Raw genomic sequence first — 111,068 nt, 5'->3', positions numbered from 1 at the left:
TGCCAGCATAAAGCAAATCATAATATGCGATTTTGGCATTGGCGTATACTTCCACTCTTTTATCCTGGTAACCGGCTTTGGCCATCTGGGCGTCATTGTCGGCCATCTTGCCCATCAAGCGCAGCTTGACAGGGTTCATAATCTCCTGCGTTAAACTATACTCTGTCATCATAGCCTTAAACGGATTGATCGTCCCGGTGGGTATATCATCTTTCATAATGCCAAGCTGGGGATTGGGCTGAGCCGTTGCCGCCGGTATGCGGCCCTCTTTTTCCTCCCAGCGTTTTTGGCTTTCGATAACTGCCGGGTTGCTTTTCATGGCTGTGTCGACAATTTCCCGGAGCGTCAGGGCTTCCTGGCCGCCGTCCGCCAGCGCAGGTATCGCCACAGCTACTGCCAATACAGCTGACAACACAAAGGCTTTGAAGGTTAACTGCCTGATGGTCTTCATATTTCCTCCCTTTCCTTGTCAGCCGCGCTTTACTATGCAGGCTGACCGTTTATCGTGATTACTACTATACAGACCGGCTATGAAGAAGTTATGAAGAGGTGTTGAATAAGTTGTGAATTTTACAAATGAGTAAAAAAAAACCAGCCCGGCAATACCAGGCTGGTTCCACGACAGTCAAAGCAAATTATTTTTTAGCACTATTTCCCATTTTGCGCTGCATCATATAGCGTACTAAGTATGCCAGGAGTATGAATTGTACCAGTATCAACGGTATCAATGCAGTTCACCTCGCTTTTCTTTCCCAGTTGATTGGACGCCTGCTGCACTTGACTTAGCTGGCGGCGCTGCCGGCAGCAATACATGAAAAGCACTGCCAGCGCCCATGTCGCTTTCGACAGTTACCTGTCCGCCATGACTTTCAACCAGTTGCTTAACAATGGCCAGTCCGATCCCCGATCCACCGCTCTTGCGATCCCTGGACTTGTCCCCCCGGTAAAAGTGATCAAAAACATACGGCAAATCCTCGGGGGAAATCCCCTGGCCCTTATCTTCGATCGACACCTTCAGCCATTGCCCTGCCGGACTGTCATGCCCGGCGGTAGTCACCTGCACCCGCCCCTGGTGCGGCGAGTAGCGGATGGCATTGACCAAAATGTTATAAAAAACCTGGCTCATCCGGTCGGCGTCCACCACGGCCTCAGGCAAATTTTCGGCAAGTGTACAGCCTACCTGAATTTGTTTCTCATCGGTCAGCGGCCTGAGCATAAGCACTGTCCGGGTAATAAGCTGATTTATATCGGTCGGCATTTTCTCCATAGCCAGCTGGCGGACTTCGGCCAGCGACAGATCGCGCAAGTCTTTAATCAGGCGGTTTAGCCGCACCGCCTCTTCATGCAGTGAACTCAGCTGTTCTTTGCTGGGCTCAATAACACCATCCATCATGCCTTCCAAATGTCCCTGGATAACGGCCAGCGGCGTGCGTAATTCGTGGGCGATATTAACCAGCAGCTGCCGCCTCAGTTTGGTGTTGGTTTCCATGGTTTGCGACATCCGGTTGAAAATAACGGCCAGATGGCCGACCTCATCATTGGTTTCTACCGGTACGGTCTGTCCCAGATTTCCTTGCTCCAGTTGTTCGGCGGCATGGCTTAATTTGCGGATGGGCACGGTAATACTCCGCGCCAGGGCATAGCTGGCGGCCAGGCCTGCCGCCATAATTCCAATACCAACCCAAATCAGCGACTTATGAACCGAAGCCAGAAAAGTCATTTCCTGCGGTCCCATAATATGAGGCATAACCGGATAATCCATCGCCTGCCCCATTCCCTGTTTCATTTCCATATGCTGAACGACCAAATACTGCTGAAACAGATCAGCCATCTGCTCATCGGCCAGATAAATGAGCAAGAAAACAGTCACAGCAATCGACAGAAACATCAGTCCGGTAATCCGGTAGGTAATGCCGCTAATTCTATTCATCGCCGCCACCGGCAAATTTATAGCCAATCCCGTATACTGTTAAAATATACTGGGGTTCCTTGGGGCTTGGTTCCAGCTTGCGGCGTAAGTTTTTAATATGGGCGTCGATGGTTCTTTCATAGCCTTCAAAAGTATATCCCTGGGTCTGCTCCACCAGTTGCAGGCGGCTGAATACTTTGCCGGCATTGCCTGCCAGCAGTTCCAGCAATTTAAATTCAGTAGGCGTCAAATCCACTAACTGGCTGCCGATCGTTACCTGGTGACGTTCAAGATCGATAGTTAAACCGCCGGCCCTGATAGGCTCGTTTTGCACTACCGCTTTACGGGTACGGCGCAAAATGACCTTTGCCCTGGCCACAACTTCTTTGGGGCTAAACGGTTTTGTCACATAATCGTCAGCGCCAATTTCAAGGCCTACCAGCCGGTCGCTTTCCTCGTCCCTGGCGGTCAGCATAATGATCGGTAAATCATTATCGCGCCGGATTCGCCGGCATACATCCCAGCCATCAAGACCAGGCAGCATCAAATCCAATACCATTATATCCGGTTTTTTCTCGCGCACGGCCAGCAAGGCGTCCAAACCGTCGCCTGCAGTATAGGTGATAAACCCTTCTTTATCAAAGTAGGTTTTGAGCAATTGAACCAGTTTTATATCATCATCGACAATTAATACCGAATATTGGGCCATAACCAGCACTCCTTCCGACTATATTCCCGGTTAGTAAACACGTCTTCTGTAATAAATGTTTCCCGACGGGGTTTAGCATTATTAAGCTTCCGTTGTAGTGTGTGCGCACCAAAGCCAAAGATTTTCCTGGGTTTCCAGCTTCGCTGCCTGCTCCCTGGAGCTTTCTGGCTGCCTTTCCCCTTTAGTATACAGGATCATTGTGAAGAAGTATTGAAAAAACTATGAATAACTTGTGTACCTTGCCGGCAAACATCGAAACAGCAAAGCGGCCCTTCCGTCCGGAAGTGCCGCCTGCAAGCATTGCTATTGGTGTCCCATATGTTGCATATGTCCGCCGCCGCCATGCGGATTCCAACCCATGACGGTCGGATCAACCATGCCGAATACCATGGCTACGTGGGCCACAACCAGGAATACCGTCAAGAGGATAAAGTGAAGCTTCATCTTTTCATCTTCGGATTTACCTTTACCGATTACACCAAGCTCCAGTAAGGCGATGCTAAAGAGAGGAACAACCCCGCTGAGATAAGCGCCAACAGCCAGAATGTCGGCGGCGCCGCGCCACTCGATACCGGGAACGGTTGTGATCATCAGATTGAGGAAAATGCCTAAGAAATAGAAGCCGAGAACAATCCCGATCCACTTATTCCAGGTCCGCCAGGCTCCGGCATTGGCGCCGCGCAGAAATACCGTAAAAAATTCTGTTGCCACAAGCGCCTCGGCTAAAGCTACCGGAATAACCATATATATAATCAGGTTCCAGGGCTGATTGACAGCCAACAATTCCATATAATGCGTCATTGTCATATTACTAACACCATCCTTTACATTGGTTTTAAAATCATTATAGACGGCAAATGTGAAGAACCTGTGAAGAACTTGTGAATTTGTAATGTGTTTTTACCGTCTCCGCCTTTATTTTACTCCATGAAATGGTGGGCATTATGGTCCATGGGCATAGAATTCCGGGCACTGGCAGGCGCTTGTTCCCCAGTAGTTGTATCTTCTACGCTATTGATCAAATCCAGCAGCATTTGTTTGAACTCTGGATCGCCAGACAGCATTTGTTTCATCATGGTTTGCATTTGCGGCTGCTGCAGCATTTGTTTCATCATCTTTTGCATTTCCGGATTTTGCATCATCTCTGCACATTGTTTCTGCATTTCCGGCGAACTCATCATTTCCTGATTCATCTGTCCCTGCTGCATCATCATACTATGCCCGGCCACTGCCTGCTCTGTTTTGGCTGCTGCATTACCAACCGGGTTAAAGCCAAAGGCAACGCCTAAAACCGATGCCGTAATTAATCCGCCGGCAAGCCAGCCCGTTATTTTATTCTTCATAACGCATCACTCCTGTTTTCTTTAGTTTATCCATGCACCAAGTTTCTTTATCTAGGAATAACAACATTATAGAGCAGACAACTCAGTCATTGGATAGCCTTCTTAATTTCAACTTTAGAATAACAGGACTTTATGAAGAAGTTATGAAGAAGTGTTGAAGAACTTTAGATTTTTGCTGCCAATAGCCCTACCTGAACCTTTTTTACATTTCTATAGCATGGTTTGAATAGAAATTATTTTATATTTTTTATTTACAAATAATAATTATTCATATATAATTTAAGTAACAGCAAGATTTTCCTCAAAAGGAAGCCGGAAGGATGATTACTATGTACAATGTAAATAGCAACGTCTATGAAAGCAAAGCTAAAAACGAATCCCGTTTTGATAAAGACTTCATGCTGCTGGCCGGCGTAACCACTCTCGGGGATTTACTAATGGCGGCAATACTTTTAAAATAGCCGGAATGCAAAAAATATAGAAATACAGGTGATACATATGAATTATAAACAATTACAGCTAGATAATGATATAGAGCAAATAATGCAAGAGCTTCCGCAAATGATTTTCGCAATAACAGGTATCGATATAAACAGCATATTAAATGACTTCGAAGTTCCCGCCGACTAGGCGGGTTTACTTTTCCTGCCAGCAAGTATAATTTTCACCAAAGACGCGGCGCAAGCCGTGTTTTTCTTTGCTAAAATAACGAAAGCCGTATCCCGCAGGATACGGCTTTCGGTTAATCATTGGATGCTGCAGATCCGATAACAATACCAATCAGAAGAGCTGCAATTTCACGCATTTCATGCTTATGGCGGTCATCTTCGCGTCTTTGCCGCTCCCGCCAGTGCCGTTCGCTCTCGTGCGCCCGGCGCCGCATCTCTTTGTCGTGACGCTCCTGTTCCCGGCGCATCCGCTCGTCGTGCTCCCGCCGCCGCTCGTCATTGCGACGGTAATGACGGTCATGCCGGTCAAGCTGGACAATTCGTTGTGAACCATCATTATATAATGGTGCTGCCTCTGCTACAGCAGCGAAAGTACCAAACTGCATTATACCAACCAGGGAATAAACAATTGTATTTTTAATCAAACCGTTCATACGATCGCCCTCCTACATTTACTAACTTAAGGATAATATGGGATTGTGACAAAAGTATGACAGTGGAACCGGAAAATAAAGAAAACACGGCTTGCGCCGAGCCTTTGGTGAAAGCGAAAGCCGATGTTGCCCTTATCCAGGCGAAAGTTATACTTTCTATCAGGATAAAAGCAGCCGCTTACCAATTCACAGTAAGCGGCTAAGGAAATTATATGATTCTAGTTATTAGTCGGTATTCCGGTTAACTTTGTAACCGGATCACTCTTTTCCAGATATTCGTCAAGGCTGTATTTTCCCGGGCCGACAAAAAGCGCTCCCAGAAAACTGAACCCATCCTCCAGCGATTGCGATGCCTTCATTAGCCCTTTACCATCAGCCATCTGACTGATAAAGGCAACGCCTAAATTGAATACCAGCATCAGGCAGGCCAGACGATAGAACAAACCTAGCACAATCAGCAGTCCGCCAAAGAACTCGGCGAAACCGCTCATAAATCCCCAGAATGCCGGTGCAAAATCAATCCCGAAAGTGCCCATGGTCTTCCCTAAAGCAGTCCATTTCTCTATTCCGCCAAATATTTTCGGGAATCCATGCCACATAAACATGCCGCCAAGTCCCAGCCGGAAGATCAACAGTCCGACATTTTGATACGCCTTCATTGTCTGAGTAAAATCAAAATATAAATTTCTCATGTACTTAACCCCCTTAAAATATATTGTTAGCCTATTGGTCAATCACTGCTACGAATAAATCATTGCCATCATCCTTTTCAGGCTATATGTAAAATGTTTCCTTAAGATAAATATATTCTTTTTGATGTTCATTGTCAATCAATAATATTAATCATTTAAAAAATAATTAATATTATCGGTAGAGCACTAAAAGGAAAAACCGCTCATGCCGAGCGGTTCAGGATTATCATTATTATATTGCCGATTTCAGCTTCTCATCTGCAATGACTTCACATAATATCTCCAGTTCATCATACAAGAGGTTAATTACATGATCATTCAGCTTATCTTGATGATGTTGCAGCATTTTGTAAATAAGGTCAATACGGTCATATACTTCCGCTTGTATCATACCAATCATCCTCCTTTGGTTACATAGTAACAAGATTCGCTTGGAAATAATGTCGAAAAATGTTTGTTATCCAAAGAACTTTATCATTGATAGTTGTACGCTATTAGTGCTGAAAAAAAGTATCCTAGAATGCTTTCATCTAATTATATCTGTCCATGCAGTTATCCAGCACATCACTTCTGCCGGCTGTTAGCTACTTATATAGTATCACTGAAAAAAATATCCCAGCAAGTAAGCGCTGGGTTCAAAAGAGTTTATAATAGGAGAGATCTATATAAACAGAAAGGCGATACCCTTTCTGAAGCATTCCGTTGTTGATGTTTTTATTGTAACTACCTATTTTTATAATTTCTTTAGAAAAGCTTGGTAATTTTAAAATAAAATACCATCGGGATCATCACTACAGCTGAATAATGCAATTTAAAAAACGCCGTCCAAATCTGGACGGCACATGCTATTTTAATACCACAGTAACCACGGTATCTTCCTTGGCATTAAAAATATCAACAGCCGTATTATTAGCAGCAATCGCATATCGACCTTCTGCAGCGGGCTTACCGTCAACCAAGATAATCAACACATTGTCAAAAGTCCAGCCGCACCCGTCTGGCAGCGCATACACACCGGATTTATTGGTGCGGATAAGTTTAATTATTTTAGCCATATCATACCTCCTTCTCTGGTTACTTTATTATATGCAGTTCAGGATATCCGCGTTATACCGTTTACATAAAATTTTTATTGAATAAAAAAAATAGCCGTCCCGCCGGACGGCTAACCAGTTATAATTACTTTCCCTCTCTTACCATTTTTAAGTACAGCCTGCGCTAAAAGGGAGATAATTTCTGACGGCATTTTTCTTATATTATGGAACAGGAAAAACTGTAGCAGCATTCGGTACTCAGCATATTACCTTCTCTGTTCCCAGCTGAACTCCATTATAATGGTTAATTCACCATCTTCAGGCTTTATACTAAAATAAGAGCAATAGGAAAGTACCTTTCGCAACAGCCGGAACTGTTTAGGAGAATCCCCTGCTATTTCCGGAACCCGAACAGTTACAAGCGCCTTATTGTTGAAGTTTTCTACAACACTTACATTATTTGAAATCAGCTTAATAGCAGACAAAATACGGATAAAAGTGCCCCTTCTCATAGACAGCCCTCCTTTAGTTACTTTATGTTAAGTATATCATATTTTCTTTAGAGTTGTATAAAAACGGTGTATGTTATCGACCAAAATCCATCCAGCAAAATAATCCAGCCGGCGACCGCCAAACGACGTTTATACAGATAATAAATCCGCCCCGTCCCGCAGAACAGAGCGGCTCGCAGCTATTTCTTTTTTTTCTCTTCATCCACCCATTTGATAACTGCTTCATAAATGCAATCATGCAGATATTGCTCGCTAATTTTCTTTTGGCTGTATGTCCATTTCATACGTTTGTCATCAGTCATTTTTAAGGTTCCTGCTGCATCATATAAACTGTTTTCCACCAGGGTAATCGTTTTCTGGCTACGGTCTATCTTATAAGTTTTTAGATTGTACGGGTGCCCTGCCTGATCCTGAACTTTTACTTTGGCAACGATATTTGAACTACTCTCTGCCTTAACTGAAATAATAGAATTATAAGCGCCAACCTCTACCGGCTCATGAGCAAAAACAGGGAAAACTCCCAATAAAACCGCTAACAAGAGCCCCAGTAAAACTTTCCGCATAGTTCATATCCCCTCCCAAATAATGTTATTACCAATATTCGCTAAGTTATAACCATATCCTGCAAATAAAAAAGCAAGAAGGCCTGACGAACTGAGTCGTCAGGCTTCTCTGGACAATAACTTCTACTTGGATGGCGGCCCGGAGAAATCGGTAAGTTACGGAATTCCCGTCCACCAAGAAGGATTAATTTATTGAGTTTAACCAGTTATTTAAAATTACGCCGCACAATTTTTCAAGTTCATCGTACAACAATTCAGTAGCCTGCTCATCTAAGGTGTCTTTATTGTGCTGCAGTATCGTAAGGATATGCTCAATGCGCTCATACACTTCTACTGGAACCACACAAACCACCTTCGTCATGTTATTATCTTTATTTGCTAAAACATTTCACATTTTGTCCTCAAAAACGAGTGCAAATAAACCGCACCGGAGGGTGCGGCAAAAGTTTTTAATTTGTTATTTCAGGTTCGTCACTTACTTCGTTCAAATCTCTAATGATATTGGGTAAGTCAGTCAATAGCTCGCGTAGTTCTTCTTCAGTCAAGTTGCACTCTATTTTGTCAGATGTATTCTCCATTGTAAACACCGCCCTTATAGCATCATTAGGGACTTTTTCGTCCTAATTTCTCTTTTTTTAATTCTACCCTTTAAATGTTACAATATTGTTACAGATTTTTAAAATAAACAACAACATTATCTCAATTCAACTAATTACTTTTTTGTAAATTATTATTTTATCTGCAGGAACTGCTTATAAAGCAGACTTAGCTCAGATGCGGTTTTAACCCCATTTTAAGGCTAGCCGCCGGCTAAAAACACAGGGGACAGGGGTGCGTAAAATTCATATTTTATCTTCTTCTTTTTCTGCTGTTGCTTTAGGGTCAGCTTGCTTTATGACACCGGTATTGATCAGCTTCTGGACAATATCCTGCTGGATAGACAATGATTGGATAAACCCCTCCAGAGGCATAATCAGGCGTTGATTTATTTCTACTACCGGCTGTCCGTTATCACTTTTTAGCTGGGGCTGAACGGTCAAAAAATCAATTCGTACCAAATTACCGGTAACGTGAATAGCACTGATTCCATCGGCAAAGATTTCCTTATTCATGTAAAAAATCCTCCTCACAATTTGTTACGAACGAACCAAGAGGGCCGATACTTACCATTCTCGGCCCTCTTAATTTTATTTAATGCAGATATACAGCTTCTACAGATTGTACGGTGGCGCCCAAGTTTTGCTGCGCTGTCAGGATGCCGGTAGCCACTACCAGTTTGCTACTGTCGCCAGCCTGCATCAAAACCATGGCTGCATCATTCGCCGGATGAATGCTAAGCGCGCCGTTGTCATACAGAACCCGGAATTTGGCTTCAGCGCCGCCGGTCGCCTGTAAGCTAAAGGTAGTTGCCATTGCCCCCTCCAGCGGTTCCGGAGGCACAGTCACTCCATTAGTTGCCGTCGGTGCCAGCGTCAAGCCGCCGTTACCACCGGTCGCTGTATAATATCCCGCAGGCTGCGCGCCTTCACCCGTTTTGACGGTCAGTACAGTCAGATTAGAGGTGCTTCCCGCTGTTGGACCGACTGAATTAGCGCCCGTAAGCGTTACTGTCAGCGCTTGACCGGATACCAGCACACTATAGCCGCTCGCTTGGCCGCCCGCCGTGGTTATCTGAACGGCTGCCGGCAAAGGTTGCACGTTCGCCGGCGGTTGTGTTGCCGGGCTTGTTGGGACAATACCGCTCAAATTTACACCAGATTGGACAATTTCCACGGGGATGAAAGAGTTGTTTGTTCCCAAAGCTGTCATTCCCGGCTGATTAGGCTGAATGTTCGACTTATTCTCAGCGTGCTTGACTGCAGTTTCGACTTTTTCATTAGTCTTAGCCGTTAATATACTGGCCGTCGCACTGACAGGTTGATCTAGCAGCGTATAGTTGCCAGCATCGGTTCCATTAATTGCCAGCCCGCTAATACTTACCGTTTTATCGGTTCCCTGGGCGGCATCTGCAAACACGGCGTTGCCGCTCACCGTCAGGAGGTCTCCCGACACACGGTTGTCATTATAGATTACCGGAGCTGTCAGAGTACCGTCATACACCTTACTGCCGCCCACAGCCGTCACTGTCAGCACCTTGGGCGTCACTGTCAATTCATTGACCGATGCCGTATTATCTTGGAATATATATCCCAGTGAGCTGGTCAAGCCGCCTGTATAAGTCACTTCATGGCTGCCTGCTGTATAGTTCCCGCTGCTGGATAATGGACCGCCGATGTTGAAGGCAGCCGTGCCGCTGATGCCAGCCGTCGTTGCGGTATCCCCGTCAATCAGACCCGTATAGCCGGGGGTAAAGCTGCCCGGCGACGCGCTGTAAGTGACGCTCTGGCTTCCTGGCGTTACGCTGATGACGGGAGCGATGCTGTAGAAGAACCAGTTGCCGCTGGCGGCATAGCTCGGCGTAATTTCGGCGGTATAGACTTGGTTGTAGTGTTTGTTGTAACCGGTCATACCTTCGACTGTATCGGTTGGATTCGCCGAATATACCAAATAACGGCCTTCATTCGCCACTAGTCCGGTATTACTGGTTGTATTATTGACAAACTTCTCACCTGCCGCCAGTAGAATGTCGCCGCCCGTACTATTAAGGCTGCTGCCGATGGTAATATCTTTATCGGCAATCAAGGTGATGTCGCCGCCGCTCACAATTCCCATCCCATTATTGCCAACATCACCTTCCGGAATACTGATGGATTTACCCTGCAACTTCACACTACCGGAGACACTAAAATTTTCATAGGCTGTATTCACAAGAATATCGCCCTTGTCATAATAGTTAACGTTTACTGTACTTGTATTATTATCATTGTTGTAGGAATATGTGGTTATTTTTTCTACATGGTTATTGGCATTGGTTAATTCAAAGTTACCGGCCCCTAGATACAGATCCAGCGCTTGGATTGGCTGGGATTGCGTAATTGTTCCTGTTGATTCTAGCCCCAGCGCTCTCTTGCCATAGGCTGCCTCAGGAACTCCATGAGCTGTCAGGCCAATGGTGGCGCCAACCTGACCAATTTCGAAATCTTGGTCAACTTTGATGACTGCAGAACCAACATCTCCAGCCAAAGTGTTTATCCGGATATATCCCCCTAGTCCGCTATCATACAGCCAGAATTGCGTGGATGGGCCGATCAGTTCTAGTCCGTTGGCGATAATGAACCCATTTGCGGAGTCCATGTTCACTGTCGAGCCGTCAACTTTCAGTGTAAGGTTACCGGTACCGGCATCGATACCGCTGTACGAAGTGCTGTTGGCTGTAATAGGGTAGATGTAAAGTCCTGTTGGATTGGTATTGTATAAATAAATGTCATGATTATCTGAATTTGCGGCATAATAGCCAATTGAATTTGCATTGGCAAGTGTAATTGCGCCATGCGAATTTGTTATTAGTGAGTCAGCGATAATTTTCCCATTTCCGCTTTCCTCAATAGCCCCGCCAGCGTCAAGTTTTACGAGTGAGGTCGAAGTAATCGAATCTAATATAGAAATATCGCCGCTTGATACTAATGACAGTGCACTAGTCAAAGACAACGGTGAGTCCACGTAAAGTACGGTAGTCCCACTGGCGGTTGAATCTGCACTGATACTTGCTGAAGTCTGGCTTTTCCCGGCCAAAGCACCGGCATAGTAAGTCGATATACCGCTGCCACTGTTGCCAACATGACTATACACGGCACTTGTGCTATGAGATGAGTTGGAAACGGTCCCCTGATTGTTGCCGACCAGACCGCCGACATAACTGGCGAGTGCCCCTCCTGTACTGTTTGTCACACCGGTATCATCGCTTGTAACCGTGCCACTGGAGGAAGATTCGGAAATAGTCCCGGTATTATAACCTACAAAGCCGCCAATCGCCAAACCCTCCGCGCTACTGGCAACACTAACGCTTCCGGTACGGGTCACCGAACTGTCGCTGTAACTATTCGTAATACTGCCACTATTTTTTCCGGCCAATCCGCCAATACGGTTAGAGCCGGTTACATCTCCTTCACTGTGACTCGTGTCTATACTACCATCGGCATTAGTCCCCGCCAGACCACCAACGCTATAGTAACCAGTAACATTGCCGATGCTGTAACTTCCCGAGATGGAAGCATTTGTATTATTATAGCCCACTAAGCCACCGACCCAGCCTGTACCTTGAACATTGCCCGTGCTGTAACTGTTGGTAATTGTACCGGTATGTGTTTCATCCGTATTATTGGTACCAACTAAGCCGCCTATATCATTACTGGCGTTGTCATCATATACATTGCTTATTTTGGTGGCTGTAACCGCTCCGGTACTGTGACTGTCGCTAATCGCGCCATAATTCACTCCTACAAGTCCGCCAACATCATTGGAGGTGGCATTGACTGCACTTTCGCTGTAGCTGTTGTTAATAGCAGCAAAGTTTACCCCTACCAAACCGCCAACTGTGCTGCTGCCGTTCACTGTACCGGTAGCGTAACTATTGCTGATAGTCCCGCCATTCCAGGCAGCGCCAACCAGTCCGCCAGCAACATAGTTACTTTGATAACCAAGAACGGCTGTGCCATACAAGCTGGTTACAGTGCTTTCGCTATAACTGTTGCTGATAGTACCGGCATGGCTGCTACCAGCTAAACCACCGACTATGTTTTTATTACCTACCCCGGTTGACTTAACGGTACCGCTGCTGTGACTGTAGCTTATAGTGCCGCTATCATTACTCCCGACCAGGCCACCGACATTTATACTGCCATTCACATCACCGCTAAAATAGCTATTAGTAATCGTACCTGTGTTGTAACCGACCAAACCGCCCGTATATTCGTTAGTATTGGTTATATTGCCGCCAGTCACACCAACATCCCGGATAATGCCTGTTGAATAACCAAATAATCCAGTATAATTTGCTGTCCCTTGAATAGCCAGGTTGCTGACAGTATGGCCCAAACCTGCAAAAGTACCGGAAAAAGCAGTGGAAGAACCGGTTCCAACCAGGGCGGATGTATAAGTAGTGCCGCTGGCATCAAGGTCTTGCGCCAATGCATAGTTCCTGTTAAGGCCGGCCGTATCAATAGCATCAAGCTCAGCCATAGAGTGGATTAGAGAGTATGTTTGCAGTGCACCAGACTCTCCGATGCTCAGGGACGCACTGCTCCCTGCCAGGGTAATGGCGTTGCCGTTCAGGAAATAATTTCTGCCTATACCATACTCAAGAACCAGTCCTGCGCTAGTGCCGGTTGCCGTTAAACCAGCATTAAACGCAATATTGCCTGCTGCCGACAATGTCAGTACGGAATCTGACGACCAGTTTACTGGCGCGGCAACAGTAATGTTGCCATCCTGGGTGCCGCCGCTGCCTGTCGAAACCGTAACATTAGCTGAGTTTAGCAATCCGGTTAAAGTGCTGGCATTAAGCACACTGTCATTACCTGTTGCACTTGTGCCTGTTAAATTGCTATTTGTACTATTAGAGATGGTTAGATTATATGGGTCAAGCAGTAAGTTACCCGTCCTGCCGTTCTCCGCCCGGAGATCGACCGTACCATTGAAAGCAAGAATCCTTTTGCCGGATACCTCGGTTTGACCACCATTACCGCTATTAGCACCTCCCCGGGCAGTTATGGCACCGTCATACTTGGTAGTATCATTTGCCCATACAACCACCTGTCCTCCGTCACCACTGCTAATGGCATCAGCCGTAATAGTTGCGCCAGCTTCCACCGTTGTAGCCGAAGCCGATTTTTCACTGATTCCCCCCTGGTAAGCACCGCCGATCAGGGCTATACCTCCACCCTGGTCGCCTGACACGTCGACTTCGGCTGTCGAGGTGAGCAATATTATATCTCCCAGCACTTTGACCGTACCGCCGGTCAATCCACTGGTTTTACCGGAAGCGTCTACAGTACCGCTGACATTTACAACACCGTTATTGCCGCCATCCAGCACAATCTTGCCGTTTCTTTCGCTCAGCCCCTGTGCCCGAATGATGCCGCTATTATTGACTACCGTACCTGTCAGATCACCGGCGGCTTTGGCCGTCATGACCACCAATCCCCCGTTGGCCTGGATCAGGTTGCTGTTGCTGGCCTGTGCATTGAGCGATCCCTGATCAACATTCAGGTTGATTAAACCGTCGCCGCTAAAGTCAAGCGTAGTGGCATTACCAGCCGCAAGAGCCACGGAACCTTTATTAGCGATAATGACACCTTCATTAGCTACTTGCCTGCCTAATAAAGCCACATAACCGCTATCTGCAGCTTGAATGGTTCCCTGGTTAACAACTGCGCCGTTTCCTCCGTCAGTAAACGTATATTTACCCGTCAGAAAGTCGCTGTCGGTAAGATTCTGAGTGGATGCCACCAGGCTGCCGACATTGACCTGCGAACCGCGAGCAAACAGAATTCCGTTGGGGTTAATTAAAAAGACTTTGCCATTAGCGTTAAGGGTGCCGTAGATGGCCGACCCGCTGTTGCCGATGACCCGGTTTAAGGCTACTGAACTGGCTCCGGGCTGCAGGAAGTTGACCATTTCGCCTTTAGCTATGTTAAAGCTTTGCCAGTTGATAGCCAATTTGTCAGTTGTCTGAATTATGTTGGTTGTCGTTCCACTGCTGTCAATGAAGGCGCTACCACTGATTACCGTACCGCCGCTGGGATTTGCCAAACCGGTCGAATAGCTGCTGAAAAACAAAGTTGTTGCCAGTGTGGCCGGTACAATAATTTTATTGACTGCCCGTCGCCACTGCCGTTTCCATTTACGTTGCATATTGCTTCCTCCTTAGAAATAGGTTACACCCTGCAGCCAAAACCGACCGTTTTTGTCGGTGTCGGACTGAGCGACATTATTGCCGATTTTCCAAGCGTAGTTGGCTTTTACCAGGTAATGACCGGGAAGGCCCCACAGCACGCCCAGTCCAGCTCCCGACAGAGACCGCCGGTTGTCGCTGTCGGTTGAATCTTTTTCAATATGGGATACACCGGTGTCGTAAAAACCGATGAGTTGGAGCATTTGTTTGGATTGTTTGAGCGGAATGTTCCAGTGCAGTTCGCCATTAAAAAGCCAGGCCTCGTCTCCCGAAGCTTCGTCGGCCGGATAGGCTCTTACGCCATTGGCGCCGCCTAAGGAAAATCGTTCGGAAGAATCAAGATTGGTAGATGCCCACTGTCCGCTAAAGGAGGTTTGCAAAAACAAACGGTTATTTATGGTCTGTTGTCGCAGTAAGCTGTAAACGGTTTTATTCCAGTGGCCAGTAGGCGGCAGACCGGAATTGGATCGGGCCGAAAGATTACCGTTATACCATTGAAGGGAATAGGCAGTAACGCCGCCGCCCCACAAGTTGTCGCGACTGTCGCCGTTTACGCCAAGACTGAAGGCATGGGATGATTTATCTGTTACGCTGCCAATGGTGTCAATCTGGTCGCGGAAGTTTTTATGATCATACCCCAGCTGCAAATTCAAATTGTCAGTGCGCGACCGGACCGCTGCCCAGGTCAGGTCAGCATACTTGCTGTAAGCAGTACCATGGGCATCTAGGAAATCATAGTCTTCACCCAGCCAGTACCGTATTTTAGAATAGCCAATATTGAGACTCAGGCTTTCCGCCACAGGCAGTCGATAACTGGCTCCTGTCAGGGAAATGTCATTATCAGCCCAGGTTGTGCTTAGGTTTAACTCATCTCCTCCATGAACCAGGTTGTCCACTTGATAGTTGACTGCACTTTGCACTTTGCCGATAAAGCGGTTGCCCCAGTTGTTGATAGCGACACTGCCATGAACATTGCCTTTTTTCTCGGTGGTTTCCACAATACAGTCAGCCACTCCGGGATTCTTACCCGGTGAAAGTGTCAGCTTGGCGCTTACTCCGGCCAAGTCACCGGTCAGCAGCACGGCGCGCTCCAAATCTTTGTTGTTGATGTAGTCGCCGGGTCGCAACGCCTCCAACTGCCGCCGGATTGCCTGATCACTGGCCAAGCTATGGTTTTTTAAAAGAATATCGCCATAGCGGCCCACTACCACAACGATTTCCAAGCGGCCCTGATCAATATCCTGGGCTGGCAGATAGGCTTGCGCGACCAGATAACCATGCGCTTTGAAATATTGCGTAATCTTCGTTGTGACCTGATTTAGCTGGGTGAATGTCAGCTGCTGATGAAGCTGGTCCTGGTAGAGGGGTAATAGTTCCTCTGCTGTAAAGATGTCCTGGCCAGTAATAACGATCTCTTCTACCTGGACTTTAAGGCCTTGGTCTGTCAACGGCGGTCTTAGCGGCTGCTCTTTGACTGTCAGATTGGGCCGTTCTTCGTTTGGCAGATTGCGTTCGGTAATCTGTGCATTACGCAATGCGTTACCGGCGTCTGGAAAACCTGCTGCCGGTGCAGCTAGGCCTGTTGAGGTTAGACTGATCAACACCGCAGCCGCCAGCAACTTTGCAGATAGATGTTTACGTTTCATGTTCTGAGCCACATTTAACCCTTCCCTTTTTCTCATTTTTCCCGGCTTTGTCTAAGCACTACTTTTATTCAGGATATTGGAAGACTACTTCGTATTACCTGCGCATGCTAATCACCCTTTACTTATATGTTGATATAAAAATAGCCAAGCCGCACAGTAATATAACTAGTGCGGCTTGGCTATCATAGACGAACGTCCTTAGACCCATAGCTTTGCGTCCCTACCTTTCGGCAGGTTTGCCCAATACCTTTATATATTTTTTGATAGTACCTTTTATATAATTTCTCCGAGCTAATAACAACTGTTTTTTATACCACTTTAATATTTATACCATAAATCGCCAAATTCCTGCAGAACTATTTAAAAATTGCTAATTTTTTTACTTTTTTTATGATCAAACATTTCTTTGTTCACAAGTTTAAGCCTATAAGCCAATTTCATTAAAAATATTAGGTAAATCTACTAAAAACAAAAAACGCCGGATTACCGAGATAACCGACGAAGTATTATTATATGCTATTGGAAAAACACGGGGACCATGGACAGAACTCCTGACCACTACTTGGGAATGCGAATTCCGCTAGAATCAGATCTCCTTTACTCCAGGTAAAAACAATGTATTTCCGTTTCTATTATGCACTGTGGCCGGATTAGCGAGTTTACTTTTTCTAAGCCAACCCGGTTCGGCACAATGCTTAAAAATGCAAGCATTAATATAATATCAGCAATTTTTTATATTTTTTAATAGACTTAAACAACTATATGTGCTAGTCTATTAATGTAAAATTTTTACTTTAAAAAGGAGTATTTCCCAAATGCTTACATTCAAGATGGAAAAAAAGTTTAGTGATTGTCCCTGTACTGGAGCTAATCTTGAAAAATTTATCCATCCGGCAATTCTTACTCTTTTAGTGGATAATAAATTACACGGCTATAATATATTGCAAAGACTGCAAGAAACCTATATGTTTCAGGACAAAAAGCCTGACCCGGCTGGAGTTTACCGGTGTTTGAAAAAGATGGAACAAGGTGGATATGTCACTGCTGTCTGGGATGTATCAGATGCGGGCCCAGCAAAAAAATTGTATACTATAACAACTGATGGTCTGGAGTGCCTTAAAACTTGGCTACATACATTAACTAACTACCATAATTCGCTAGGTTTATTTTTATCTTTCGCACAAAAGACCGTCTTACACCGTCAAGGTTGAGGAAGGAAGAGAAATATGTTATCACGCATACATTCACAGACCGATGTCTTGAAGAACGGGAAAATCATGATGTTAGTCGATGGTGATCCAGGCTGTTATATATTAACTGATTTAAAATACACAGAACATGCATTAAAGGAAGTGCTTGTGTGTACTTATAAAACCATTCAAGAAATCACCGCCGCCAAAAACAACTTCAGTCTCGATGCCTATGTCAATATGCTTGTATCATTGACTAATAACCTTAAAATTATTACAGAATCACTTCTTGCACTCAAAACCAAATCGTCAAAACCAGACATGCAATGCAGCACTTCTTCTGAAGCTTTAGCAAAAATAAAGCAATCTGCCTGGGAAGACAAAAGAAAAGTATTAAACCAAATTGAAAAAATTTGCGATGTATATGGACTAAAGATGATTAATGACTCTGATCATATGTCTAAAATTTTTTTACCTATCAAACATGAGTGGTATTGCGAATATCCAGAATTAGAAAAAATCATGGATGAATATGTCGCTTACAGATTCTGCGAATTAGTGTTTCCCGATTCCACCGCCAGTAAATAGGCGGTATTTTTCTGGTGACCCACGTAGAAATCGAACCTACAACCTACAGATGTCATCTAAGGACATTTCGAGCGTCTTCAGTGGTTTACATGGCTGTTTGAAGCCTGCTCCTACAAACCGGCTTCCAAGGACCTACCTTCATCCAAAATACAGCAAAGTACTGATTTAGTACTTTCTTAGCACAACGTCCCTAGAGTCCTCTTAATGCTATTACTCATTTGGTAATCAGAATCACTATTATCTTTTTTTCAAGTAATAGAATTCAAACACCTTCGGCATGCTATTCATTGCAAAATTGAGTATGTTCTACCGACTATTACTACAAGAAGTAAATAGTTGACATCTGCACAATCGCGAGCTATCATAATATTACGTTAACGTTAAATGCACAAGGGGATTATATGGTGCGTTATAAAATAGGCGAAATAGCCAAACTAACTAATCTAACGACCCGAACAATTCGATATTACGAAGAGCTTGGATTGTTGGGTGCCAGAGAAAGCAGATTAAATGGGCAAACGCGATATTTTGACAACGAGGATATTGAACGTCTAAAAAAAATTCAGATGTTGAAAGATTTAGGACTTTCCTTGGAGGAAATTGGGCAGGTCATTGAGTTATACTTTACCGACGGTCAAATCTTAGAGGGAAAACGTCAGGTCATTCAAATATTGAGGAACCATATTCAGGCCGCCGAGGGAAAAATTGAGGAGCTAAATGAGTTCAAAAGGGAATGTGAAAATAATATTTTAAGACTTGAAGCGATCATTGCCAAGTCTAACTATGAAAAAATTGATGCGTAGCGCACACGTCTTTTTTTTGTGTAAAATCTTACGTTTACGTAAAGATTAAATTTGGAGGAATAAAAATGGATCAAATAAAAGAGAAAAATTTTGAAAAACCAAAATTAAGCCAATTCTTGATTCTTTTGATGTCAATAACCAGCGCAATTTCTGCAGCAAATTTATATTACGCTCAACCTTTGCTATCCAATCTTTCGACCTATTTTCATGTCTCATCGACCGTTATCGGAATCTCGGCAATGATTATTCAGATTGGTTTCGCAATTGGATTGATTTTTATTGTCCCGTTGGGCGACATGGTAAACCAGCGTTCATTAATTATCATTATGCTAATCTGTTCGATGGTAGCATTACTGGAACTTTCGTTTGCCACAAATATTATATGGTTCACAATCGGTTCTTTATTTGTTGGAATCACTTCTATTGCACAAATGGTGCTTGTAACATTAGCAGCGCATTTGGCAAATCCCGCTTCCAGAGGTCGCGTAATTGGTGCTGTAATGACCGGATTGTTAATTGGGATGCAACTGTCACGTACTTTTAGTGGAATTATCGGAACATATTATGGCTGGCAAGTGGTATACCAGATTGCTTCTATAATGATAGGAATATTAATTATCATTTTCTATTTTTGCCTACCCCAGTCCTCTCCTGATACAAGTATGAGTTATGGGAAATTGATTTCATCTTTGGGTAGTATACTGCGAAATCAACCTATATTAAGAAGTTCTTCTTTGATTGGCGCGACAATGTTTGCATCTTTCAGCGCTTTCTGGACGACACTTTCCTTTTTGTTGGAATCTCCTATGTATAATTTAGGAGCGCAAGCGGCGGGAATGCTTGCCCTTATTGGTGTAGTAGGTGCTTTAGCCGCCTCTATAGCAGGGCGAGTTGTTGACAAAAAAGGGTATTATTTCACGTTAACAATAGGAATCAGTCTTTCTATGGCAGGCTTCATATGCTTCTGGATGTTGGGATATCAGATGTGGGGACTTATTTGCGGAATTATTCTGCTAAGTTTAGGTATCCAAACCGCTCAAATATCCAATCAGGCAAATATTAATACACTTGATGCCGTTTTTCGTAGTCGAAACAATGGTATTTATATGGCTTTTTATTTTATAGGTGGTGCGATAGGTTCCTTTTTGGGATCATATTTTTGGGGACTGTCCGGTTGGGCGGGAGTTTGCATTCTTGGAATTGGTTTTCAAATTATCGCGGCAGTAACGCACTTTCTCAGAAATAAACATACTATTATAGCCCCAGACTAACAAGTCTCCATAATTAAGCTCAATCTTCATAAAGATAATTTTACCCTCGAAGAAAAGAAGACGGCTCTACGGGCAATTAAAAACGTGTTATCGTTGAGCGAGTCGATAGCACTCGCGACCGTGGAAGTTGACCTGAAATCAATGTTCATCTAAAATTGAAGTAACCCCAGTTCAATTTGAACTGGGGTTTTTTTTAAGTATAGTAAATGTCAAATCGATCCAGAATACTTAGCACGCCTTTCATGACTCCATATAAAGTAAGTTCTGCTGTATGAATGAGATCACACACAATCGAATTGTATTTAGGCTTACATATATAGTCGATTTTTTACGGTAAGAATATCAGTACTGGAGCATCACAAATATTGGTGACGGCAATGGACGTTGAGTGTTCTTGCATCAAGACATCTCTAGCATCATTGCGAAAGGTTTCACTGAGCCCCGAATACAGCATGCAAACCAATCTAATACGCATAGTTTAGCCAGTGTTAGCGGCTTAGATCTTCATATTTCAGATCCACTACAAAATTGTAAATGGTAAACTAAAATACAGAGTTTTAAGCCAGTAGAACTACAAACTTTCTCGCCACAAAGCACACAGTTTTTCGCCAATAACTACACAGTTTCCAGTCAGCTGATACAATAGAAGCACGCTGAGTATGGAGGCTGCTAGAAATGAAGGGATATTCTGTGTATAGCAAAATACATCAACTAAAAGAACGCGGATTCCGAAAAGATACCGTGGCGAAAAGTCTTGGCATCAACTGGAGAACAGTGGACCGCTACTGGAATATGACGGTGGATGAGTATGAATCTAATGTCGCCACGGTCTGCAAGGTCAGGCTGCTAGACGATTACCAGGACACAATCATCAGCTGGCTACGGGATTATCCTACGCTTAGCGCAGCACAGGTTTGTGATTGGTTAAAAGAACACTACAGCGCGACCTTTAGCGAACGAACGGTCTCTCGGTATGTAAAGAACCTGCGGAATGAGTATGATCTGCGCAAAGCACTCAATCAACGAGATTATGCAGCTGTTCCTGAATTGCCAATGGGGCAGCAATTGCAAGTAGACTTTGGCGAGAAGTGGCTGAAAAATGTAGACGGTGGCCGCATCAAGGTCTATGCTGCAGCTTTTGTTCTGGCACATTCCCGTTTTAAATATGCCGAATTACAGAGCCGCCCCTACACCGCTTCGGATTTGGTGCGAGTATGTCACCAATGCTTCAGGTATATGGGCGGAATGCCGCAAGAGATGGTTTTTGACCAGGATAGTATCGTTTGCGTGGCAGAAAATGCCGGTGATATCATACATACTTATGAATTTGAAAAACTTCGGCAGGAGTGCAAACTGAGTATTTATATGTGCCGTGGTGCTGACCCTGAAAGCAAGGGGAAGGTGGAAAGCACCGTGAAATATGTGAAAGGCAATTTTCTGGAAAACCGGCTTTACGTGGATGATGATATTCTAAACAGCAGCTGCCTGGATTGGTTGGAGCGTACCGCAAACGCAAAAATTCACGGAACAACAAAGCGTGTGCCTGCCGAAGTATTTGCCGAAGAACGGGAATACTTACGGCCGCTGGTCGATTGCGCAGAAAATAACGGCGCTCACCTATGTAGAACTGTCCGCAAGGACAATACCGTTATTTATGACAGCAACCGTTATTCCGTTCCACTTGGCACTTACAATGCGCAAAAAGAGGTTTGTATTGTGCCCAAAGATGGCATTTTATACATTCAGACTGTATTTGGCGATCGCATTTGCCAACATCGCATTTCCAACGGTCGGGGTCTGCTCATCCAAAGCAGAAGCCACCAGCGCGACAGAACCAGCTCTCTGAACCAGATGCAGGTTGCACTGGGTACGCTTCTTCTTGCCAAGGCGGATGACTTTCTCCAAACGATCCGTACAGAGAAATCCCGGTATGCCAGAGATCAATTTAAGCTGATCCATACGCTCTGCGACCAATATGCTGTAGACGCTGTCCTGGAAGCTGTAGGTTTTTGCCAGTACAGTAACCTTTACAGCGCGAATTACATAAAAGACTATCTGGAACACAATGCCTTTAAACAACCCCAGCCGCCAGAGTTGCCCCTTCCGATGAGCAATGCAAAGTATCATGTGACAACGCAAAAGCGCTCGCTTGATGTCTATGCCAAGGAAAGTGGTGACCGATGATGATGCGGCCAATTGACCGGGTAACTGGACTACTTTCTGATTTACGCATGACTCCCGTGGATTTTGAAGCACTTTTTGCAGGTAAAAATTCACTAACACCCGTGGAGAGTGTAGAACTGTTTTTACTGGAACAGCAACGGCTTCGAGTACAAAAACAGAATCTGCTACGCCGCCGCAGAGCAAGCCTGCCTGCTGAGAAAACCATGGATTCTTTTGATTTCGGTTTTCAACGCAGTGTTTCCAAGGAACAGATGTTGCGGCTAAGTGATATGACGTGGGTTGAACAAGCATACAATGTTTGCTTGTTGGGGCCTCCCGGCGTTGGTAAAACCCATCTTGCTTTGTCCCTGGCGGTGAAGGGGCTGAACTTGGGTTATGCAGTGGCGTTTGAAACCTTGGATACCCTTATGAAGATTCTAAAAACGTCCGAAATTTCCAGAGCCAGCAAACGTCGACTCAGATATTTAAGTAAGGCTGCTCTGGTGATTGTTGACGAAGTTGGGTTTATGCCACTCTCCCCGGCAGAGGCTAATTTATTCTTTAGCTTTGTGTCTTCTATGGCCGAGCGTACTTCGATGATTATTACATCAAACAAAGGGTTCGACGAGTGGGCTGAGTTCCTTGGCGATGCAACGATTACAACAGCCATTCTTGACCGCCTAATCCACCACTGCGAGATTATCAATATGACTGGTGACAGTTATCGCTTAAAGCACCGCAAAAGTATTACTTGAAAAACTCTGCACTTTGTGGCGGAAAACTCTGCATTTTGATTGACTGCTTACAAAAATGGTACAACCGTTTTATTTCTTCCATCAGAACACCTTTTACTGAAATATTAGTGGATAAAAATACCCAGATAGGTCAAAACAAGGCCCAGCAAAAGATTAAGCGGTGGAAAAACAAAGAGTAAAATAGGCAGATACTTTTTGCGCATTTCGTCATTCGGCATACTGGCCATAATCAAAGCTCCTCCAGATGAAAATGGTGAGACCCCGCAAGCAAATATGGCTATTGTTATGAGTGAATAAAGAATCGACGGCTCCAAATAGGTTATTTGCGCAAGCTGTGGGACAATTGGAAACAGCGTTGGCATGACGACACCGTATCCGCTGGAAAACAAGGTCATAGATCCGGAAATGAGCAGTGTGACTAAGGGCACTAAAGCTCCAGGCACGCTATCCCCTACCCACGCCGCCAACATTTGAATAGTCCCGGCTTTTACAGCAACCCCAATCAATGTACCCACACCACAGATTGTTGTAATAATTCCCCAAGGCACTGCACTAAAAGCCTTTTTCTCTTCTCCAGCTCTAAATAGGATAACTAGAACAGATGCTAATACCGTAACAAACCCTATGTCCACCTTCGCATTTATCATCTTTAAAAATGAATTAGGAATAACCGCATATAAAATTGCAGGTCCAATCATAACCAAAACGACGAAACCTAAAATATACAGGTTAAGTTTCTGTGCTTTTGTAAACGGCTCTGGTCGCTCAACTTCTATTTTTTTCGTCTTATGCCCTTTAAACACAAAGTATACAATCGCCAAAAGAATCGTATAGTAAATACCTATATTAAGAAACACTTGAAGAGTATACGTCGACGCTTGTTCAATAAACCCTCCATTTACAATAAGCCCTTTAATGATTACTCCGCCAACACTTGTCATAAAATTTGATCCGACAGATGCACCAAACGCTGCAGCAAGAGCTGCCAAAAGAGGATGCATTCCTGATTTTTGTGCCAATATGATTGCTAATGGAACAAGAAGAGCCAGCACCGCGTAAAGTCCTGCACCCATTGCTGAAAGGACTATTCCAAGCAAATAAATGGTAATCGGCAGAAAGTATGGATGGTTTCTACATTTATATACTACTTTCATTGATATTTTTTCTAACGTACCATCGGCGGCTGCAAAACTATAAAAAAATGTAACTGTGAAGAAAAGGAAAAATAGCTGCATTGGCCACAGCGCAATAATCTCATTTGGCTTTAATCCTATCACAAATGAACCAATAATATACGAAAATGACAACGCGAAAAAGCCAATGTTAGCTTTGGTTAAATAACCTAAGCCAATCGAGGCAAGAATTGCAATTATGATCAGCAGTGATACACTCATTTTAATTACCTCCGTCTTAATTTGGTATATCATTCTTTAAATCCTGAGAATCTCGTCCTAGCTAGCTAATCCGCTATCCCTAATCGCTTAATTCGCTCGTTTCTATCAGTAATAATGAGCATTTTTTTACCTATCTCCTGTAGCCCTTCAACCATGTAGACAATTTTCTGAGCATCTTTTGCTTGTTCCTGAGAAATGGCGTTATTGTTTTCTACGTTTTTAATTACTTGCTCAATCGAATACCGAAATTTATTGAGCATGTCTCCAATTTCAACTGCTGAACGATGACTTTCCTCCGACAAATTACGCACCTCTGAGGCTACTACAGAAAAACCCCTTCCAGCTTCACCTGCTCGAGCAGCTTCAATCGAAGCATTTAGCCCCAGAAGATTAGTTTGCTGCGATACTCTTTTGATGATATTAGTTATTTCTGATGTTGCAATAACCTCTTTGGCGATTTCTTGAGATAAAATTGTCACGGCTTGACTCGAAGCAGCAAGTTCCTTTGAAGAAGCACTTAATTGCTCTACAGCAGTAACGGCTTGTTCAATAGCATGATGTATTTCAATTACTTGTTTTTGAAGTTTTTGCTCTGCCGCTTTGTCATTCATCAGCTTATTAACCATTGCGATAGCGATTTTAACAAATAGCTTAATTTTATCTGGATCACCAGTAAATCCAAGAAATCCAATTTTTTGGGTTTCACATTGAACTACCACATAGATTCCAGGTTCAAGAGTGTCCAGTTGCTGATCTACAGCTTCATCTACTCTTAGCATTTCAGTGTTATCCGTAAGAAGTTGTAACAACTCGGAATAACCTCTCCCATCGCGACTTTTCTCCTCACCGGCGACAACACAACCATTTCTATCGTAATACATAGCATTGTAGCCAGTTAGTTTATATAGATAATCGACAAGTTTTCTTGCTCCAGCAACAGTCATTTCCATTCACGAATCAGCTCCTCAGATGCCTGGAACCCCCATTGTACTTTCTCTGCGTCTTATATTCAGTCCCGATTAAAAACTGAACTTCGAATATAGACATTGCCATCCATAATGCGTCTTGCTGTTCTGGAAATTGCCGCTCGTGTAATCTCTGTTTGTCCATCATCGTATTTAGCATCTGACTCGACTTCAATTACTCCAGCCGGATGTCCAATCCTGATTTGCTTTTTCTCTTCAGGACTGTTGGTTACTTCATATACAACAGTACCAGGTATCTTAGCAGCGCAAGCAGTACAAACAGAAGCAGTTCCAGCATATGTTTTATGGGTAATTTGCATAAACATCAAACGAGATACGAAGTCAACGGCATTCGCTTTGATGAGATTGCCTGTAGTAAAATCTGAATAATCGGCCGGTTTATTAACAAATGCAATCATTGGAAGAGCAGGACTCTCTGAAGTTGCACTATCTATACTCTTAGCCATACCGATTTTTACAGCAGCAGCACCACGTATTCTTTCCAACAAATTTAATAAATCAGAATTACCATCTATTTCTTGGGGCGTTTCTGTCCCCATAAGTCCTATGTCTTCTGCTTTGATAAAGACCATTGGATTTGCAACATCTACTATACTTACTTTGATTGCTCCACAACCGGGTACTTCTAAAATGTCTATAGGATTGGTGGTTGGTAACATTTTTTTTGTAAATGCCCCTACGGTATTCGAATAGTTCAGCATAATTTTTGCACCAGTACCAGGTACACCATCCACTTTACAATCACCAATCACTGCCGCTTTGCCATCGACGGTTGGAACATCTGCGACGATAATTTTATCAGTATTGGTATTATAAATGCGAACCTTTGTCATAGTTTCGCCTGCACGAACCAAACCTTCGTCAATTGCAAACGGGCCAATTGCGGCAGAAATGTTGCCGCAATTACCCTTATAATCGATTTTAGGCGAATTAATGCTAACTTGTCCAAATGTATAATCAACATCGGCGTCCGTCCGGCTGGACGGGCTGATTATAGCCAGCTTGCTGGTTAATGGATCCGCTCCGGCAAGACCGTCAATCTGTCTTACATCCGGACTACCAAAAATACTAAGAATTACCTTGTCACACATTTCTTTATCCCTCGGTAAGTCATTTCCCATGAGAAAAATCCCTTTGCTTGTACCTCCCCGCATTATAACGCAGCGAATTTTCTCCATTTCCTTCATAAGCTTAAACCTCCCTGTATTATCACTTCGATAATGTAGCACCAAATAACTGATCTGAATTAAATAGAATAGCAACTTGGTATGGCAAACTTTACTGAAAGCGCTTCTCCAGTTCCCGCTCTTTAGCCAAACTCGCAATCTTATTCAGATTTGCAAAATCAAGCATATGCTCAGCATATGCAGCCGTAGTATCATTGGTTTTCAAAGAATCAAGCATGTCAATGATCGCCTTCGTAGCAACCATAGCGGTCGATCCCGGATAAATAACTATCTTAAAACCCAGTGCATCAAGCTCTTCACCTTTTAAAAAAGGAGTTTTTCCACCTTCAACCATATTGGCCAGAAGCGGTTTTGAAATAGCTTTAGCTACTTTTTCCATCTCATCCCGGGATTGCGGCGCTTCAAAGAAGATTACATCAGCTCCCGCGTCGCAGTAAGCCAGCGCTCTTTCAATCGCAGAGTCAAACCCTTCAACTGCTCGCGCATCAGTCCTGGCTATCACTACAAAGTCTTCATTTCTTCTTGCATAAACCGCTGCTTTGATTTTGGATACCATTTCTGTTTTTGGAATTACTTCTTTTCCTTCCATGTGGCCACAACGTTTCGGTAATACTTGGTCTTCCAGTTGTATAGCTGCTACCCCGGCACGCTCATATTCTTCAACCATCCTGATAACATTTAATACTCCACCGTGGCCATTGTCACCATCCGCTATTACAGGAATATCTACAGCATTCGATATATTCTTTGCTTGGAGAGCCATCTCCGTCATAGTGAGCAATCCAATATCAGGTCGGCCAATTACGGTATGGCTGGTAATAGCTCCGCTCATGTAAACTGCAGGAAATCCGGCCATTTCGATTAAACGGGCTGTCCAAGGATCACCTGCACCAGGGGCTCGAATAATTCCCGGTACTTTCAGTAATTCACGTAGTTTTTTCGCTGACATCTTTACTCCTCCTAAATTTGTATTAACTAATTAAAACAAGAATCAACTTTAGTTTGCAGTATCTATGTTTTATTTTAAAAACTAAGCCTGATATACCCAAGGCCTTTGAAGCTGATCTTTAGCTTGAAACTCAACTATTAAATCAATACTTTGCAAAGTATTAGCAACATCATCGAGCCCCTCGATTAGCGAGCGTTGCCGTACTGGTTCAATGTCAAATGTGATTATTTCTCCCCTCGGTGTGGTAAGCTCAGTTTTGTATAAATCCACGGTAAATTCACCTTCCAAAGTTTGCTGAGCCAATTCTTCTACTTTATCTTTAGGTAATACAATAGGTAGCACACCTTGCTGAAAGCAGTTCTTAAAAAATATACCACCAAAACTTATTCCTATCAGACAACGAATGCCCATGCCGGCAATCGCCTCAGGAGCCATTTCTCTTGAACTACCTGATCCAAAATTCTCGCCGACGATCATTATCTGGGCACTCTTATATTCTTGTTTATTAAGAACAAATGAAGAGTCAGGTATCCCTGCATCGCCATCTCCGTTTAAAAAGCGGTATGGTTCAAACGCATACTCAGGTAAATTATCTAGATTTTTCAGGATTCTCTTCATAGGGCAAATGATGTCAGTATCGATATTAGGTAATAACCAGGGCGCCGCTACACTTTTTATTACGGTAAGCTTTTTCATCTCAGTTCCCCCGTCCGCATGCTATAGAGTTATTTGGCGTACATCCACAATTTTTCCGCCAATTGCCGCAGCTGCCGCTGTGGATGGGCTGGCAAGATGTGTTCGAGCTTTAGGGCCCTGGCGCCCAATAAAATTCCTATTGGTTGTGGATACACAACGCTTACCAGGTCCTACTTGTTCCCCATTAGCTCCGCCGCACAATGAGCAGCCGGGTTCCCCCCACAGAAATCCCGCTTCTTTAAATACCTTGTCCAGGCCCTTCATTTCCGCTTCCTTTTTAACTTTTTCAGAGCCGGAAACAATCCAAGCCTCTACATGTTCAGCGACCTTCTTACCTTGTACCAATTTGGCGACTCTTTCAAGATTGGATATTCTCCCGTTAGAACAGGATCCGATAAACACTCGATCAATTAAAAGATTTTCCATCTTTTGGCCTGGCTGAAAATCCATATATTCTAACGCTTTTATCCAGCCGTTTTGCAAATTCTCGGTAGAAGCATCCTGAGGGTCAGGAATCACTTCATCAATGCCAATTGTGTGTGACGGGGTAACTCCCCAACTAATTTGAGGCTTAAGATTTTTAATGCTGACAGTTATTTCTTTATCAAACTTCGCCCCATTGTCTGTTACCATTGATTTACAATGCTCAATTAACTTGGCGAAGTTAGCGTCTTTCGGTGCATATTCTCTATTTGTGATATATTCAAAAGTTGTGCTGTCAGGTGCGATAAAACCGTATTCGGATCCAAACTCCACCGTCAGATTACATATGGTCATGCGACCTTCCATGTCTAATTTTCGAATAGCCTCTCCCGAATATTCGACAGCATAGCCAACGCCAAAGTCCGAGCCGTGCTTTGCAATTATATGCAAAATTATATCCATCGGCTCAATTCCCGGACTCATTTCCCCTTCGATATTTACCCTCATCGTTTTCGGCTTTTTTACCACCAACGTCTGCGTTGCAAGTATATGATATAACTCGCTTGTTCCAATACCCCACGCTAGTGCTCCCATTGCACCATGTGTGCATGTATGACTATCGCCGCATACAATTGTCATTCCTGGCAAAGAAATCCCCAATTCCGGTCCAATTACATGAATGATTCCTTGTTTCGGGTCATTTAAATCAAATAGGGGTATATCATGTTTCAAACATTCTTCGCGAAAAAGAGGAATAAAAGCTTTACTGGAAAAAGTGTCGTCAAAACAGCGATTAGGTTTTGATGACACGGTATGGTCAGGAGAAGCGACTACGAGATTTTTATTGAGAGGTTTTAATCCTGCTTTCGTGAGCAATTTTAAAGCTAGCGGTCCTGATAAGTCATGCAAATAGCATCGATCAATAAACAAAAGGTAATTGTCATCACTAATTTTTTTCACCGCATGAATTTCCCAAATTTTATCAAACATTGTTTTTAACTGAGACATCTGGATTTTTCCTCCATATCATTAATGGGAATACGCTTATAACAGACTTATCACTGTTCTATAGGGGTTCCTGCTACAGCCTGACGAAACAGCTCGTAGCTGTTGAGACTTTAAACAAAGATCACCTCCTTAAGCTTATGCAACAAATTCATCGCCCCCATTCAAACTACCAAATAAACTAACAGTATACTATTAAATTCAATAAAAACGTCCACCAAGCTAATATATATAGGTTTTTATGTGGATTCATCATCTTGAAATTATTTTTTTCATTCGAATAGGTATACTTATAGTATACCTATTCGAATTTATCTGTCAATACAGAAACTTTAATTTTTAACCCTTTCATCTTTTCAGAAATCTATTGCGAAAAAATCACAGCTAGCTCTACCATTGTCCCATTCCAGCAAATTGCATAAAAAAATAGGAGCTACCTGTCTGTGTGTTTAGGATAAACAAACCATCCACATCACACAAATAGTAGCCCTATGAGCCGTTATATAATCAGGAAAACAAGTCAAATAGGAGACTGTAATCTAGGAAAAGGCCTCCAAACAATACACTGCATATCAAAACAAAAACTCTGATTGCCAAAATGAACTGAAATGAAGCCCACAAAAAATACGAGATATGACCATGCAATTCATCGACTACTTGTTTCTTCCGAGCCTAATCCAAGATCTAATAATACTAAGAATAACTCAAGTAATTTTATCTTCTTTTCTTTTTCCGTTTCCCATATTTTTAATTTCTCTTCTTTATTAACATGAATAAGAATACCTTTGTTCACTGCTGATACCATATGATTCATTAATTCTGGGGAATACCGAGCAAAGACGCCTGTAAGTTTTCGTTCCTCCATCGCTCCAATAAACTGATCAGCAATATTTTGATTCCACAAACGGATGTGCTGCATTAACTCTGGCGGTATTTCTCCCAATACTTCCTCGTTATTAATCATCCAAAAGAGTCTCACGAATTTTTCATTTGCATGAGAAAATTCGAAAAGGTGTCGAGCAACCCCTTTTATAAGGGATGCAGTATCATCGGTATCTCTAATTATCCGGGCAAAATCATCATTTAGTTGCTTTAAATACCCTTCAAATACGCTGGCAAATAAAGCTGCTTTGGATGGAAAATATTTATAAACTGTTCTTTTAGTGAATTTTGCCCTAGCTGCAATTTCATCCATTGAAACATTAGCATATCCTTTTTTTGAAAATAATTCTAATGCTGCTTGCTGGATATAGAGTTTAGTAATTTCTTTATTATTCTTGGACAATATAATCCCCTTTTCTCCGCAATTGTATTGTTAAGTATACTTATAGTGTAATTATATATGAACAAATGTCAACAGCTAGCATCCGTAGCACTTTGCTGTATTTTTTCTACACAAAAAAAGTACTTGGTACTCTTTATTTCTTTGGTGACCCACCACGGAATCGAACCGTGAACCTACTGATTAAGAGTAATTAATATTGCTTCTGTTTACGTTTTGTTATGTTCGAAAACACTTGTTTTATAAGGGATTAAAGATTTCTACTCCTTAGAACATTTGTTCTTTTTTGAGCCATTTTTCGAAAATAAACGGCAAATAAACGGCAAGTTTACATAGTTGTTATGGCGCCTATTTATTGGGTTTATGGCATGTCAAAAAATCGAATAAACGGCAGATCATATTCACCGGCATCTAGATTGCATAAAGCAAATGATGCCCTCCATGTACCAGGCCGATCCTTCCCTTCGAATACCGATCCTTCTCCATGACCGCGTTTCTTAGCCATTAAAATCACTCCTTATAAAAATATACCTATAGGACAAATTGGATGAAATTGACAAAAATGCGATGAATCCAGTAACGACGCTGGTTCTACGGTTTGGACAAAATAAAAGCTTATTAAAAATAACCTTTTTAAATCTCTGGACAAATTGGACAATTTGCCAAATAAATGAGCAATCGACGGGTAGTTATCCCCGCCGATTTGTTCAAATTCGCTATTATAATAAATTCGTCCATTACTATATTTTAACTGTTCAACTTCTGCTTCTCTAAAACCTTCTGTGAAGCTCAACAAGATGCACGCTTAGTGACAACCAGGCAGAGTCTGCAATTTAATCATTAAGCGACACCTGAGTTGAAAAGAGGTCAGCGGATTTTTTACGTCCACTGACCTCTTGTTTACTTGTTAGCCTAATTCCATTAAGCCCTTTCTTATAATAAGTAGTACTCCTACGTTTCCAAGATGCTCGATTTTGAATGTCTGCTTAAATTTCTGCAAATCCAACTGCTTAGCCGCCTCATTAGAGAAATAGTTCATGTCACCTAAATTATTTTCCTCTACAACGAGGACCTCCGGCGATTCAACTACTCCATATACTTCAGCAGCACCACAGCCATAATAAGGCATGAGGCCTGATACAATATTCGTAAAGATATTGCACAGACATAATATAATTTCGTCTCTTTGATTTGTATCATAGGAATCGAGAACATCATACCTATCTACTGAAAACTTTACTTCTTTCCATTCATTATGATTTTCGATGATTGATAGTCTTGCTTCTACAGTTTTTCCGAACCAGTCCGCTCCCAAAGTTATTGAAGGAGAAAAATGACTTGCTAGATCATTAATAATGGACTCATATTCCTTATTCTCTTTAGCATAAAAAGTTCTGGAATCACCGAACATCCAAATCGGGCCGTCAACCCAGTAAGTATATTCACCTTCCCCCAAGTGATTATATTTTCACCCTATCAGGCTAAGTGAGTCTAACACAGCAGTTAGAATATCTTTATTATTCCGATCAGAAAGATAAACAAATTCTATTTTAGCAACCATACATCCACCTGCTTCACTGGCACAAATCTACCAATTTCGATAAAGATTCCTCTGTATCCGTTGAGACATTAAAGTGGCTAGAAACGTACTGAAGACGTTCCTCCTATAACACTGGGGAATCTGTTCTCTCAGAAACTTCATTTATTTCTTCAAATACAGTAATGAATAACTCTCCATCATTTTCCTCAAACACTTTTACTTTAATTGATTTATTGGGAAATCTATTCTTGAAACTCATGCCCCAAAACAGTGCTAAAATATCTCCAAGAGCCTTAATTTGAGCTTCCAACTTTCCATCATCTTGAGTATTACAATGGAAAAAATCTCTTAATTGATATAAATTCATCATTTTTTCTATGCAAGTTTTTTCTCCTTTACATTCATTTCTCCAAAGTTCATATAGTTCTTTTGAAAACTTATCTTTTAATAAAATACAACCATCTAATTCCAGGATTTCAGGATAATAGAATTTTGCAAACCCTAATGCAGTTTGCAAATCCGACTTCAGATTTACATAATTCCACCAGCTAAAATTCTGTGGATTAGCGTTTTTCCACTTAATATACTCACTAATCAACTCATCTTTGAACATATTTATTAGCTTTATTTCACCCCTTAAAAGATTTAATCAAACTTCAAATCCCCTTATCCCATTCTGACAAAGTCATTTCCGCGTTGAAAGCAACTAGTCCTCTGCCAGATGCCAGTTTTACCAGAACGTCTCTTGCTTGCTCCGGCATTATCGGAATTAAGCAAAAAGCTGTGGTTAACCTGACACTTGCATTTGAATGCTCTAATAAAGGAATTGTTTTTTTCAATTCCATACTGAGGGTTCGCTTTTAAGTCACGCCTAATGTTATTAATAATTCGATACTGCTATTTCCTGTTTTAGAGTCTCCCCGGTTAAGGGAGTCTTCTTGTTTTATGCACGCTTCTAGTATTCTTTCAAAATTTGTTCTAACGGCCGCATATCTTCTCCTTATTTAGAAAATGTCTAATGTGCCGTTGGATTCTATCAAATATTCTATTTATCCCTTGGGCCCATATCTAAGCTCCTGCCCCATCCAATCACTTACATCACACCATTTCATAATCTTTGCAGATATCCAATGTGAGTTATCTTTGCGAGATGAGTTAAGGCTCCAATCTGAATCATCTGAACCGTAATGCCTTTTGCGGACATCAAGAATGGCTGGTACAATAAAGCCAGGAGGTGTCCAACATGAAAGGTCAGCGATTTGATGCAGAGTTCAAAAAAGATATCGTGAAACTCTATCTAAGTGGAACTCGAACCTGCCCCAGTTTGGCAGCGGAACTAGGAATTCACGAAAATACGGTCTATAAATGGATTCAACAATATAAAAGTGATCCAGAACATGCTTTTCCCGGATCAGGAAATCTCAAGCCCGATGAGGATGAAATCCGTAAAGCTCAACGACGCATTAAGGAACTAGAGAGCGAAGTCGCTATTTTAAAGCAAGCAGCGGTATACTTCGCCAAAAACAGCAAATAAGATATCCGTTTATCTACCATTACCGCACCCACTATGCTGTTAGCGATTTATGCCGCATTTTAAAGGTATCCAGAAGCGGATATTACGCCTGGGTAAAAGCCGGTTGCCCGAAAGCCGGTGACCGGGATGATGTAGTAGTGGCTCATATTCGTCAGATTGAACGAGAGCATGATCACAATTACGGCGTTCAAAAGGTCTATGAAGAACTAAACGACAAAGGGATTATCATCGGGCGCAGCAAAGTACAGCGAATCATGCATGTTCATGGCATCAAAGCCCAGATCAAAAGCAAATACAAACCGCAAACCACCAAAGCAAACCCGAATGAACAAGCCTTTGACAACCTGTTAAAGCAAAACTTTGAGGTGCAAGAAATAAATAGAGTGTGGCTGGCTGACATCACCTATATCCGGGTGGGCGGCCAGTGGTGTTATTTAGCTTGTGTCTTAGATTTAGCCAGACGCAAAATAGTTGGCTGGGCTCTGGGCAGTCGCCCTACAGCAGACCTTGCTTGTAAAGCGCTTAGGATGGCCATTGTAAAAGAAAAACCTGCTGAAGGTCTCATCCATCACTCCGACAGGGGCAGTCAATACACATCGAATAAGCATAAAGACTTGCTGAAAGAACATAACATCCTTGGCAGCATGAGCCGGAAAGGCAATCCCTATGATAACGCCCCGATGGAATCCTTCTTCCGGCTTTTAAAAGTGGAGCATGTAAAAAAACGGTCCTTTGCTACGATTGGACAGGCTGCGGCCAGTATCGAGGCCTGGATCAGCTATTACAATACCCGCAGAAGGCATAGTGCCTTAGGGGGCATTTCGCCGCTATGCTACGAGATCAGAAGAAACTCGCCATTTAATCTGTCCGCGTAGGCCAATATGGTTCACATCTGCCCAGTAAAACATATCTCCATTTTTGAGCAAAGAAGCTCCAAAAATAATTGAATCGCAGTTTTCAAGACTAGGCGTAATGTTTAGTTTCGTAACTTGCTCGAATAGCATCTCAATTGCCGAAGGCTCAAAAGCTTTGCCGTTGTACCAATATCCGGACCTTACAATCAAGTTCTCCACTTACAGCCATTGATAAATCAGGGCTCACGTAATGATCTGTCCATAAATGAAGTTCTTTCAAACAAGAATCATGAAAGCGGTTAAAGACCCGCATGAGGTTCTCTATATCGTGTTCCGTTTTTACTTCCTTCCATCCGTCATTCATACCTTCACCTCAAATCCATTTTTATTTCTATAATGCCAGTATCGCCTCTGGTAAAGTACCATAGTAAGCCCAACAATAAATGTTGTCATCGTTATGAATATTACCCATTATCCAGTTATTTTCAGTTCCACTTTCTTGGACAAGACATAAACCATCAAAAGAAATAATTATTTGTGCTTCTATCCTTTCTCCATCATCAAAATAGACCGCAGTTTCTTCCGAGCTTATGAAAGTTGCATTTGGACAACCCGATAACTCTCGTATCCATTCAATCGTTGTAGGTTCAGGCTGAATAATAAGCTTCTCTCCTGACGCGATCCGTAGCTCTCGAATAGCCATATCACCCGCTTCCCAAAGCGTATCCACTATAATCACTTCTTTATTGATTCTAGACCAATAGGAACCGAAGCTAACATTCAATTCATCCACATAGTCGTCTACTTAAAAATAGTAATCTATAAAAAATATGCCATTCTGCAAACTTATACTCGCTTTATATTGTCTTGATTTAGTAAATAACTCTGTCATTTAGTCACCCTTCGGATCTACGAATATTACTAGATTCACAAGACACTTGAATCAACGGTTCAGCGATTGACACAATATCAATAACTTCCCACTCACAGCAAAAGATGTTTGTATTGCTCTATTAAATATATCTTCGCGCACTTCTCGCTTTAGTTCATACCTTGGATTGTTCAACGCATAAGAGTTAATTTGGACAGTTTTCCCCTGCCTTGATAACTTTTCGGACAATTGTACTAATTCATTTGCCGGATCATATTCGTTTTCCTGAAGCAGCATATCTCTTAAGTTGTCCACCATGTCAGATAAGGATCGATCGTGTAAAATGATTCTTCCTTTTGTTTTCTCAATATGACTCTCAAAACAATCCATATGCCAATTGACTTTCCACCCGCACCACTTCTCTTTAATTTTCATTAACAAACCAGGTGCAACATCTGCCAGCCAGTAGTCAAGTGTTCTTTCGGCAACATCTACGTGAAAACCACCTAAGGGAAATGTGGACGTCCATTCCGGTACAATTATTTCTTCATATCCGTGGGACTTGTCAATAATAGCAATCATTTTAGGGCCATAGCATAAAAAGTCTTCAATCATTCCATCCAATGGAAATACTTTTGTGCAGCCATCTACAAACTTCACGCTCATAATAAGGTTAAGCCACTCTTTTTCTTTGGGTGGAGTAAATGTAATTGATTCCGCTTCAGCTTGCTTAAGGACTTTTGATTTAGGATAGCCAACATAGCCTGCTAGATCAGCGATTCCTTCGTATGTCCATTTAACCTCCCAGCCGTTCCATGGTTGCGACAAAAGCCTCATATATACTCGCCTCAGAGGAATATCCGTTAGTAAATCTTCACCGCCATATAGTAAAAAGATCTTCTTGTCTAAATCTATAACTGCTCCACCCTCAGCCCAAACCTCGTCGAGCCATCCGATTTTATTATGAACCCTCTTCTGCATTCTTACATAGTTTAAGGCGTGCGTAGGTCCCCAAAACAGATCTTTAGTCAGTGAATTTGCACACCAATGGCTATAATAGAGTTCATATGAATTATTACTAAAAATGATCAGATTAGCTCTTTGTCCCATATATTCAATACCTCTAGGTTAAGAAATAATTTCTGTTCTCCCAGATTTTCATCTTAGTCCCGTTGGATTGCCAGCATTACTTATTTTTCCAATATTTATTTTCTTCCTAAAAATATATTTCCCTTTAAACTTTGTCATACTTAACTACTGACCAATAAAAAGGGCGGGAATATCCCGCCGACTTACGTTTCATAATATCTGATACTATTACAAGAACCTCTCTGCAGCCCTTAGAATTACACTCATTAACAAGTTGTACTATTCATTCGGTTGTGGTGGAGGCGATTCGTGACCGCAAATCCACCAATTGGGAAACAGCGAAAACAGCCTGTTATATCCGGTGTTCTTTCTTTATTTTGTTTGCTATTCTTAAGCAAACAGTCAATGGGAATATTTTATAAACCTCAGAAAAATCTTTTTCTATAGTATCTTTGGTAAGAAAGTCAGGAATAACAAACCCTTTTTTGTCAATGGCGGTGACTCGCATCGCCCCTGTCTGCCGCTTGTTGTTATCGTTTATTTCAACCCAAAGATAATAATCGGGAGGCGATACTCCTACTTGATCCGGGCCTTTCCGCAAAAACTCATATTTGATTTCAGCATTTGGGCCAGCACTAAAATACGCCATTATAGCCCGTAGAAGAAATGCATCAAAATCACTTTTTTCTGGAACATTACCAGTTATATGGGAATAGCTGATACTCCCAATCGCCATCATCCAACCTGCTGAATCCGCTATTTTTTTATCAATAGACTCTGCCTTTCGCGAATCCTCACGGGCCTTTTCAGCTTGGCCGCTCATCATATAGACATAACCACGCTGTGCGTACGCTACAGAGTTAGCTGGCTTCAATCTGATTACTTCAGAATAATCTTGAATTGCTCGCTCAAGGTTGCCTCCCAAAAAATAGATTTCTGCACGAATCAAAAATGCCTCATCGTTATTGCTGTTCAATGTTATTGCTTTATTGAAATCAATAATGGCAAGATCATATTCATGTTCCATTGCATAAGCAATACCCCGTCTGACAAAAGCGGCATCACTCCGCGAGTCCAGCTCCAAAACTTTGCTGAAATCATTAGCAGCATTCTCATAATCCTCCAGCATCATGTAAGCTTGACCGCGATCTATATATTTTTCCGTATCTTTAGGGCTGCGTTTTATTCCATCTGTGCAAATTTTGACTGACTGCTCCATATCGGCAATAGCCTTATCTTTTTGATTGCTCGCAATATAGCTCCTTGCCCGGACAAGATATGATTTATATTTTCCCGGCTGTACTTCAATTGCCTTGGTAAAATCTTTTATGGACTGCTCTATTTGCTGATTCTTAAAGAGAGCTTCTCCGCGTTTTAGATAATAATCCGCAGACTTCGGATACAATGCAATCGCCTGATCGTATTGCTCTATGGCAAGTTTAAATTCATTACGATCCGCGTATTCAAGTCCTTTAAGATAATATTCTTGCGCCACCTTTTGGAGTATTGGTACCCCGCTTTTCGAGCTTTCGGCCCCGTATACGGCAAAAGGCATTATTGACACGAAGAATGACAGGCAGAAAATTATACCCCTAAAGGCTATTCTATTATGAATCACTGCTACGCCCCCTATCAGCACCAAGTATTTTGATTCCTCTTCATAATCCACATTATATTTTCTTGCAAAGTCGTTTAAACCGTTGGATTACCAGCATTACTTAATTTTCCAATATCTATCTTCTTCCAGAAATTGCATTTTTCCTTTAATTAAAGTCATACGCAGCTAAACTTGCCAAATAATAAGGGCGGGAATTATCCCGCCCCGCCGATTCTGTTTGATTATTTGTCAATATATTGCTTAGCATGTTCAATGCGTTTGGTATCTTGGGGTGAGGCCAATGTCAGGAATTTCTGATAGGCGCCAATCGCTTCCTGAGTTCTTCCAATTGTTTCACAAGTCCAAGCTTTGTTATAGTAAGCTGATGCAAATTGTGGATTGATAGCAATAGCCCTATTATAATCTTCTATAGCCTGATCGTATTGTTTTAGCAGACTGTAAAGCAAGCCACGGTCATAGTAAATTTCGGCATCACTGGGATTAATGGTAATAGCTTGATTATAGTCGGCAATCGCCCGTTCATACTGACCAAGACGATAGTAACTATTTCCACGGTCAACATATGCATTGGTAAATTGTGGATTGATGGCGATGGCCTGGTTGTAGTCATTAAGCGCTAGGTCGTACTGCCCCTTATGAAAGTAGGCAATACCTCGTTTTAGGTAAACCCTTGCATCATGCGGGTTGGCGGCAATAGCCTGATTACAATTGGCAATCACCTGGTCGTATTGGTTTTGTGGCCCGGCGCTGACACTAGATGGTACGAACAAGAGTAGCAGGCAAACCAAGAGTAATGTACTAATGTTGCCTGCTACTAGACGGCTTTTAAGCATGGTCGGTTATCCTCCATTATGATTCTTGTTAAGCGAGAATAAACTAATTAAAACCTCTCAGCAGCCCTTAGGATGGCTCCTATTAATAAATCATTATCATCGTCCTTAAAGTCATTCCATGAGCCTTCTGCTTTGGGATCAAGCAATAATTTACCGAAGTACTTTCCTTCCATATTGTAGAGTTGGATTTCCGAAAAGCAAACTTTTTCTCTAGTTCTATCTATAAGGAGTGTCGTTGAAGTATATTTTTCCTCATGTAAATATTCTCTAGCTACTGCTTTAATAAGTCCATCGGATTCCACTTGGATTGAATCAACATCAACCCACGAGGAGCTATCTACTTGAGTCCAGCTTTCGGCATGACATAGGGAAATACTTAGGGTAAGTAGGAGAAGGGTCATAAAGAGTATTTTGTGGTTAAGCATTAGCTCTCACCTCTTGTTAGTACTTCAACCGTGTTCTTTTTCCGGATTCGTAATATCAACAACTAATTTTTGCGACTGAAAAACGGAATAAACTAACTCATGCCATTGTACGGCCGATAAGTAGGCTGCCCTGATTCAATCATGTATCCAACAATTTCCAAAGACAGTCCAGCCGTAAAACTAATAATAGACAAAATCCCATTGCTGACCATTAAACTAACATTACTGTCCGCGGGGATAGCTAGTGCTATTTCAAGAAACTCTGCTCGATTAACTGAAATTTTCATAGTTCATCTAGTTTAGTTTCTTTAAAAAGCATCCTTAAATGCTATCTTGGAGATACTTCATTCGACGCTCTAACCAATCCTCTAGAGATGATATTCAACACAACACAACCCTATCCTTTCATTAATTCAAGTCTATTTTAACTTACAAGGTTGACATTATCTAGTTCTGTGCTACTACGCTCTGGAAGTTGGAAAACTACATAGTAAATACATAAATCGGCGGGTTGATTCCCCTCGGTCCTATAATAGCTAATTTTTCTTTCAACCGGCCACAAAGTTTCGTAATGTTATATTACACTGGTTTTAGAGAAAACCGCGCCCTGAGGTTCGGGTACCTACAATTAAACAAAATACCGCCTCCCCCACAAGGCAAGGAGGCAACAGATGGAATATGGTTCAAATAAATGATTATTTAGGTTTCTCAGCTTTAGCATATTTAATTTTTATGCCTTTATTGTCAGTTTCGCTTTTGATAACACCATCATTGTAATTATGGTATATTATCAAAGTTGAATCGCTTTCCCATTTAATATCAGTGTAACGAATATGATAACCTTTAAAGACAATATGCATTTTATTAACTTCTCGAGTTTCATCAACATTATTGTCGCTAGCATACAAATATGGCAACATTATTAGAGAAATCAACAGTTGCATTTCCACCAGTATCTATAAAAACTATCGCTTGATACTTTCCGTTTGGACTTAATTCCTTCTTGACAATTTCTTTAATAATAAAAGTATCAGCAGGTTTTAGTAAATAAAATCCAGTAAAAAGAATTAGAATTGTAATTAGAATAGCCTTAGAAAAATTCAATCCAATAATTTACCTTTTTTGGCAAATTATTATTTCTTTTGCAGGAATTTACTACCGATTGTGGTAGATATATGTAAATACGTATTGGGGAGGTCTTATATTTATGAGTAATTTATTATTAAAACAGGGCTTAACAACCCAACAGTTGGCAATTATTCAAAGTGAGCTTTCAAAAAAAGCTAAATCTAAAACTACAGCTTATATATTTTGGTTTTTTCTTGGTGCATTAGGTGGGCATCGTTATTATGTTGGCGATATTGTTAGAGGAATTTTTATGACACTTACTTTGGGTGGTCTGGGCATATGGGCACTTATTGACGTATTTTTTATAGGCAGTAGAGTAGAGGATGTTAATGAAAAAATTGAATTTGAGGTAATTCAGACGGTTAGTGCTCCGGTAATGGCTGCCTCAGAAGTAGCTGCAACCAAATAACTCTTATGTTTCAAGTTAGCAAAAAAATCCCCGGTTTCCCTGGGACTGAGCTTAAATGTCTTATGAATTGGAGGGTGGGACCAGTCCCACCCTCTTCAATCTACAAGCCTGGAACGGCAAACAAGCTCATCCTGACAGCATGAATACATGGCTAAAGAAGTTTGTCAAAAACAATAATCTCCCGCCGATCACACCAAAGAGTTTCCGGCATATGGCGGCTACTTACCTTATTACGTCCGGAACGGATATTAGAACCGTCGCCGGCAAGCTTGGGCATGCTAACACCAATACCACCACCGTTGTATACTCTCACCTTCTTAAATCGGCTGAAAAAGAAACCGCTGATAAGATGGAATCCTTCTTAAAACAGGCATCCGATAAAGCAAAAAACCAACAAAAGAGCAGACCAAATAGCCTGCTAATTTTTTATATTTTTGTCTTTCTTTTGTACTCTTTTTTGAAAATAAACGGCAAATAAACGGCAACTTAACCATAACAGGAAAAATTAAAAGGTACATCGAAAGGCTTCTAACCCTTGATGTACCTGTGTTTCAAAGTGGTGACCCACCACGGAATCGAACCGTGAACCTACTGATTAAGAGTCAGTTGCTCTGCCAGTTGAGCTAGTGAGTCATGTGGCTGGGGCGCTAGGACTCGAACCTAGGAATGCGGGAGTCAGAGTCCCGTGCCTTACCAGCTTGGCGACGCCCCAATTATAGATTAATTTTTCTTGCCCAATAAATATTATATATATCAATTAGGGTTTTGTCAAATCAATATCTTCATAATCATATAAAAATGCCCCCGGACGGATTACCTCCGGGAGCATATGTATTTTTCCCTCGTCAATATGCCCCTTTACAGTAGGGAATTGCGAAGCTCCTGATTGCTCTTGTTGTTACGCCAACAACAATGCCATATATAGGATGCCGGCAAATGCCACCAAACTTCCTTTTAGAGGCCATTGTCTCTCCTCCTGCTTGCGAGCAGGTTGTTTAACCAATTCGCTGACTATTTGCATGATCGTTCACTCCCTAAATTATAATTATTTAAATGAAAATATCAATTACTAATCAATATTAATTAAATTATACCATAAAATTCCTATTTTGCAAGATTTTTTTTACCGGTATTCATGTCGATATTCCATATAGCAGTTAATAAAAGCTCTCCCCTTATACTAAAAAAACTTACACTTTCTGTCAGTAAAAAAAGAAACCGCCTACCAGTGGCAGACGATTAGAGGTCATGTCATAGTGATGCGTTCTATGACATGTATAGTATACCTTTAATTTATTATAAAAAAGTTTACCGGCGAATTTTCTTTATAGAGAAAATACTGTAAAACAACAAGATTTTTTTTATTCAAGAAGGATTTTCCCATGATAATTTATAAGTTATATGTAGTGATAAATTTGCCTAATAAATTATTGGAGGCGATCATTATGAATCGGATTACGGTTGGCGATTATGCGCCTGATTTTGTTTTAAAGGACAATCGCGGCGAAGAAATTCGCCTGTCAGATTATAAGGGCAAAAAGGTGCTGTTATCCTGGCACCCCCTGGCGTGGACCAGAGTATGCGCCGAACAGATGAAAGCTTTGGAAGCCAATTTAGCAGAGTTTGAGAAACATAACGTTGTTCCGCTTGGCCTGAGCATAGACTCCTATCCGTGCAAGAATGCCTGGGCAAAAGAGCTGGGCATTGCCCAGGTAAAACTCTTAGCTGATTTTTGGCCACATGGGGAAATTGCCGGTAAATACGGTCTGTTTCGTACACCGGAAGGCTTTTCGGAACGGGCTAATGTTCTAGTCGGTGAGGACGGTAAGGTGTTATGGGTCAAAACGTATGATATCCCTGAGCTACCGGATATTGCCGAGGTATTCAATCAAATTAAAAACCGTTAAAAATTATTGAGAACGGAGGGTATTACATGTCTCAACAACCATTTACCGTTATGTTTGGCGGACAAGCAGGCTATGGCATCATGAGCGCAGGCATCATGCTTGCCAGAGCGGCCGGGCGCAATGGACTGTGGGCCTTTGTGGTGAACGAATATCCCTCATTAATCAAGGGCGGCACGAATACCTGTCGCGCCTCTATCGACAACAAGCCAATCGAAACCTACGAAGACGGGTTAGACTTTTTATGTGCGTTGTCCCAGGAAGTGTTGGATCAAAACTATGAGCACCTGAACACCGGCGCTGGCATTTTGTATGACAGTGATACGGTAAAACCGGATATGGCATTGGTGCCGGCCGGGGTAAAATTGTACCCGTTGAAACTCATCGGTACGCTTACCGGTGACGCCAAGGTCATGGCCAACAGCGCCATGGTCGGAGCCTTTTGCAGTCTGGGCGGCTTTCCCCTTGAGGCAGTGGCCGGCATCATGAGGTCAGAATTTAAAGGCGAGGTCTTAGAGAAAAACCTGGCATTGCTGCAGCAATCCTTTGATGCTGCCCGGCAACAACATGGTGTGCATAGTGCTTTTCCTTTTACGCTGCAGCCGGATAGTCAGAAAAAGATGTTCTTAAACGGCAATGAGGCTATCTCGATGGGCGCCATCAAAGCCGGCGTAAAATTTGCCGCCGGCTATCCCATGACACCGGGCTCCAGCGTATTAACCTATTTAGCCGATCATTCCGCCCAATACGGTCTGGTATTTAAGCAGGCCGAGGATGAAATTGCTGCGGTCAACATGCTCATTGGCGCCGGCTTTGCCGGGGTGCGGGCCATTGGGGCCACCAGCGGGGGCGGTTTCGCCCTGATGGTGGAAGCTTTGGGCTTTGCCGCCCAGGGGGAAGTCCCGCTGGTCATTGTAGAGGCCCAGCGGGGCGGCCCCAGTACAGGCCTGCCAACCCGCACCGCTCAAGCCGATCTAAACTTCGTGGTTCACGCCTCCCAGGGCGAATTCCCCCGCATTGTTATGGCCCCGGGCGATATTGAGGAATGCTTCACTGAAACGTTCCGTGTATTTAATCTGGTAGAGAAATACCAGGTGCCGGGAATTATCTTAACAGATAAATATTTAGCCGACTCCAGCGCCGTCCATGCCTATTTTGACGATTCGGAGCTCAAGATTGACCGTGGCAAGCTTGTCAGTGAAACCTGGCTGGCAGAGAACCAGCCCTATGCCCGTTATGCCCTCACGGACGACGGGATTTCCCCTCGCGCCGTTCCCGGTCAAAAGGGTGGCCGGCATATTGCCACAAGTTATACCCATGGCGAAGACGGCTTCTATAGCTCAGGCAACCGCGAGTTTGCCGGACAGGAGCCTGCGATAACGGCGGCTGGTACTGACAAACTGTTTAATAAGGTGCCTGCCATGCTGAAAGAAATCCCGGGAATCAAGCTGCACGGTCCCAAGGATGCCGAACTGACTGTCATTGGCTGGGGCTCAACCAAACAAGCTATTGTGGAAGCCATAAACCAGGTTTCTGAAACCGGTAAAACCGTTAACTTTTTGCAAGTAGTCTATCCCAGTCCTTTTCCGGCGGCAGCAGTAAGCGAGGTACTGGCACAGAGCAAGAAAACCCTGCTGGTGGAAGGCAATAAAACGGCGCAGTTAGCCGGACTGATCCGCGCCCATACCGGCTATACGGTAACTGCGACCTATCTGAAATACGATTCCCGCCCCTTTGTCCCCTCCGCAATAGCCGCTAAAATCGAGGAGGTGCTGGCATGACGGAAAATCTAAATGTTCGCTATGTTCCCACATGGTGCCCAGGGTGCGGCAATTTTGGCATCTTTACGGCCTTAAAAAAGGCGTTTTCTCTCCTGGATTTAGACCCTGAACAAACGGCGCTTGTTACCGGCATCGGCTGCTCCAGCAAAATCGCCCAGTATATTAATACTTACCGGATTGAAACCCTGCATGGCCGGACATTGCCGGTAGCAACCGGCGTCAAGCTGGCCAATCACCGGCTGGCCGTAATCGCGGAGGGCGGCGACGGCGACGGCATGGGCTTAGGAATGGGACACTTTATCCATACGGCGCGCCGTAACCTCAATATTACCTATATCATTCACAACAATCAGATCTACGGGCTCACCAAAGGTCAGACCTCACCGACAAGCGATCTGGGCGCAATCACCAAATTCACGCCGCCGCCACGGGGAAATGTGGAACAACCCATTAATATAGTACAAACGGCGCTCCAGGCCGGCGCCAGCTTTGTGGCCCGCTCAACCGCCGCCGATTCCCAGCTTGCCGATATCCTGGCCCAGGCCATCAGCCACCGGGGCTTTTCAGTTGTCGATATCCTCCAGCCCTGCGTCTCCTTTAACCATATCAACACCTATCAATGGTACCAGGAGCGGGTCTACCGCCTGAATACCCTGCCTGACTATAATCCGGCAGATTTTACAGCAGCCTCGGCCGTAGCGGGCCAGTGGGGCGATAAGATCCCGGTCGGCCTGCTGTACCGTACCGACCGGCCAACATTTGAAGACTCCTTGCCTCAATTAGCCACCGGCGCGTTAGTGGAGCATTCCCTGCAGGATATTTCAGTAGCTGCCCTAATGGACGAACTGGCTTAAGACGATACTAATTCAATGAAAAAACGCAGTCTTCGGGTACTTTCGCCGGCGACTGCGTTTTTTGTTCCCTGTAGTCCATGGTTACGCCAGGTACTAAGCTCCGGCCACAGCTGAGGAAAATTTTTGCTTCATAAAGTCAAAAGGTCAAAAAGTCAGAAATAATCAGATTGGCTATGATTGCGGGACAATTTTTCAAGAAAAAGACTAAATTGGTTATAATTAGCTTTATTTGACCTTATTTGACTTTTTAATTAATAACAGTTATCTGATAACATAGAATTGTAATCAAACAGTAATCCCATGCAACCCGCATTAATTTATTAATAAAAGAGGAGGCGCGAATTATGGGAAAAGTAGTAGGTATTGATTTAGGTACAACCAACTCTTGTATTTCTGTATTAGAAGGAGAACGTCCGGAGGTTATTGTCAATGTCGAGGGCGGTCGCACTACTCCCTCTGTCGTGGCTTTCCGCGATAACGAACGTCTTGTTGGCCAGTTAGCCAAACGCCAGGCCGTCTTAAACCCTGCTAAAACCTTCTATTCGGTAAAACGCTTCATCGGTCGCCGTTTCAACGAAGTACCGGATGAGATGAAACTGGTGCCTTATAAAGTAGCCCAGGGCGCAGATGACACCGTGAAATTCCTGGTCGATGACAAACAGTACGCACCGGAGGAAATTTCGGCTCAGGTCCTGCGCAAACTGGTGGATGACGCCAGCAAGTATCTGGGCGAGAAAATAATCGATGCGGTTATCACAGTGCCGGCATATTTTAACGATGCCCAGCGTCAGGCTACTAAAGACGCCGGCCGGGTCGCCGGCCTCAACGTCCTGCGGATTATCAACGAGCCGACAGCCGCAGCTCTGGCTTATGGCCTGGACAGGAAAAAGAATGAAACCATCCTGGTATTCGACTTAGGTGGCGGTACCTTTGACGTATCCATTCTCGATGTAGGCGACGGCGTGTTCGAGGTTAAGGCTACCAACGGTGATACTCACTTAGGCGGCGACGACTTCGATAAAGCTATTGTTGACTGGCTGGCCGCCGAGTTCAAGAAAAATAACGGCATTGATCTTTTAACAGACAAACAGGCGCTGCAGCGGCTTACCGAAGCCGCCGAGAAAGCCAAGATTGAGTTGTCGTCTGTAACCGAAACCACAGTCAATCTGCCCTTCGTTACGGCCGATGCCAGCGGTCCAAAGCATCTGGATCTCAAACTTACCCGGGCAAAATTTGATGAAATCACCCGCAGCCTGGTCAATCGCTGCCGGATTCCGGTGGAGAAAGCGCTGGCTGATGCCAAACTGACTGCCAAGGATATCGACGAAGTCATCCTGGTAGGCGGTTCCACCCGTATCCCGGCCGTTCAACAACTCGTCAAACAGCTGACCGGCAAAGATCCCAACCAAAGCGTGAATCCGGACGAGGTTGTCGCCATTGGCGCCGCCATCCAGGGCGCCGTCCTGAGCGGTGATCTCAAAGACGTAGTCCTCTTGGACGTTACGCCGCTGTCTCTTGGTGTGGAAACACTGGGGAGCGTTATGACCAGGATTATTGAGCGCAACACAACCATTCCCGCCCGCCGTAGTCAGGTATTCAGCACAGCCGATGACCATCAGCCGGAAGTTGACATTCATGTCCTGCAGGGTGAACGGGAAATGGCCGGTGACAACCGGACTCTGGGCCGCTTCAAATTAACCGGCATCCCAGCCGCACCGCGCGGCTTGCCGCAAATTGAAGTTACCTTCGATATTGACGCCAACGGTATTCTTACAGTCAGCGCCAAGGACAAAGCCACAAGCAAAGAACAGTCCATTACCATCAGCGGTTCCAGCAACCTGGACAAAACCGATATCGACCGGATGGTGGCCGATGCCAAACGCTACGCAGCCGACGATAAAAACCGCCGGCAATATGCAGAGTTGAAAAACGAAGTAGATTCGCTGGCCTATCAGGCTCGTAATTTCCTGGCGGAAAAAGGCGACAGCCTGCCTGCGCATCTTAGCGGCCGGCTATCGGCCGCCCTGGAAGCCGTCAGCCAGGCTGACGACAAAACCGATATGGCTAAGCTGCAGCAGCTCAAAGGCGAACTGGAGCAGGCCTACAGCCAGGCCGCTCAGCACCAGCCGGAGGAGCCCGGGCAGCAACCGGGCGCTAATCCCGGCAGTCAAACCAAACAGGACGATGTCATCGACGTTGAGTATGAGTAAATAAGAAGCAGCTAAAGGGGTGATGCCTATGCAATATGTCGATTACTACGAAATATTAGGCATTGTAAAGACTGCGACCGAAAAAGAAATAAAACAGGCGTACCGCAAGCTGGCCCGCAAGCATCACCCCGACCTTCACCAGGGTGATGCCAAGAAACAGGCCGAAGAAAAATTCAAGCAGATCAATGAAGCCTATGAAGTACTGGGTGACCCGGGTAAACGGGCTAAATACGATAAGCTGGGCATGAACTGGCAGACCGGCGATGAGGTTCATTTCGACCCGTCCGCCGCCGGTGGCTATACGTACAGTTACCAGGGGAACGAGGGTTTTGATCCGTCCGAATTCAGCAATTTCTTCGCCAGCATCTTCGGACAGGAGTTCAATCACGGTCAGCCTGGCGGCAGACGGACACGCACAGCCAATTACAAAGGCGAAGATATAAATGCCGAGATTCAGCTCTCCGTCATCGAGCTAATTCAGGGAGCAGAAAAGGATCTTCATCTCTCGGCGCCCCAGGTCTGCACCGCCTGCGCCGGGCAGCGTTTCAGCCAACACGGCATCTGCCAGACCTGCGGCGGCGCCGGAGTTACGGAAATCGCCAAAACCGTCAAAGTAAAAATACCTGCCGGCCTCTATCCGGGTGCGTCGCTGCGCCTCAAAGGCCTGGGCGGCAGAGGCAGCGGCACGAGCGACGCCGGCGATCTGTACCTGCATATCCAGGTAGGCGACCCTACCTGGCAGGTAAACGGCAGGGACCTGGAAACAGAGCTCACTCTCTATCCGGAACAGGCCGTGCTGGGCGACCGGGTCAAAGTCGCTACTCCTCATGGCCCGGTTCAGCTTAAGATCGAGCCCGGCACGCACTCCGGCCAGCGGCTGCGGTTAAAAAACAAAGGCCTGCCCCAAAAACAGGGCCTGGGCGATTTATACCTGAAAATCCGTATTGATATTCCGCAGAATCTGCCTGAGACAGAAAAAGCGCTCTACCGGAAAATACGCGATGGCAAAGTTTCTAACCCACACGAATCGGCCCAGGGTGTGGCCTAAATGGAAAGAAAAGTCCGTATCACAACTGATGATACGGACTTTTCTTTGCTAATCTATTGTTTGCCGGGCAAATCCAGCACGGCGTTCATACTGCCGGTCCGGTAGCCGGCTAAATCCAGTGTGACAAAGGTGAAGCCTAATTTGCGCAGTTCGGCGCTGATCAGTCCGGCTTTATCCGGAGCAGTCAGACCGGCAATATCCTCCGGCGACACCTCAATCCGGGCCAGGTTATCATGATGTCTGACGCGGACCTGTCCGCGGCAGAATTGCTTCAGGAAGTCTTCCGCCTGTTCGATCTGTTTAAGCCGCTCGGCCGTAACCGGCAGGCCGTAAGCCACCCGTGACGACAGACAGGCGGCGCTGGGTTTATTCCAGGTAGGCACACCCCATTCTTTGGATATAACCCGGATTTCCTCTTTGGTCAGTCCGGCCTCCAGCAAGGGACTGCGTACGCCGCACAGTTCATCAATGGCGCGCATACCCGGACGGTAGTCTGATTTGTCATCAGCGTTGGAACCTTCCAGAACCCAGGCGATGTTTTCATCATCCGCCCATCTTTTCAAAGCGTCAAACCGTTCCTTTTTGCAGTAATAGCAACGATCGGGAGTATTAGCCACAAATTCGTCGCTGTTAAGCTCGCTGATGTGCAAGAGAACATGCCTAATGCCGATTTGTTTGGCAATGGCAATGGCCTCCTGGCGTTCTGATTCCGGCAGAGTCTCCGAATAGGCCGTAACGGCCACTGCCTTATCGCCCAGCGCCCGCTGCGCCGCTGCTGCTAAGAAACTGCTGTCCACACCACCGGAAAAAGCAACGGCCACGTTGCCCATTTCTTGCAGTATTTTTGTCAGATTATCCAGTTTTACGGTGCTGTCCATTGTTGGTTCCTCCTGTCATTAGGTTAAATGATATACTCCGAGTTGGTCTCATGCGCCAGTTCAAATTCCCGGAAGACCTGTCCGCGATAGGCAGTGAGGCCGGCATCCCCCCGGTCACAGGGCTTTTGCAGCTTGATATTAATCACACGGCTGATCCGCCCCGGATTGGGCGACATGATGACAACCCGCTGCGCCAAATATACCGCTTCATCAATGTCATGTGTCACAAAAATAATCGTTGGCTTCTTCTCCTGCCAGATACGGAGCACCTCGTCCTGCAGCCGGTAGCGGGTAAACGCATCCAAAGCGGCAAACGGTTCATCCATAAAGATAATGTCCGGCTCAACGGCCAAGGCTCTGGCAATGGCCACGCGCTGTTTCATCCCGCCTGAGAGCTGCCGGGGAAAACTGCGGGCAAACTGACTCAGCCCAACCAGTTCCAGATACTCCTCAGCCTTGGCCCGGGCTTCCTTACTTTTCATTCCCTTGGCTTCAAGGCCCAGGATGACATTATCCAAAACATTGCGCCACGGAAACAGGCCATAATCCTGAAAGATTGTAATATGCTTGGGATTGGGGCGATCGACAGTCAGTCCGTCAATTGTCAGAATCCCGCTTGTTGGGTTCTCAAAGCCAGCCATCAAATTCATCAAAGTTGTTTTGCCACAGCCGCTTGGCCCTAGCAAGCACAAAAATTCGCCGGCATGGATCTGTAAGTTGATATCGACGAGTACAGCCAGCTGTTCTCCCCGGGCGTCCGGGAAGCTTTTGGATACATTGGCTACGGCAATTTTTACTGGGTTCTCATTTTTCATGTCAGCCTACTCCCCATCTGCGGTTAATACTTTTCTCCGCCCAGCCAAACAGCGTGTTGATGGCAAGCCCTAAGAGACCGACCACCAGCATCCCGCCCATTATCCAGTCTGTCCGCAGGAAATTGCGGGAATCCACAATGAGATAACCGAGCCCGGATTGAGCCCCCAGCATTTCTCCCGCTACTAAATGAATCCATGCCACGCCAATGGCGATATTAAGCCCAATCATAATATAAGGAAAAGCGGCGGGGATAACGATTTTGGTGAACAGCATACCCCTGCCGACCCCAAAATTCTGAGCAACTTTTAAATATACCGGGTCGATCTTGCGAACGGCACTGATGGTGGATAGCAGAATGGGAAAGAAAGCCGACAGAAAAATAATGAATATCGCCGGGGCGTTACCCACGCCAAACCATAGTACAGCCAAGGGAAACCAGGCAATCGGCGAAATGGGGCGCAAGATTTGCAGGATGGGACCCAGCGCCTTAAGCGAATAGGTATGCCACCCCAGGCTGAGGCCCAAGGGAACGGCAACAAGGAGCGCTAAACTATAGGAAATAGCAAAGCGTATGAGGCTCACCTGAATGTGTTCCCATAATATCCCCGACTCCGCCAGCTCGCTCAGTCCGGCCAGCACCTTAGCCGGACCGGGCAGTTGTTCCGGTGTGTAAAAACCGGCGGCAGTCTGCCACAGTCCGAGAAAAGCGGCAAGCGCCAGCCAAGGTAACAGTATCGTTTTGGGTAACCAGTTAGTCTGCATGTTCCGGTCACACCCCAAAGGCCTTCCTGGCAAACCGGTCATCAATATATTGAGCTAAATCAATTTTGTCTTTGGTAATACCAAACTGGACGAGATAATCCTGCGTGGCGGTAAAGTCCTTAATATCAGGCACAAGATTGGCAAACGTAATTCGGCCTTTGGGATTTGTCAGCACATGCTCCACGACTTCCTGCTTCTGGCCAAGATATTTAAGCGACAATTTAGCGGCTTCCTGCGGGTTGTTGTCAATGAAGGTAGCGGCTTTGGCCAGGCCGCCGACCAGTTCCTCGACAGCTTCCGGGTTCTTCTGCACCAATTCTTCCTGGACGTTAAGTACGCAGCAGATATGGTCGCGCCAGATATCTTTACTTAGAACCAGCACTTTGCCGACTTTTTGCATTTCGGCTTGTCCGCCAAACGGTTCGGCGACAATAAAGGCATCAACTTTGCCGGTAGCCAGGGCGTTGACCATCTCGGGCGGCGACATATCCAACAGTTTTACATCGTTATTGGGATTAATGCCTTTATCGGTGAGCACTTTATGGATAAGAATGTTGTGGGTAGAAAAACGGCTGGGAATGGCAATGGTCTTGCCGCGTAAATCTTCAACTTTGTTAAGTTCCGGACCAACTTTGGCCGTAAGTACCGAGCCGTTGCGGTGGCCTAAGAATACGGCTTTGACCGGTACGCCTTTTTGTTTCAGGCTCATCCCGATCGGAGTCAGCGCAAATGCGCCCTGAATGGCCCCGCCTTTTAAGGCTTCAGCCAATTCCGGCCAGCCGGAAAATTTAACAGGCTCCAGGGTAAATTGCTTGAACTCTGTCTGACCGTGAGCAATCATGGTCAAATGGTCGGTAATGGGCAAATAGCCGATTTTAACGGTTGGTTTATTCTTGGCTTGGCCGGCATTTGTTCCGGCCTGCTGGGCAGTACTTGTCCCGCAGCCGGCCAGACTTAAACCACCGGCCAGGCCGACAGCCATATATACGCTCTTCTTCAGAAAATCTCTTCTGTTCATATTTATACCTCCTGCTTATTGCCGTTCCAATCCAGTTTACTTCTTCTTTGCGCAAGATCATTGACAATTCTCTGCCCTAAAGCAAGCGGCTCAGGTATCACCACCATAACCGAACCAAGCAGTTCCTGAGTGTCATGGGCGAAAAAATTGGCTACTTTGTCAGAACCCTGTACCGGCGCCGGGATGCAATGATAAGAGTTAAGGCCCATTAACCGGAAGCTGAGAGCGGCGCCGACTCCTTTTTCATTAGACCATTCCGGACTGGCAAACGCCACCGGCATGTTTTTCAGCGGCTGGCCGCATTTATCAGCCAGCGCACGGAATAAGCCGGATGCCCGCGCGTTATCCAGGCATTCGCCCATATGCCAGACTGGCGGCAGCTTTCGTTCGGTTAGTACTTCCTGCAGGCCGGGGCCGGCCTTGGCCAGGGCTTTCTGGGTACAATAACCCATTTTCAACAACGGGAAAGAAGCGCAGCCATTGGTCAGGACAATAATGTCGTTGGCAAGCAAGGTATCCGCCACCTGCACGATGGCCTGTTCATACACAACTTTGGGGTTATTGCAGCCGACAAGATTAACAATGCCCTTTATCTTACCGCTTTTGATCAGAGCCGCCAGCTCCTCCAGGCTGCCGAAAGCCTGCGCAATGTTCTCCACCGAGAAACCGACCTCGGCCTCCAGACTGACCTCTGGTATATACACATTTTGTTGCTGGCGGGCGGAATAATTTTGGATGGCCAGTTTGACAATGGCTTTCGCCTGGCTGTGAATCTGGTCCATATTGGCATGCTGATGATCAAAGGCAATATGGATAGCGCCAGGCAGGCGGCAGGAGTCGCTGGTGGTAATTACTTTGGTGTGGAAGCAGGCGGCGACATCCATAATTCCCGGGTAAATATCCTGCAAGTCAGCCACCCAGGCGTCCAGGGCGCCTGTTCCCATGACTAACTCGGCGCCGAGGGCATTACTTAGCGGGTGAACCTCGCCATAGCGATACAGCGAAGATAAGCCGGAGCAGCAAATGCCATATAAACGAATGCCTGCCGCCCCCTGGGCCTTGGCCAGCTCGACAAGTTCCGGGTCCCTGCTGGCCTGTACCAGCGCCGAAGGCAACACCGGCGAGTGGCCGTGCAGGGCAATATTAACGTATTCTTTTTTTATAGAAGCAAAATTAGTGTCAATAAAACTGCGTTTGGGCGGCCCATACAGGCAGTCGGCGGCAATGGACGGACCCAGCACACTGTTCCAGGAGAAGGCCAGGCCACAGCGCAGCAGTTGTTTCATAAGATTTTCCCAGTCGCCGTCGGTGCCGGTACCGGTGCGATGCAGAGCTTCAAATACCTCATGATAGGAACCGACAGGGATAATATCCAGCTCCGACCAGGTCTTTACCCGTTCCGGCGGAGCCATGGCGGCAATTGTCCGGTGCGTGGCCGGTACGGCGCGGGACATGTCTTCCAGCAGCAGATCGGCGAGCTGTTCCGCCAATTGGGCCACTGTTTTGTCTTCCTCATATATGCCGAAGGCTTTTGCCGTCGCCACAATTTTATCCTGTCCCAGAAGCGGCAGCGCCACTTGTCCGCTGGCTGCTTTTTTCAAGGCCAGCAGCACTTCCCGTCCGCGTGACCCGTGGGCGGCTACGCCGGCTGCTACCCAACGCAGAATATTACGGGCCACAATGACATGGGCGTCGGCGCCGCAGACGCCTTTAGGACTTTTCTCGGTAATTTTGCAAGGCCCCATATTACAAATCCGGCAGCAGGTTCCTGCCAGGCCGAAGCTGCAGTGCGGCTTTTGCGCGTCAAAACGGTCAAAGGCGGTAGGAATACCGGCTTTATCTAAATGGTTGAGCATATCCCGGACACCCGGATCAGGCGTTTGTTCGATTACTTGCGCTTTCGAGGGAAAGGTTTTACGGTACTCATTAATGGTGTCAAAACTCATGGTTACCTCCAAATAGACTTGGCTTTCGTTGCTTGTACCTTAGAAAAAAAGCTCTTTCCATAGGGAAATGAGCTTTTATGACTATGTCTTTACTCTCAACCGCAGGATACCTGATGGCGTCAGCACTTATTAAGTGCTGGCTAACCATATCGAAGCCGGTAGTCTGCAGACGAAAGCAAAATATGTAGTTAACAGTACAAATACTACCATTAGCCATATACTCTGTCAATACATGCTTAATAATTTCTCAATAGTGTAATTACTTCACCAAGGCCTGCTCCAAAATATTACTTAATTGCAGTGAAAGCCTGCTCGAGATCGCCAATAATATCGGCAACGTCTTCAATACCGATCGACAGGCGCACCATATCATCAGATACTCCGGCGGCAGTCAATTGTTCCCCGGTCAATTGGGAGTGCGTGGTGCTGGCAGGATGAATCACCAGCGACTTGGAATCCCCCACATTAGCTAACAGGGATAGCAGTTTGAGACTGTTAATGAACTTTCTGCCTGCCGCCAAACCGCCTTTGATGCCAAACGTCAAAATGGCGCTGGCACCTTTCGACAGATATTTCTGGGCCAATTTATAATCAGTATGGCTTTCCAGGCCCGGATAACTAACCCATGTAACAAGCTCATGCTTGCTCAGGTATTCCGCCACAGCCTGGGCGTTCTGGCTATGCCGCTCCATTCTGAGGTGCAATGTCTCCAGTCCCTGTAAGAAGGAGAAACTATTGAACGGACTGAGGCACGCGCCTAAGTCACGCAGGATTTGAACACGCAGTCGAAGAATATAGGCGAGCTGGCCAAGGGCCTGCGTATAGCTTAAATCATGATAACTGGGGTCTGGCTCTGAAAGAAGAGGGAATTTGCCGTTAGCCCAGTTGAATTTACCGCTGTCGACGACAACACCGCCCATGGAGGTGCCATGGCCGCCAATAAATTTTGTGGCTGAGTGAATGACAATATCGGCGCCAAAGTCAATTGGCCGGCACAGATACGGGGTAGCAAAGGTATTGTCGATAAGGAGCGGTATTCCGTGATTATGGGCAATGGCGGCTACGCTTTCAATATCCAGCACATCAATTTTAGGATTGCCGATGGTTTCGGCATATAGCGCCTTGGTTTTTGGTGTGATGGCCTTGGCGAAATTCTCCGGATCACTGGGATCGACCAGCGTTACTTTAATACCCAGCCGCGGCAGGGTGTAGGCAAACATGTTATATGTACCGCCATATAAGGTGGAGGAGCTGACAATCTCATCCCCCGCCTGGGCAATATTAAATATGGCTGCGCTGATGGCTGCATGGCCGGAAGCAAAAGCAAGCGCGCCGATACCGCCTTCCAGCGCGGCAATGCGCTTTTCGAATACATCGGTAGTCGGATTCATAATCCGGGTATAAATGTTGCCAAATTCTTTAAGACCAAACAAGTTGGCCGCATGATCGGCATCGCGGAAGTTGTAGGAAGTTGTCTGATAAATAGGTACTGCCCTGGAACCGGTAGTTGGATCAGGTTCCTGTCCGCCATGGACAGCCAGCGTGTTAAACTTTAAATTTTCCGGTAAAGCCATGTTTAGTTACCTCCCATAATGATTAATGAATATTTGGGCAAAAAGAAAAGACCGAGAATTAACCTCTTGAGGATAATTCTTGGCCTTTAGTCTGTCTAATCAGCCTAGGTAACACGTACCTATGTAATATTGTAACTTGAGAATATCATACCTATGTTACTGTTGTCAACAAAATTCAGTTAGAAGATATAAATGCTTTTGACCTTCATTTCATCAGGCAGCGTATTGGTATCGCCGCCATTCAGCCAGGCAACAGGCATGTTGTCAGCACTAATGTCAAGCTCGTAACGCATTTTGCTGTCCTTGGCAATAGCATACAGCGAATCGGTGTACTGAATGGAACTTACATTGCCTACACGCCTGAGTTCACCCAAAGTCGCACCTACCCCAATACCGTTCGACATTTTATAGCGGTCATCCAAAACCCGGATGGCTGTTACCACTCTATCCTGATTTTGTTTGCTCTTAGCAAAGAAAACAATCAGTGAAGGCGAGCCGGAGCCATTATGATAAGCTCTTAAGACCGGATAGTTATAGCCTGAAAGATATTCTTCGCCGGCAGCAACTGCCTGCCGGCCAAACTGCTGGTACAAGCTATCGACCGACTTTCCCACGCCGACGTTGCCGGCAAAACCTGTCGCCAGAACAAGTTCACCGGGCGGCTGTGTTGCCGACGCAAAGTTCCTGGCAGCGCCGGCCTTTACTCCCCCAGGTTGACCGGTTGCAGCTACCTGAGATTTAACTTCACTCGTATTGGCTGGCTCGACCTTTTTATTGGCCGGAACCACTTTATCTAAGTTTTCCTTAAGATCGTTTATACCGGCTCTGACAAGTACCTCAAGCGTACGCCGGTCACTTTTGGTTTTGGCCATTGACACAATATTATTGCCTTTACTATCGCTAACGGCGAGATTAGCGCCTTTTTGCAATAGCGCGGCGACTACGTCAGCCTGACTGTTCCATACGGCCTTCATAAGCGCTGTCTGACCGTCCTTATCACGCGCGTTAACATCGGCGCCTTTTTCCAAAAGCTGGCGCACTACCGCAGTGCGTCCATAAGCAGCCGCGGCATGCAGCGGTGTATAGCCGTCACTGCTGCGGTAAGAATCCGGAGGCATACCGGCCTGCAAAAATAGTGCGGTAATTTCCTTCTCACCCCTGCCGGCATATTTGACAAAATCCTCCGCCGAATAACTTATAGCCATACGGCTCAGCTGGTTTTCCGGCAGATTAGCTGCTTCCAGTTTAGCCTTACTGTCGACAATACCGTAATAAGCGCCCAGACCAACAATAGCCGGCAATAAGATTAAAGCAAAGTAGATGAGATGCTTAGGCTCAATGCTGGCGGCCATTTTGCCCAGACCGTTCCTGGAACCGGCAACCATTGCAGATAGATTGGGTTTAGGAAGTGCCGGCGTTTTAATGGTTTTCATCTGATTTGTAAATTCTTTGAATTTAGCTTTCATATTCTCCCACATAATCACTACACTCCGCAGGTAATATTACTATAATAATAATTCGCCTTCCACAGTCATTTTCCCTTTTATCGACAGGATTTCCAAGAAAAAACTTAATAAGTAATTAACATTCGCCGCAATATAACAAAATTCGTCATGATATTTTCCAAGACAGACAACACTGTTTCCTGTAAAATAAAGTAGACTAACCTTCAGGCGGGGCTTTAACCCATCTGAAGGTTAGTCATCGGATAAAATTAAACCAGTGCCAGAAATATAAACTGCAGTTAACAGCAGCGTTCTAATTTTCAATAGAAGCCTATGCAGTTGTGATATCCACGGAAACTATGCCAATAAAACATGGTGGTGTCAGCATATGATAATAAGCGCCAGCAGACGGACAGATATTCCGGCCTTCTTTTCGGATTGGCTGATCAATCGCCTGAAGGCCGGCTTTGTCCTTATTCAAAATCCGCGTAATCCCAAACGTATTGCCAATGTTGCCCTAGACCCGTCTGTCGTGGATTGTATTGTGTTTTGGACCAAAAACCCCCAGCCAATGCTGAACAAACTTAAAGTAATTGATGATCTGGGTTATCAGTATTACTTTCAATTTACCATCACACCGTATGATCAGCAGGTGGAAAAAAACCTGCCCGCCAAGCGCGAAATCCTGGAAACATTCAAAAAGCTAAGCCACAAAATCGGCAAACACCGGATTATTTGGCGCTATGACCCGGTGTTTATCAATAAACAATTCCCGCTGGAGTATCATCTCGATGCTTTTGGCCGGCTCTGCGCCAGCCTTGCAGACTATACAAATACCTGCATATTTAGCTTTATTGACATGTATGCAAGAGTCAGGATAAATGCAAAGGCGATAATTGCCACCGAGGTAAGTGAAGCCGACAAGAAGCGGATCGCCCAGAGCTTTTCCGCGATTGCAGGACATCATAACCTCCGGCTAATGACCTGCTCGGAGACATTGGATTTTACTTCCTATGGCATTGCCCGCGCCGCATGTATCGATCCAAGTCTGCTTGCAAACATGTTAGGCGCTTCTGTTCAGTCCAAAAAAGATCCTAACCAGCGCCCCGCCTGCAAGTGCATTGAAAGTATCGATCTTGGCGCTTATGACTGCTGCCGGCATGGTTGCGTTTATTGTTATGCCACTACCAGTGAAAAAACAGTATCCAGAAACAGTCCCCGGCATGATCCTTGCTCCCCCCTGTTGATCGGCCACCCCCAGGGCGATGAAACCATTACGGTTCGGGAAGTCCGTTCCTTAATAGACAGACAGTCAGCTTTATTTTAAAATCACGGCTTGCACCGAGCCATATACGAAAGCTAACGTAAATCTGCTAATTAAATAGCCGAACTAAGATCCTCTGCTAGGGGCAATCTCAGTTCGGCTCAATTATTTTATCCCAGCTTATACTATTTGCACTTTATATTCACGCATCCAGTGATCGGCCTGTATGAGATAGGCAAATAACTGCGGCCCGCTCATCAGTTGCCCAAACCAGGGAATGTTGGATGCAGACAAATCGGTCTCGGCAATCCGTTTTAGGACATCCATATCAAGCAGCTGATATAAAGGTGAAGCCGGATTATTGAGAACTGCGAGCGCTTCGCCGACAACCGCTTTGGTATAGGACGGGTTATGCGTCTTAGGGTAAGGACTCTTTTTCCGCCAGAGGACATCGTCAGGCAAAATACCTTCCAGAGCATGGCGCAATAGCCCCTTTTCCCTATTTTGATAGTATTTCAAAACCATCATATTAAACGCACACAAATTATTCAACTTTTATTATATATGCTTATATTTGTTAGAATAGAAAACCGCACCCCGGAGGATGCGGTTAGGTCGCTATCTGATCACTAAAATAACTTTTATAAACACTCTAACTTTTGCAATTTCTCTAATGCCTTAGCCTTGTCTTCTTTAGTAAGGGGAGTGATCTTACCATGCGAATAACATCTCATGGAATCGCAGCGTTGCGCCTCCCCAAACGGAAGAATAGCTTCAAGCGACCCTTTAGTGCTCGGCCTTACAGCAGCTTTTAATTGACGCTTAGATAGTAATTCTTTCATGATTTCAACTCCCTTCAAAAATTTCTCAGGATATAAGATATCCTGGACATAACTAAGCGAATGCGGTAAACAACATGTATGCTCACAGCTTTTAACAAAGTGGCTCAACCTATAATCTTCTGCTAATGACTCTAACGCTGTGTTTATCATTATACTTGGTTCTAATTGGGAAAACAATACTATTCTTTCTGAGCAATTATCAAGATAACCATAAGCATCTAGCCATTTAAATAACGCAGACTGACTGCTAATGTTGGTCTTGTCCATAGCATCGAATGTCAAAATGTGTCCTTGCTCGTGAAGGATACTACCGGCAACACGATGACCTACATCTAGTTTTTGAATTTCTCTTATCCATTTTTCGGCAACGGATTCTTCGATTTCATTGTCACCTTGTAACATTTCTATCCCACTAATATGAAATTCCTGATCATCTAAAATTCTAGTAGTCGTGTGATCGGGAACTAAATATATATGTCTTCTTTCAATACGACAATCTGCAAAGGCAGTCTGTGCCGGCTTCCTACGTTTTGCAACAGTAAAAGGTAGGTTGTAAATCGGAGCAATTATCTCAATTCCTAATTTCTTGATAACACTCAATCCACAGCTAATTTCAAAAAAGGAACGAGGTTGCAACCCGTTGTCATGAATCTTATCAAGTCCATAACTCTCTACAATACTTCTATAAATCAGGTCATTATCCTTCTTTTTTACATTAACAAATCTACTCTCAAATAATATTTTGTCCAATTCCTCATTCTCTAAACCTATTGTAAGTGATTCAACGTCCATTTCAAAACCACCTTAACAAGATTCATTCTTTGATAATTAGACAAAAAACTAAAAAAACCTCTAACGTTGCCATAATTTTGCAAAATTTACATTCATTTATAAACGAGAATTTGCCCGCCCGGTACCCGATAGACAATAATATTGTCAAATAAATGCCACAAGTCGCCTCCACTTAAGTACATTCCGCAGCTGCAACAATTACATTACCTCCTACTCTTTATCCGTACATGAAACTGTAATTTTGGATAGATATAAAATAAAAAAGCCGCCCACCAGGACGAACCCGGCAGGCGGCAGTAGTTATCTAAGCGCCAGATACAGCGCGGCCCCGGCAAACAAATTCCGCTGCCAGGTGAGCTTATTAATTTTGGACCGGACCTGCTTCTCTAACTGATCGATATATCCGGTCATTTTTGTCAAGGACTTCTCTGATGCTTCCAAGTTCGCCTTGAGCATTTCCGATTCGATCACTAGCGCTGTCGATTTTTCCTGCAGCGCCGTTAATTCTACCTGACACGCTTCCAATTCCAGTCTGGATTCCCTTAAGTCCGTCTGTGATTGTGTCAGCGTGTCCTCTAGCTTCGTCAATTTGTCCCTTAGTATCGTTGAGTTCTGTTCTAACTGCGTCAGTTGACTGTCCGATATCAGATACATCTGCTCTGCTGCCGAACAAGTACCAAGCGGCAATACCAGCAAGCAGGCAACCAATAATAAGGATAGTAGTTTTTTTATCATACATTAAAACGCCTCCTATCAAATAAGACTAATCAAAATTTGTTAGATTATTAGCCCGGATTGTACTGAGCAAATTATCAGCATAATCCGGGTCAGTTGCATATACCGGGGCTAATGAACGAACAAACTGCTCTACATCGTGTGTATTGTACCAGGCTGCCCATGCATCGGCATAATATGACTCCTGGGTGATCAGGATGCACCAATCGTCACACGCTTGCAATAGGGACTCATATCCCTGAAATTTAGCCGTAATCTGCTGCCATTCTCCGTTGTAACACTCCCAGGTGGTTTTCTCAATGTAGTTACCCCAACCGCCCCATTTACGGCCAAAAATATTGTATTCACCGATCTTGTACCTACCCCAGCCACTTTCTAACGCGCCTTGAGCAATAAGCACACTGGCCGGCAAATCATACGGCTTACACTGGGCCTGTGCCGCTGGCGCTAACCATGAAATAAACTCTTCCGGTGTCACTCAGACCACCTCGCCGCATAGCCGCGTGTGTCAATATGGACAAATAGGCTGTCATAATACCGGCCGATTCCATCAGCGCCGCATTGCTCGGCAATCTCGGCCAATTCATTGACGCTCATGCCATTCGGCACCAACACGTCAGCAGCACAACCCTGGACATGCTGACTATTGGGTACGCCGCCAACTTCGGCATTATGAGACGGGCAACGGTAGGCGCAGGATATTGATACCGGGGCGCCCACAGCCCCCCGGATTGCATCGAGTACTTGCAGCAGTCTTTCATCCATGCCGTTAACCGGGAGTTGGCCGCAGCACTTGCAGGCCAACTCCGAATCAGAAAAATACTTACTACCCATAACTAGACTTCCTCCTTGTGCAGGTCCGGCGTATCCGTCACCTGCTGAATCTTCCGGATCGCGGCCACTTCCGCATCGATCAGCCAGCCAACTAAAACCTTTGGTACGACAATCCGGCGCCAGCCAAGCAAGTCCATGACTGCCTGAATGGCCGCTGCCCGTTTTTCTCGGTTCTCCATATCGTCTGCGTGCCGATCCAGTTCATAGATGATTTTTTTCAGGCTTTCTTTGGCTTTGCCCGCCGGCAATCCCCGATAAACTACGTGCACGATCAGGACCAATACAAGAGCCGCCAGGATTGTCCCGGCGGCGCATAAAACAATTTGCAATTCGCTTTGCGATATCATTTCATCACCCTTTCTAATACGACTACTAAAAGAGCGGTCACAACCCCGCTTGCTCCTGCCGCTTTCCACACAGCCATTTCTACTTCACGCAGCCTTTTGAAAATGTCCACATCATTTTTTTCGCATTGAGTTATGCGAGCTTCACAACCACTGTGTTCCATACAAGCTTCCTTCTCACCCAAAACCCCACCCCCAAAAATAAGCATAAAAATAACCGCTCTTAGCGGCAAGGTTCACGCGGCATAGTATCACCTCAAATAAATCTTGGCTCTTACTCAGGTTTCACCGGCCATATTGGATTATCTGTATCGCACGTCTCAGGCATATCTCTGAGGGCTTGCCGGTATGCTTTCCATGCCTCGCGTTCAACATCAGTGATAGGATAGTCACTCAACATATACTTGTCAGTTTCGCTCAGCAACTGATCTCGCTTGGCTCGGATTGCAGTTAACTTTTCCTCTGCAGTTGGTACATACTCCGGTTTCGGCACCGGCTTGCCGGTTTCCATGTCGCGGATATACTGGCCGGTGGCATACAAATTTTGTTCGTCCTCTGTTATGGCAACGTAACCGTCTGGCACTCCCTCAAAAGTATCGTCATTATAGCCAGTTATAACGGTTCCGGCTTCGGCTATTTCTATAATATCCGCTCCGGTTTCCGTGTCTTGTCCGATTACTGTTTCAATGGCCTCCGTGTTGTAAATAGGATTTTTAACCCGTTGAAAATGCACACCCTCTACAAGTGATGTTAGGCGCACTCCCGCACCGTCAAACTTTGCGTAATACTGCATGTTGTATTCCTCCCTTTCTTTTACCACTGGACTACATGCCGACAGCACACCAATAAAAAGTAGCAGATTGGCCGGCACCATTCGTATTAAATTGATCTATTTGCAATTTAGCGCCAGTAGTTGTTAGCGATCCATGTTGCAAGCCATAGATATGCCCATCAGCCACCGAATATCGCGAACTGTCAGCGATAAATCCAAAAACTGATGTAAAACTTATCGGGAATGTGATGGATAAAGCATCTGTGCCTAAACGCGACTGAATTGTATGCACCACATTTCCCCATTGTAAAATTAGCCCATTGGCGAATTTTACATAGCCATTTTCGGCCAAGCTGTAAGCAATTACACCCCCGCCTAAGGCATTTATCGCGGCTTGCACAAATGCGGTAGTTGCAAGCTGCGTAGTACTCGTCCCTGCTGCCGCTGTCGGCGCAGTTGGTGTCCCGGTTAGCGGAGGGCTTTCTAAGGTTGCTAGTGTTTTTATTATAGGACTTGTTACTGTATAGCCTGTTTCAGCGGTTATTAACGATATACTAAAATTGTTTGCCAACGCTGCATATCCAGTGTGAGATGACTGGAATCTCTCTAAGTTTATCGCGGGATAATCCCATGCCGTGCTTGTAGTTCCCAATAAGATACATAAATTCGTGCCATCTGTACCACATCTTACAGAGGTAAAAGGCGCGTTAGGAGACAATAAAACATCCGTCGCATTGAACACAGTGCCATCTGTAGAAAATTGTCCGCTTATCCGCAATTTCCACGCTGATTTATATCCGCTCCCGGAGTAGTAACGGTTAAAACCAACTATATCTATATCAAAAAAGCTTATGGCGGTCATGATCGGTATGGTAATCTTAATCGTCCCTGTTGCAATAGAATTGTTTACATACTGAGCTAAATCCCTCATAACCCTAACACCAGTAGCAGGCGCATAGTCTTTGGATAGTTTGCGTGTATCTACCCCTGCAACAGCCGCTTGTGTGGTTACTTCCGTTATGCCACCGGTAGGAGTAAACGTTATCGCACTGGCAGCATGCGCGCCGCTTGCTGCAGAAATATGATTGGTAGCATTCGTTGCGGTATTAGCAGTAGTTGCAGTAGTTGCGTTGCCTGTGATATCTGCCGGCAGCTTCCCGCTTGCATCCAGTTTCAGCAACTTATTAGCGGCTGCAGTAGTCACAATTAGATCAGAGATAGCCTGGATCGTAGTCGCCGGCAACGTATTCCAGTTTGACTTTCCTGTAATACTTTTCAACATGTAACCAACCATGCCGAGCAAATTGGTTAGCGTATTGGCAGCCGCCGCGGCTGTTGTCGTATCTGTTATGGTTCGATTGCCGATTTTGGCATCCGTGACAGAATTATCCGGGTGATCTAATACGGCAGCTGTACTGTGAGTATCTACGGCATCTTCTGCAATTGCTAGCATTGCGGCCTGCAGAGCAGTTGTAATACCGGGGATATCATCATCTTTACAGTCATATCCTTGTGCGACTATAAAATCAGCGATTGCTTTCGCCATGGCCGTAGACTGTCGATATAGTTTATTATGCAGGCGGCTTAACGCCATACCCGGGATAACACCGCCCTGGCGCTGTGTAGCTACGCTATATTCTGCATCGCTGAACGTCCTGTCAGAACTCATTTCTTCATTAAAAACTTTAAAATTGGATTCAGCCATTTATACAACTCCTTCCTGGTTTAGGTCCAATAGCTTTCATCATATCCATACATTCTCTGTGCGTCATCCTCCATATCATAAGCAAAAGAGTCTAACGGGTTAGGATTCATCCAATCGGCATGATCGTACCCTTTTACCGTAGCAGTTTCCATGTCATAGCCAAAGACGGCGTCGTCGGAGAAGGCGTAATTTATTCCCACGCTTTGCGGTTTAGGAACAATATACCCTTTCTGTATGAGGTTTTTGGTCATTTGGTCATATATGCCGACCACAACGACGTCAATTGTCATGTCCTGGTTATCTTGGATTATGATCGGATTGCCGAAAAGCGTCAGCCAAATCTCTCGCAGATCCGCTGTACGCCCTTTCCACATGTTCTTTGCAATTTTAGCCCGTAGTAAATTTAGGTAGGAGAAATTATCCAATACCGGGGACAAGCCCCTGTCTGGTTGAAAATCTAACGTACGGCTTTGCCCAACGATTTCACCCAGTATATCCTGCTGGGTGCCCGTAGCATTGTCCAAGTCAAATTCATCATCCATATAGACGGCTACAGAAAAAATGTCTTCGCAGGGCTGCAGCAGCGCTGACAGCGTAGCCATATATTTAGGCTTATCACGGTGCTGGCTACTGACGAGATTTAAATACCTGTCCAGTAACGCCATGACTACACCTCCGTTATAGTAATGCTTCCTACCTCGCTGACTTCCTTAAAGGCGATTACTATGTCCGAGTTGCTTAGCGTTTCACCATGGCGGCCAATATTGAGGGATGAAATAGAAAAAGGTGGCTTCGACAGGTTAGAGATTATTGACAATACCGCTGCCAGAATACCCGTAGTCGTTACGTTATTGCCGATATCCAGGCCATCGATGTAGGATGTAATTTTATTTTCTATCTGTTCCTTAAGAGCAGATGTGTAACCGCTGTTTTTTGTCACAGTCAGGGTTACGTCAGTAGCCACATATACAGGCCGGAAAAAGCGTATCGTCGTTGGTAGTCCGTCCGCGTTGATATAATCCACACCTATATCGCCATAAGTGCCGCCGCCTGGTCCTTTGCGCAAGTAGACTTGTTCCGCGATATCGGCGTCTAAGCCGCCCTCAACGACTGCAGCAATACTGTGACTAGGGATGCCGTTTTCATCGGTTACATTGCTATCATTGTCATATACCTTATAGCGATTCACGCCATCAACAGAGGCAATACCGGCTATGGTTCCGTCAAGCATATTCTGGCTGGGAATAGCTACGCTGATAGATTGCCGCAAACGGAATTCCGCGTCTGTCTCTATCGGATCGCCAGTCACAGCTGGTACGTCATTTGTTACACTGGTCCAGCCTTTCGTCGGCGTGACTATTTTTGTAATTGTACCGGGTGCGGCCTCGATCGCGCCGATATCCTCGCATTGCGCGCTGATTTGGTAAGTAGCACTTTCCAGCGTGACCGTGGCCGGCAAGTCCCATTTAACGCCGGCATCATCTTCGACTACACCGTTTGTGATGACAGTCCCAGCAGTACCTGTCAGCGTCAGAACGCAAGTACTGTAACTGGCTGCTTTACGCTTAATGCCGTTGAGTTTTACAATGCCATCCAAGGCGCTGCCTACCGCTGTTTTCGGACTGCGGTTATTGTAGACAATCTGCAGGAGCTGCATAGTATCATGGGTCTTAAGTGCAAACGCAGATATCATTTGATAGTCCTGGCTGTCATTGTCGAGGTAGATATCCTGACCATAAATTGCTTTAAAATCAGCAATCAAGTCATCCCGGATATCGTTGTAGGCCGGTATGTGCAGCCCAGAATCGTCAATGTATGGTGCGACATAGGCCATCATATCACCTCGCTTATTTCAGTCTGGCCGAATTCAGTATCAATGGACGTTTGAATAGTTAGCGCCCGTTTTTCGTTGTCCCATGTAGCTTCAAAGTAAAGAATGCTTTTGACATATTTGGTTTTCTGGATTCTCTCCCGGATGATCCGCTCTGCTTCTTGCTTATCTCTGTTGGCCAGTATCTTCTGCCAGACTGGTATCCCGTCCTCAAGATCCTCCCACCATTCGTAAATCAGTTGACGCAAACGAGTTACTACGGCCTGATTGACAGCATCGGCACCGCTAATATAATTGTTTTGGTTTCGGCCAAATACGTAATCGCCATCGTCGTCAAGCTTGCGATAAATCATGTCACGCCTCCCGTGTTACTGCCTCCGGATTGGACACCGCCGTGTGTATGCCCCAGGAAAGAACGTCCGTCTATTGTCGTATTCGCGGAAACAATATTAATGTTGTCACCGGCAATTTCAATATAGGCGCTGCCGGATGCATTGCGGAGCTGCGCTGTATTCGGCGAGTAATTTTTAATAACATTGGGCTGACTGCGAAACCCGACAATGGCAAAACCATCAGACAAGTCATGGCGCCGACGCTCAATTTGATTTTGTATCCCCCCGGACTGCCACCAGGCATCCATGCAGTTATCGCCGAATACTACCAGACAATCGTCATCTTTCTGGATTGGCAAGGTCATGCAGTACCCGCCTCCGGAGTAAATAAAAAATGGCACATCCAGAAGCAGCGGAATTTCCACCCACTCTAGAGTGCCGTTAAAATTTAATCGCTCCCGGATAGCCAACTGCACGGTACAAGTTTGTTTTTCATAGTCCACGGCTTGAATAATCCCCGGTGCCGCCACACGTAGGCCTGCTGCTATAACATCGCGGAAGCGTTGCTGCAGTTCTACAGGGTCCTGCGTTCGTTCGTTTGACTTCGGCATTTTTTTATATCACCCCCGTGAATAATCGTTGGCTGTTTCCTGAGATGTTAGTAATTTGCCATTCCGGCCTATGCCTATGACCTCTGTTGTCCATACATCACCCCAGGTATCGCCCTGATGGACCAGTTTTGATACTAGATACTCGCCATCTTTATCGAACTGGTTCTGTTGAACGAGTTTATTATTGCCGCCCCCAATATTGAGACTGAGCAAAGACCTCCTAATCCACTCGTTATCAATTTTAACGAGCGAAAACAGTTTCACCCGACAGTCTAACAGCATCTTAATATGAATACCATCGTCACTGTATTGGGGTGTGCCAACAAGACCTGTAGCAGGTACGTCTGCATTCGGATTGCCAGGTGACAGCGTTAAAACGTTTTCTGCAGGAATCTCATCAGCCACTTTTTTTACTACTAGTTTCCCATCATTACCGACCCAGCAATAGGCATCATTGTCAATAGCTAAATCGCGCAAATATTTGCTAGGCGTACCGAATAATACTTTTCCGCGCGGCAGGGATTGCTTAGATAGATTATCACTAATCTCCCCTATAGCGATTGCTTGTTTAGCGTTTTTGGATAAAGTATTGATCCCATCCCGTGGAGTACTGCCGGCAGCGATACTACACTTGGTAAAATTAAGAACAAGGTCGGCACTCCCCCGGAGCGCTAAGATTTCCAGCTTGTAATCAACGCCATCTTCCCGATTGCGAATAATCTGTACTATATCTCCCGTGAATATTTCGCCATATTGCCCTTCATCGTACCCGCCTTCGATAGATACCTGGAAGCCTTCTTTAATAATACCATCCTCCGCAGTAGCATTCATGTTGTACACTTCTAATGTGCAGACAGCAACGTGAGTTTCATAGGTTTCCTCAACTTTAAAAACGCATCGTAGTAATGAAACGTCAACGGCAATGCTATGTTCTGTATCCTCGGTTGTAATAGATGAACTACCGTCATCACTCTTTATGGTTTTGTAGGCTTTCTTATAGATCGTTACTTTCCACTTACGGCCATAAAGCCGGCCAGAGCGTTCCTCAGCCACTTACATCCCCTCCGTCGGTATCGCCCCAGACCAGATACCATGTACTGCCCAACGTATCCAATGACGGCCACTGCTCCTTTACGGTTTGTGCCGGTACCACGTAGGCGCTGCCTATGCCCAGGTATTCGTACTGCTCCAGGATGTTTTGCGCCGGTATCACCGGTAAGCAGCTGATAATGTCGTTCCCGCTTTCATCCCGGATCGTCATCAGCCAGTAACCGGCCAGCTCGTTATACTGCAGTTCAAACTGCAGAGTCTGGTTTTGGTCGTCAATCGGTATTTTGCTGCTGAAAGTTCGATTGGGGATAGGTTGAATTGGTATTATGGTAAGCATTATTTACCAAACCACCTTCCTAAAGCTTCCGTTCCAGCAGCAGCCGCCGTTTTATTAATGTCCGTGGTTTGTGCCGTTACCTGCCCCCCATTTGTTTGCTCGTACGCTGCTACCCTGGCACTGGTCTGTGTCTCGGCCACGTTAGCGACAATAATTTCCCGCAGGCGAACAGTTGTTTTTAAAGCGTTCAGGGTCTTAACATCATCAGGAGCAGATAGTTCTTCAATCAGCATATTTTGATAGGTCTGTAGCCTGGTCTCCACTACGAGAGGCTGCCGCGCCAGCTGCATAGCCTTTAAGGTCATCCATGCCTTGGCGGATCGCCCATTCCCTGTGGTCGTGTCCTGATTTATCTGTACAATATTTGAGTAGGAAGAAATTTTTTGTAATGACTGATAAACCAAGTCAAGATATACATTATTCGTCACAAATGAGGTAGTATGGCAGTCGCTCATCATAACCTCAATTGTCAGCTCTGCCGGCTCGATAATCGCATGGTCAGTCATAGTAACACCTGTTTGCACAGGGTACTGGGTAGGCCGTACCCGGCTGACATGCTCAGTACGCATTATGCCGTCAAAGTAGACGCCGCCGATCGGCCATTTGGGTGTACGAAAAAGAAAAGTATCCAGGTTAGCAATCCCGGATACCATATTAATCAATTCGTATTTCCCGGTGAGTTTGGCAATTTGTTGGGAAAAGTCCATCCATCCAGGTTGTTTATCACCTGACAGGATATCAGAGAAATAATTATAGCCATCTACGGATAGACCTTTTTTTACACCTATGAGAATCACATCCTTTACAGGATATTACAAGGAATTTATTGGTTTTTGTCGAAGTGTTGCTATGCCCGGATGTCTATGGAGGAACAATGAACATTAAGTGTCCTGAATGCAGTACCAACATCCTATTATCAAAATCCAATCTTGAAAAAAGCTCGTCTCACGTGGTATGTGACAGTTGCGGTGCCAATATCACGCTAGAAAGTGACTTGCCAAACGCCTTAAAGCAAATTGAAAATGATATTGGCAGTATGCTAGATAAAGCATTCAAAGGAAATAAGCATATAAAAATTAAATAAAAATAATCTAGTCATCCGGGCCAATATCTACAAGCCCAGCCTCACCACAAGAAGCTTCTTGGTAAAATTGTTGATATGCTGCTTCTATTGCTGAGCAAACAAGCTCATTTAGTCTTTCTTTCCCTTTTTCTGTTATTGATATACGGAGATTATATTCCATTTTCCTTACCTCCATTTTATATTTATGTAAAATTTTGTTATAATAGTAATAGAAAGGTCGTGATCGGATGAAGTTTTGCAAATACTGCAGTAGAGATGTTCGTCCCTTAGTTGTCAATAACGGCACAAACTGGATCAAATGCTTAGTGTTGACGCTTATAACCGGTGGTTTTGCACTGGTATTTTACATACCTTATTGGTTTTTTCGTGTCCTGTTTGGACGCGGTGAAAAGGTTTGCCCCATTTGCAATGCTAAACTATAAGAGAGGCCGTGATAGCATGAAAAAGATATTACCGCGATCATATGCATTTTTTATAATTGCCTTGTTTGGGTTAATAATAACTACTCAACAGGGACAAGCCTATGAATTATACTCAAATCCTTTTCCTCCTATCGGACCGACACAATATCTAGGTGATATAATGTTTTCTGAAAATGACCCAGTCAGCATATATATTGCAGACGATGATACTATAAATACTATGATTTATTACAGATATTATAAAGATACTGACAAGAAGTGGACAGTCAAAGTTTTATTGGTTCCATTAACTGAAAGAGTACGACAAGCTTTTGTGAAAGAATTAAACAGTGGAGCCAATAATGACACTTGGCTCATAAATAAACGTCTTTCACTTCCTGTCAATAATAGAGTGTGGGCTTTGCGCGAAGATGTTTCTTATTATCCAAACAGTAAAACCGTTAATGTAAGAGGCGCTTGGATATATAACGATTATGGCGAAATGATTGGCTTCGATATAAAACGATCACAGGAAACCGCGGCTTTCTATTACGGAGAAAAGAAAGATTACGATACTATTTGCGACCTAGTTTCAAAACTTATGGCGGAGCGATATCAAGAAGCCGTCGCTAACTCCCAAAATTTTGCACGCTAAATTATAAGGTGGTGTAATCATGAAAAAAATACAAGTTTTAATTTTAATTGCAATGCTTTTGCTCGTCCATTCTGCTATAAGTATTGCTAGTTCGCACACATGGCAACATTCCAGTAGTCCTTTATTGAAAATCGGTTTACGAGATAAATATGGCAACCTTAGCAATACCAACTATACTGCCAACTTTGTAATATATGCCCCAAACAATAGAACCTATTATTATTCAACTAAAGGTACTAGCGATAAATGGGCAAGCTCCATAGTTCCTGATGATTATAAAGGAATGGCGCTTAATCCAGGAGATTATTCTTGGCAATGCTATGTCGATAACGAAATGGTAGCATCTGGCGCGTTTCGAATAATGCAGGAAGGAATCAAAAAGTCAATCAGTGAGTTATAATAAGGGGCTGAATAATAGCCCCTTATTATACTTGTATGCCATTCAATGTCCGGTTCTGTAAAACATACCTTGCCCTATCATTGATACTAGAAGCCGTTTTATCGCCAACAGCCTTGCCAATTTCCGCAGGCGATGCATTGGTATTCGTCACTTCAACGCCGCCAACTTCAACCTGGTAGGTGATATTAGTAACACCACCACCTGAGTTATGAGCATATATCGGATAACTTCCATTCATTAGATTATTGAGCAACACTGGATCAGAATTTGCGAATCCGTTGGCAAAATAAGTTGACGGACGAACTAAACCGCTATCACTTGACGAAGAGCTAGGCTTATCAAATTGCTCCCACCAGTCTTGGACCCGATCCCACCATGTAGGCTCACGCATATCATTTTGATGGTTTCGGTAAACAGGCTCTTTACCTTGTGGTGCTGGCTGTTCAGGCGCTGACTTAGATGATGATACGTCTTGAATTTCGTTGCTAATATAGCCAGCCTTCCCTAATGCTTGTTCTACATATTCTTTAATAGACGGCTCATTTTCACTCCACCTATAATCCCATCCATAATGCTGACCATTTGCACCAATTGCATCTGGCGCGCCATCCCTCCATCTAGCTCCATTTTGAGAACCGGCATACCAAGCCACAAAAGCACCTTCTGCTCCATACTCATCAAAATAACTACCAAGGATATGCTTTGCAACAATTTCTTGATTCTCAGGTGTTTGCTCTGCGTAAGGAGATAATCCCGCAGTAGCAGCCCATGAAGACCAGTTTTCAGGCATGATTTGGTACTTGCCAAAAGCACCCGTCCGTTCATTTTGGGCGCTGTAGTTCCCGCCTGATTCTTGCGCTGCCACGGCAGCAAAAAACTCTTCTTTAGTTTTAATATTTCGATTTACTTTTCCACCTGCCTCTGCCTTACCAAGCAACGCATCTCCTGCCAGCTTTGCCGCCTTTTTGAAGTCCCCACGAACCAGAGCCAGCAGTGCTTGCCCCAGCTTACCAACCATACCGATCGCACCAAACACAATATCGCTAAACGCTTTAACGGCCTGGCCCATACCGCGCCAAAACTCCTTAAACAGCCGGCTATCTGCCATCATTTTAAAGAACTTGGCTAAAAGTTCAATGACACTTGAAATTACCCTCACCATGGACGATATCATGCCTACCACGGCGCGCACCGCATCCCGGAAAGTATACGCTTTCTGGGTCTTTTCCATTTCGCCATAGAATCCGGAAAAGGCAACAGTAACCAAGCTCATCAGAGCATTGAACAAATCCATCAAAGCGCCGAACATTTCCACTGACGCGTCAATAAAATCCTGCATTTCCTCGGAACGTGCAATCTCGCTGAACCACTGGGCTACCGTCTGAATGCAGTCTTTGAACACACCAAGCAATCCCCATAGAATGCCTTTTAGTCGGCCCATAAGATCGGTAAATTTGCTTGCCGTGTCGTGCTTTTGCAGCGAAGCCAGCAAATCATGAAAGGCAGCAGATACCCACTGGATAACACCAGAACCCAATTCATAAAAGGCACTACCCAACTCTTTCATATTGCCTATAAACTCGCTGAGTGCATCGGATTGCCCGACTTCCTGTATCCAGTCAGAGAATTTCCCTGCCAGGTTGATTACACCATCTTTAGCTAAATCCAGATACCTGACAAAGGCGTCCCATACCGGAGCCAGCTTTTCGCCCCACTCGGCCAGTTTTTGCTTGGCAGTATCCATATAACCGTTTAGCTTATCCCAAACGGGCCCCATGGCCGCCTGCTTGCCTTCCATATGACCGAAATAATCATCAACCATAAGCAGCAGTGAGCTGACTAGGGCTACCATACGGCCAAGCGGGGACGCCCTTAACACCATAAAAAAACCGGCTAATGCAGCCGTAGCAATCTTTATTCCCCGAGGAAAGGCGTCCCACACGTCATATATGGTTTTTCCGATAGTTTTGAGTAAATCCAGGAAGTGCTTGCCCACGTTAATAATATAAACCAATGCCCGTGCGACTTTCTCAGTCCACACGGGCATATTTTTTATTAGGTTATCATTGAAGGACTTAAAATTTGTCTTGGCATCAGCCAGCGGCTTCGACAGGTGCTTCATGAGATAGTAGCCCACCCACTGCAGCGCATAACTGGCTTCCTGCTTCACCCGGGTAAATTCAAAAATGAGGTCCCGGAAATTCTTCATCGTTCCTTCATAGTCGCCGCCAACTTTCATATTGCGGCCATCAGAAACAAGCGCTCGGTATCGTTGCATTAGCTCCGGTGTGAGCTGAATATCCTGCACCGATTCGCCCAGGGCGTCAATGGCCGTCTTCATCTCCAGCGCGGCGCTTTTGGATACCAACATACTACGGGAGTACTTCTCCATAGCCAGGTCCTGTTTGGCCGCAGACGCCATCACACCAGCAATGGAGGCAGACACACTGGCCAGCGCCGTGCTGATAAGAGTTCCTGCCTTAACAAAATCCTTCACCCAGCCAGACGTGGCCGCCGTGACCGTGCTGCTGGTCTGGTTCAGGGTAGACTGCATCTGATTGAATCCGGGCTTGTCAATTTGTACACCCAGGCTGACAAGATATTGCTTTATGACTTCACCAATCATGGATTATTCAGCCTCCTTTGCTGCTCGGCGTATTCCTCTGCCCGGTGCCGGTTTTCATCCCGAACTACCAGTATTTCGTGTGCATCCATCAGGTCATCCAGCGTATAGGTGCCGTCCCAGGCTTCATGCTGCTTCCACATGCCCGCAATTACGGGGGCGTAGGCGTATCCGTCGATGTTGGCATACTCACAGGGAAGATATCCGCAAGGCCTGCTTTCAATTCCTGCAGGCCCTCGCCGTCGAAAAAACCCGCGATATTGAACGCCAGTGCATGCACGGTGAGCAGTAAGACCAGACGCGTATCCTTTGCAATATTCTCAACTCCCCAGGAACCATTTTCCGCAATCACCGGGGCTGCACGCGCAGGTAAAACCTCACTTACAACGCCCAGGCAGTCCTTCTGCAACTGCGCGAATTCAGTCCGTGATAACATAGTCCGGTCTTTCGGCATATTTGCAAGACCTGCTTTAGCCTCCAGTCCCATGGGCAGAAACTTTTCAGCCAGAGTAAATGCAATATAGCTGCCGGTCAGAGCATCCATTTTTTCAATTTTAAATTTGCGATTGGAAATAGTAATGATTTTTTCAGTTTCCCGCTTTGACATCTACATGTCCCCCTTAAATCGGCAGTCTTTGAATATCGGCAAATAAAATGCCCCAGGCCACGCGCTGACCTTGGCTTTGGAACGGCTCATCCGGCTCTTTCACAAATGCGCCCCCGGTGCAGTAGAAAGTTTTCTGCATCTTCGGTGCCACTACGGTAAGGCTGACCTGCGCCCATTCATCGGTCGCTGCACTCCAGAGATAGTTAAACATCCCCTGCAGGAAATTATGCAGCGTAGAGGTCTGCTGGGCATTGATCGTCACATTACCGTTGTTGCCGCCAATTTTCGAAACCATAATAGTACCATCAGCAGCAACATCATGGACAGTACGGTCCGTCAGTTTGGCAATATTGATATCGCCAATCCCCTCGCCCTGAATCGTGTATGATCCATATGACGAATGAGAAATGGTTGCGTTTATATCGGTAAAACTGTACGTGTTAAAACCAGCCATATTTAGAATCTCCTTTCTTATCTGTTTACATCTACCTGGACAGTAACATGGTGAATAGCGCCGGCCAACTTGAGTGATACATAAATATTCGGCGCTTTCCGGGCATCTCGGTCAGCCTGCGCCTGTTCGTCGATTGCCTCAGACTGAATCAGGTAGCCATTTGGCAAGGTGTCACCCTTTGCAAGACTCAAAACCGCAGTCGAATTCCAAACGCCGGATTTAATAAAACCTACTTTATTCATAGTTTCGCAGACTTCTTTTATGGCATCCTTCAGTTGTGTCATGCCAGCTTCCGTTTGGGCAATCTTGTTGCTTTGATATAACAGATCCATCAAAGAGAGCTGCATGTCATTCTGATACTTGTCCAGAAAGATCATTTCATCAAACCAGGTGCCATCAGCCATGGTTCCTTCTTCGAAGATATCATAGGAACTGCCGCGGTTAATGTAGACGTTGCCGTTATTGCCTTTGATTTTATCCACCGTACTCGAAGCAAAAACACTGCTCGAATTCTCAGTTTCCACGCCGACTTCTGTTTTGTAGGCGATGGTGTAGGCGCTGCCGGCAGTCCCCGTCATGGCCCCCATAGCCCAGCCGATTATAGCGCAAACAGCATCGTCATGCTTGCTGGAATACTGCCCTAGGCTACGGCGGTAATTCTTGGCTTTCATAGCTGCAAAGATGTTACCGTCGTCATTTGTCAATACATCAGCATCGCTGGTGGTGTAGGTATACAGGCTATTAGGCGTAATGGCCTCGATATATTCAGCGACGGTCAAATGCTCCGCTTTCGTGATATCAGCGCAATAGATTCCTACATACCATTCACCATTAGCCTCCCGGCAGGCCGCGATAGTTTCCACCGGCGTTTCTACCCGAGTGGTTTCATCTTCCGTAACAGTACCAATGCAGCCTATCGCCACTTTCGGCGGCGTTTTGGCTTGCCCGAAGATAAGCGCGGCTGCCTTGTATAAACGATCCGTCGTTTTAAAGCCGTCTTCTAGCATTTCACTGATGCCGGTATAGGTTCTGATACGTTCACTCTGCGGAATTATGGTGGTTTCTCCTATGAGCAATGCCAGGTTAAAGGCTTTTCTCACAGCTGACTTAGCTGCTAAATTTACAAGTATGTTAACGACCGGATCAAGCGGCAATGTTTTACCTGCCATACTTCACACTCCTATCTGTTGTAGTAAGTTGCTACCGATACCGATTCGATGCGTCCCACATCCTCATCCGGTAACCGGTACAACTCGTTAAAATTCAAGCTAGTATCCCAGCGATTCCACCACTGGCCGCCAAACAGTTCCGGGACGCGCTTGCAAGTCGGCAAGTTGGGAATTAAAAAGACGGAGCTCGCCGACAGCAGACGCTTTACGTCTTGCCGGAAAACACCGTCTTTGATTTTATTAATATTAGCATGGGCGACCGGCCCATAGGCCACATACTGTACTTCCCAGACGCGGGTACGGGCCGACTGTTTAATAACAGTGCTTGCTCTGGGTTCATAAACACTGTCAAGCTGCTTGGTGTAATCGTCTTCTTTTTCAAACAGGCGAATAAAAACAACATCTTCGTCAATCTTCCATGCAGGCTGACCGTCAGTAGAGTAAGTACGCCGAACTTTATTCACGTTTTCAGGGATGGTGGGGTCTAAACCAAGTATTTGCATGGTCGCTTGCCAGAACAACTTTTCCAGTTGCTTGAAATCCATTTAATTCCCCGCCATGCGCTCTCCTAGAGCTTTGTAATATCCATAGTCTACATATGGCCAGAGTTGGAACAACCGATACCGCTCCCCGTGCCAAACAACTTGATCAGAAGTTCCGGCTTCATTAGTTACCAGAAGTGGTGCTGTTGAATAGAACGCCATAACTCCTTTCACGCGGTCTCCTTCCGGTACCTGTAGTAAATCTTTTGTATTGGCGGCAACAACAACACCACGCATTTTTATTTCTTGTTCTGCTTGGATATATTCCCCTTCTACCCATTTACCGGTTTTACCGGTTTTACGAAATACACTAAACGCCTGGCAAAAATCCGGATCATTTATAATCTCAGCAATATTAATCATTTCTTTTCCCCCAAAACATACGTGATAGCCTGCCTGAGTGCGCCGGTGTCAATCAGAGGCCTGTCGCTGCCTTTTGCGGCAATAGTCTTCGGACTGTTCTCCTTCCATCCGTTTTCAGGATCAGTAAAATAGTCCTTCACTTTGTTTGCCGCAAACATACCGGCTTCTTCCAGGCCGTCACGCGCTCCTTGCTCGTCGCCATCCAGGGCAGCAGTAAGAGCGGGCTTTAGTTTATCGGCAATAGGCTCTTTGTGCTTTTCTATAGCCGGCTCAATGATCGGACGCGGCACGGATCGCCAAAGAGGGGAGCCGTGTTCCTGGATATACAGCTCATAGGCCTTGGAATAGGCCATTCCGTGGTCTAGGTCAGACTGCATTTTCCCCCGCATAGATTTAGACCGTACACCGTGAGTATGGATATAAGCCAGCTCAGCGTTATTGATTTCCCCCTGGCTCTGCCGGCTGGCTTCCTCTTCCGGAATACCTACATAAACTTCAAGCTGGCCGATATCGGCCATAATCTTTTTCAAGATATTGGGATCTCCTTTAGAGTTAACGGCTACAGTACCTTTTACCATACGTACATGCCGCCTTTACCCACCATCCTGGCCAGCGTAGCGTATTGCATACCGTAAGTAGTCAGATTCCAAGCAGCCCAGCCGTCCAGGCCCTGGGCGATAGTTGAAAAGTCATAAGACACGGATACGTCACCGACAGACTTAGAGGACATAAGCCCCCGCGCCTGTCCAGCAGCTACTACCTGGGCAGCTGTACTGTCGGCATTGGCCAGGCTCTGCAGATACAAGGTCAAAAAGTGCGCTACAAACAAGCCCATGGCAATTTTCCACTGCCTGCGCCAGCGTGACTCTTTAACTACGGCATCAGCCATACCGATATACATTTCCATAATGCCGGGATCTACCAAATAGGTAATAACCGATTCGCCTTCCGGATCTTCGGACGGAATTTCCCTGGGACCGTAAGCTGGGTACAGCGCGTAGAAGTCGGCCAGTTCAAACGGCGGGTTATCACCTGAACGCAAATTAGAAGCGGCAGCAATTAGGCTTCCGCTGCCGCTGTCATATACGTACATGATTATTTACCCTTATTGGTCTTAGCCTTGTCATCCGCTTCAGCTTTTGCCTCAGCCTCTGCCTTGGCGGCAGCTTCCGCGTCGGCTATAGTCTGTGCGTCGGTGTCATCTGCTGTCTTCTCAGCTGCTGCTTCTTCCTTGGCCGTTTCCGTTACCATGATATCGCCGTCTTCTTTACCCCATTTGAATATTTGGTCTTTTGCCGCCCAGTCCGGCACATCGGTAAAGGAAAGCGGCTGGGTTACAACCTTATCCCCAGCCACGTTTTTAAACTCAAACGATTTTTTTGTGTATATCCGCATAATAGGTCCTCCTTATATGCCGTCCGCGTACCGGATAGGCTGCGTATACCTGACCTGTACCTGACCTACATTGCCCACGTACAAGCTGTCGTAGCTGGCCGTATTGACATTAGGCTGCGTCATCACCCGAGATAGGGATACAGGTACAGGCATGTTGACAAACCGTTTAGCATTTACGTAAGTTACCATACGATTTGTGCCGCCAGAACCTGCACCTAAGCACCAGCGGCAGTCGCCGATAAACAGATTAGACCCTTTTTCCTTCGCAATATTGTTATCGAGCAAGAAGGTCAATATAGTCTTGTCCGCCTGGCCGGATACTTTTGTGCTTGCAATATATGCGTAGTTAGGTGTATCAATCAAAATGTGATTGGCGACCGCCGACTGATCGTATTGAGCGGCTGCCCAAGCAGCAGTAATTTCCTGGTTAATGTCATACAGAATTTCATCCTGCGTTTTATTTTTCCACAGAGTAGACGTGCCGCCAGCGTTCTGAGCTACAGCGCCCACCGTTACGCCTGGATGATTTACAAGGCCATACGTGCCGTAAGCCGCTTGCCCCTTATAAGTATTGATATCCAGGTATTTGTCCCAGTCTAACCGGATTCCGTCATCATATATTTGCTCCAGACTCCGGCCAGTGACTTTGCCGCGCTCCATATCGACGAATTTAATCTGCATCGCTACTTCGTACGGATATACCTTGAACAAGTCCTTATCCAGGTTTGCCTGAATAAGACGTACATTATTTTGGACGCCGCCAACTGCGTCAGCTTGGCCACCACTTACTGCGTAGTCAACATTCATCACCGACGTGGTTTCCACCCAGCCGCCACCGCTCTCTATGGGAATATCCCTGGCGTAGGTTGAGCTGGTGAGCGGTTCCAATAGAGTCGGGTCCAGTTTCTCCAGTTCACTTACTAAAAAGGCATTACCGCCGGAAATGGCAGCGACGTCCATGGTCATCGGGCGTGCTGCAAATCCGCGGGGAATGCCAGCTGCGCCGTCAAGTGTATATACTTTTTTCATGAAAAATCCTCCTTATACACCCTGCCGGGTTAAGATGGTAAGTTCCGCTACGCTGTTTGCATCCTTAAGCGTGGCCCATTTGGCATTTGTGAGCTGAATGGTATTCGTGCCATCGGCAGCAGCTTCAAAGCCGCCAACAACCCCAGCAGGAATGCTCGCGTTAGCTGCAATCCGAATATATATTGCGCCGCCAATCGTAGGAGTACCGACATTCACATTGACAGTGACGCCACCGCGTTCCAGTACGTCCGTAGGCTCAAGACTGGTATAAAAGGCGCGACTCTGTGACAAATACTGTGTGGCGCCTTTAATTCGACGCATTGCAACCCCAGCAAATTGGGCTGCGGTATTGCTGGCGCCAAACTTTTGAAAGGTTCCGTCGGTATTTAAAATAACGGGATCGCCAAAATACAAATCCTCAGAACCTTCTTTGAGTGGGCGCGTCCGGCTGATCTCATCGCCTAAACGGGAGATAGTACCGGGATACCCGTTGTTAAAGGATATTCCTATTACTTTACCAGGCATTATTTACCCTCCTTTTTCATGTGCGGATTGTGCTTGGCGCAATTCTTGCCAAAGTCTCCCTGTTCGCCGGCTGCATCGGCGGCCTTTTTGCGTTTCATAATGTCAGCATAGGCGTCCTGAGTTGGAGTGGGCTTTTGTAAAGCCGCCCGCAGTTCCTTGGTAAGAGCGTCAGACGCTTTTTGGCGCTCCGTGGGCGGGAGATTGGCAATAATCGGCTTAATGGCTTTAATAGCCGCCAGCACAGAGGCTTTGTCCATGGTTTTGGCGTCCATGACCTTGGAGCCGTCTTCATTCTTCATTTCCTCTACCGGGATAGTGACACTTTCCTCGGGCGTTTCATCCGTGGTAGTTTCATCCGGCTTACCGTTGGTCATTTCTTCTTCTAACTCGGTTAAAGCGTCCTTGGCCTCGGGTTCAGCCTTGCCGGTTTTTAGCGCGGCCACATCGGCCTGCAAAGCCTTGATAGCAGCCAGGATTTGGGCATTAAAATTTTCCTCGGTCTTTTCGCTGTGCATTTCCTCGTCCTTGGCCGGTTCTTTTTGCCCGCCTAACATTTCATGAGCGGCAGCCAATTCTTCCGGTTCAGCATCGGTGGCAAACGCTTTCAAGAGTTTACCTTTCAGTGCATTTAAATCAATCTTCACTTTTGTTTTTCCTCCTTGCGTTTTGGGTTTAGAATCTCGTATAGAAATTTGCGGCCCGGCGCGGCCTCTTTCCACTATCGCAACATGATTACCGTAGATCGATACCTGGTCATAACCTTTCCCGTCGCTCCTGGGGATGTAATCGCAGTCATAGCCGCAGGAGACTTCACGCTTGCCGGTTTCAATCTCAGATAGCAGGATAGGGTCCGTAACCACTAAATCGGCCAGCAATATATCTGCCTGGGTACCGCTGCCACGGTGTACATTTTGAGCATGGCCTTTACCGTAGGCGGCAATATTGTCCGGCCTAACATCCTGGGCGGGATGATCGTCTGTAACAGGTTTACCCTCAAAGCTGGCGATAGTGGCGGGGGAGAAGACTTCCTCTTCTGACCGGTATACTTTGATAGGCTGTTCACCCTGTAAGCCGATTTCCCGCGCGAAATAGTCCTGCCAGCCGGTCCGGGCAATAGGCACGTTATGGCAAATAACAAATCCTTCCGGAGTTTGGGTCATATTGGGACTGAAACGTGTCCCGTAAAATGCGCGCATGGTTCACCTCCTCTCAGGCATAAAAAATAACCGCCGTTAAGCGGTCAAAACCTATCGTATTTTTAATTCTGCTTGCTGCGTTCCATCTGCAAATAGATGTATGCGTAAGCCATTTTTAAAATGCAGTACCCAATGCCCAATTTCATCACTAGTTTCAGGCGGTGCATAACCGACACTACTTATCGCTATTTCTTCTGGAGTAAGACGTATCATAGATTCTATAACTTTTATCTTAGTACTGTGCAAAACTGCGCTACCCTCTACTTTGGGAGGTGGCGGCATTTCTCCATTTGTTGGTCTATATCCGCCCTGTCTTTCCATCACACTCTTTGTAAGGTCATTCACCTTTTACGCCACCTTTCTAAACTGCTCTTTACTCATTCTTACAATCTTGCCACCATAATGGACCTTCCGCGGCCAGGATATATCCATAATGTCAATTAACGGTTCAGGATAGCACCGACAGTTATAAATCTCACCTGCATTATATGCGCCAACATTCTTTTCACCGGCCAGTAGTTCAGGCGCTGGCGGCGTGTCGAACCGACAAAGAACCCCCTCCATATGCTTATGGCTGCTCCGGACGCGTCCGTCCTGACTTGTACGCCACACATACCACGATAGACCTAACCTGTCGGCTCTGGCCTGTATTAAAGCTGTATGAGACTTTGCCGCCTCAGTGCGCGCGATTACTGCGGCTTTGCTGGCCGTCATCTTCGGGAACTTGGCAAGCAGCTCCTGAGCAATCTGTTCATGCCGCCTGCCCTTTAGCGTTTCAGCCTGGATGTATCGCGTCGCCTGCGCGGCCAGGTCAAAAGGCATACTGCGGATGATTCCCGCGTTACGGTCAATCAGCGCATACACCGTATTACCGATAGGCCCCTGCATTTCATTGCGCAGTGCTTCAAAAATCAATCGGCCTTTAGATCCGCCTTTTGCTGCCTGCCGCCAGGTCCTGGCAGTATCGAAAAAGGTCTGCGTAACCATCTTTTTTGCAATGGCTTGCGAAAAATGCTCAAAACTGCCAGTGTTGGCTAGGCGTTCAATTCGGCGTATCAGCTCCCATGGATTCATCATGTCAGGATCAATACCAATAATCTGCCAAGAACGCTGCAGCAGCCTGCGGATAGCACGGTCATAATCAGATTCAATACGGCGCTGGGCTTGCCAGCCTTCTGGTTTCATGGCTACCTCCTAAAAACGGGTATAAGAAAACCGCCTCATATAAGGCGGTTTTCTTATTTCAAATTAAGTTTTTCGATCATTTTATTATAAGGTTTGAATGCTTCATGTATTGATTTTTCAAGATCCATTTTATCAAAACATTTTCTAACATTTTCGCTCTTTATGCGGATATCTTTTATAGAGCTATCAAAAGCGGCTTGCAATTTTTCAAAATCCATAAATTATACCTCCTCTGGGAATAACTCATTCTATATTTATTATATATTTTTTTTAAGTGAATTAATACCCAAATCGTTAATATCCGGCAGCATTTCACCCTGCTGTGTAGTATCATCAGCATTATCAATGTCTTCATCGGTAATATTCGTCCACATGCCTGTTTCCTCTGACATTTGGCGTAATTCTTTAAGAGCTACCCTCTGACTAATCAGGCCGCTGTCATAGACGCCTTGTACTGCCGTCGTGCGTGTACTGGCAAGGTCAGTGCTTTCCTTAGCGCTCGGCGTGCGTACCTTGTTAAACTGATAGTCCAGATCATCAGGTATAGCACCAAATTCAGACATAAACATGATAGGCAGCAGCTTATCCAGCGGGGGCCGCAAATAAGACTCTTGCTTTTCCTCTATGCTGTCATCATAGTTTTGCATGTCAGATTCTCCAGTCGCATTCATACCGGCGGGTGAACGACCAAACAACTTTGTTACGGGCATTTCAGCAGCGCCGGCCAGATCCATCATAAAGTTTTCGTAAACCTTATCCAAACCGCTAAAAGAGTACTGGAAGGTTTGAAACTCATCACCAGCACCTAACAATTGTGTGCCGGAATTATTCATAAGCCAATTTTGCGCCTGGATAACGTTGTATATCTCCTGGACGGCCTGCTCATCCAAAGTGGTCAGCATTTGTTCCAAGTCTTTTATTTTCATGACCCGCAGATTCGCGTTAAATACCAGACTGGCGACATTCCAGCTGGTATTGTCTCTTTTGCGCAATTCATCGTAAACATGTTCAACCTCGGAAGCATACCAATGCATTTCCTGCTGCTTCTCCCAGTAGGGCAGATCCCGACCGGCAAAACGTACCAGGCGGCTGTGATGTACTTCTACGCCTCTGGGAATCGTTTCACTGGAGATAATATACCGATCCGGCAGTCCTATATCAGGATCGTTAAGATCCGTGACCAGCTCAGTGGATAGAGGAGTAATACCGGACCAGCGGTCAAGCACCAGCAGTCCTTTAAACGTGCCAGGCATGACAGTATCCAAGTCCAGCGGCTCATGCAGCATATCGCCCTGGCCTTCAAGAAGAATAACGCCGGCAGCGCCACCGTAAAGCCGTCCCCAGCGCAGGCCTTCGAGCAATCGCTTTTTTAGCTGAGTCTTACGGACCAGGCTATCAAAGCGTTTTAGAGCGTCCGGCGGCATCTGGCTTGTTATCTTTATCCAGTTTTTCAGCATGTCGCCGGGTACTACGTCAATAATACGCCGGATAAGCCAGTGCGAGCGGTACAGGCTATTTAAGAGCTGCCAGTTCTGCGTCAGCCGTGTCATCGGGTACTCGGTAGCCTCCAGGAGGTTCGGCGTACCAAAACCTAGCCGCGCGGCCTGATTGCGGAATGCATCTTTTGTCTTTACCGCATCATTGGTCTTTACCGATTTAGCGGCTTTCTGTGCGGCTTTTTTTCTGCTATTCATGCGGCTAACCTCCTGGCTGTTACTATGGTCTTAATTAAATAGCGAATTGCGTCCATCAGATGGTCAAATTCCTTTACTGGCTGATCTTCACCGGACCGGGATTGCTTTTCATCCCAAATGTATGACTTAATCTCTTTACGGAAATTTGTGCAGCGCTCATGGGCTTTGATTCGCCGCTTTTTGATCATCGTTGCAGTCATTCGGATACCGTCCAGTACCGCATTGTCCGCATCTTTAACCCGAACGCCACGCTGCCGCAGTTCTGCTTTGAAACTGGCTGCCGATGGGTCAATAATGGAAAACGTAATTTCTCGCCGTGTAGCCTCACCTGTATCAAGTAGTTCAGTACCTATGAAGTCAATCAAATCATCCGCATATTGTGCATCTGTCTTTTGCAACTGCTCTGCACGACCAGAATAGTAGTACTCTCGGTCAATCCAGATCGTATTCCCATCATCATAACAGTCAAGAAAGCCCATCGGATTCTGTGTACCATAATCAACCGGGATATACCTTCGGCTGATTCGCTCCAGACCCAACGGGCGGCTACTGTCATCATAACTGTTTTCATCGTCATCCCACATATCGTATATAATGCCCTCGGCATTTGTCCTTTTGCCAAGAATATCCCGGTTATACCAGACGGTGTTACGCTGATAGGTGCGAATGATTTCCCTGATCTTTGCGTCAGTAAAACTGAAATTATCGTGCAGGGTAAAATGTTCATAGTTCAGCCCGTAATCAGGATATTTGTGTGCATTTTCAGTGTGAAAATCCAGGATATCCTCATAGAACCAGTGATTTGGTGATTTAGGGTTTAAATCAAAAAACAGCTTTCGAATACTACTCGAAAGCGTTCTGTCGAATACCTCTTTTACAAATGTTTTACAGCACTCATTAACCTCGGTAATATAAGCACTCCCGTAAGTATTACCTTTTATGTACCGCTCGTCGCCTTCCTTGCCACCGCCGCTAATTAGAATAATTTTTTCACCGGTTTGTGTCTGGATATATAGCGCTTCCCGCTCTTGATACTTGCCGGATCGGCAACGACCAGCAAACCAGCTCTGTACGCCAAAACCATTACTATCAACGATATTGAGTTTAGCGGAGGCCACGGATACACCAGCTGCCAGATGCAGCTTGTCCGGATGGGTTTCAAGGATATCGCACCAGGCCATAATGTTTAACACGTTCTTGCCGGCACGCTTGCCACCCTCAGCAATATTAAGCCAATTATCATAACAGCGACTAAGATATTCTGTTTGTTTTACGCAAAACGGGGCATATTCAGCCATTTTTATCATCCTCAAAGTCCGATATCTCCCTATTGGGAACTGGTTGTTTCAACATAGCAATCAATGTTTTAATCTTGTCATTATGCTTGGCAATGGCTTCAGCGGAATCACCAGTTTTTTTCTCTACTGCATCCACCTTCCGGCGCTCAAGGGCAAGTTTCTCAGCAGTCACAACTTGGATATCATTGATATCTTTCAGTGCAGCGGTCAGGAACTTTAATCCCTGCTTATCAATGATGCCGTCAATTATCGCCTTGTCCTCATTCTCAGTTGTGACTTCTTTTGATGGCTTACCAAAGTCGTAATTATACTCAACCGTCTTGGTCTTGGTCTTATTGGTCACAATATACTGCTCAACCTGTTCTATGGCCTGCTCAAGTTTATTGGCCAGCTTATCAGCCAGCGACATAACCCGGGCGTTGCGGTCAGCCTCTTTCGTAGCAATTTTCGTTACAGTTTTTTGCAACGTCGTTGCTACGATTTTGCTACGTGTTTTATCTTTAGACTTCGCCCACTCTTCACGCTTACATCTATCTCTCAGAGTAGGATAACTAACACCATGCTTTTCAGCCAATTTGCGTTGAGATATGTTTGTCGTTTCATATTCAGTCCTAATATGGACCCAGTTTACCGCATTTGCCACACCACCACCCACTTAACACTAGGTATCTATGCTCAATAACTACTATGCTCCGACTTCACACACGCCTTTAGCGTGTCCCTTAATCCCTTGATCTGCTCCAGCCTATCAACAGCCTTTATCTCCAGCGCCTTGGCATCGATGTACACCTGTTTCAACCGCCTTACCTCTGCATCGTTATTAGCCAAGGCATTAATCATAGTCTGATGATTAGGCTTTAACTCGTAGTATTCCATGGCATTAACCTTTGCAGATGACAGCGCATCATCATAAGCAGCCTTGGCATTAGTCCTTGCCACCTTGTACCGACTGATTAGCGGCGTTAGCTTTGTAATCTCGTTTTCTGCCAACGACAGCAGATAGCGATAATCCTGCAACCCGGCATCTTTTGGGATAATAATCTCAAGTATGTCAGCCATTGCCGTACAGCCCCCTTAAATATTCTTGGCACTCTTGCTTGATTGCCTCGCTATCCGGTCCCTTGTGTCGCCCATCATGGTGCACCTCATAGCATAGTAAAAGCCCCTTCTCGATTCGGTCCTCTTTATCAGATCCGCAAGGCTCGTGATGAAACTTTTCTCCTATCGGCACATGCAGGCCGCACCCCTTTATGATGCAGATGTACTTATCTCGCACATGAATATCTAAATTGAGTTTCGCAAGCGGCTTGCCTTTCAGGCGTACTTTCTTGTGCTTCGGTATCGGCCTTACCATCATAAATGCGCCCGCCTATCGCCCAACTCTGCCTGCTTGCTCGGGTTGAACCTGTCCTCAGTACTGAGGTATCCGGTTATACGCCGGATGCGCTTAATCGGGGAGCGTTCATGCGCCACAACCTGTATTTCCTCCCCGTCAAGCATCAACTCCACCCTGCCCAGCGTCTTACCCTTGGCGCGCCATAACTCTATCTCCTCGGCCACTATCTGGCGTATTTCGTCCTCAGTTATGCCGCCGCCAGTATTGACCAGTACGCTGTCAATGGTTAGTGTGTTTTCTATAATCAAAACCATAACCCCCTAACATGCTTTGACCTGCCCGGAGTCGGGAAGCATTCATGCACTAATTCAGTCTTGTTGTTGGCCTTGACTTTGTATTCGATCCCGCAGCGGCTACCAGACCAGTGCAGGCAGTTGGGGCAGTTTTGCTTGTCCTTTGATTCGATTGCATGATAGTAGTCACAGCCGTTCTTGTCCACGGTATCGCCTCCTGCATATAAAAAGACCACCTCGCCCATACAAGCGAAATGGTCATAATCTCTATGCCGCCACGGCTCTAACATGGCGGCAACCATTTATTTACCTGGAGGAAAGGACTTTACACCTCCTCCAATATTTAAGACGCATGTGCTCGAGTGTCTACAGAGATGTCGCCACCATCCCGCACCATACGTAGGCGTTAATAATAAAAATAACGCGACCCAAAAACGAGTCGCGTATACATTTTCTATAATATCACAGTTTGTCAAATTTGTAAACTTTAATTATAGCATTTTCTATCACTATTTGTACAACAGCGTATTTAGCTTGCTAATAGGGGTTTTCGTCATCTTATCTTTCAAAGGCGACTTACCTTGCTTTCTCTCACCGCCGTGGATTATGACCCCTTCCGGCAGGCTTCGGCTGATATATTGCTGCTGTTGCCGCCAATTCCTGACAAACGTATCGTCTCCGTCCTCATTGTCGTAAAGCGTAGCATTGCAATCGGGGCATTTGAAATGATCTTGCTCAAGATGCATAGCAACTGTATTACCATGTATGGCACATATACCGCAATTAATTTGTTTAGCCATTATTACCCCACCCCACAATTATTATTTAAACGGGAATTAGGGCAGACTAGCTGCCCTTTTTATTTACTCTACAGGTTCATATGTCATATGGAATATATCGGGCTTGCATGGATATCTCTCGCCTTTTACTCCGGTAATGATGTAGTCGCCAGGAGATACTTCGTGCGGCCCCTCTAATGTATTGATAAACGGTATTGGTTTTTGCCGCTTCCTATCGGTCGAAAAAGTCCCGCAGTCACCGCATTCATAAAACATGTACGCCTCTGAAACATCTTCAAATTTAATTTCATGCGGTAATTCAGGACCTGCTATTTTAACAATCCACCCGTCAACCCTTGTCATAACGTCAGGAAATTCACCGCTATACACTTCTGCCTCAACAACCACCGGCTTTTTACGGTATTTCATCTTATCCCCTCCCCGCAAACTCCCTCAACTCCCGCATAACCCCGCGTCTGAGTGCCGTATCCCGGGCAGCAGTGTCATGCTGTATACTGAGTGTCTTGCCGCACCGCCTGTCCCAGCGCTTCCAGAAATTGCGCTCAGTTCTGGTCTGCTTGATCGGCGCTTGGTAGTTATGAGCCATTAGTCCGCACCTCCATCCACCACAAATTCCAAAAATTCCGGGCTACCGTCAAATTCTCCGGCGCATTGGTGGCACAATGAAGCATAAAGCTGTTCTTCAAACATTTCCAAGGCTTTTTCTTCTGCCTCTTCTTCTGTTGCTGCTTCAATTTCTCCCAGATACCGACTGGCCGTAAATACTGCACTCACTTCAAACTTAGCCATTCTCCGCACCTCTTTTCCTTTGTTCTTCATACTCCTTTTTTGTTGTAAATTTACTGCCTTTCTCGCAGCCTTCGCAACCTGTTATAAAATCAGCGGGATAATCGTCCCAAATAGAATACACGCATCCATCGATACATTTTTTGCCTTGTTCACTCATTCTGCTGCACCTCCCCGGTACTTATCTAGAGCAATCCTAGCGGGTTGCAACGTAAACCAATCAAGATTGTAAGCGTCACCGTCTATTACCCCTTGTACTATGTCTATTAGTTCTTCCAACGCCTCCACCAACCCCCGTACCCGCTCCCCGGCCTCTAACGGAGTAATAGAAATGGCTTGCATATATTCGCAGCTTGGGGAATGGTTGTCATTGGCAACATTGCCTTGCTTGTCGAGCATAAACGCCCCGCATACAACGCAGTTCCCTTGACTATCAATAATATTCATTCTGTCTAGTGCGTTCCGCAACATAGTAATCAGAGCAGTTTTATCATTGCTTTGTTTACATATTTTTACATGTGCTTCTGCTGTCGGTCGGTTCCAGATAATGCCCTGCTCATCAGTATAGGATTCTTTCCGCTCCCCGGCCTCGGGTGGCTTTACAGATAGGGCTAGGTTAATGGCATGTCGTGTATTAGCTTTAAGCGTGTCGAATGCTTCTTCTGGGCATGCCGTAAATAATTCTTCCACTGCTACATTTACAACTCTCAGTGCGCCCCGCACAACCTCGTAGGCAGCCTGCAAATCAGTATATCCCTTGCGCAGTCCGTCACACCAAGCATTTACCTCTTCCAGTGGCTGACGCTCGTATTCGGCAATCTTTAAGCATGCCTCGCCAAGCTGGTATTCAAGATGGCTGATCTGGGCCTGCAGGTTGTCAACCGGCTCAACGTACTCTGGAAATTCCTGCGATAGATATCGGATAGGCTTGCCCAATTTCTCCGCGTATGCAATCTCAGACTTTGTAGAATTCCCAATATACCCGCCTAAATCAAGTACCCATACCCAGTCGCAGAGGTCAATTTTGCGCTTATGCAAATCATCGAGTCTAATTTTGCTGCCGTTATCTTCTAGCTGCTTCATTTGACCGTCAGCATGAGCGAACATTCCAACTGACAAAACGATGTTCCCGGCAAGTGTTAATCTGGCATTTTCCGAAACCCACGCCTGCTTAAACTTCGTGCTGCCGCACATGCAGACTATCGGCGCAGTAAACCGTTGCTGCAGGTTGTCGCGGTCTTGTTTCATATCGGCCAACTGTATTTTTAAGTCTTCTTTTGTCATTTCTGTCATTACAACGGTTCGAAGCTGTTTATTTTCTTCCTTTGCCGCCTCCAGTTGGGCGCGGAGGTCGGAAATCTCGCCCAATAAATCATCTACTACCGTACTACCAAAGAGTGTTTCTCCTTCTTTCCTGGCCTTGGAAATCATAGCAGAAGTATATTTAAAATCACTCACCGCGCTCACTCCTTCTCCACTCGACTACAAGCCCAATTAGTAAACTTAATACAATTTTCTTCTGCGTCACAGTACTTGCGTTCTTGTTCATCAGGACACGTAGCACAAGGACAATCCGGTATTAACTCATATCCTGGATTTATCATCTACTCCGCCCCCTTCCGCTGCATCTCGGCGCGTAACCGGCAAAACTCAATCCAGAAACAACTGCTACACCATTTCTCATTTATTTCAGGAGGTAAATTTATACATATTGACGGTGCGAAGTTATTTCTTTTTGACTTCGCTGCTTGTACGGTTTCGTTAAATTTTCTCCCTAGCTCCGCCTCCCGGGTCTGGGCTTCGAGGAGGGAGGCGATTTCATCAGCACTCCTGATCGTAATGTCTCTGTTACGTAATAGATCAATCGCTTGTTGTACATCCATGCCCATCCCTCCTATTCCATGCAGATACGGCCTTCTCTTTTGTGTCAAAATACCCGCTCGAAGCTCCGCACCCACCTTTGCTAAAATTACAAACCACCAAAACATATTCCTTTTCATCGCAACACTCAAAACGCTCACAATCTTCTAATCTCTTGCAGTCACTAAAATCAATCTCATTGCCACCACAAAATGGGCAGTTTTTTAATTCAATCATTTTTATCTCCTTTCACTATTTCAAACCAAGTTTCTTTTGGTAAATTATTAACCCAAACCAGATACTCACAACCTCGCACTTCATCGCCAATGTTTAATCTGCGTTCTTTCATAAACGCTAGAAAAAGCGGATTAGTTATAGGCTCGCGAATTATCATTCTAAAGTTACCTCCCGAAAGGACTGATTTCATGGGCATTCTTAACTTACCGAACCTAAAAGTTATATCTGTTGATGAAACTAACGATGCACTGTACATTTGCTCCGGCGTAAGTTTAGTCATGGTCGGCCTCCTTCTGCCTTTTCTTTCTCTACGCCCAAATATTCTTCCGCAAGATATTTTGAATAGACTGGCGGTATTGATTGTGCTAATTCATATTGATTCAGTTTAGGCAATCCCAGTATATCTCTGGCTAACGGAACACCGCTAAAATGGCCCACAATCTGAAGGAATTCGTTGTCTTTTGGCGGTCTGCCCATCTTTGCGTTTTTAGCAACATGCTTCGGGTGAATCAACTGCTGCACAGGAAAGTTTGTTTCAAACATCCTGTGCCGATATGTCCTTAATCCAAACATTGTTCCGCATAACATTACCGGGTTAATAAGTGGCGCACCGGGAACATTTTCAATTACATACGGCTTGCCTGTTCGCTGAAGTAATTCACGGGTTTTCTCTATTAGGTCTGGGTACTCTTTCCCGATATTTCGCCACTGCGTACCCGCCAAAGTGTATCTCTGACAAGGTGGCGACGCCCAGATAAAATCAAATTCCTGCAAAAACTCTACTGTTAAAGCCATTACATCAACTTGGATAAATCTAAACGGGTAGTTTTTCTGATATTCGATATCTACGCCAGTTACTTCAAATCCCGCCTCCCATAGACCGAGAGAAGCACCGCCAGCGCAGCAGTATAAATCTATTGCTTTTATACTCACTCCCCCTCCGTCCCCGGCAGCGGCTTAACCCAGCACCATTCAATGATTCGCCCTTCATGATGGACAATTCTCCCGGCTTTACGCTCCCGCTGGATTAATCGTTCTGCGGCTGACCATGTATGTAGGACTTTATGCTCTTTCAATATTTCTCGGATTTCACCGGCAATGAAGTATTCATGAGTTTGCATCAGTTCCACCGCCGCTCGGATAGCGGCCTCCGGGATTTGCTCGTTGTTTACTCGCATTATTTCACCTCCGGCAGCGGCGGCAGTAGCTGCCATGCAATTACTTTATATCCTAGCTCGTCAAATCCATTAATTTTCTGCCACCTTGTTTTGCCGTCTTTATAAATTACATACGCAGCAGATGTTACAAATCTATTCCCTGCTGGAGTTTCGCAAATAACATTCACAGTTTGCCATCGATACCCTACAATGTCAGGAGGCTCCGGCAACCTCTCCGACACCGCCACCCACTGCCGCTCACGCTCTAGCTCTGCGATGTAGTCCAGGAGTGCGGGGACTGCAAAAATTACTTCGGCGGTATCTCTGTCTAGATATTGGGCGCGATTTGTCTCTTTATCAACGAAAGCAAGCGTTCCTAATTTGGTTACAACCTCATGCCCACATCCTGGTACATACCGATTCTTTATATTGCCTAACTTTTTGGCCGCTTTCTGTATCGCCGCTAAATCTGGTTTCATGGCTGGGCCTCCTTTAGTGCCATTTCTATAATTACACTCATAATGTCAGATACACCGGTCAAACCAGACGCTTCTGCTCTTTGCTGCAACTTCATTGTTTCCGCGCCGATCCGGGCCAGGCGCAGGAGTTCCAATTTATCCAACACCGGCAATGCATTTAAATTTACCGTTCCACTTTGCACTAACTCAGCGTATAGCAAATCAATTTTCATATTCTCTCGCCTCCCGGTTAGGTGGGGTTAGACGGCGCAACATCACACATTTTGCCTGCCCATCCGCATTTTGGCCAATAGCACTTTATCGGCCTATTGTCTGCTAAAATAGTATCCAGTGAAACAGTTTTGGTTGTAGTGGCTATATCATTTCCGCACTTAGGGCAATGTAAGTTAGTTGCCGATCTAATTACCTTCATAATCTCTACCCCTCCCAAATCTCAATTTCAGCACTCCACAAACTCAACATCTGGATACCGCGCCAGGAACATCTTCTTTTTGAGCATATATTCCTTGGTCCTGTACCCCTTGGTATCCATCACCACAACCCTGCCGTCCTTGTACTTAGCCCGAAAGTCGGCCCTGTACACAATCGCCCGTATCGGCTTACGATCCCTAACAAAAGCCTCTTGCAGTACATATTCCGGCTGCAGTTCAAGTTCAACGATTTCCCCGGCACGTTGTAGCAGTTTAAGTTCCTGGTACTTGGCAGCTTCCTTTCGGCTATCGAATGCAATGCCGTCCACTATGGTTTTTACGGCTCCGTATTTGTGCTTTTTTGGCTCACTTATATATCCTTTAGCCTTTGCCTGGGCTACTGACATTCTGGACATGGTATCACCACCTAACTTATCCCTTTTAAACCTATTTCAAATAATAAATTAACGGCGCTTTTAACTTTTAAACCTAATTCATTTTCACTACTGTGATATAAGCCGTGGCACGCATTGCATAACCAAACAACATTCAAAGGTTTTGTATAATCGCAATGGTGTCCAATGACTTTATCTGCAGTACCACATACTTGACAAATATCAGGCCTTACTATCTTTCCGCTCTTCACGGCTCTAGTAAAAGCATTGTGGCTTTTCTGATAACCTTCAATCGTTTGCCGCCTTTGTTTAAGACTGAGACGTTTTATTTCTCTATTCTTTTTATTTATCTTGGTCTTATTGACATGTTTTTTCTTCCATTCACGCCGTTTTGTAGTTCTGTTTCTATTGAACTCATATTCCTTGAAATATTCTTGATGGTCTTTCCTATGGTTCCTAACTCTGGACTTTACACACTCTTTGCAGTGGTTTAAATGGCCGTCCAACATTTCTTTATGCTTATAAAAGTTATCCAGTGGCAATTCATTACCGCACTTACGACAAATTTTAGTTTGCATACGCTCTTCCCTCGCCTGTTTTATTTCCCCCTAAGTCTAGGAACAACATAGGGGTTTAGCTAAAAGGTATTTCCTCATCCGGGAAAACTTCCTTGCCAAAGCTGTTAATATCAATCTCGCCGCTATTTCCTGCCGCCGCCTGCTTGCGCTCCAAAAACTCTATGCTCTGCGCCACAACCTCAGCAACACGCCTCTTGCTGCCGTCATTGGCCTCAAAGCTGCGGATTTGAATCCGACCGTCAACTAAAACCCTACTTCCTTTACTGAGATTATTTCCGGCCGACTCGGCAAGCTTCTCCCAGGCAACAATTGGGATCCAGTTAGTTACTTGCTTGTCGCCGTATCCCTCAGTAACCGCCAGATTGAACGATGCCACACACTTGCCGCTAGATGTATATCTTATTTCCGGATCTTGTCCGAGCCGGCCAGTACCTATCCACTTATTCATACTTCACCGCCAGCAGTTCAGGCGTTTCGTAGATATTGCCGATGACTTCAACATCCATATGCCAAACTTCGATAAACCATAAATCCTCAGAATCCTTAAGAGGTTTTACGCCAAACGATCCGTCTTTAAACTCGATTGCTCTTGGTCCGGTTATTCCATTGGCAACCATGTAAACTATATCGCCCTCGTAAATCTCCTTGCCGTTCTTGTCCTTAAGGCCGGTGTATTGCATTAATGCAAGTTGCTTAGTTTTATACGTTCCGACAGTATCGCCAAGCACATCAAATGAATTTAGTTGCCCGTCAAAATGAACAAGCATATTCGGGCAATTACTCCCAAACATTGTTTTATTTTCTGCATCCCACGCCCGGAATTTTATCTCTCTCATCCCAACCCCTCACTTTCTCCAATCCTGTATAATCCACAGAACCAGCAACACTGCGATAATGAACATTAAAACTTGTACTGTGGTGTAGTCGCCTGTCATTAGCCTGCACTCCCTAGCCGCTGATCCCGGCCGCACATCTCAGCCTTTTGGCACATCTCAGTGAGGCGACTTACGATCCGTTTTCCTGGCAAATCATCTATGATTTTACCCTCATAGTCCTTTACCGCCATTCGGGCAATCAGTTTTGCCGGTTCATAATTGCTAGTTACTACCGTCTGCTTTTTTCTTAACAGCCGGGCATTTACCACCGAAAAAAGCTGTTCAACTGCCCAGTCGGTAATTTTCTCGGCTCCCATATCGTCCATTACCAGCAATTCAACATCTTTCACCGTTTCAAGCAATTCGCTGGTATCTTTCTTTCGCGCTATGGTATCCCGGATATCAGCCAGCAGTTCCGGCACCGTCACAAATACGGCCTGGTTCCCGCTTGCCAGTCTTGCGTTAACTACCGCCGCAGCTAAGTGTGTTTTCCCTGTCCCTGGCTTGCCGTATAACATCAGACCAAGTCCTCCAACATCATTGGCCGTTCGTTGTGCTGCCATAAAAGCTTCCGGGTTATCATGCCGCTTGAAGTTCTCAAAAGTCTTGTCCTTGAAGAAGTCAGGCAACCGGGATGAAGATAACAGGCGGCTAATCCGCTTTGTCTCCATGTCCACCATCTTGTGCCGGCACATCCGGTATGAAGGCGATACTTTGCCGGTAGGTCCCATCTCAAGCACATACTGCATGCCGTTTGCTTCTGATTGGCATTGTTCAATACCTTGGCACCGTAGACATGTTTCCTGGCTTTGTAATGCTTGATCGATTATGTCGAAGTAGTCCGGTATTTCCTCGATCGACATCCCAAAACCAATTGCAAAATCAAGCATACTGTCAGTTATACTCGCTGTAGTCTTGATCTTGATTCCCATAGTTTGCAGGCGTTTTAGGAACGGGCTTTCCATTTTCCGCACCACCTTTATTTTTTAGCTCATATACTCCTTGCCAACAGTTCATAATGCTTTGATTTATAATCTCTATCTTTTCCGTGTCATTTTTACCAAGATCATCAAGCTTGCCGAATAGTAATTTTAATGCCCGGTCAGTTAATGGCTTTTTGATAGTCTTTCGCATTTTGATGAATTCCCGGATAGCTTTGGCGAGGTTGTCATTTTGCGTATAAATTAATATATTATTATCATTCTTATCATTCTTATCATTATTGGTAGTTGTTAGCTGTTTGTTAGCTGTTTGTTGATGCTTTGTTAGCTCTTTGTTAGGTGCTTTGTTAGTTGGTATGTTAGTGTCTTTGTTATCTGTTTTTATTTCAGTCTGATAAACCCGCCAATTTACTACAGTTATAAGCCTTCCTGTCTTTGTTGATTCGTTTGTTAGAAAGTCTAACTTGCAAAACTTATTTATTGCAGTTCTTACGTTTTGAATTGTCACTCCTGCTATTTCTGCGATTTTGTCTAAACTGGAAACAAATTGACCAGGTTTTGCCTTGAATTTTTTACCATTCCATACCCATGATTTCTCTTTGTGATTTGCCAAGAGCAATATGGTGATTAGAATAGCTTTTTGCTCTGCCGTTGAACCTGTCCATACCGGTTTTTCTAAGATACGTCGATGTAAAAGTATATAGCCACTTGTTTCCACCACCTCACCCCACTACCCCAGCGGGAGCCTTAAGCCCCCGCCTTTACTTCCTTAACCCCATAGCTCTGGCAAGACTTACCGTTACGCCTAACCTTTGCCGCCACCGGCTTATCGTCAATCTGTTTAATCTGGTAACACACCGGAGTCTCGTACCGATCAGTAACTAAGTGCCTGCATGTGCCGCAGTTTCGCGGCGGTTGGGATTGCTTCATGCCTACCCCGCCTTTCCCATCTTCCGCTCATACTTGGCAATCAGCTTCTTGTATGAAGCCCGCTTTACTGGGTCCTTCTCGGTTTCCACGTTAGCCCGGTAAAATTCGAGCATGATTTCATCTTTGTTTTTCACAATATCACCCCGCATAAATTCTCTCAGTATCGCCCATCCTAACAATGGGGGAGTCTGCCTATGCGAAGGGCGACACTAAGCCGCCCCGCTATCTTTATTTTCTAAAGTCTTGTAACTGCCAAGGATAATGTTCTGCGGCTGTTCTTTTGCAACAATAACCGCATACTGCGTTTTAAGTGATATGCGCAATCTCAGACCAGCATATATTCCGTAATCATCGCCAGCCTTGATGCCCCAGCCAGCCTTGATGCCCCAGCCAGCCTTGATGCCCCAGCCAGCCTCGATGCCACTGCCAGCCTCGATGCCACTGCCAGCCTCGATGCCACTGCCAGCCTTGATGCCATCGCCAGCCTCGATGCCACTGCCAGCCTCGATGCCACTGCCAGCCTTGATGCCATCGCCAGCCTCGATGCCACTGCCAGCCTCGATGCCACTGCCAGCCTTGATGCCCCAGCCAGCCTTGATGCCACTGCCAGCCTTGATGCCATCGCCAGCCTCGATGCCACTGCCAGCCTTGATGCCACTGCCAGCCTTGATGCCATCGCCAGCCTCGATGCCACTGCCAGCCTTGATGCCACTGCCAGCCTTGATGCCCCAGCCAGCCTTGATGCCACTGCCAGCCTTGATGCCATCGCCAGCCTCGATGCCACTGCCAGCCTTGATGCCATCGCCAGCCTCGATGCCACTGCCAGCCTTGATGCCACTGCCAGCCTTGATGCCATCGCCAGCAAGCAACCAATTTGCTATTTTTATTGCACCTTTTACGATTATTTTTCCAGCAAAGAATATGCTTGCTTCGCAGTTTATTTCTTCAACTTCCATAACTGCATTGGTAGAGCCGAACTGTTGCAATCCCCATTGAGCAAAACCAGCTTCGTTCTGGGAAGCTGCCACATTCAAAGCTTCCTGGTAGTCGCTTCCTTCGGGGAAATGTTTCTCAAACCATGCGATACCTTCACGGCATGCGCCTTTTTCTATGAGCATTTCTTTAGTTATAAACATATGTACACACTCCTTATTTATAAATTTACAGTCTTGCCGTTCGCCGCTTGTGATACTCAAGCATCGATTCGCCTTCTCTTGGCCCTATCTGCCGCTTGGCTACTTTAGGGAGGCTCACCGTCCGTGTCGGAGTCTTGTTTGGCGGATGGACAACACATATCAGGTACTGCCTGTATTGCTGTTTCCGGCTGCTTCTGTGCCTGCACCTCTCTAGGCCGCGGTGCATTTCTGCCAACCGCTGTCACAATCAACGATTTTGCGGTTTCTTCTTCAACCGGCCATTTAAAGAGTATTACATCGTCGTCGCCTTGGATGATAACCTTAAATCCCATTAGGTGTTACCTCCTTATCCCGCTTTTTGTGCGTGTTTCCGCAAATCCGAGGTAAATTTGTTAAGCTCAGCCTGAGAAGTGATAACATCCGTCAGGCTTGTTACTTTCTTCTGGTACATCTCGCTGGCTATCAAGTGCACTTGATCTTCGTTTAAGCCGAATATCTTGGTATTAGACCAGAATGTGTCCCATTTGATACCGCTGCCACTTTGTTGTTGTGATCGTTCCTGCGCTTTATCTTGCGCTATTCTTTGCTGTGCCTGACTGAATGAAGTTGGTTGCTGCTTCTGTTCGGTTTTCTCCCGGCCATATTTGCTGTCATTAGCCAGCCCCCGGTACACATCGGAAGCAACTCCTATCATTTTCATAGCCGTTCCTAATGCATCAGTAGTTGCCATTTTATAGGCTTCATCGTTGGCATGCAGACCGGCTTTCTCACTCTCAACGAGGAAGTCGCCGCCAAATCCCGGTATAGGTTCGCTCCATTTATCCCCGTCTTTGATATACAGATTGATTTGTACAAATACCATTACTTGATTATTTGGTGCCGGCTGTGTCCATGTATTGACGATTTCAAACTTCCATCCAATACCGCAGGGGCCGAATTCTTTTGTCATTGCTTCGGATCGCCATTGAGGATTGATGTCGCTTTTGCCGTTCAGCCTGCCGCCTTTAATTTCTTTGAGGGCATCCGCAGGGACTTTGCGTAGGTTTTCCCAGTGCAGCATATTATCCATTTTTCGCATTTCCTTTAACATAGAAGCTGTCAGGCTGTTCATTAGCAACAACACCAGGGATTACCTCGCCATCAGCAGTAGCCGCTTTGCCCGCAAGCACCGTAATGGTCTTTTTTAGTTCGTCCCAGTCAGCCTCTTCTTTGATAACTAAGAAGGAAACAGCATTTTCTTTAACCCACTTGGTAAGCTTTTCGTTCTTCCTGCTGACCAGCTCGCCATCAATAAAGAACTTTGTACCGCCTTTACGGAATCCGACTGTACCACTCGGCAGGTTCAGACTACGCTTCTTTGATCCTTTTAACTGCTGCTCGGCAAATGGCCGGATAAGTGATTCAAAGAACGCTATCTGCTGCAAGTTTCCTTGCGTTTCTTTCTCGGCCCAGTCTTGAATATGCTTAATTCGGCTTTCTGCCAGGGCTTGAATTTCATCGATTTTCTGCTGATACACGCCAATCTTCCGCACTGCCCAATCTGCCCTATCCATCGTGTCGATAACAAAACCTTGCTGCTCAGTAGCGCCGCTTTGTTCTTCTAGGTATTCATCAAGCTTTTCAGCCAAGTTACTCATATTCAATCAGCCTCCTGACTATTTTTCAAACACTCGCCGCATTCGTGCCAGCAGTCCGGGTACTGGCAAGGCATATTACGCAGGTCTTTTCGTCCATTACGCGGCCCCCTCTACCAGCCGCACACTGGAGAACTTAACCCGGCCAAACTGCTGCAGCCTGATAACATCCGAACTCTGCAACGCTAACCGTTTAGCATCCTTGGCATTAGCTGCCTTTACTTTTACAACCGCCTCAAACAGATTGTCAGCGCGGTATTTCACTTCATATGTACCCATGAGGAAAGCCTCCTTATTTTTGATATTTTCATGGCACACGCTGCATATGTCGTATACCCAGCCCCGGGAATCTTCCCAGTCATAGCGCCGCATATCGGCGAGGAATGGCTCTTGGCACAGGTGGCAGTTGTCCATATTAACCACTTCCATTTGTTTCTATTCTGTGATATAATAAATTTACAAATATTTTTCATGCCGCCTAACAAGCGGTATTTTTTATGCCTAAACTGGTTTTTTCAATCTGCATTCTTTCATAGATTATCTTTGGTTCTTCTAATACGTCTGCAATTGCTATCACCGCCCTTAAATCCGGTATATGCTTTCCCGACAACCAATTGCGTAGCGACCTTTCAGAGAATACGTCGCCAAACCTGCAACATGATTCAATGTAAAGAGTTTTTTCGTTAAATCCTTTTTCTAAGATGGTTTCCAAGAGAAATCTCGGAAACTGTTTTCCGCAACTAACTTCTGAAACCGACTGCAACAATGTCACCCCCTCGCATGCTAAAATAAATTTGTACTCAGGAGGGAGCAAACATCTACTCTCCACCCCACTTTCTACCTGCCCTACCCCGGCAGGTATTTTTTATCTCCAACACAGTTGATACAAAAACTCCTTTATGAATATTGCCGACATTATAATAATTGCGCCTTTGATGGTGCCAGCCAGTAGCTTGTCCGCTACATAACGGCGGTTCTTTTGCTTAACCGGTATGTACTCAATAGTACACACGCTTATCCTAGGCATATTCTTTCCTCCCTTGTCCAATAATGTTACAGCCGGATTAACCGGCTTTGGATCGCAACGCATCATCTAAAAAGGCCTTAAAGTATGCATCGAGCGCCTCATTTGATGGCTCATTTTTAAATGTGATAGTTACTGTTGCTTTACGATTTTTACCACAAGGTATCTCTTCGACTATCGGCTTTGAGAAATCAATTTTCATATTCCTCCCTCCCGTACAACATATGCGGCCAGAGGTTGGCCACTTGCTAACCTGTTTTTGATAAAGCGGCCGATTGCTGGTCATCATCAATAAGTTCAGATATGGAAACTTTCAAAACTGCAGCTATAATCATTAATTGGTCAAGTTATTATCTTTCAGTCTTTGCGATATGTAGGAATCTAAAATCAAAGGTGTTTGTATGCCTGCATCATTCTCCAAGATTATTTTTATTTTTCTCACCTCCTACACTGAATTACTGACAATTTTAACCAGTTTTCGGCAGCTTCTTGGGTTTGTCGCCGATCAGGTCGGAAACTGAAACTTTTAAACCATCGGCCAACTTTTGCAAAGTAGGCAATCGCGGCTGTTGTCCAGATAAAATACGGGATATTTGAGCCTGCGAAACACCGGATTCAATCGATAGACGGTACTGTGAATAATGCTTCTTTTCCATTAACTCCTTAAGTAGCATTTTTGCACCTCCTTTATACATATCTTATACGAACTCGTATTACATGTCAATACTAATTCGTATAAGTTTTAAATTTAATTTTCCTATGATACAATACGTTTAAGTATATATAAGGATGTGCTTACGTTGGATATTGGCAAAAGAATAACATCTTTGCGCGAACAAAGAGGATTTACGCAAAACCAATTAGCTAAAATGGCCGGAATCGGCCAGGGGCGCTTAAGTCAAATTGAATCTGGCATTAATAAGACACCGACTGCTGCTACGCTACGTAAATTATGTGATGCGCTCGGCGTATCAATGGCTGAATTTGATGTCGAAGCAGTTGAAATAATACCTAGCATTCACCCTGCAACCAGTAATGAATTCCCTACTATGGAAGGTGTATTATCCGCCCTAGATAGAGCCGCGGTTACAGAAAAAGAAAAGCGTGCTGCCGCCATAATAAGGGCTATGTCAAAAGACGATCAACAAGCCAGTTTCTTAAAAGTAATGGAAAAATATAAAAGCCTCTCGGCTGAACACCAAGAGGCTTTGGCAAAACTTATTAATTCTCTTCCTTCATCTCAGAAATAATTTGATGTAACCACATTTTGGCCAATAGAAGTTCTAAATTTTCTTCTTTTATCGTTTTATCTTTTTGATTAACATTCCTCTCTACTTCCACTTACTCTCCCCCAATCGTAATCAATAGAAGTTTCATTATATAGGACGCGAAAAATAAATATTTTCTATAAAGCGAGGTGATGACATTGACTAATGAAGAGTTTCAAAAACTTGTACTGTTAAAAGAAATCTTAACCGCAGTAAAAAGTATTGATGAAAGGCTTTCTAAAGTAGAAAAATCTGTAACAGTTATTGAGTATGACCACGGCAGTAAAATATCTGCGCTTTTTGACGGCTACAGCCTGCGTGGCGACCAAACAGAACGGCTAAAGGAACACTTGGATGAACGTCTGGATTCTATCTATTGTCTTTCTTATTTGCCACAAATACTCCCCCAATTTGCAAAGAATCATTAATAAGAATAAGTGAGGTATAATAAATGGAAGAACTATTAAAACATCTCATTGACGGTCAGCAAAAAATCATTGACCGCTTAGAATGCTTAGAACACGGTCAAAAGAGATTAGAACATGGTCAAACCGAAATTTTAAGCGAGATTAAAAATCTTAAGGAATCAGATCAGGCACTGCTAGACCTTGTAGAGAAAACTTACCGAAACACTGAACAAATAGAATCAAAACTCGAACACCACGCAAACATGCTTGACGTGTTGGCTGCCAGGACAACGCATCAAGAGGCCGAAATAAAAGGTTTAAAGATAGCAAAATAATCGAACGTTATCCGAACATATGTTCTGTATCGATTATAGCACTTTACGGTAATACTTAACAAGGACTTTTGGAAAATAAACATAAAAATCCAGTCAATCAACTGACTGGATACAATTACATTTCATATTAATTCCTCCCTTGGTAATACAATTCTTTTGGATTGACACCTAGGGATTTAGCTAGTTTTTCCTCTTGCTCAATCGTCAACATGGTTTTTGTTCCGCGCACCAGGGCGTTGATTGTCGGCAAGGCTATACCTGTATCTCTTGCAAGCCAGCGTTGTGATTTTCCCGTTTGCTTCAATAGTGCTGCAACTCTTAGTATGAATACCGACCTCCGGGTGAACAGCCCAGAGGCGGCTGACTCGCTTTGTATTAAGCGTCAGTCCAAAAGTAGCGTAATATTGGCTAACACTTAATGTTTTTCCTGCTTTTCAAAGTGTATACAGTGCGACAATTTATTTACATATATTCACACAAACAATACGCATCGACACATTATAGTTTTATATTATAGCATAAAATGTCGAAATAACGAAAGATAGTAACTACTTGCCGTTTATTCGACAAAAATAGATGAAGAAAACCACAGCCTATTTGCAGCAATAAAGGCCGTGGTTTGTTTTTAGAAGGAGATAAAAGTATATAATTAAATAATAATATATCATATACCAGGGATGTGAAACTATGAATGTCGCTATTTATACTCGCGTTTCGACAGATACACAAGCGGAGAAAGGTTACTCTCTTGATACACAGTTAGATGCATGTAAAAAATATGCTGAAGATATGGGAGCAATCAATATAATTGAATATCGGGACGATGGTTACAGCGGCGAATATTTGGATAGACCAGCATTAACCGAATTGCGCGAAGCTCTTACCAAGAAACAATATAATGCTGTCGTAGTATATGATCCCGACCGTCTGGCCCGCAATTTATCCCATCAGCTTATTATTACTGATGATATAGAAAAGGCCGGAGCCCAACTGAAATTCGTGTCTGTTACCTTCGAACAGTCACCAGAAGGCAAACTATTTTATTCCATACGTGGAGCCGTTTCAGCTTATGAAAAGGCTAAGATTATAGAACGAATTACTCGCGGAAAGCGAGGGAAGTTACAAAAAGGTAAGATAATCAGCGATACAAAACCATTTGGTTATCGATATGACCATGAAATAAGCAATTACCAGATATGTGAAGAAGAAGCAGCTACGATTAGAAAAATGTATGCATGGCTGCTTGAAGATAAAATAGGTACATCTATGATAGCTAAGAGATTGAATGAAATGGGATTAGTTACGCATAGGTCGAAGAAAGCATGGACACCAAACGCTGTGTATTACGTGATTACTAACCCACGTTTTAAAGGAACTCATATTGGATTAAGAAAGAAATTTATGAGGACAGGCATTAATAAAACTAAGGTGGAGAATAGACCTTCTGATGAATGGATTGAAGTATCTATTCCTTCGATTGTTGATGAAATAACCTGGCATAATGCACAGCGACAACTAAAACAAAATAAAAATTTATCATCACGGAATCAAAAAAAGGAACATGTTTTTGCCGGCCTTGTGTATTGTGCAAAGTGCGGCCGCAAAATGCGTATAGAATATTCAGGGAGGAAACCATATCCGGGATACTTTGTATGTCATGGTGTATCTAACCCTAACTATAGATATGGGAGTGGCGTAAGATGTGATGCAAGGCGTATCCCCACGCATTATATAGAAGATCAAATACTAAAAGTCCTAAGCTTGATTAATCAATACCCGGAAAAATTAGAAGAAATAAGATCATCATATAAAGCTACTAACGACAACAGCGATAAACTAAAGGCTATTGATAGATTGTCCGAACGTGAAGCCGATATTATTCAGCAACGTGCAACGGTCATGAAATGGTTCAATAAAAAGGTTATTACTGAACAAGAAGCAGATGCCCAACTTGAAGAACTGAAACAACAGATAGATCAAATACTGGTATATAAAAGGCAGTTGGCTGCATCAATTAGAACACAAGAAGAAAGCCGTCTAACCTCAGAACAAATACAAATGATGCTTAATGAGTATTTGAATGGAACATTTGATCAAAAAAGAAAAATGGCCTTATACATCATAAAAGCCATTACTGCAGTTCGGACCGACAATACTAGATCAAAGGCAAGTAGCCCAGAAGTAAATATTGAAATAGAGTTTTTGTGAATGTTTAATGTGGTGCTGTTTCATACTCCAGGGGACATTCCAGACATACTCGACAAGCCGGTGATCGCAGAACGGAACCCTGACTTCGAGCCCAAAGGCCATGCTCATGCGGTCTTTGCGATCGAGCAGTGTCGGCATAAAGCGGGTAAGACTGAGATAAAAAATCTGACGCATCCTGGCTGCCAGTTTTTCTTCACCTGCTAAACCAGGTACTTCGGCCAGAGCTTCACTGTAACGCTGCGCCACATACTCGGCCGGCTTAATTCTCTGCTGGATTTCGGGTTTTAGCCAGGGGATACGAATTTCCGGCCTGGGGGCCCAGGGAAAAGTGGTTGCATGAATCATCTCTTCCCGTTGAAACCAGGGATAACCGCCGAAAACCTCGTCGGCGCACTCCCCGGATAAAGCAACTGTAGCTCCTTTTTTTATCTCACGGCAGAATAAATAGAGTGAAGTGTCAATATCAGCCATGCCTGGTAAATCCCGTGCTACCGCAGCCGGCTTTAAACTGTCCGCCAGTTCCGGGGTATCCAGTAATATCTTATGATGACATGTTGCAAAATAATCTGATACCCGATCGACCCAGGGAGCGTCTGAATTAGGCTGGAAGCTGCTTGCCTTAAAATACAAATCATTATCGACATAATCGACTGAATAAGTATGCAGGCTGCCCAACCCCGACTGTTTATACGACATGGCAGCCAGCGCAGTCAAAGCGCTGGAATCAAGTCCGCCGGACAGCAAGGTACATATGGGCACATCTGACACTAACTGCCGGCTGGCAGTATCAATTAAGAGTTCCCGCACTTTCGCTGCAGTAGTTTGAAAGTCGTCTGTATGGTCTGCAGATTGCAGAGCCCAGTATTGTTTGATAAATGTACCCCGGCGACTGTACATCATACTGTGACCTGGCTTTAATTCCTTAACACCCCGGAAAACACCATGCCCCGGTGTCCTGGACGGCCCCAGCATAAAGACCTCAGCCAGTCCTTCTTCATCAAGCTCCGGGCAAACATGCGGGTTAGCCAGCAAGGCTTTAAGCTCTGAGCCAAAAATAAAACCAGTACCCCGTTCGGCATAAAACAGGGGCTTTACTCCAATACGGTCCCGCGCCAGAAACAGACTTTGTTCAGTCTCATCCCAAACGCCAAAGGCGTAAATCCCGTTAAAACGCTGCACACAATCAGGACCCCACTCGATATAAGCCACTAACAGCACTTCGGTATCGCAGCGCGTACTGAACCGATGCCCCCGGGCTTCCAGCTCCTGCCGGATTTCAGCCGTATTATACAGCTCACCATTATAAGTAACGACAAATTTTTGATTACCACGGTAGCGGATCATCGGCTGCGCGCCCCCTACCGGATCAATAACACTAAGGCGGCGGTGCCCCAATGCCGCATGTGTTGTAATGTAAGCTCCCTGCGCATCCGGTCCGCGTGCAGCCAGCGTTTCGACCATGGCTGACAGTATATGACTTTTCTTAGTTAAATCCTCTTTCCAGTCAATCCACCCGGTAATCCCGCACATTATCGATCATCTCCCGTAAAAAGATATCGCCTGTGAGTTCCAAGTCAGTAAAACTGACGCGGTACACAGGCAACGTTGCCCTCATGTTGAATCGCATGCTTATAAATATGCGTATTGCGCATAAATTGTCACCGGCAGACTAAGAAAAATGTATGCGGCATGTTGTCGCCGGATACGCTAAGTTAAAGCAACCAGATTCATTTAGGGAGGAATTTACTATGAGTGAATCCAAGCAAAATTCGGAGGCAATCATGTCCACGCCCCCGGCGTCAACAAACGAGGATTTTCAGGAAGGAACCGACATTGACAACACGAGCGCTTTATATCAGGAAAGCGGCCTAAACACCACCCAGGACACTATTCGGGAAAGCGATCTTAAATTAGGTAATAAACATGCAGCCAATAGCTTAGTTGCCCGGATGTTATGGGGGCATGAGGAAAAGGTCAGCCTTAACACCCGCGTTACCGAAGAAGGAACGCTTGACCTAAATGACGACGTAAGGTAGAAGTCGATGACTTATCTCCCGTTTATAGAAGCAGGCATCTTAGTCGGGTTAGTTACAGGATAAAGGAAAAAAACAGGCCCCTTGGGCCTGTTTTTCATGAACCGTGACTTTTATCACAGCATAGATATCGCAGTTTTGTTAAACTTAAGGTAAAGATAACCTACATCCCCAAATATAAGGAGGTTTTTGTAATGGAAAAGCAATTCATAAAAAATATTGAATTTAGTAAAGCACTGGAAATGGTTAACCTGGTAGATTATCAGCCCGGCAAAGTAGTCAGTCTGACTTTATCCCAGAATAAAACACTGAGCATGACCTTATTTGCCTTTGCCAAAGGCGAAGCTATCAGCAGCCACTCAGCGCCCGGCGATGCCATGGTTTATATTCTCGATGGCAAAGCCGAGGTCACCATCGGCGCTGAAACCGTCACCGCAACAACCGGTCAGGTCGTTGTTATGCCTGCAGAAACACCACATGCTTTAGATGCTGTTGAGAACTTCAAAATGTTACTTGTGCTTGTTATGTAATTATAGCCGCAAATCAACCCCGAATACACCAATAATCACCCCTGCACCGTCGACGACCGGCAGGGAGATCGTTAAGCACGGCTGATGAGAGATGGCGGAAACATAAACCTCGGAGACATAGAAACGCCCGGCTTTGGCTTGTTTAAACCATTCCCTGGTCTGGGCGCTGGCAATTCCGGCCGGTGGCAGCGAAACGACAAATTGCCCGTCAGGAAGATTTGTCCAGGCTGCCTCCAGCTCGGAATGCTGAGCTAAGAGATCATGCAAAACATGTTTGTGTTCGGCGACGCTCATATTGGTAATCCGCTCGTTTTTTACCATCTGTTCGAGTATGGTTCGCAAGCGTGCGACTTTTCCATCCAGTTCAGCCTGTTGATTGCTATTTATGTCAATAAGTGTTATTTTGCCGGTAGTAGTAATAAGACTATCAGCAACTTTGGCCAGAATATCTCCCATTTGCCGCGTATCCCCCAGATGCTTGTCCTGCTTCTCAATGGAAGAGCTTGCCGCAGTCATCCGCGCAGCCGCTTCGGCAGCCATACCGGCAATCTGCCCTAAAAAATCAGCCGTCTTTTGTGTGGCTGCCAGTTGATTCTGCCTGGAAGCACTGGTTTCAGCCACTTTGGCTTCCACCTGAGAGCTAGCGACTAAAATCGCCTGGAGACTGGCATCGGCTTCGCGCATTTCCTTTGTTCCTGTCTCCACAGCAATAGCACCCAGCTCAGAGGCTTTAGCTGCGGCTAAAACACCGCCGTCAATTTCGGCCAGCAGTTTATTCGCCGAATTCGCGGCAATTGCGCTGGCATCTGATAACTTTTGGATCTCCTGCGCCACAACGGCAAAGCCTCGTCCGTGCTCACCGGCCCGGGCTGCTTCAATGCTGGCATTCAAAGCCAGGAGATTGGTTTGTGCGGAAATTCCCTGGATAGTTGCCAAAAAGCTATCAATATCCCGCGCCATTTGTGTCAAGGCACTAATCCTGTCGCCGACTTCAGCCGAGGCGACCCGGATAGAGTCCATCGCGGCGGTGACTTTGGCAGCCGCCTGACAGCCTTGTTCTGCAGCTGTTTTGGAAGTAATGCTGTCTTCATAAATATTTCCTGTTACCGTAGTAATAGTTTGAGTAGCCGTCATAATTTCGTCAATTTGGGCGGCGGCATGCTTAGTGGCTGCCGCAATATCCTGCGACAGTTTATCTGCACTACAGGCTTCCTGACGGGCACTCTCGGCCAGACTGGCTGCTTGCCCGATAACTTCGTTGACCTGGTTGACCGCTGCGGCGACCTGGCTTGATGAAACCTGTGTCTCCCTGGCAAATGTCCTAAGCATGTCCGTCAATGCGGCAATATTCTCCGCAAGTGGTCTTATTTCCGTCGGGTATTCATTAACATTAACTGTAACCGACATATCACCGGCCAAGTACCGGGTGGTTAATTTAATTAACTTATCGATAGACCTATTGTTATTAAACCATAGCGCCATACTTATACATCCACTCTCCCTTGCTGAGTGCCAGACACCCCTTAAGCCTACTACTTACACAAATATATACTATTATAGATCCTGGTGTTAAGGCAAGAATAAATAAACAGCAGTATACCAGGCAGAGCACCTTGTTACTATAACTCCGTTAATAGTGTACATTTTTGCAAATCGACCGCAGACATTGCGTTATTAGACAAAATCCCGCATTATTTCCAGGGAAATAATGCGGGATTTTAAATTATTGCGATAGAACACCAGCCAGGCGGTATAACTCCGGATCAATATCCTTCTTTTTACCCACAGCATCGGCTATCGGGACTTCCACACACTGGTTGTTACGATAGCCAATCATGATGTCCGTCTTGCCTTCAAGCAACAATCTGACTGCCGTTTCCGCCAGGCGGCTGGCAAGAATCCGGTCAGATACAGTTGGCGCACCACCGCGTTGAATATGCCCCAGAACCGATACCCGTGTCTCCAGTCCGGCTTTGGTCCGGATGTACTGCCCCAGGCTCATTGCGCTGCCTGCTCCTTCAGCGATAACAATAATACTATACTGTTTACCTTTAGCCCGTGATGCCAGTAACTGACGGCAAATTTCCTCCTGATTAAAGGGGGCTTCCGGAATCAGAATAAATTCCGCACCGCCAGCCAAACCTGCAGTAAGAGCAATCCAGCCGCAGTCCCGTCCCATGACCTCGACCAGCATCACCCGCCCATGAGCGGAGGCCGTATCCCGCAACTTGTTAATTGCATCCAGCGCAGTATTCACTGCGGTATCGAAACCAATGGTATAATCGGTTCCCCAAATATCGTTGTCAATTGTCCCGGGCAAACCAACAAATTTAATTCCCAGCTCGCTAAGATGCTTGGCGCCGGTAAGCGAACCCTCGCCCCCAATGACAACCAAGCCTTCTATACCCCGTTTCTCTAAATTGGCTACTGCCTGTTGTCTGCCTGGCAACGTTTTGAATTCTTCACTGCGAGCCGTGCCCAAAAAAGTTCCACCCTTTTGAATTATATCCCCGACAGAACGTGAATCTAATACTGTCATATCACCGGCAATCATGCCGGCATATCCATTTTTGATCCCCCAAACCTCTACACCATGCGCTAATGCTACACGAACGGTAGCCCGGATAGCGGCGTTCATTCCTGGACAGTCACCACCGCTTGTAATTACTGCAATTTTCTTCACACTATCCCTGCCCTTCCCCAAAGTCTGTGCATGAATATGCTATATATTTCGGCGAAAAATACCAATTGCCTCCTGGCTTTACAAAAAATATGCGAAAACTTAACAAATGTCAAGTCTCGCAGATTACCTCGTATTTTAACCGGATTTATCAGATCAAATACATGGCGGTGAGTGTTGTAACAAGTAAACCTAACAATACTGGCCAAAAGTTCCTTCTGGCCAGTTCAAACGGACTCACTCCGCAAATTGCCGCCGCAGGGATGAGCGCCCATGGCACCAAGGTACCGCCGCCTACCCAGATAGCTGCAATTTGCCCTAAGGCTGTCAGTATCGCAATCCCCGAGCCGATAGCCGCCGCAAATAAATGGGCAATTGATCCGGCTAAGGATATTCCGGAAAAACCAGAGCCGTCCAATCCGGTTATAGCGCCAACAACAGTTACCGTAACCGCACCTACCCCGGCATTGAGGGGTACTACACTCGCAATGGCCATGCCGATATCATTAACCAAACCCTGTGAACCAAGCGGCAACACCTTACCCATAATCTGGCTGATACCGGCATCTCCCAAATAAAAAAATGCAGCTATCGGTATTACCGGACCGAAAACAGTAAAGCCAAATTTAAAACCGTCAATAAAATAAGCAGTAATTTTCTCCAGCCCCTGGTTTCTATGAGCTAATAATGCAATCAACACTAAAATAAACACGGCCGTACCGCCCACCAGTGCGGTAGCATCTCCGCCTTGCAGTTCCGCGGCATACATAATGCCAACATCGAGAAGAAACAAAGCCGGCACCATAACGGCTAACAGACCTTTAGCCGTGCAAGACAGCATGTTTCCTAGCAGGGCGTCATCGTCCTGACCATATAGTGTTAACTTCTCCTGCGACAATTCTGTTTCCCGTCCGGCGAGAGTTTCTTTCCCGGCCAGCTCGCGCTGCAGCAGCCAATAGGCGGTACATGTCGCCGTCAATCCCATTACAAAAACAAGGGGAACACTTGCGCTTACAACACTTTGCACCGGGATACCGGCAGCGGCGGCTGTCAATTTGGGGGCACCCTGAATAACAAAATCACCAGATAATGCAAT

Annotated in this window: 140 protein-coding genes, 2 tRNA genes and 1 riboswitch (2 of these 143 running past the window's edge); of the genes, 28 read left to right on the top strand and 114 right to left on the bottom strand. The window is 45.2% G+C overall.

What is annotated here, in order from left to right; genetic code table 11:
* From SATMO3_RS06435 to SATMO3_RS06415, 5 genes are all read right to left on the bottom strand, one after another.
* Positions 1–451, bottom strand: partial view of a TolC family protein gene (locus SATMO3_RS06435; protein WP_371379116.1) — the 5' end (the start) only. 848 nt of this gene lie to the left of the window's left edge; only the first 451 of its 1,299 coding nucleotides appear in the window; the start codon lies at positions 449–451; the stop codon falls past the left edge of the window.
* Between the two features lie 273 nt (positions 452–724).
* A complete protein-coding gene (locus tag SATMO3_RS06430) occupies positions 725–1,930 on the bottom strand; it encodes a sensor histidine kinase (RefSeq protein ID WP_371379113.1) in 1,206 nt (401 codons plus the stop codon).
* A complete protein-coding gene (locus tag SATMO3_RS06425) occupies positions 1,923–2,618 on the bottom strand; it encodes a response regulator (protein ID WP_371379111.1) in 696 nt (231 codons plus the stop codon). The genes SATMO3_RS06430 and SATMO3_RS06425 overlap by 8 nt, the downstream gene beginning before the upstream one ends.
* 303 nt (positions 2,619–2,921) lie before the next feature.
* The gene (locus tag SATMO3_RS06420; protein ID WP_371379108.1) at positions 2,922–3,425 is read right to left on the bottom strand and encodes a DUF6803 family protein; all 504 of its coding nucleotides are present in this window, start codon (positions 3,423–3,425) and stop codon (positions 2,922–2,924) included.
* Between the two features lie 113 nt (positions 3,426–3,538).
* Entirely contained in the window at positions 3,539–3,961 is a 423-nt protein-coding gene (locus SATMO3_RS06415; RefSeq protein WP_371379105.1) for a hypothetical protein, read from the bottom strand.
* 329 nt (positions 3,962–4,290) lie between these two features.
* On the opposite strand from SATMO3_RS06415, the gene SATMO3_RS06410 reads away from it, so the two are divergent.
* Positions 4,291–4,422, top strand: coding sequence for a hypothetical protein (locus SATMO3_RS06410; RefSeq protein ID WP_371379102.1), 132 nt, complete (start codon positions 4,291–4,293; stop codon positions 4,420–4,422).
* A 37-nt stretch (positions 4,423–4,459) separates the two neighbouring features.
* Positions 4,460–4,591: a hypothetical protein gene (locus SATMO3_RS06405; protein WP_371379099.1), complete on the top strand. Its 132-nt coding sequence runs from the start codon at positions 4,460–4,462 to the stop codon at positions 4,589–4,591.
* 112 nt (positions 4,592–4,703) lie between these two features.
* Here the strand turns inward: SATMO3_RS06405 and SATMO3_RS06400 are convergent, their stop codons facing one another.
* Positions 4,704–5,063 carry a hypothetical protein gene (locus SATMO3_RS06400; RefSeq protein WP_371379095.1) on the bottom strand — a complete coding sequence of 120 codons (360 nt, stop codon included), beginning with the start codon at positions 5,061–5,063 and terminating at the stop codon, positions 4,704–4,706.
* A 56-nt stretch (positions 5,064–5,119) separates the two neighbouring features.
* On the opposite strand from SATMO3_RS06400, the gene SATMO3_RS06395 reads away from it, so the two are divergent.
* Positions 5,120–5,266, top strand: coding sequence for a hypothetical protein (locus tag SATMO3_RS06395; RefSeq protein WP_371379093.1), 147 nt, complete (start codon positions 5,120–5,122; stop codon positions 5,264–5,266).
* A 15-nt stretch (positions 5,267–5,281) separates the two neighbouring features.
* Here the strand turns inward: SATMO3_RS06395 and SATMO3_RS06390 are convergent, their stop codons facing one another.
* From SATMO3_RS06390 to SATMO3_RS06350, 9 genes are all read right to left on the bottom strand, one after another.
* Positions 5,282–5,755, bottom strand: a complete 474-nt coding sequence (locus tag SATMO3_RS06390; RefSeq protein WP_371379090.1) for a DoxX family protein — start codon at positions 5,753–5,755, stop codon at positions 5,282–5,284.
* Between the two features lie 232 nt (positions 5,756–5,987).
* Positions 5,988–6,146, bottom strand: coding sequence for a hypothetical protein (locus SATMO3_RS06385; RefSeq protein ID WP_371379088.1), 159 nt, complete (start codon positions 6,144–6,146; stop codon positions 5,988–5,990).
* 454 nt (positions 6,147–6,600) lie between these two features.
* Complete coding sequence (locus SATMO3_RS06380; protein ID WP_371379086.1) at positions 6,601–6,810, bottom strand: hypothetical protein; 210 nt, start codon at positions 6,808–6,810, stop codon at positions 6,601–6,603.
* A 245-nt stretch (positions 6,811–7,055) separates the two neighbouring features.
* Positions 7,056–7,301 carry a hypothetical protein gene (locus SATMO3_RS06375; RefSeq protein WP_371379084.1) on the bottom strand — a complete coding sequence of 82 codons (246 nt, stop codon included), beginning with the start codon at positions 7,299–7,301 and terminating at the stop codon, positions 7,056–7,058.
* Between the two features lie 179 nt (positions 7,302–7,480).
* The gene (locus SATMO3_RS06370) at positions 7,481–7,864 is read right to left on the bottom strand and encodes a hypothetical protein (RefSeq protein WP_371379082.1); all 384 of its coding nucleotides are present in this window, start codon (positions 7,862–7,864) and stop codon (positions 7,481–7,483) included.
* Positions 7,865–8,048: 184 nt separating this feature from the next.
* Entirely contained in the window at positions 8,049–8,207 is a 159-nt protein-coding gene (locus SATMO3_RS06365) for a hypothetical protein (protein WP_371379080.1), read from the bottom strand.
* 499 nt (positions 8,208–8,706) lie between these two features.
* Entirely contained in the window at positions 8,707–8,976 is a 270-nt protein-coding gene (locus SATMO3_RS06360; RefSeq protein ID WP_371379078.1) for a hypothetical protein, read from the bottom strand.
* A gap of 79 nt (positions 8,977–9,055) precedes the next feature.
* Positions 9,056–14,656: a beta strand repeat-containing protein gene (locus SATMO3_RS06355; RefSeq protein ID WP_371379075.1), complete on the bottom strand. Its 5,601-nt coding sequence runs from the start codon at positions 14,654–14,656 to the stop codon at positions 9,056–9,058.
* 12 nt (positions 14,657–14,668) lie between these two features.
* Complete coding sequence (locus tag SATMO3_RS06350) at positions 14,669–16,342, bottom strand: ShlB/FhaC/HecB family hemolysin secretion/activation protein (protein WP_371379072.1); 1,674 nt, start codon at positions 16,340–16,342, stop codon at positions 14,669–14,671.
* A 166-nt stretch (positions 16,343–16,508) separates the two neighbouring features.
* A riboswitch (cyclic di-GMP riboswitch) is annotated at positions 16,509–16,593 on the bottom strand.
* A gap of 564 nt (positions 16,594–17,157) precedes the next feature.
* Here SATMO3_RS06350 and SATMO3_RS06345 point away from each other — a divergent pair.
* The 6 genes from SATMO3_RS06345 to istB all read left to right on the top strand — a co-directional run bounded on the left by SATMO3_RS06345 (position 17,158) and on the right by istB (position 23,112).
* On the top strand, positions 17,158–17,553 hold the full coding sequence (locus SATMO3_RS06345) for a PadR family transcriptional regulator (protein WP_371379068.1): 396 nt from the start codon (positions 17,158–17,160) through the stop codon (positions 17,551–17,553).
* Positions 17,554–17,568: 15 nt separating this feature from the next.
* A complete protein-coding gene (locus tag SATMO3_RS06340; protein WP_371379065.1) occupies positions 17,569–18,120 on the top strand; it encodes a hypothetical protein in 552 nt (183 codons plus the stop codon).
* A gap of 401 nt (positions 18,121–18,521) precedes the next feature.
* A complete protein-coding gene (locus SATMO3_RS06335; protein ID WP_371379061.1) occupies positions 18,522–18,923 on the top strand; it encodes a MerR family transcriptional regulator in 402 nt (133 codons plus the stop codon).
* 65 nt (positions 18,924–18,988) lie between these two features.
* Positions 18,989–20,194, top strand: coding sequence for an MFS transporter (locus tag SATMO3_RS06330; RefSeq protein ID WP_371379059.1), 1,206 nt, complete (start codon positions 18,989–18,991; stop codon positions 20,192–20,194).
* 675 nt (positions 20,195–20,869) lie between these two features.
* Entirely contained in the window at positions 20,870–22,378 is a 1,509-nt protein-coding gene (gene istA / locus SATMO3_RS06325) for an IS21 family transposase (protein WP_371371065.1), read from the top strand.
* A complete protein-coding gene (gene istB, locus SATMO3_RS06320) occupies positions 22,375–23,112 on the top strand; it encodes an IS21-like element helper ATPase IstB (protein ID WP_371371064.1) in 738 nt (245 codons plus the stop codon). The genes istA and istB overlap by 4 nt, the downstream gene beginning before the upstream one ends.
* Positions 23,113–23,216: 104 nt before the next feature.
* On the opposite strand, the gene SATMO3_RS06315 is transcribed toward istB, so the two are convergent.
* From SATMO3_RS06315 to SATMO3_RS06270, 10 genes are all read right to left on the bottom strand, one after another.
* Entirely contained in the window at positions 23,217–24,506 is a 1,290-nt protein-coding gene (locus SATMO3_RS06315) for an SLC13 family permease (RefSeq protein ID WP_371379057.1), read from the bottom strand.
* 65 nt (positions 24,507–24,571) lie between these two features.
* Complete coding sequence (locus SATMO3_RS06310) at positions 24,572–25,456, bottom strand: methyl-accepting chemotaxis protein (RefSeq protein ID WP_371379055.1); 885 nt, start codon at positions 25,454–25,456, stop codon at positions 24,572–24,574.
* Positions 25,457–25,515: 59 nt separating this feature from the next.
* The gene (locus tag SATMO3_RS06305; RefSeq protein WP_371379052.1) at positions 25,516–26,679 is read right to left on the bottom strand and encodes a 2-methylaconitate cis-trans isomerase PrpF family protein; all 1,164 of its coding nucleotides are present in this window, start codon (positions 26,677–26,679) and stop codon (positions 25,516–25,518) included.
* Between the two features lie 91 nt (positions 26,680–26,770).
* Entirely contained in the window at positions 26,771–27,628 is an 858-nt protein-coding gene (locus SATMO3_RS06300; RefSeq protein WP_371379049.1) for an oxaloacetate decarboxylase, read from the bottom strand.
* Between the two features lie 81 nt (positions 27,629–27,709).
* Entirely contained in the window at positions 27,710–28,324 is a 615-nt protein-coding gene (gene leuD, locus SATMO3_RS06295; RefSeq protein ID WP_371379046.1) for a 3-isopropylmalate dehydratase small subunit, read from the bottom strand.
* 21 nt (positions 28,325–28,345) lie between these two features.
* Positions 28,346–29,755 (bottom strand): 3-isopropylmalate dehydratase large subunit, encoded by a 1,410-nt coding sequence (locus SATMO3_RS06290; protein ID WP_371379043.1) that lies wholly within the window; start codon positions 29,753–29,755, stop codon positions 28,346–28,348.
* Between the two features lie 643 nt (positions 29,756–30,398).
* On the bottom strand, positions 30,399–31,037 hold the full coding sequence (locus SATMO3_RS06285; RefSeq protein WP_371379040.1) for a TetR/AcrR family transcriptional regulator: 639 nt from the start codon (positions 31,035–31,037) through the stop codon (positions 30,399–30,401).
* Between the two features lie 358 nt (positions 31,038–31,395).
* Entirely contained in the window at positions 31,396–31,539 is a 144-nt protein-coding gene (locus SATMO3_RS06280; RefSeq protein WP_371379037.1) for a hypothetical protein, read from the bottom strand.
* A gap of 402 nt (positions 31,540–31,941) precedes the next feature.
* On the bottom strand, positions 31,942–32,490 hold the full coding sequence (locus SATMO3_RS06275) for a hypothetical protein (RefSeq protein WP_371379034.1): 549 nt from the start codon (positions 32,488–32,490) through the stop codon (positions 31,942–31,944).
* 208 nt (positions 32,491–32,698) lie between these two features.
* Positions 32,699–33,187, bottom strand: coding sequence for a hypothetical protein (locus SATMO3_RS06270; RefSeq protein ID WP_371379031.1), 489 nt, complete (start codon positions 33,185–33,187; stop codon positions 32,699–32,701).
* A 630-nt stretch (positions 33,188–33,817) separates the two neighbouring features.
* Here SATMO3_RS06270 and SATMO3_RS06265 point away from each other — a divergent pair.
* Both SATMO3_RS06265 and SATMO3_RS06260 read left to right on the top strand, forming a co-directional pair.
* Positions 33,818–34,108 (top strand): transposase, encoded by a 291-nt coding sequence (locus SATMO3_RS06265; RefSeq protein ID WP_371372588.1) that lies wholly within the window; start codon positions 33,818–33,820, stop codon positions 34,106–34,108.
* The gene (locus tag SATMO3_RS06260) at positions 34,084–34,983 is read left to right on the top strand and encodes an IS3 family transposase (RefSeq protein ID WP_371381674.1); all 900 of its coding nucleotides are present in this window, start codon (positions 34,084–34,086) and stop codon (positions 34,981–34,983) included. The genes SATMO3_RS06265 and SATMO3_RS06260 overlap by 25 nt, the downstream gene beginning before the upstream one ends.
* Positions 34,984–35,353: 370 nt before the next feature.
* Here the strand turns inward: SATMO3_RS06260 and SATMO3_RS06255 are convergent, their stop codons facing one another.
* The 6 genes from SATMO3_RS06255 to SATMO3_RS06230 form a co-directional block, all read right to left on the bottom strand.
* Positions 35,354–35,755: a hypothetical protein gene (locus SATMO3_RS06255; protein WP_371379029.1), complete on the bottom strand. Its 402-nt coding sequence runs from the start codon at positions 35,753–35,755 to the stop codon at positions 35,354–35,356.
* Between the two features lie 150 nt (positions 35,756–35,905).
* Positions 35,906–36,943: a hypothetical protein gene (locus tag SATMO3_RS06250; protein ID WP_371379026.1), complete on the bottom strand. Its 1,038-nt coding sequence runs from the start codon at positions 36,941–36,943 to the stop codon at positions 35,906–35,908.
* 331 nt (positions 36,944–37,274) lie between these two features.
* Positions 37,275–38,540, bottom strand: coding sequence for a tetratricopeptide repeat protein (locus tag SATMO3_RS06245; protein ID WP_371379023.1), 1,266 nt, complete (start codon positions 38,538–38,540; stop codon positions 37,275–37,277).
* Between the two features lie 221 nt (positions 38,541–38,761).
* Positions 38,762–39,373 carry a tetratricopeptide repeat protein gene (locus SATMO3_RS06240; protein WP_371379021.1) on the bottom strand — a complete coding sequence of 204 codons (612 nt, stop codon included), beginning with the start codon at positions 39,371–39,373 and terminating at the stop codon, positions 38,762–38,764.
* Positions 39,374–39,420: 47 nt separating this feature from the next.
* The gene (locus tag SATMO3_RS06235; protein WP_371379018.1) at positions 39,421–39,798 is read right to left on the bottom strand and encodes a hypothetical protein; all 378 of its coding nucleotides are present in this window, start codon (positions 39,796–39,798) and stop codon (positions 39,421–39,423) included.
* Positions 39,799–40,493: 695 nt separating this feature from the next.
* Positions 40,494–40,742, bottom strand: coding sequence for a hypothetical protein (locus tag SATMO3_RS06230; protein ID WP_371379016.1), 249 nt, complete (start codon positions 40,740–40,742; stop codon positions 40,494–40,496).
* A gap of 263 nt (positions 40,743–41,005) precedes the next feature.
* On the opposite strand from SATMO3_RS06230, the gene SATMO3_RS06225 reads away from it, so the two are divergent.
* Positions 41,006–41,335, top strand: a complete 330-nt coding sequence (locus SATMO3_RS06225; protein WP_371379014.1) for a TM2 domain-containing protein — start codon at positions 41,006–41,008, stop codon at positions 41,333–41,335.
* 55 nt (positions 41,336–41,390) lie between these two features.
* On the top strand, positions 41,391–41,813 hold the full coding sequence (locus SATMO3_RS06220; protein ID WP_371379011.1) for a tyrosine-type recombinase/integrase: 423 nt from the start codon (positions 41,391–41,393) through the stop codon (positions 41,811–41,813).
* Between the two features lie 79 nt (positions 41,814–41,892).
* On the opposite strand, the gene SATMO3_RS06215 is transcribed toward SATMO3_RS06220, so the two are convergent.
* The 3 genes from SATMO3_RS06215 to SATMO3_RS06205 form a co-directional block, all read right to left on the bottom strand.
* Positions 41,893–41,968 (bottom strand) — tRNA-Lys (locus SATMO3_RS06215).
* Positions 41,969–41,971: 3 nt separating this feature from the next.
* Positions 41,972–42,047: transfer RNA gene (locus SATMO3_RS06210), tRNA-Gln, on the bottom strand.
* 186 nt (positions 42,048–42,233) lie between these two features.
* A complete protein-coding gene (locus SATMO3_RS06205; RefSeq protein ID WP_371379008.1) occupies positions 42,234–42,356 on the bottom strand; it encodes a hypothetical protein in 123 nt (40 codons plus the stop codon).
* A gap of 424 nt (positions 42,357–42,780) precedes the next feature.
* Here SATMO3_RS06205 and SATMO3_RS06200 point away from each other — a divergent pair, with 424 nt between their 5' ends.
* The 5 genes from SATMO3_RS06200 (at position 42,781) to SATMO3_RS06180 (ending at position 49,132) form a co-directional block, all read left to right on the top strand.
* Positions 42,781–43,242: a redoxin domain-containing protein gene (locus SATMO3_RS06200; RefSeq protein ID WP_371379005.1), complete on the top strand. Its 462-nt coding sequence runs from the start codon at positions 42,781–42,783 to the stop codon at positions 43,240–43,242.
* Positions 43,243–43,268: 26 nt separating this feature from the next.
* Positions 43,269–45,020, top strand: coding sequence for a 2-oxoacid:acceptor oxidoreductase subunit alpha (locus SATMO3_RS06195; protein WP_371379003.1), 1,752 nt, complete (start codon positions 43,269–43,271; stop codon positions 45,018–45,020).
* Positions 45,017–45,874 carry a 2-oxoacid:ferredoxin oxidoreductase subunit beta gene (locus SATMO3_RS06190; protein ID WP_371379001.1) on the top strand — a complete coding sequence of 286 codons (858 nt, stop codon included), beginning with the start codon at positions 45,017–45,019 and terminating at the stop codon, positions 45,872–45,874. The genes SATMO3_RS06195 and SATMO3_RS06190 overlap by 4 nt, the downstream gene beginning before the upstream one ends.
* 344 nt (positions 45,875–46,218) lie before the next feature.
* On the top strand, positions 46,219–48,084 hold the full coding sequence (dnaK, locus tag SATMO3_RS06185; RefSeq protein ID WP_371378998.1) for a molecular chaperone DnaK: 1,866 nt from the start codon (positions 46,219–46,221) through the stop codon (positions 48,082–48,084).
* Between the two features lie 28 nt (positions 48,085–48,112).
* The gene (locus SATMO3_RS06180) at positions 48,113–49,132 is read left to right on the top strand and encodes a DnaJ C-terminal domain-containing protein (RefSeq protein WP_371378995.1); all 1,020 of its coding nucleotides are present in this window, start codon (positions 48,113–48,115) and stop codon (positions 49,130–49,132) included.
* Positions 49,133–49,185: 53 nt separating this feature from the next.
* On the opposite strand, the gene larE is transcribed toward SATMO3_RS06180, so the two are convergent.
* The 7 genes from larE to SATMO3_RS06145 all read right to left on the bottom strand — a co-directional run bounded on the left by larE (position 49,186) and on the right by SATMO3_RS06145 (position 57,604).
* Complete coding sequence (larE, locus tag SATMO3_RS06175; protein ID WP_371378993.1) at positions 49,186–50,010, bottom strand: ATP-dependent sacrificial sulfur transferase LarE; 825 nt, start codon at positions 50,008–50,010, stop codon at positions 49,186–49,188.
* Positions 50,011–50,033: 23 nt separating this feature from the next.
* Positions 50,034–50,825 (bottom strand): ABC transporter ATP-binding protein, encoded by a 792-nt coding sequence (locus SATMO3_RS06170; RefSeq protein ID WP_371378990.1) that lies wholly within the window; start codon positions 50,823–50,825, stop codon positions 50,034–50,036.
* Position 50,826: 1 nt separating this feature from the next.
* A complete protein-coding gene (locus tag SATMO3_RS06165; protein ID WP_371378987.1) occupies positions 50,827–51,588 on the bottom strand; it encodes an ABC transporter permease in 762 nt (253 codons plus the stop codon).
* A gap of 7 nt (positions 51,589–51,595) precedes the next feature.
* A complete protein-coding gene (locus SATMO3_RS06160) occupies positions 51,596–52,606 on the bottom strand; it encodes an ABC transporter substrate-binding protein (RefSeq protein WP_371378985.1) in 1,011 nt (336 codons plus the stop codon).
* Positions 52,607–52,608: 2 nt separating this feature from the next.
* Complete coding sequence (cooS, locus tag SATMO3_RS06155; RefSeq protein ID WP_371378983.1) at positions 52,609–54,552, bottom strand: anaerobic carbon-monoxide dehydrogenase catalytic subunit; 1,944 nt, start codon at positions 54,550–54,552, stop codon at positions 52,609–52,611.
* 287 nt (positions 54,553–54,839) lie between these two features.
* The gene (locus tag SATMO3_RS06150; protein WP_371378981.1) at positions 54,840–56,126 is read right to left on the bottom strand and encodes a homocysteine synthase; all 1,287 of its coding nucleotides are present in this window, start codon (positions 56,124–56,126) and stop codon (positions 54,840–54,842) included.
* 179 nt (positions 56,127–56,305) lie between these two features.
* Positions 56,306–57,604, bottom strand: a complete 1,299-nt coding sequence (locus SATMO3_RS06145) for an ankyrin repeat domain-containing protein (RefSeq protein WP_371378978.1) — start codon at positions 57,602–57,604, stop codon at positions 56,306–56,308.
* A 355-nt stretch (positions 57,605–57,959) separates the two neighbouring features.
* Here SATMO3_RS06145 and SATMO3_RS06140 point away from each other — a divergent pair, with 355 nt between their 5' ends.
* Positions 57,960–58,898: a DUF1848 domain-containing protein gene (locus SATMO3_RS06140; RefSeq protein WP_371378975.1), complete on the top strand. Its 939-nt coding sequence runs from the start codon at positions 57,960–57,962 to the stop codon at positions 58,896–58,898.
* Between the two features lie 117 nt (positions 58,899–59,015).
* On the opposite strand, the gene SATMO3_RS06135 is transcribed toward SATMO3_RS06140, so the two are convergent.
* The 16 genes from SATMO3_RS06135 to SATMO3_RS06060 form a co-directional block, all read right to left on the bottom strand.
* The gene (locus tag SATMO3_RS06135) at positions 59,016–59,363 is read right to left on the bottom strand and encodes an asparagine synthase-related protein (protein WP_371378973.1); all 348 of its coding nucleotides are present in this window, start codon (positions 59,361–59,363) and stop codon (positions 59,016–59,018) included.
* A gap of 113 nt (positions 59,364–59,476) precedes the next feature.
* Positions 59,477–60,469, bottom strand: coding sequence for a hypothetical protein (locus SATMO3_RS06130; RefSeq protein WP_371378970.1), 993 nt, complete (start codon positions 60,467–60,469; stop codon positions 59,477–59,479).
* A 300-nt stretch (positions 60,470–60,769) separates the two neighbouring features.
* Positions 60,770–61,204 (bottom strand): hypothetical protein, encoded by a 435-nt coding sequence (locus SATMO3_RS06125; protein ID WP_371378967.1) that lies wholly within the window; start codon positions 61,202–61,204, stop codon positions 60,770–60,772.
* A gap of 28 nt (positions 61,205–61,232) precedes the next feature.
* Positions 61,233–61,682 (bottom strand): glycoside hydrolase family 73 protein, encoded by a 450-nt coding sequence (locus tag SATMO3_RS06120; RefSeq protein ID WP_371378964.1) that lies wholly within the window; start codon positions 61,680–61,682, stop codon positions 61,233–61,235.
* Positions 61,679–62,038, bottom strand: coding sequence for a YcbK family protein (locus SATMO3_RS06115; RefSeq protein ID WP_371378962.1), 360 nt, complete (start codon positions 62,036–62,038; stop codon positions 61,679–61,681). Before SATMO3_RS06115 ends, SATMO3_RS06120 begins: the two co-directional genes overlap by 4 nt.
* Before the next feature lie 2 nt (positions 62,039–62,040).
* On the bottom strand, positions 62,041–62,385 hold the full coding sequence (locus tag SATMO3_RS06110; RefSeq protein ID WP_371378960.1) for a hypothetical protein: 345 nt from the start codon (positions 62,383–62,385) through the stop codon (positions 62,041–62,043).
* Complete coding sequence (locus SATMO3_RS06105) at positions 62,382–62,567, bottom strand: hypothetical protein (RefSeq protein ID WP_371378957.1); 186 nt, start codon at positions 62,565–62,567, stop codon at positions 62,382–62,384. The genes SATMO3_RS06110 and SATMO3_RS06105 overlap by 4 nt, the downstream gene beginning before the upstream one ends.
* 89 nt (positions 62,568–62,656) lie before the next feature.
* The gene (locus SATMO3_RS06100; RefSeq protein ID WP_371378955.1) at positions 62,657–63,175 is read right to left on the bottom strand and encodes a tail fiber assembly protein; all 519 of its coding nucleotides are present in this window, start codon (positions 63,173–63,175) and stop codon (positions 62,657–62,659) included.
* Positions 63,176–63,206: 31 nt separating this feature from the next.
* A complete protein-coding gene (locus SATMO3_RS06095) occupies positions 63,207–64,859 on the bottom strand; it encodes a hypothetical protein (RefSeq protein WP_371378952.1) in 1,653 nt (550 codons plus the stop codon).
* 20 nt (positions 64,860–64,879) lie between these two features.
* Complete coding sequence (locus tag SATMO3_RS06090) at positions 64,880–65,524, bottom strand: DUF2612 domain-containing protein (RefSeq protein WP_371378950.1); 645 nt, start codon at positions 65,522–65,524, stop codon at positions 64,880–64,882.
* 2 nt (positions 65,525–65,526) lie between these two features.
* Positions 65,527–66,696, bottom strand: coding sequence for a baseplate J/gp47 family protein (locus tag SATMO3_RS06085; RefSeq protein ID WP_371378948.1), 1,170 nt, complete (start codon positions 66,694–66,696; stop codon positions 65,527–65,529).
* Complete coding sequence (locus SATMO3_RS06080; RefSeq protein WP_371378946.1) at positions 66,693–67,043, bottom strand: hypothetical protein; 351 nt, start codon at positions 67,041–67,043, stop codon at positions 66,693–66,695. The genes SATMO3_RS06085 and SATMO3_RS06080 overlap by 4 nt, the downstream gene beginning before the upstream one ends.
* Positions 67,040–67,633, bottom strand: coding sequence for a Gp138 family membrane-puncturing spike protein (locus SATMO3_RS06075; RefSeq protein ID WP_371378943.1), 594 nt, complete (start codon positions 67,631–67,633; stop codon positions 67,040–67,042). Before SATMO3_RS06075 ends, SATMO3_RS06080 begins: the two co-directional genes overlap by 4 nt.
* A gap of 9 nt (positions 67,634–67,642) precedes the next feature.
* Positions 67,643–68,686, bottom strand: coding sequence for a hypothetical protein (locus SATMO3_RS06070; protein ID WP_371378940.1), 1,044 nt, complete (start codon positions 68,684–68,686; stop codon positions 67,643–67,645).
* The gene (locus SATMO3_RS06065; RefSeq protein WP_371378937.1) at positions 68,679–69,020 is read right to left on the bottom strand and encodes a hypothetical protein; all 342 of its coding nucleotides are present in this window, start codon (positions 69,018–69,020) and stop codon (positions 68,679–68,681) included. Before SATMO3_RS06065 ends, SATMO3_RS06070 begins: the two co-directional genes overlap by 8 nt.
* A complete protein-coding gene (locus SATMO3_RS06060) occupies positions 69,020–69,727 on the bottom strand; it encodes a phage baseplate protein (protein WP_371378935.1) in 708 nt (235 codons plus the stop codon). Before SATMO3_RS06060 ends, SATMO3_RS06065 begins: the two co-directional genes overlap by 1 nt.
* A gap of 167 nt (positions 69,728–69,894) precedes the next feature.
* On the opposite strand from SATMO3_RS06060, the gene SATMO3_RS06055 reads away from it, so the two are divergent.
* Positions 69,895–70,104, top strand: coding sequence for an MJ0042-type zinc finger domain-containing protein (locus SATMO3_RS06055; RefSeq protein ID WP_371378933.1), 210 nt, complete (start codon positions 69,895–69,897; stop codon positions 70,102–70,104).
* A gap of 7 nt (positions 70,105–70,111) precedes the next feature.
* On the opposite strand, the gene SATMO3_RS06050 is transcribed toward SATMO3_RS06055, so the two are convergent.
* Entirely contained in the window at positions 70,112–70,264 is a 153-nt protein-coding gene (locus tag SATMO3_RS06050) for a hypothetical protein (protein ID WP_371378930.1), read from the bottom strand.
* Positions 70,265–70,542: 278 nt separating this feature from the next.
* Here SATMO3_RS06050 and SATMO3_RS06045 point away from each other — a divergent pair, with 278 nt between their 5' ends.
* Positions 70,543–71,160, top strand: coding sequence for a hypothetical protein (locus tag SATMO3_RS06045; protein WP_371378928.1), 618 nt, complete (start codon positions 70,543–70,545; stop codon positions 71,158–71,160).
* 19 nt (positions 71,161–71,179) lie between these two features.
* The gene (locus SATMO3_RS06040) at positions 71,180–71,560 is read left to right on the top strand and encodes a hypothetical protein (protein ID WP_371378926.1); all 381 of its coding nucleotides are present in this window, start codon (positions 71,180–71,182) and stop codon (positions 71,558–71,560) included.
* A 25-nt stretch (positions 71,561–71,585) separates the two neighbouring features.
* Here the strand turns inward: SATMO3_RS06040 and SATMO3_RS06035 are convergent, their stop codons facing one another.
* The 51 genes from SATMO3_RS06035 to SATMO3_RS05785 all read right to left on the bottom strand — a co-directional run bounded on the left by SATMO3_RS06035 (position 71,586) and on the right by SATMO3_RS05785 (position 101,185).
* Entirely contained in the window at positions 71,586–74,186 is a 2,601-nt protein-coding gene (locus SATMO3_RS06035) for a transglycosylase SLT domain-containing protein (RefSeq protein ID WP_371378924.1), read from the bottom strand.
* Positions 74,183–74,326 carry a 4-alpha-glucanotransferase gene (locus tag SATMO3_RS06030; RefSeq protein WP_371378921.1) on the bottom strand — a complete coding sequence of 48 codons (144 nt, stop codon included), beginning with the start codon at positions 74,324–74,326 and terminating at the stop codon, positions 74,183–74,185. The genes SATMO3_RS06035 and SATMO3_RS06030 overlap by 4 nt, the downstream gene beginning before the upstream one ends.
* Positions 74,327–74,334: 8 nt before the next feature.
* Positions 74,335–74,790, bottom strand: coding sequence for a phage tail assembly chaperone (locus SATMO3_RS06025; protein WP_371378918.1), 456 nt, complete (start codon positions 74,788–74,790; stop codon positions 74,335–74,337).
* A gap of 13 nt (positions 74,791–74,803) precedes the next feature.
* Positions 74,804–75,244 (bottom strand): phage protein, encoded by a 441-nt coding sequence (locus SATMO3_RS06020; protein WP_371378914.1) that lies wholly within the window; start codon positions 75,242–75,244, stop codon positions 74,804–74,806.
* 17 nt (positions 75,245–75,261) lie between these two features.
* Entirely contained in the window at positions 75,262–76,413 is a 1,152-nt protein-coding gene (locus SATMO3_RS06015; RefSeq protein ID WP_371378911.1) for a DUF3383 family protein, read from the bottom strand.
* A gap of 11 nt (positions 76,414–76,424) precedes the next feature.
* Positions 76,425–76,958: an aldehyde dehydrogenase gene (locus SATMO3_RS06010; protein ID WP_371378908.1), complete on the bottom strand. Its 534-nt coding sequence runs from the start codon at positions 76,956–76,958 to the stop codon at positions 76,425–76,427.
* Positions 76,959–77,318: a hypothetical protein gene (locus SATMO3_RS06005; RefSeq protein ID WP_371378905.1), complete on the bottom strand. Its 360-nt coding sequence runs from the start codon at positions 77,316–77,318 to the stop codon at positions 76,959–76,961. It lies immediately after the preceding gene.
* Positions 77,315–77,896 carry a hypothetical protein gene (locus SATMO3_RS06000; protein WP_371378902.1) on the bottom strand — a complete coding sequence of 194 codons (582 nt, stop codon included), beginning with the start codon at positions 77,894–77,896 and terminating at the stop codon, positions 77,315–77,317. Before SATMO3_RS06000 ends, SATMO3_RS06005 begins: the two co-directional genes overlap by 4 nt.
* Positions 77,890–78,411: a DUF4054 domain-containing protein gene (locus SATMO3_RS05995; protein WP_371378899.1), complete on the bottom strand. Its 522-nt coding sequence runs from the start codon at positions 78,409–78,411 to the stop codon at positions 77,890–77,892. The genes SATMO3_RS06000 and SATMO3_RS05995 overlap by 7 nt, the downstream gene beginning before the upstream one ends.
* 2 nt (positions 78,412–78,413) lie before the next feature.
* A complete protein-coding gene (locus SATMO3_RS05990; protein ID WP_371378897.1) occupies positions 78,414–78,713 on the bottom strand; it encodes a hypothetical protein in 300 nt (99 codons plus the stop codon).
* A 12-nt stretch (positions 78,714–78,725) separates the two neighbouring features.
* Positions 78,726–79,742, bottom strand: a complete 1,017-nt coding sequence (locus tag SATMO3_RS05985; RefSeq protein WP_371378894.1) for a DUF2184 domain-containing protein — start codon at positions 79,740–79,742, stop codon at positions 78,726–78,728.
* A gap of 12 nt (positions 79,743–79,754) precedes the next feature.
* On the bottom strand, positions 79,755–80,267 hold the full coding sequence (locus tag SATMO3_RS05980) for a hypothetical protein (RefSeq protein WP_371378891.1): 513 nt from the start codon (positions 80,265–80,267) through the stop codon (positions 79,755–79,757).
* Positions 80,267–81,463: a DUF2213 domain-containing protein gene (locus SATMO3_RS05975; RefSeq protein WP_371378889.1), complete on the bottom strand. Its 1,197-nt coding sequence runs from the start codon at positions 81,461–81,463 to the stop codon at positions 80,267–80,269. The genes SATMO3_RS05980 and SATMO3_RS05975 overlap by 1 nt, the downstream gene beginning before the upstream one ends.
* Before the next feature lie 51 nt (positions 81,464–81,514).
* The gene (locus SATMO3_RS05970) at positions 81,515–81,808 is read right to left on the bottom strand and encodes a hypothetical protein (protein ID WP_371378887.1); all 294 of its coding nucleotides are present in this window, start codon (positions 81,806–81,808) and stop codon (positions 81,515–81,517) included.
* A gap of 3 nt (positions 81,809–81,811) precedes the next feature.
* Positions 81,812–82,648: a phage minor head protein gene (locus SATMO3_RS05965; RefSeq protein WP_371378884.1), complete on the bottom strand. Its 837-nt coding sequence runs from the start codon at positions 82,646–82,648 to the stop codon at positions 81,812–81,814.
* Positions 82,649–82,701: 53 nt separating this feature from the next.
* Positions 82,702–82,866, bottom strand: a complete 165-nt coding sequence (locus SATMO3_RS05960; RefSeq protein ID WP_371378881.1) for a hypothetical protein — start codon at positions 82,864–82,866, stop codon at positions 82,702–82,704.
* 39 nt (positions 82,867–82,905) lie between these two features.
* On the bottom strand, positions 82,906–84,342 hold the full coding sequence (locus SATMO3_RS05955) for a DUF1073 domain-containing protein (protein WP_371378879.1): 1,437 nt from the start codon (positions 84,340–84,342) through the stop codon (positions 82,906–82,908).
* On the bottom strand, positions 84,339–85,640 hold the full coding sequence (locus SATMO3_RS05950; RefSeq protein ID WP_371378876.1) for a PBSX family phage terminase large subunit: 1,302 nt from the start codon (positions 85,638–85,640) through the stop codon (positions 84,339–84,341). Before SATMO3_RS05950 ends, SATMO3_RS05955 begins: the two co-directional genes overlap by 4 nt.
* The gene (locus SATMO3_RS05945; RefSeq protein WP_371378873.1) at positions 85,633–86,283 is read right to left on the bottom strand and encodes a helix-turn-helix domain-containing protein; all 651 of its coding nucleotides are present in this window, start codon (positions 86,281–86,283) and stop codon (positions 85,633–85,635) included. Before SATMO3_RS05945 ends, SATMO3_RS05950 begins: the two co-directional genes overlap by 8 nt.
* Before the next feature lie 32 nt (positions 86,284–86,315).
* Positions 86,316–86,699: a hypothetical protein gene (locus SATMO3_RS05940; RefSeq protein WP_371378870.1), complete on the bottom strand. Its 384-nt coding sequence runs from the start codon at positions 86,697–86,699 to the stop codon at positions 86,316–86,318.
* Positions 86,692–86,997, bottom strand: a complete 306-nt coding sequence (locus tag SATMO3_RS05935; RefSeq protein WP_371378867.1) for a hypothetical protein — start codon at positions 86,995–86,997, stop codon at positions 86,692–86,694. Before SATMO3_RS05935 ends, SATMO3_RS05940 begins: the two co-directional genes overlap by 8 nt.
* Positions 86,994–87,284 carry an anaerobic ribonucleoside-triphosphate reductase gene (nrdD, locus tag SATMO3_RS05930; RefSeq protein ID WP_371378864.1) on the bottom strand — a complete coding sequence of 97 codons (291 nt, stop codon included), beginning with the start codon at positions 87,282–87,284 and terminating at the stop codon, positions 86,994–86,996. The genes SATMO3_RS05935 and nrdD overlap by 4 nt, the downstream gene beginning before the upstream one ends.
* Before the next feature lie 494 nt (positions 87,285–87,778).
* Positions 87,779–88,069, bottom strand: a complete 291-nt coding sequence (locus SATMO3_RS05925) for a hypothetical protein (RefSeq protein ID WP_371378861.1) — start codon at positions 88,067–88,069, stop codon at positions 87,779–87,781.
* Positions 88,070–88,132: 63 nt separating this feature from the next.
* Positions 88,133–88,477: a hypothetical protein gene (locus SATMO3_RS05920; protein ID WP_371378858.1), complete on the bottom strand. Its 345-nt coding sequence runs from the start codon at positions 88,475–88,477 to the stop codon at positions 88,133–88,135.
* Between the two features lies 1 nt (position 88,478).
* Positions 88,479–88,655, bottom strand: a complete 177-nt coding sequence (locus SATMO3_RS05915) for a hypothetical protein (protein WP_371378856.1) — start codon at positions 88,653–88,655, stop codon at positions 88,479–88,481.
* A complete protein-coding gene (locus SATMO3_RS05910) occupies positions 88,655–88,858 on the bottom strand; it encodes a hypothetical protein (RefSeq protein WP_371378853.1) in 204 nt (67 codons plus the stop codon). Before SATMO3_RS05910 ends, SATMO3_RS05915 begins: the two co-directional genes overlap by 1 nt.
* Complete coding sequence (locus tag SATMO3_RS05905) at positions 88,851–89,015, bottom strand: hypothetical protein (RefSeq protein WP_371378851.1); 165 nt, start codon at positions 89,013–89,015, stop codon at positions 88,851–88,853. Before SATMO3_RS05905 ends, SATMO3_RS05910 begins: the two co-directional genes overlap by 8 nt.
* Positions 89,012–90,313, bottom strand: a complete 1,302-nt coding sequence (locus SATMO3_RS05900; protein ID WP_371378848.1) for a hypothetical protein — start codon at positions 90,311–90,313, stop codon at positions 89,012–89,014. The genes SATMO3_RS05905 and SATMO3_RS05900 overlap by 4 nt, the downstream gene beginning before the upstream one ends.
* A gap of 146 nt (positions 90,314–90,459) precedes the next feature.
* A complete protein-coding gene (locus SATMO3_RS05895) occupies positions 90,460–90,738 on the bottom strand; it encodes a hypothetical protein (protein ID WP_371378845.1) in 279 nt (92 codons plus the stop codon).
* Complete coding sequence (locus SATMO3_RS05890; protein ID WP_371378843.1) at positions 90,716–90,952, bottom strand: Lar family restriction alleviation protein; 237 nt, start codon at positions 90,950–90,952, stop codon at positions 90,716–90,718. The genes SATMO3_RS05895 and SATMO3_RS05890 overlap by 23 nt, the downstream gene beginning before the upstream one ends.
* The gene (locus tag SATMO3_RS05885) at positions 90,945–91,232 is read right to left on the bottom strand and encodes a hypothetical protein (protein WP_371378840.1); all 288 of its coding nucleotides are present in this window, start codon (positions 91,230–91,232) and stop codon (positions 90,945–90,947) included. Before SATMO3_RS05885 ends, SATMO3_RS05890 begins: the two co-directional genes overlap by 8 nt.
* Positions 91,229–91,885, bottom strand: a complete 657-nt coding sequence (locus SATMO3_RS05880) for a DNA cytosine methyltransferase (protein ID WP_371378837.1) — start codon at positions 91,883–91,885, stop codon at positions 91,229–91,231. The genes SATMO3_RS05885 and SATMO3_RS05880 overlap by 4 nt, the downstream gene beginning before the upstream one ends.
* A complete protein-coding gene (locus SATMO3_RS05875) occupies positions 91,882–92,130 on the bottom strand; it encodes a hypothetical protein (RefSeq protein WP_371378834.1) in 249 nt (82 codons plus the stop codon). Before SATMO3_RS05875 ends, SATMO3_RS05880 begins: the two co-directional genes overlap by 4 nt.
* The gene (locus SATMO3_RS05870) at positions 92,130–92,588 is read right to left on the bottom strand and encodes a hypothetical protein (RefSeq protein ID WP_371378831.1); all 459 of its coding nucleotides are present in this window, start codon (positions 92,586–92,588) and stop codon (positions 92,130–92,132) included. The genes SATMO3_RS05875 and SATMO3_RS05870 overlap by 1 nt, the downstream gene beginning before the upstream one ends.
* A complete protein-coding gene (locus SATMO3_RS05865) occupies positions 92,585–92,800 on the bottom strand; it encodes a hypothetical protein (RefSeq protein ID WP_371378829.1) in 216 nt (71 codons plus the stop codon). Before SATMO3_RS05865 ends, SATMO3_RS05870 begins: the two co-directional genes overlap by 4 nt.
* A gap of 227 nt (positions 92,801–93,027) precedes the next feature.
* Positions 93,028–93,414, bottom strand: coding sequence for a DUF1064 domain-containing protein (locus SATMO3_RS05860; protein ID WP_371378827.1), 387 nt, complete (start codon positions 93,412–93,414; stop codon positions 93,028–93,030).
* 11 nt (positions 93,415–93,425) lie between these two features.
* Positions 93,426–93,971, bottom strand: coding sequence for a hypothetical protein (locus SATMO3_RS05855; RefSeq protein ID WP_371378824.1), 546 nt, complete (start codon positions 93,969–93,971; stop codon positions 93,426–93,428).
* 55 nt (positions 93,972–94,026) lie between these two features.
* On the bottom strand, positions 94,027–94,419 hold the full coding sequence (locus SATMO3_RS05850; protein WP_371378822.1) for a single-stranded DNA-binding protein: 393 nt from the start codon (positions 94,417–94,419) through the stop codon (positions 94,027–94,029).
* The gene (locus SATMO3_RS05845; protein ID WP_371378820.1) at positions 94,412–94,807 is read right to left on the bottom strand and encodes a YopX family protein; all 396 of its coding nucleotides are present in this window, start codon (positions 94,805–94,807) and stop codon (positions 94,412–94,414) included. The genes SATMO3_RS05850 and SATMO3_RS05845 overlap by 8 nt, the downstream gene beginning before the upstream one ends.
* A 98-nt stretch (positions 94,808–94,905) precedes the next feature.
* Positions 94,906–95,811, bottom strand: a complete 906-nt coding sequence (locus tag SATMO3_RS05840; protein WP_371378817.1) for an ATP-binding protein — start codon at positions 95,809–95,811, stop codon at positions 94,906–94,908.
* Positions 95,741–96,505, bottom strand: a complete 765-nt coding sequence (locus SATMO3_RS05835; protein ID WP_371378815.1) for a hypothetical protein — start codon at positions 96,503–96,505, stop codon at positions 95,741–95,743. Before SATMO3_RS05835 ends, SATMO3_RS05840 begins: the two co-directional genes overlap by 71 nt.
* Positions 96,506–96,534: 29 nt before the next feature.
* Positions 96,535–96,717, bottom strand: coding sequence for a hypothetical protein (locus SATMO3_RS05830; RefSeq protein ID WP_371378812.1), 183 nt, complete (start codon positions 96,715–96,717; stop codon positions 96,535–96,537).
* A gap of 2 nt (positions 96,718–96,719) precedes the next feature.
* Positions 96,720–96,866, bottom strand: a complete 147-nt coding sequence (locus SATMO3_RS05825) for a hypothetical protein (protein ID WP_371378810.1) — start codon at positions 96,864–96,866, stop codon at positions 96,720–96,722.
* Between the two features lie 60 nt (positions 96,867–96,926).
* A complete protein-coding gene (locus SATMO3_RS05820; protein WP_371378807.1) occupies positions 96,927–97,913 on the bottom strand; it encodes a hypothetical protein in 987 nt (328 codons plus the stop codon).
* Positions 97,914–97,957: 44 nt separating this feature from the next.
* A complete protein-coding gene (locus SATMO3_RS05815; RefSeq protein ID WP_371378804.1) occupies positions 97,958–98,185 on the bottom strand; it encodes a hypothetical protein in 228 nt (75 codons plus the stop codon).
* Between the two features lie 14 nt (positions 98,186–98,199).
* Entirely contained in the window at positions 98,200–98,964 is a 765-nt protein-coding gene (locus SATMO3_RS05810) for a hypothetical protein (RefSeq protein WP_371378801.1), read from the bottom strand.
* The gene (locus SATMO3_RS05805; RefSeq protein WP_371378798.1) at positions 98,915–99,490 is read right to left on the bottom strand and encodes a host-nuclease inhibitor Gam family protein; all 576 of its coding nucleotides are present in this window, start codon (positions 99,488–99,490) and stop codon (positions 98,915–98,917) included. The genes SATMO3_RS05810 and SATMO3_RS05805 overlap by 50 nt, the downstream gene beginning before the upstream one ends.
* 96 nt (positions 99,491–99,586) lie before the next feature.
* Positions 99,587–99,766: a hypothetical protein gene (locus SATMO3_RS05800; RefSeq protein ID WP_371378795.1), complete on the bottom strand. Its 180-nt coding sequence runs from the start codon at positions 99,764–99,766 to the stop codon at positions 99,587–99,589.
* A gap of 586 nt (positions 99,767–100,352) precedes the next feature.
* The gene (locus SATMO3_RS05795) at positions 100,353–100,514 is read right to left on the bottom strand and encodes a hypothetical protein (protein ID WP_371378792.1); all 162 of its coding nucleotides are present in this window, start codon (positions 100,512–100,514) and stop codon (positions 100,353–100,355) included.
* Between the two features lie 37 nt (positions 100,515–100,551).
* Positions 100,552–100,713, bottom strand: a complete 162-nt coding sequence (locus tag SATMO3_RS05790) for a hypothetical protein (protein WP_371378789.1) — start codon at positions 100,711–100,713, stop codon at positions 100,552–100,554.
* A gap of 265 nt (positions 100,714–100,978) precedes the next feature.
* Positions 100,979–101,185, bottom strand: a complete 207-nt coding sequence (locus SATMO3_RS05785) for a helix-turn-helix domain-containing protein (protein WP_371378786.1) — start codon at positions 101,183–101,185, stop codon at positions 100,979–100,981.
* A gap of 126 nt (positions 101,186–101,311) precedes the next feature.
* Here SATMO3_RS05785 and SATMO3_RS05780 point away from each other — a divergent pair, with 126 nt between their 5' ends.
* From SATMO3_RS05780 to SATMO3_RS05770, 3 genes are all read left to right on the top strand, one after another.
* Positions 101,312–101,761: a helix-turn-helix domain-containing protein gene (locus tag SATMO3_RS05780; protein WP_371378784.1), complete on the top strand. Its 450-nt coding sequence runs from the start codon at positions 101,312–101,314 to the stop codon at positions 101,759–101,761.
* 176 nt (positions 101,762–101,937) lie between these two features.
* Positions 101,938–102,207, top strand: coding sequence for a hypothetical protein (locus tag SATMO3_RS05775; RefSeq protein ID WP_371378782.1), 270 nt, complete (start codon positions 101,938–101,940; stop codon positions 102,205–102,207).
* A 23-nt stretch (positions 102,208–102,230) separates the two neighbouring features.
* Positions 102,231–102,521 (top strand): hypothetical protein, encoded by a 291-nt coding sequence (locus SATMO3_RS05770; protein WP_371378779.1) that lies wholly within the window; start codon positions 102,231–102,233, stop codon positions 102,519–102,521.
* A 127-nt stretch (positions 102,522–102,648) separates the two neighbouring features.
* On the opposite strand, the gene SATMO3_RS05765 is transcribed toward SATMO3_RS05770, so the two are convergent.
* Positions 102,649–102,825 (bottom strand): helix-turn-helix domain-containing protein, encoded by a 177-nt coding sequence (locus SATMO3_RS05765; protein WP_371378775.1) that lies wholly within the window; start codon positions 102,823–102,825, stop codon positions 102,649–102,651.
* Positions 102,826–103,208: 383 nt separating this feature from the next.
* On the opposite strand from SATMO3_RS05765, the gene SATMO3_RS05760 reads away from it, so the two are divergent.
* A complete protein-coding gene (locus tag SATMO3_RS05760) occupies positions 103,209–104,729 on the top strand; it encodes a recombinase family protein (protein WP_371378772.1) in 1,521 nt (506 codons plus the stop codon).
* Here SATMO3_RS05760 and asnB read toward each other — a convergent pair.
* A complete protein-coding gene (gene asnB, locus SATMO3_RS05755; RefSeq protein ID WP_371378770.1) occupies positions 104,682–106,259 on the bottom strand; it encodes an asparagine synthase (glutamine-hydrolyzing) in 1,578 nt (525 codons plus the stop codon). The two genes, SATMO3_RS05760 and asnB, sit on opposite strands and share 48 nt — an antisense overlap.
* 218 nt (positions 106,260–106,477) lie before the next feature.
* On the opposite strand from asnB, the gene SATMO3_RS05750 reads away from it, so the two are divergent.
* Both SATMO3_RS05750 and SATMO3_RS05745 read left to right on the top strand, forming a co-directional pair.
* Positions 106,478–106,765, top strand: a complete 288-nt coding sequence (locus SATMO3_RS05750) for a hypothetical protein (protein WP_371378768.1) — start codon at positions 106,478–106,480, stop codon at positions 106,763–106,765.
* 191 nt (positions 106,766–106,956) lie between these two features.
* Positions 106,957–107,292, top strand: coding sequence for a cupin domain-containing protein (locus tag SATMO3_RS05745; protein WP_371378765.1), 336 nt, complete (start codon positions 106,957–106,959; stop codon positions 107,290–107,292).
* Here the strand turns inward: SATMO3_RS05745 and SATMO3_RS05740 are convergent, their stop codons facing one another.
* The 3 genes from SATMO3_RS05740 to SATMO3_RS05730 form a co-directional block, all read right to left on the bottom strand.
* Positions 107,293–108,774, bottom strand: coding sequence for a methyl-accepting chemotaxis protein (locus tag SATMO3_RS05740; RefSeq protein WP_371378762.1), 1,482 nt, complete (start codon positions 108,772–108,774; stop codon positions 107,293–107,295). It abuts the gene before it with no gap.
* 241 nt (positions 108,775–109,015) lie between these two features.
* Positions 109,016–109,975, bottom strand: coding sequence for a 6-phosphofructokinase (pfkA, locus tag SATMO3_RS05735; RefSeq protein ID WP_371378759.1), 960 nt, complete (start codon positions 109,973–109,975; stop codon positions 109,016–109,018).
* 148 nt (positions 109,976–110,123) lie between these two features.
* Positions 110,124–111,068, bottom strand: the 3' portion of a protein-coding gene (locus tag SATMO3_RS05730; protein ID WP_371378756.1) for a hypothetical protein. 474 nt of this gene lie beyond the right edge of the window; the window shows 945 of its 1,419 coding nt (coding positions 475–1,419); its start codon lies off the right edge, out of view; the stop codon is at positions 110,124–110,126.

This window comes from Sporomusa aerivorans, assembly GCF_041428895.1.
GTDB classification, from domain to species: Bacteria; Bacillota; Negativicutes; order Sporomusales; family Sporomusaceae; genus Sporomusa; species Sporomusa aerivorans.
The sequence above is the reverse complement of the archived record's forward strand: the minus strand, read 5'-3'. Positions and strand labels throughout refer to the sequence as shown.

Bases quoted from the DNA above. Each gene is read 5' to 3' on its own strand.
- SATMO3_RS05935 (WP_371378867.1), bottom strand. From the start codon at position 86,997: ATGATGGTAAGGCCGATACCGAAGCACAAGAAAGTACGCCTGAAAGGC.
- SATMO3_RS05855 (WP_371378824.1), bottom strand. From the start codon at position 93,971: ATGCAAACTAAAATTTGTCGTAAGTGCGGTAATGAATTGCCACTGGAT.
- istB (WP_371371064.1), top strand. From the start codon at position 22,375: ATGATGATGCGGCCAATTGACCGGGTAACTGGACTACTTTCTGATTTA.
- SATMO3_RS06195 (WP_371379003.1), top strand. From the start codon at position 43,269: ATGTCTCAACAACCATTTACCGTTATGTTTGGCGGACAAGCAGGCTAT.
- SATMO3_RS06355 (WP_371379075.1), bottom strand. From the start codon at position 14,656: ATGCAACGTAAATGGAAACGGCAGTGGCGACGGGCAGTCAATAAAATT.
- SATMO3_RS06045 (WP_371378928.1), top strand. From the start codon at position 70,543: ATGAAAAAGATATTACCGCGATCATATGCATTTTTTATAATTGCCTTG.
- larE (WP_371378993.1), bottom strand. From the start codon at position 50,010: ATGGACAGCACCGTAAAACTGGATAATCTGACAAAAATACTGCAAGAA.
- SATMO3_RS06005 (WP_371378905.1), bottom strand. From the start codon at position 77,318: ATGATTAATATTGCTGAGATTATAAATGATCCGGATTTTTGCCAGGCG.
- SATMO3_RS05995 (WP_371378899.1), bottom strand. From the start codon at position 78,411: ATGTACGTATATGACAGCGGCAGCGGAAGCCTAATTGCTGCCGCTTCT.
- SATMO3_RS06405 (WP_371379099.1), top strand. From the start codon at position 4,460: ATGAATTATAAACAATTACAGCTAGATAATGATATAGAGCAAATAATG.
- SATMO3_RS05815 (WP_371378804.1), bottom strand. From the start codon at position 98,185: ATGGGATTTAAGGTTATCATCCAAGGCGACGACGATGTAATACTCTTT.
- SATMO3_RS06425 (WP_371379111.1), bottom strand. From the start codon at position 2,618: ATGGCCCAATATTCGGTATTAATTGTCGATGATGATATAAAACTGGTT.
- SATMO3_RS06095 (WP_371378952.1), bottom strand. From the start codon at position 64,859: ATGGCTGAATCCAATTTTAAAGTTTTTAATGAAGAAATGAGTTCTGAC.
- SATMO3_RS05845 (WP_371378820.1), bottom strand. From the start codon at position 94,807: ATGAGAGAGATAAAATTCCGGGCGTGGGATGCAGAAAATAAAACAATG.
- SATMO3_RS06380 (WP_371379086.1), bottom strand. From the start codon at position 6,810: ATGGCTAAAATAATTAAACTTATCCGCACCAATAAATCCGGTGTGTAT.
- SATMO3_RS06230 (WP_371379016.1), bottom strand. From the start codon at position 40,742: ATGCAACTGTTGATTTCTCTAATAATGTTGCCATATTTGTATGCTAGC.
- SATMO3_RS06025 (WP_371378918.1), bottom strand. From the start codon at position 74,790: ATGTCAAAGCGGGAAACTGAAAAAATCATTACTATTTCCAATCGCAAA.
- SATMO3_RS06020 (WP_371378914.1), bottom strand. From the start codon at position 75,244: ATGGCTGGTTTTAACACGTACAGTTTTACCGATATAAACGCAACCATT.
- SATMO3_RS06160 (WP_371378985.1), bottom strand. From the start codon at position 52,606: ATGAACAGAAGAGATTTTCTGAAGAAGAGCGTATATATGGCTGTCGGC.
- SATMO3_RS05750 (WP_371378768.1), top strand. From the start codon at position 106,478: ATGAGTGAATCCAAGCAAAATTCGGAGGCAATCATGTCCACGCCCCCG.
- SATMO3_RS06205 (WP_371379008.1), bottom strand. From the start codon at position 42,356: ATGCAAATAGTCAGCGAATTGGTTAAACAACCTGCTCGCAAGCAGGAG.
- SATMO3_RS06345 (WP_371379068.1), top strand. From the start codon at position 17,158: ATGCTTACATTCAAGATGGAAAAAAAGTTTAGTGATTGTCCCTGTACT.
- SATMO3_RS06235 (WP_371379018.1), bottom strand. From the start codon at position 39,798: ATGCTTAACCACAAAATACTCTTTATGACCCTTCTCCTACTTACCCTA.
- SATMO3_RS05980 (WP_371378891.1), bottom strand. From the start codon at position 80,267: ATGCCTGGTAAAGTAATAGGAATATCCTTTAACAACGGGTATCCCGGT.
- SATMO3_RS06220 (WP_371379011.1), top strand. From the start codon at position 41,391: ATGTCTTATGAATTGGAGGGTGGGACCAGTCCCACCCTCTTCAATCTA.
- SATMO3_RS06305 (WP_371379052.1), bottom strand. From the start codon at position 26,679: ATGAAGGAAATGGAGAAAATTCGCTGCGTTATAATGCGGGGAGGTACA.
- SATMO3_RS05940 (WP_371378870.1), bottom strand. From the start codon at position 86,699: ATGGCTGACATACTTGAGATTATTATCCCAAAAGATGCCGGGTTGCAG.
- SATMO3_RS05960 (WP_371378881.1), bottom strand. From the start codon at position 82,866: ATGGATTTTGAAAAATTGCAAGCCGCTTTTGATAGCTCTATAAAAGAT.
- SATMO3_RS05925 (WP_371378861.1), bottom strand. From the start codon at position 88,069: ATGGCTAAACAAATTAATTGCGGTATATGTGCCATACATGGTAATACA.
- SATMO3_RS06200 (WP_371379005.1), top strand. From the start codon at position 42,781: ATGAATCGGATTACGGTTGGCGATTATGCGCCTGATTTTGTTTTAAAG.
- SATMO3_RS05885 (WP_371378840.1), bottom strand. From the start codon at position 91,232: ATGACTAAACTTACGCCGGAGCAAATGTACAGTGCATCGTTAGTTTCA.
- SATMO3_RS05810 (WP_371378801.1), bottom strand. From the start codon at position 98,964: ATGAACAGCCTGACAGCTTCTATGTTAAAGGAAATGCGAAAAATGGAT.
- SATMO3_RS06420 (WP_371379108.1), bottom strand. From the start codon at position 3,425: ATGACAATGACGCATTATATGGAATTGTTGGCTGTCAATCAGCCCTGG.
- SATMO3_RS06225 (WP_371379014.1), top strand. From the start codon at position 41,006: ATGAGTAATTTATTATTAAAACAGGGCTTAACAACCCAACAGTTGGCA.
- SATMO3_RS06300 (WP_371379049.1), bottom strand. From the start codon at position 27,628: ATGTCAGCGAAAAAACTACGTGAATTACTGAAAGTACCGGGAATTATT.
- SATMO3_RS06270 (WP_371379031.1), bottom strand. From the start codon at position 33,187: ATGTTCAAAGATGAGTTGATTAGTGAGTATATTAAGTGGAAAAACGCT.
- SATMO3_RS06265 (WP_371372588.1), top strand. From the start codon at position 33,818: ATGAAAGGTCAGCGATTTGATGCAGAGTTCAAAAAAGATATCGTGAAA.
- asnB (WP_371378770.1), bottom strand. From the start codon at position 106,259: ATGTGCGGGATTACCGGGTGGATTGACTGGAAAGAGGATTTAACTAAG.
- SATMO3_RS05745 (WP_371378765.1), top strand. From the start codon at position 106,957: ATGGAAAAGCAATTCATAAAAAATATTGAATTTAGTAAAGCACTGGAA.
- SATMO3_RS06340 (WP_371379065.1), top strand. From the start codon at position 17,569: ATGTTATCACGCATACATTCACAGACCGATGTCTTGAAGAACGGGAAA.
- istA (WP_371371065.1), top strand. From the start codon at position 20,870: ATGAAGGGATATTCTGTGTATAGCAAAATACATCAACTAAAAGAACGC.
- SATMO3_RS05840 (WP_371378817.1), bottom strand. From the start codon at position 95,811: ATGGAAAGCCCGTTCCTAAAACGCCTGCAAACTATGGGAATCAAGATC.
- SATMO3_RS05905 (WP_371378851.1), bottom strand. From the start codon at position 89,015: ATGAGTGAACAAGGCAAAAAATGTATCGATGGATGCGTGTATTCTATT.
- SATMO3_RS06050 (WP_371378930.1), bottom strand. From the start codon at position 70,264: ATGGAATATAATCTCCGTATATCAATAACAGAAAAAGGGAAAGAAAGA.
- SATMO3_RS06395 (WP_371379093.1), top strand. From the start codon at position 5,120: ATGACAGTGGAACCGGAAAATAAAGAAAACACGGCTTGCGCCGAGCCT.
- SATMO3_RS06350 (WP_371379072.1), bottom strand. From the start codon at position 16,342: ATGAAACGTAAACATCTATCTGCAAAGTTGCTGGCGGCTGCGGTGTTG.
- SATMO3_RS06010 (WP_371378908.1), bottom strand. From the start codon at position 76,958: ATGGATTTCAAGCAACTGGAAAAGTTGTTCTGGCAAGCGACCATGCAA.
- SATMO3_RS06110 (WP_371378960.1), bottom strand. From the start codon at position 62,385: ATGATATCGCAAAGCGAATTGCAAATTGTTTTATGCGCCGCCGGGACA.
- SATMO3_RS06130 (WP_371378970.1), bottom strand. From the start codon at position 60,469: ATGGACGTTGAATCACTTACAATAGGTTTAGAGAATGAGGAATTGGAC.
- SATMO3_RS06430 (WP_371379113.1), bottom strand. From the start codon at position 1,930: ATGAATAGAATTAGCGGCATTACCTACCGGATTACCGGACTGATGTTT.
- SATMO3_RS06370 (WP_371379082.1), bottom strand. From the start codon at position 7,864: ATGCGGAAAGTTTTACTGGGGCTCTTGTTAGCGGTTTTATTGGGAGTT.
- SATMO3_RS06415 (WP_371379105.1), bottom strand. From the start codon at position 3,961: ATGAAGAATAAAATAACGGGCTGGCTTGCCGGCGGATTAATTACGGCA.
- SATMO3_RS06390 (WP_371379090.1), bottom strand. From the start codon at position 5,755: ATGAGAAATTTATATTTTGATTTTACTCAGACAATGAAGGCGTATCAA.
- SATMO3_RS05805 (WP_371378798.1), bottom strand. From the start codon at position 99,490: ATGAGTAACTTGGCTGAAAAGCTTGATGAATACCTAGAAGAACAAAGC.
- SATMO3_RS06125 (WP_371378967.1), bottom strand. From the start codon at position 61,204: ATGATAAAAAAACTACTATCCTTATTATTGGTTGCCTGCTTGCTGGTA.
- SATMO3_RS06115 (WP_371378962.1), bottom strand. From the start codon at position 62,038: ATGGGTAGTAAGTATTTTTCTGATTCGGAGTTGGCCTGCAAGTGCTGC.
- SATMO3_RS06400 (WP_371379095.1), bottom strand. From the start codon at position 5,063: ATGAACGGTTTGATTAAAAATACAATTGTTTATTCCCTGGTTGGTATA.
- SATMO3_RS05795 (WP_371378792.1), bottom strand. From the start codon at position 100,514: ATGCCTAGGATAAGCGTGTGTACTATTGAGTACATACCGGTTAAGCAA.
- SATMO3_RS06330 (WP_371379059.1), top strand. From the start codon at position 18,989: ATGGATCAAATAAAAGAGAAAAATTTTGAAAAACCAAAATTAAGCCAA.
- SATMO3_RS06385 (WP_371379088.1), bottom strand. From the start codon at position 6,146: ATGATACAAGCGGAAGTATATGACCGTATTGACCTTATTTACAAAATG.
- SATMO3_RS05865 (WP_371378829.1), bottom strand. From the start codon at position 92,800: ATGAAAATTGATTTGCTATACGCTGAGTTAGTGCAAAGTGGAACGGTA.
- SATMO3_RS06090 (WP_371378950.1), bottom strand. From the start codon at position 65,524: ATGGCGTTACTGGACAGGTATTTAAATCTCGTCAGTAGCCAGCACCGT.
- SATMO3_RS06055 (WP_371378933.1), top strand. From the start codon at position 69,895: ATGAACATTAAGTGTCCTGAATGCAGTACCAACATCCTATTATCAAAA.
- SATMO3_RS05770 (WP_371378779.1), top strand. From the start codon at position 102,231: ATGGAAGAACTATTAAAACATCTCATTGACGGTCAGCAAAAAATCATT.
- SATMO3_RS06410 (WP_371379102.1), top strand. From the start codon at position 4,291: ATGTACAATGTAAATAGCAACGTCTATGAAAGCAAAGCTAAAAACGAA.
- SATMO3_RS05920 (WP_371378858.1), bottom strand. From the start codon at position 88,477: ATGAAATACCGTAAAAAGCCGGTGGTTGTTGAGGCAGAAGTGTATAGC.
- SATMO3_RS05890 (WP_371378843.1), bottom strand. From the start codon at position 90,952: ATGATTGAATTAAAAAACTGCCCATTTTGTGGTGGCAATGAGATTGAT.
- SATMO3_RS05790 (WP_371378789.1), bottom strand. From the start codon at position 100,713: ATGAAAATTGATTTCTCAAAGCCGATAGTCGAAGAGATACCTTGTGGT.
- SATMO3_RS06280 (WP_371379037.1), bottom strand. From the start codon at position 31,539: ATGGCTAAGAAACGCGGTCATGGAGAAGGATCGGTATTCGAAGGGAAG.
- SATMO3_RS06030 (WP_371378921.1), bottom strand. From the start codon at position 74,326: ATGTGGAAGCAGCATGAAGCCTGGGACGGCACCTATACGCTGGATGAC.
- SATMO3_RS05895 (WP_371378845.1), bottom strand. From the start codon at position 90,738: ATGGATGTACAACAAGCGATTGATCTATTACGTAACAGAGACATTACG.
- SATMO3_RS06075 (WP_371378943.1), bottom strand. From the start codon at position 67,633: ATGCCGAAGTCAAACGAACGAACGCAGGACCCTGTAGAACTGCAGCAA.
- cooS (WP_371378983.1), bottom strand. From the start codon at position 54,552: ATGAGTTTTGACACCATTAATGAGTACCGTAAAACCTTTCCCTCGAAA.
- SATMO3_RS05955 (WP_371378879.1), bottom strand. From the start codon at position 84,342: ATGAATAGCAGAAAAAAAGCCGCACAGAAAGCCGCTAAATCGGTAAAG.
- SATMO3_RS06310 (WP_371379055.1), bottom strand. From the start codon at position 25,456: ATGGAAATGACTGTTGCTGGAGCAAGAAAACTTGTCGATTATCTATAT.
- SATMO3_RS06150 (WP_371378981.1), bottom strand. From the start codon at position 56,126: ATGGCTTTACCGGAAAATTTAAAGTTTAACACGCTGGCTGTCCATGGC.
- SATMO3_RS06335 (WP_371379061.1), top strand. From the start codon at position 18,522: ATGGTGCGTTATAAAATAGGCGAAATAGCCAAACTAACTAATCTAACG.
- SATMO3_RS06065 (WP_371378937.1), bottom strand. From the start codon at position 69,020: ATGCTTACCATAATACCAATTCAACCTATCCCCAATCGAACTTTCAGC.
- SATMO3_RS05950 (WP_371378876.1), bottom strand. From the start codon at position 85,640: ATGGCTGAATATGCCCCGTTTTGCGTAAAACAAACAGAATATCTTAGT.
- SATMO3_RS06100 (WP_371378955.1), bottom strand. From the start codon at position 63,175: ATGCAGTATTACGCAAAGTTTGACGGTGCGGGAGTGCGCCTAACATCA.
- SATMO3_RS06035 (WP_371378924.1), bottom strand. From the start codon at position 74,186: ATGATTGGTGAAGTCATAAAGCAATATCTTGTCAGCCTGGGTGTACAA.
- SATMO3_RS06290 (WP_371379043.1), bottom strand. From the start codon at position 29,755: ATGTCTCAGTTAAAAACAATGTTTGATAAAATTTGGGAAATTCATGCG.
- SATMO3_RS05800 (WP_371378795.1), bottom strand. From the start codon at position 99,766: ATGGGTACATATGAAGTGAAATACCGCGCTGACAATCTGTTTGAGGCG.
- SATMO3_RS05870 (WP_371378831.1), bottom strand. From the start codon at position 92,588: ATGAAACCAGATTTAGCGGCGATACAGAAAGCGGCCAAAAAGTTAGGC.
- SATMO3_RS06315 (WP_371379057.1), bottom strand. From the start codon at position 24,506: ATGAGTGTATCACTGCTGATCATAATTGCAATTCTTGCCTCGATTGGC.
- SATMO3_RS06165 (WP_371378987.1), bottom strand. From the start codon at position 51,588: ATGCAGACTAACTGGTTACCCAAAACGATACTGTTACCTTGGCTGGCG.
- SATMO3_RS06240 (WP_371379021.1), bottom strand. From the start codon at position 39,373: ATGCTTAAAAGCCGTCTAGTAGCAGGCAACATTAGTACATTACTCTTG.
- SATMO3_RS05875 (WP_371378834.1), bottom strand. From the start codon at position 92,130: ATGCGAGTAAACAACGAGCAAATCCCGGAGGCCGCTATCCGAGCGGCG.
- SATMO3_RS06360 (WP_371379078.1), bottom strand. From the start codon at position 8,976: ATGAATAAGGAAATCTTTGCCGATGGAATCAGTGCTATTCACGTTACC.
- SATMO3_RS05785 (WP_371378786.1), bottom strand. From the start codon at position 101,185: ATGCTACTTAAGGAGTTAATGGAAAAGAAGCATTATTCACAGTACCGT.
- leuD (WP_371379046.1), bottom strand. From the start codon at position 28,324: ATGAAAAAGCTTACCGTAATAAAAAGTGTAGCGGCGCCCTGGTTATTA.
- SATMO3_RS06085 (WP_371378948.1), bottom strand. From the start codon at position 66,696: ATGATGGCCTATGTCGCACCATACATTGACGATTCTGGGCTGCACATA.
- SATMO3_RS05910 (WP_371378853.1), bottom strand. From the start codon at position 88,858: ATGGCTAAGTTTGAAGTGAGTGCAGTATTTACGGCCAGTCGGTATCTG.
- SATMO3_RS06190 (WP_371379001.1), top strand. From the start codon at position 45,017: ATGACGGAAAATCTAAATGTTCGCTATGTTCCCACATGGTGCCCAGGG.
- SATMO3_RS06040 (WP_371378926.1), top strand. From the start codon at position 71,180: ATGAAAAAAATACAAGTTTTAATTTTAATTGCAATGCTTTTGCTCGTC.
- SATMO3_RS06145 (WP_371378978.1), bottom strand. From the start codon at position 57,604: ATGTGGGAGAATATGAAAGCTAAATTCAAAGAATTTACAAATCAGATG.
- SATMO3_RS05830 (WP_371378812.1), bottom strand. From the start codon at position 96,717: ATGAAGCAATCCCAACCGCCGCGAAACTGCGGCACATGCAGGCACTTA.
- SATMO3_RS06140 (WP_371378975.1), top strand. From the start codon at position 57,960: ATGATAATAAGCGCCAGCAGACGGACAGATATTCCGGCCTTCTTTTCG.
- SATMO3_RS06015 (WP_371378911.1), bottom strand. From the start codon at position 76,413: ATGGCAGGTAAAACATTGCCGCTTGATCCGGTCGTTAACATACTTGTA.
- SATMO3_RS05850 (WP_371378822.1), bottom strand. From the start codon at position 94,419: ATGAATAAGTGGATAGGTACTGGCCGGCTCGGACAAGATCCGGAAATA.
- SATMO3_RS06060 (WP_371378935.1), bottom strand. From the start codon at position 69,727: ATGGACTTTTCCCAACAAATTGCCAAACTCACCGGGAAATACGAATTG.
- SATMO3_RS06000 (WP_371378902.1), bottom strand. From the start codon at position 77,896: ATGGTAAAAGGTACTGTAGCCGTTAACTCTAAAGGAGATCCCAATATC.
- SATMO3_RS05985 (WP_371378894.1), bottom strand. From the start codon at position 79,742: ATGAAAAAAGTATATACACTTGACGGCGCAGCTGGCATTCCCCGCGGA.
- SATMO3_RS05825 (WP_371378810.1), bottom strand. From the start codon at position 96,866: ATGCGGGGTGATATTGTGAAAAACAAAGATGAAATCATGCTCGAATTT.
- SATMO3_RS06180 (WP_371378995.1), top strand. From the start codon at position 48,113: ATGCAATATGTCGATTACTACGAAATATTAGGCATTGTAAAGACTGCG.
- SATMO3_RS05860 (WP_371378827.1), bottom strand. From the start codon at position 93,414: ATGTCCAGAATGTCAGTAGCCCAGGCAAAGGCTAAAGGATATATAAGT.
- SATMO3_RS05990 (WP_371378897.1), bottom strand. From the start codon at position 78,713: ATGCGGATATACACAAAAAAATCGTTTGAGTTTAAAAACGTGGCTGGG.
- SATMO3_RS06080 (WP_371378946.1), bottom strand. From the start codon at position 67,043: ATGATTTATCGCAAGCTTGACGACGATGGCGATTACGTATTTGGCCGA.
- dnaK (WP_371378998.1), top strand. From the start codon at position 46,219: ATGGGAAAAGTAGTAGGTATTGATTTAGGTACAACCAACTCTTGTATT.
- SATMO3_RS05965 (WP_371378884.1), bottom strand. From the start codon at position 82,648: ATGAAACCAGAAGGCTGGCAAGCCCAGCGCCGTATTGAATCTGATTAT.
- SATMO3_RS06170 (WP_371378990.1), bottom strand. From the start codon at position 50,825: ATGAAAAATGAGAACCCAGTAAAAATTGCCGTAGCCAATGTATCCAAA.
- SATMO3_RS06375 (WP_371379084.1), bottom strand. From the start codon at position 7,301: ATGAGAAGGGGCACTTTTATCCGTATTTTGTCTGCTATTAAGCTGATT.
- SATMO3_RS05740 (WP_371378762.1), bottom strand. From the start codon at position 108,774: ATGGCGCTATGGTTTAATAACAATAGGTCTATCGATAAGTTAATTAAA.
- SATMO3_RS05760 (WP_371378772.1), top strand. From the start codon at position 103,209: ATGAATGTCGCTATTTATACTCGCGTTTCGACAGATACACAAGCGGAG.
- SATMO3_RS05915 (WP_371378856.1), bottom strand. From the start codon at position 88,655: ATGGCTCATAACTACCAAGCGCCGATCAAGCAGACCAGAACTGAGCGC.
- SATMO3_RS05975 (WP_371378889.1), bottom strand. From the start codon at position 81,463: ATGCGCGCATTTTACGGGACACGTTTCAGTCCCAATATGACCCAAACT.
- SATMO3_RS06250 (WP_371379026.1), bottom strand. From the start codon at position 36,943: ATGGGACAAAGAGCTAATCTGATCATTTTTAGTAATAATTCATATGAA.
- SATMO3_RS06135 (WP_371378973.1), bottom strand. From the start codon at position 59,363: ATGATGGTTTTGAAATACTATCAAAATAGGGAAAAGGGGCTATTGCGC.